Genomic DNA, 115,343 nt, shown 5'->3' with positions numbered 1-115,343 from the left:
CCGGCCGCGATATTTGAAGGGTATTACAGCTGGGGTGAGTATTTCATAAATTTCATTCCGGTATGGCTTGGCAATTTCGTCGGAGGCGCGCTGTTTGTGGGAGCTGCCTACGGGACCGTATATTTGAAGAAGAATGATAAGGTTGAGGTCATTCCACGCGGCGAACAAGAAGCTGCGCTGCCTTCCGCTCCGGCTACCGGCACTGCTCAACAGGTTCATTCTGCGTAGAATGTTTCTTAATACCGTAAGTCTGGCAATCGTCAGGCAGTGGAAAATAGCTGCGATCGACCGCTCCCTAAGGGATAGGGTCGGATGATCGCAGCTTTTTTGTCGTTGTTGGCGGAGCGGACTCTTTGCATAAGTCGCAAAAGGAACAAGCCCGCTATTTTTTTAAATGGTAAGGCACAGTCGTAATAATCACATCTTTCCGATACAGCAAATGTGCACGGATGAGCAAGCTGGATTGATTGTGCAGGAAGTTATGCCAGCCCTTATTGGGGATGAACTGCGGGATGACCATGGTAACCTGGTAGTCGGATTCGCTTGCCTTTCGCTGTACGGTATCGATAATGCCATACAAAACAAATTCGCCATGCCGGTCTCGGGGGAGGAGACATGGGCATGGCGAATTTTTGGGAGTGGTCCATGATTTGGCAAGGAAGAGAAAGGGTCTGGGTTCCTCTTCGTTGCTCTTGATAGGAATATACCCGGAAGGAAGTAGAGTGAATCACCGATGCAGAAAAAAATGTAAGACTTTACTGGAACCCTGATTTTCTTTTAAGATAAAGGGATATGATTCAGCGTGTACAAGGGGGAATAGACGAAATGACTCAAGCGATGATTCATCAGGAAAACGGCGTGTTTCCGGCGGTCTGTCCGTTGGATTGTCCCGATACTTGCGGCCTGCTGCTGCATAAAGAGAACGGAAAAATCGTGAAGGTTACCGGTAATCCGGATCATCCGATTACGCAGGGAGCCATCTGCAATAAAGTCCGTAATATGACACATCGAGTGTATCATCCGGAGCGCGTGCTATATCCGCTGCGGAGGGTAGGGCCCAAAGGTCAGGGCGCTTTCGAGCGAATCAGCTGGGATGAAGCGGTTCAGGAGATTGCCGAACGCTACGAGAAGCTGATCGAGGAGCATGGCTCTGAGAGCATTCTGCCTTACAGCTTCTACGGCAACATGGGGATATTAAGTGTAGACGGCATGGATCGGAGGTTCTTCAACAGGCTGGGCGCCAGCCGGCTGAAGCAGTCGATCTGTAATTCGGCAGGCAATGAGGGCTGGAAATCCGTTATGGGGTTTAATGGAGGCACCGTCCCGGAGGATACCGTTCATGCCGATGTCATCATCGTCTGGGGCGGCAACATCGTCAGCACCAATATGCATCAGGTGGTGTTGGCAGAGAAAGCGCGCAAGGCCGGTGCCAAGGTCGTTGTCATCGACGTGCATAAGAACCAGACGGGGCAATGGGCCGATTGGTTCATTCCGCTGTTTCCGGGCACGGATGCGGCACTGGCCGTCGGCCTCATGCACATCTTGTTCCGTGACGGCATGGTGAACGAGGAATTCCTGCGGCAGTATACGATCGGTCATGAAGCCTTGCGTGAGCATGTGAAAGACTATACACCGGAGCATGTATCCTCCATTACCGGAATTCCAGTTGAGGATATCGAGAAGCTGGCCGAGCTGTACGGCCGGGCAGATACTTCTTACATTCATATCGGTAACGGTCTTCAGCATCATGACAATGGGGGCTTGACGGTGCGCAGCATTGCGGCGCTTCCGGCCTTAACCGGACAATGGCTGAAGCGGGGCGGAGGGGCCGCCAAGTCGAACGGCGGTTACAACAGCATGGACAGCGATGCGCTCGAACGTCCCGATCTCCGTCCGAATCCGGATGCGCGGACGATTAACATGAACCGGATCGGCGAGGCGCTTGCCATGACCGAACAGCCGATTAAGTCGGTCTTTGTCTATTGCAGCAATCCGCTGGTTGTCGCTCCCGACTCCGAGCGGGTAAGGGAAGGGTTTGCACGGGAGGATCTGTTTACGGTTGTGCATGACCTGTTTATGACGGATACGGCCAAGTATGCAGATATCGTGCTCCCGGCAACCTCCTCGTTCGAGAATACCGACCTGTTCGCTTCCTACTGGCATCAGTACATCCAGCTGCAGGAGCCGGTCATCCCGGCGCTTGGGGAGAGCAAGAGCAATGTAGAGCTGTTCTCCATGCTGGGGCGGGCTATGGGGTTCACTGACCCGGCCTTCCATGAGACGGAAGAGGAGATGATGGCAAGAGCGCTCGACTTCCCGGGTAATCCTTATCTGAACGGCGTCACGCTGGACAAGCTAAAGGAACACCGCTATGTGAAGCTTGATATGACGCCGCTTGAAACATATCTGGATCGTTTGCCGACGCCTTCGGGCCGGATCGAGCTTTACTCCGCACAGTTGGAGGAAGCAGGTCTTCCGCCTCTTCCGACCTACGTGCCGCTCAAGGAAGGTTATGACGGCGTAAGGCGCGGCCGCGGGCACAAATACCCGCTCATGTTCATTTCGCCGCCGAACCACAACTTCCTGAATTCGACCTTTGCGAATGTGGAGAAGCATCAGAAGCTGGAGAAGGAGCCTGCCCTGCAGATCCATCCGGAGGATGCAGAGGAACGCGGTCTAGAGGACGGAGACATGGTTACGGTATACAACGACCGCGGAACCTATGAAGTTCGGGCCAAGGTAACGGATAAAATGCTGCCGGGCACCGTTGTCAGCCAAGGCCTGTGGTGGGAAGGCGGGGGCCGTAAGCAGCGCGCCAATGCCCTTACACCCGACAGGCTGTCGGATATGGGTGAAGGGGCTACCTTCTTCTCAACGGTGGTCGAGGTCAGGACTAAAATAACCGGTGCATAAAGATGAATACATTGACTGTCTTGTTGGTCTATATGACCTCAAGGCAGTCTTTTTTTGGGATAAGAAAGTATAAACATCCGAGGCTTAGCATCCCCTTATCTCGCAAGAGAAACTTCCGTTAAATGCGTCTGTCTACTGAGTAAGTACGTCGATAGACGTTTTTTTGTTGGCTGGAAAGGGTGAAACATTCCGGTAGAAGTATAAAAAATCGGGGTTTTATTATATAGATTCAAAATATTTCCATAGGTAGAATGATACTAAGTCAATTGCAAGCGGTTTCGAAAATGGTAAACATTCAGAGACCCGGCGTGCTTTTACATCATTTCGTAACGGGAGGATAAATATGCCGCAAGCTACTGCAGAACAGCAACCATCACCCATTGCCCGGCAGCCAAAAGTCCATAGTAAAAGTTTTCTTAGGCGATTCATGAAGCAATGGGATGTTCAGCTTATGGTGATACCCGGCGTCATTCTAGTTTTCATTTTTGCCTATCTGCCTATGTACGGCGTAATAACCGGATTTATGGATTATAACCTGTTCACCGGCTCAAGAATTTGGGATAACCCGTGGGTTGGTTTTAAACATTTTGAAGCTTTTTTTGCCGCCCCCGAGTTTGAAAGAATTTTGCGCAACACGATTGTGATCAGTCTATTGAAATTCTTTATCGGATTTCCAGCACCGATCGTACTGGCACTTTTATTGAATGAAGTTCGCCATATGTTATTCAAAAGAGTCATCCAGACGATTACATACCTGCCCCATTTCCTATCATGGGTTATTGTGGCAGGATTCACCACCGCCTTGCTATCAACGGAGAACGGAAGCATCAACATTCTGCTGGAGAGCATAGGGGCCATTGATGAACCGATCAATTTCCTTTCGTTAAAGGAGTATTTTTGGTCGATCCTGATTTCGGCCAACGTATGGAAGGAGATCGGATTTAACTCGATTGTATTCCTGGCTGCGATTGCGAGTATTGATCCTGCTCTCTATGAGGCTGCCGACATCGACGGTGCAAGCAAGTCCAAGCAAATCTACCTGATTACGCTTCCTTCGATTATGCCGGTCATCATTATCTTTATGATTCTTGCGATCGGCAACTTGCTCAATGCAGGCTTTGAGGACATCCTGCTCCTGGCATCCAATCCGGTGCTGCGGCCGGTATCCGATGTTATTGATACGTATGTCTATCGAGTAGGCCTAGGGTCACACCGTTATTCTTATGCGGTTGCTATCGGGTTGTTCAAGGCGATTATCAGTGTTGGACTGCTTACGATCGCGAACTATCTGGCTCGAAGATCTGGTAATAGCTTATGGTAACAATCAGCAGCCCTCAGGAGGTACGGCATGTTAAAAAGAATTAGCTTTGGTGATAAGGTCATGCTTATCGTGATTTACGTGTTCCTCAGTTTATTAGCCTTCTCGGCACTCTATCCTTTCTGGAATGCGGTGGCTGTTTCCTTCAACGTAGGTGTCGATACCGCAAAGGGCGGAGTCACCTTCTGGCCAAGAGAATTCACAACCGAAAATTATAAAATCATACTCCAGGACGACCGACTGCTTAACGGGTTCTTCATATCCATAAGCCGTACCGTAATCGGCACCGCAACCTCCATATTCATGACAGCGCTTCTCGCATTCGGGATGACCCGAACTTATCTGATCGGACGAAAATATTACACATTGTTCTTTATATTCACCCTCTACTTTGGTGGAGGGTTGATTCCAACGTATCTCCTTATCCGTTCACTCGGTCTGATGGACAGCTTTCTGGTATTTATTATTCCATCCTTAATCAGTGTGTGGAACATGATTATTTTTCGGACCTTCTTTCGAGGTCTTCCCGTAGGGCTGGAAGAGTCAGCCCATATTGACGGCTGCAGCAATTGGGGCACATTCTTTCGGATTATTCTCCCATTGTCCGGACCGGTTATCGCTACGCTGGCTCTGTTGACTGCCGTTGGACACTGGAACGACTGGTTCCTGCCGAGTATCTACATCACCAGTGATCATTTGCTCCCCATTCAGACGATTCTGCGGCAGACCTTGAATGCCAATATTGTATCGGGTTCAAGCTCCGTGCTCGATAGCGCTTCGGTTGCCCTACTGGATCAAGCAAGGCAAATCACTTCAAAATCGCTCACAATGGCGATGATGATCGTGGTGACCTTACCGATCATTCTTGTCTATCCTTTTGTGCAAAAGTATTTTGTCAAAGGCGTACTGGTAGGCTCGCTGAAGGAGTAGTTGACGAACGGTTTAAGGCGAACAGCTTTGAACATATATATTTTTGTTAATGAGAGGGGTTAAGTGAATGAGAAAGACGAAAAAGCCGTTGCTCGTATTGGTCTCGTTGCTATTGATAATGGTTACGGCTCTAGCGGGATGCGGAAAATCGGCAGCTCCAGCTCCAGCACCACCGGCAGCAAACAATGATGGCGAGAAGAAAACCGATCCGCCAGCAGAGGGGAATCGTGACGGCAAATGGGTCCTTGGTGAGAAGCCGCTGGAGTTTTCAGCATATTCTCACTATGAGAACTCGGACTTCCCTAAATGGGAAAGCACGCCTGTCGGTAAATATTTAAGTGAAGAAAAACAAGTGAAAATCAACATGATTGCGGCTGCTGGAGCACATACGCAAAAGCTGAGTGCGATGATGGCTTCAGACGACCTGCCGGATATGATCTGGACAGACAAGAACCATCCAGACTTGGAGAGACTCCGCAAAGAAGGAAAACTGGTAGCCTATGATGATTATTTGGATAAGTATCCCAACCTGAAGACATGGATGGGCGATCTGAACATGTTACGTTCAGATGATGGCAAACTGTATATGTTCCCTAACTGGTATTCATCCAATCCTTACGGTAACGCCGGTTACGTAGTTAACAAGAAAATCTATAAAGAGCTGGGCGAGCCTCCGCTCGAAACAACGGACGATCTATATGATTATCTGGTGAAAGTTAAAGATAAGTACGGCAGCAGCATCATTCCGTTCGAGCCGCACCGTGCACAGGAAAGACAGGGACTTGGCGTGTTATACACGGCCTTCGGAGAGGGAGCAAGTTACACGAATCTGAATGCTAGCTTGCTTGCGGTTCCAAAAGACGGAAAACTGACGTCAGTACTTACAGATCCGGTATTCCGAGAGGCTCAGAAATATATTGCTAAACTGTACAGAGAGAAGCTCATCTCTCAAGATGCCTTTAACCAAACGGAAGATCAGATTTTGGAGAAAGTCATGACAGGCAGAGTGGCAGTATTTGCAGGAGCAAGTCCCACAACGATGGCAGGCGAAGCGCACCCTGAATTGATCAAACAAGATCCGGATGGCGGGTATTTCATGATTTGGCCTATTCATAAGCCGGGTCTGGATAAGAATAAAATTTATCCAGGCACCTACACAAGCTTTGGATGGAATGCTGCCTATATTACAACGGCTGCTGAGGACCCTGAAGCGATATTCGCATTCCTCGACTGGTACACAGGTCCGGAAGGGATGAACGTCCAATTCTTCGGTCCGGAAGGAAAGAACTGGGACGGATTCGATGAAGATGGTAAGCCGAATTTCACCGAGAATTATGATCCGGCAGAAGTAGCAGAAATTCAATCTAAGAATGAGCCTGTTATGTTCGTAGGTAATACGAGTTATATTGACCCTGCCAAATATAAATACATGGAGAATCTCCCCTTCGAAGAGCAGGGCTGGAGAACACGTTACCAACAAACGATTACTTGGCCAACTCAATTGAACGTTACAGAATTTGTTAACCTCAATCCGGCTCCAGATTCGGATGAAGGCATTATCAAAGCATCTGTCGATGAACTTTTCCTCGAAATCTATGCTAAGTCCGTCATGGCGAAGAACGACGAAGAGGTTGATAAAATTCTCGATCAAGGAAACAAGGATTTGATGGATTTGGGCTATGGTCAGCTTCTGGAATGGCGGACGATCAAATGGCAGGAGAATTTAGCTAAATTGAACGGAAAATAATAACACAGTAATGTCAGGGGGGACTTCCCAAAGAATCCATAAGGTTCTTTGGGATATCTCTGTTTTGCGAACATAATTGTCTGGAGGGGGTTCTATGTACAAGGTGCTGCTTGTGGATGATGAAGAACTAGATCTCGAAGGCATGAGAAGATTCATTCCTTGGTCCGATCTGCATATGGAGTTAGTGGGGAGTGTCAATAATGCATTGTCGGCATGTGAAATTATCAAGAGCGAAGATGTTGATATTTTAGTCAGTGACGTCAATATGCCTTATATGTCTGGACTCGAGCTGGCACGGATTGCGCTTGAACATAAACCTAACATGCGAATCATATTCGTCAGCGGATATCAGGAATTCAGCTATGTACAGCAAGCACTCTTATTGAAGGCTTACAGTTATGTTCTCAAGCCGATGAACGATAGGGAGCTTGTTGCTTCCTTAATCAAGGTAAAGCGGGATCTAGATGAAGAAAACAAGCAGCGCGAGGTGGAGATGGCTTATCAGGAGATGATCCCCATTGTCAAAAGCGATTTTCTTATACGTCTGCTTGAGCGGGAAGAATCAGAAGAATTACTGACAAAGATGAGTATCTCTTATGAATTCGACCAGTTGAAATGGCCGGTTCGCGTCGCAGTCATGGAGCTCGATAATGTTTCATGGCGTCAGGCGGGGAGCCTTTCCTCACAGAGGGAATTGGCGAGAATATTCCTGCAACGTATTCAAGAGGCGATTACGGATAGTGGGAGCGGCATGCTTCCTTACTGTAAGCTGTCTTCGCAACGAGTAGCGATACTGCTGGAGGACAGTAACGCTACTCCAACGATAAGCACACTGATGGATAGCGTTCAGCAGCATTTGATGACATCCATGACAACGGGCATTGGTGAACCCGTACGCACATTGGATCAACTTCACCTGTCGTATAGGCAGGCTGTTGAAGCGGTGGAAGGCAAGATGTTTCTGGGCAAGGGAAGTATTATCAAGTACGAAGACGTCAGTGCCGAGCCGGGAATGCTGGATGCAAGGATGCTTGATGAACGCATGAACGTCCTCTTAAAGGCAATGGAGGAATACGAGCTGGTTCAAATCTGTGATGAACTGGAAAAATTATTCGGCTCTATAAGGAGTCTGCGCTCCCGTTTTACCGTGCATAATATGTCGAATTATATTATATGGAAACTCGAACAATATTTAAGCAGTCGCAATGAAGACTTGTTTGACCTGTTAGGCATGGATATTCATCATCTGGATATCTTGATGCAGTTCGAAACCGTCAGCGATATTCGTTCATGGTTCATCCAGCGTATATTCGAAATTTCCGAAAGATTATATGAGAAATCCAATTCCAAGGATAGTAAATTCATCCGCAGTGTCATCCAAACGATGAAAGAACGAATGAGTGAGAATATAACGATAAAGGATATTGCCCAGCATTTTTCTTTTTCGCCGAGTCATATCGGATTTTTGATTAAAGAGCGGTCAGGAAATACGTTTAATGAACTGCTTGTACAACTGCGCATGGAAAAAGCGTGTGAATTGCTAAAACAGCCTGGCCTTAAAGTTTATGAAGTCGCCGATCAGGTAGGATACCGCTATCTTCCTTATTTCAGCCGGCAGTTCAAAGAAAAATTCGCCATGACACCCATGGAATATCGAAAGAGAGAATTGGGATGAACAATCACTGGATTTCATCATCCGGAACAGACGGCAAGAAGCTGGGGTATATACCCGTTGGTTATAAGCTCATGCTGACTTTTACGGTCTTTACTTTGCTATTGGTTTCTGTAAACTTTTATATTTCGCATTCGATGTATGATGAGACTATGCGCGAACAGACCCGCGTCAACATCCAGGGGACGCTTCAGCAGATTCGGGATAACGTTGCCTATAAGGTGGATGATATCGTCCAGACATCGGCGACATTGTATGATGATCCTGCATTCATTCAGAGCATCCGCCGGGATTTATCGGGTGCTGAGAATCATGTCCGTATGAACAATGTGATTCTCCCAAAGCTAGAGAGCGCTGCAAAGGCGGTTGGCCTTAATTTAAGGCTATCCGTCTATTTTCATAATCAAACGGTGTACGAGAAGTATAAAAATTGGAATCACGAAATCAACCAAGATTTCAACGAACAAACCTATGATATTTACCATATGACCCGGGTTTCCAATGAGTTTTGGTATTTCACACTGCCGGGAGAGAAATACAATGCAACCATGATCTGGAGGCAGGTGGAAGAGGATGAGCGGGATGGACGGATTTCGATGATTCGACGAATGGTGGATATGAACAATCCGCTGCAAATTAAAGAAGTGGGAATCATGCGGTTCAGTGTGCGATTGTCGCAGCTGTTCGATAGTGTAGATTACGCGAAACTTGGGGACGGAAGTATGTTATCGGTACTGGATCCCTTTGGGAATGTGGTGTTTACCTCTGGCCCATCTGTTGAAGATAATAACGACACCCTCGTCAAAGTAAATGAACCTACGGGGTTAACAGCACACGATCAGAAGCATTATTTGATCATCGAAGAAGATTTGCCACAGAAGAACTGGAAGATCGTTGCGCAAGTTCCGCTTAATATTATTGAACAGGAAGCGAAGAGAGTACGAACCGTTTTGATAGTCATTTGTATCATCTGCGTAGTGTTATTTACATATACGGGGTATGTTATTTCCCGATCTTTCTCTAAACGAATCCTGAAGATTGTAGGGGTACTCAATGCATTTCGGGAAGGGGATCTGCATAAACGGATCGCTTATCGGGGCAAGGGGGAGTTCCCTCAAATTGCGAATGCCTTGAATGCGATGGGCGAGGATATCGAAGCGTTAATAAAAAAAGTGTATTTAAGCCAGCTACAAAAGAAGGAAGCAGAGCTTGAAATGCTGCAAACGCAGATTAATCCTCATTTCTTATACAATACGCTATCCTCCATTAATCAGCTTGCGAAATTCGGGGAGACGGAGAAACTTCAGGATATGGTGGTGCAGCTGGCACAATTTTATCGGCTTACCTTAAATTCAGGCAGAATATTGATACCCATCGCTTTAGAGATTGAGCAGGCCAATGCGTATCTGGATATTCAAAAAGTAAAATATGGTCAGCGCATGGAAGTCACTTTTGATATCGACACGAATATATGGCCTTACGAGACTATAAAACTGATTTTACAGCCCTTCATTGAAAATGTGCTGAAGCATGCTTGGAGTGGAGATCGTATTCATATTCGGGTTTCAGTCCAAAAGGAAGGCGATGATATCCTGTACAGAATCATAGATGATGGCCTGGGTATGAAGCAGGAACGAATCCAAGAGATATTGGATCCCCAGGATCATAGTCACACGGGCTGCGGGATTCGAAACATTGACCAGCGGGTGAAGCTGCATTATGGGAGCGAATACGGCGTGTCCATCTTCAGCAAAGTCGGAATCGGGACTTCGGTTCAAATTCGCATACCTGCAAGATCCAGAAATTCAAACCCCGATAAGAAGGCGGCGGGGTAGGCGGGGAGCTCTGAACCAAGGGATTCTTCAACAATGAGGATCCGCTGTTTAGCGTCCTGTTCGCTGTTATGGTAAAGCGTCAATGAATGTGCTTGCTAAAAATGGATCTCTCAAGCGATACTAGGATTTGGGCGATAAGAAGTGACAAGCAATGTTCATTCTTACAGGATTATAGGGACAGCAAAAAGATGGCGTTCGCCTCTTTTTTGAAGAATAATTAGAAAAAGCCCGCATGGGCTTTTTTTTAACATATTAGAATTTATAAAGTTTTTTGGGGTCCCCGCAAAGTATTTGGAATAAGCATCGGAGCATAGGCTCCACTTTGTGGGGCTATTTTAGGTTATATGCGTAAATATACTGCTGCGAGGCTGCTGGGAGATAATAAACATGAAATGGTTGGAGCAGTACCCTAAGGAAGTAAAAGGTTTTCTTGTTGCAAGTCTCGTTGCCTCTGCAGGCGGGTCCTTGATGTGGCCGCTGACAACGATGTATGTATTCGATGAACTGGGACGAAGCATGAAGGATGCGGGTTTTGTCATACTGATTCAATCCATGGGGGGAATTGCCGGTCAACTCCTTGGCGGTGCGCTGTACCACCGGGTTGGGGTGAAAAAGCTCATTGTGGGCTCGCTGCTGCTGAATGCCCTCGGACTGTTCACCCTTCCGTTCATTAATGGACTATGGGGCTTGTTCATCGCGATGATGGGTTTCATCGGATTCTGTAACGCGATATCGATGCCAGCCATACAGGCATTTATCGGCTTCCGGTTTGCCGATCGGCGGGGCGAATTGTTTAATGTCATCTATGTTGCGAATAATATCGGCGTAGCCTTAGGAACGGCCATGAGCGGTTTCCTGGCGGAGATATCGTATCATTTAAGCTTTGTCTTAAACGGCGTCACGTCCTTCGGATTTGCGATTTTCTTCCTGTCCTATCTGACGAAGCTGGGCGGAACAGGCGTATCGCAAGGGTCCCATCATCCCCAGCCCAAGAGTCCGCTGCCGGCGGGCCCCGGCGCTTGGGCATTGCTCGGGAACACCCGAATCTATCTCTTTATGGGATTGGGTTCTCTGTTTCTGTGGTTCGGTAATTCCATCTGGAATACAGGGGTGTCTCCGTTCATCATCTCGGAGGGGATGTCCAAGACGGCCTACGGTTATTTATGGACGCTGAACGGGATCCTCATTTTTGCCGCGCAGCCGCTCACGAATGCCATCAAGCGTTGGGCGGCCCGTACGGAGAGCAGTCAGATGACGGCAAGCGCTTTGTTCTATCTGGCAGCTTATGTCGTCATTGTGACAGTGCACAGTTATCCGGGCATGATCCTGGCGATGGTGCTGGCCACATTGGGGGAAATGCTGATTTCACCTGCGATCCCGGCTTTTATCTCGGAGCGTGCAGGACAAGCGGCTCCGTTCTATATCGGCGTGACAGGCGGCATGGGTGCCGCAGGCCGGGTGATTGGGCCTTATGCGATGGGAACGATGTATGACGGCGGCGGGTTGACGCCTGTGGCATGGTTGGCTGTAGGTGTTGCCGTGTTGTCATTCCTGTCATTTGCCGTGCATGCCCGGATTAGTAAGGACATCCCGCTGCATCACGACGCTCATGACAAGAATGCAGGTCACCTTAATGCATAGCCCAAGTTTTAATAGTTGATATAATTTCAGGATAGAGATTAAGCAGCAGGCCTTCTTTGGGGTGTGCTGCTTTTTTTGTCTACGGTTTAAGGCTTACACCACTTGTCAAAGAAACGCCTTACAAAAAAAATAAAAAGGATATTGAAATCGCTCTCAGGGGGAGCTATAATGAACTTGTCGAAACGTTTCAAAAAGAATGCGTTTTTTAAAGTAATTAAGCAAGGAAAATTTTTATTATGAACACGAAACAGCTTGTTTATCCCTAGGATAACCATGAAAAGGTGCTTTATAGGGGGAATGAAGAGACAGTAGGATTATAGAAGCAACCTTTATCCGGCGTCTTTATTTTTTTGAATAAAATCGAAACGTTTCGAAGTAAGTGCTTTCAATTAGGTTTTGCATTACGTTTCGCATGGTGGTAAACATTAAAAACGGGGTGAATGTAGAATGAGAAAAAAATCAATATTGTGGACGTTGGCAGCATTGCTGGTGTTCTCCGTCGTATTAGCCGGATGCTCGGGCGGGTCTGAGAAAGCAGATGGAGGTAGCGAAGGCGGTGGAGGCAAGAAGGAACTGAAAGTTTGGCTGATGGGTGACACATCTGACGAAACCTTGATTAAGCAATATGAAGAGAAGAATCCAGGCGTTAAGGTAAGCGTTCAATTAATTCCTTGGGGCAGTGCCCATGACAAGCTGCTTACAGCGGTTGCATCCAAAAGCGGCCCGGACGTCGTGCAGATGGGAACAACCTGGATTCCGGAATTTGCTCAGGCTGGAGCTTTGCTCGATCTGACGCCGTATCTTGAGCAGTATCCAAATTTGAAGCAAGAAAATTATTTTGACGGCGCTGTACAAACCATGAGTTATGATGACAAAGTTGTCAGCATCCCATGGTATGTGGAAACGCGCGTGCTGTTCTACCGTACGGACATTTTGGCTGAAGTAGGCTATCCGGAAGGTCCTAAGACTTGGGATGAAATGAAGGATGCCGGTAAGAAACTGGCAGCTAGAGGAGACGGCAATTACGCAATCACCATTGATGCTAAAGATATGAACTATCTGTCCATGTTTGCTTGGCAGAATGGAAGCGCTATGATCGACGAAAACAGGAAGCCTCATTTTAACGAGCCGGAATTCATGGGAGCCATGGAATACCTGAAGAGCTTCTATGATACGGGTATGACGCCGCTTGCCAGTGATTTGGATCTGTTTGCCGCATTTAAAGACGGACAATTCCCGATGTTTATCAGCGGTCCTTGGATGATTCAGGGCGTTAAAGACAAAGCGCCTGAGATTGAAGGCAAATGGGCTACGACGACACTTCCAGCTAAAGAAAACAATGCATCGTTCCTCGGCGGAGCTAACATGTCGGTATTCAACACAACCGAAAATGCAGATGAAGCCGTTAAATTCATATCCTTCATGAGTGAACAAGAATCGCAGCTGACCAACTATGATGTGGCTAAAAACCTGCCTGCTGTTAAGAGTGCATGGGAAGATCAACGCTTTGAAGATCCGATTTTTGCTACCTTCGGAAAACAGCTCGAAAGCGCTAAGCCTGTTCCGTTCATTAAGGAGTGGGATGCTATCTCCCAAGAAGCCATTGCCGCATTTGAGAAAATTACGCTTGGCGGTGCTGACATCAAAGCAGAAATGGATCTTTTGAATCAGAAAGCTACTGAAATTCTAAACAAAAAATAAGAGTGCGTCTTAACGCAGCCCGGCTTGTTTCTTCGAAGGATGAAACAAGCCTGACTGCTTCCAAAGAGCGTTATTCTTTTATTGAGAAACCCACACTTGCAGGAGGTGAATGGCATTGCAGAACTTTATCAAGCGCTTTAACCAATATAAGTATCCTTATATGTTTATTGCGCCCGCACTGGTGCTGCTTCTGACGTTCTCAATCATTCCGATCATCATTGCGCTTGTCATCAGCTTCACGGATATTGACCTCGCTGGTCTCGCTAATTATTCAAACATTGAAGGCGTTGGCTTCGATAATTTTATGAATGTATTTAAAGATCCGGTTTTTCTGAAATCGATGTTTAACACCATGTTCTATGTTATTATCGGTGTTCCGTTTGTCGTTATGCTTGCCATGGGTGCTGCATTGCTGCTTAACTATGGCACGGGATGGTTGTTTAAGACATTCCGCGTTGTTTATTATATGCCTTCCATTACGAATATTGTGGCGGTCGCGGTTGTTTGGGGATACCTGTATAACAGCCATTACGGCCTCTTTAACCATATGTTATCCTGGTTTGGTATTCCGGCACAGCAATGGCTGAATGATCCTACACTTGCCAAGTTATCTCTTATTCTTCTGGCTGTATGGAAATCGATTGGCCTCAATATGATCATTTTTCTGGCTGCGCTGCAGGGCATTCCACGTTCCTATTATGAAGCGGCGGAGATCGATGGTGCGAGCAAATGGAAGAAACTGTTGTACATCACGGTCCCGCTCCTTAGCTTTGCTACCTTCTTTGTCACGATAACGACGCTGATCGGCTGGATTCAATTCTTCGAGGAGCCTCTGGTTATGACCAAGGGCGGACCGCTGAACTCCACGATGTCGATGGCCCTCTTTATTTATAACAATGGCTTCCAGCTTAGCAATTTTGGTTATGCGGCTGCAGGATCGTTTGTGCTCTTCATCATCATTATCGCTGTAACGGTCGTACAATTCGCAGTCAAGAGAAAAGATGTCGAATATTAAGTTTCAGGTTCAACCGATGTTTTCGTATCGTAACTGAAGGAGGCTCAGGGTATGGCAGCTAAAAGAATTGAGAAAACAGTCATGACGGTGCTGCTCATTGCAGGAGGATTGCTGATGATGATTCCGTTTATCTGGATGATCACGTCCTCATTCAAGCCGGAAAATGAATTTACGGCAGTTCCGCCGACGCTATTGCCGAAAGAATTTACAATTGAAAATTATGTGGATTTATTTACGAAGCTGGACTTTATCGTATACCTGAAAAATACGCTTATCATTGTGTTCTGGTCTTTTGTCGGTCTGTTCCTCAATGCGCTTGCAGGATATGCATTCGCTAAATACGAGTTCCCCGGCAACAAGAAGCTGTTTTATCTCGTGCTGGCAACGATGATGATTCCGGGACAGGTTACCATGATTCCGGTCTACCTGCTGATTAATGCCATGGGATTGACTAACACGATGGCGGGTATTGTGCTGCCTGGCCTGGTCGGAGCATTCGGTATTTTCCTCTTCCGTCAGTTCATGTCCACGATCCCTACGGATCTGATTGAAGCATCCAGGCTGGATGGAGCGGGAGAGCTGCGGATTTTCTTCCAGTTGATCGTTCCGATCACGAAGCCGGTATTTGCGGTACAGGGGATTTTGGCCTTCATCGGCGCTTGGAACAGTTTCCTGTGGCCTCTCATCATGGCAAATGACCAAAAGCTTTATACGCTTTCGGTGGGTCTGCAGCTTCTGAAAGGACAGCACGGATCTGATTTCGGCCTCCAGATGGCAGGCGCTGCATTTATGGTGGTTCCGATTATCATCGTATTTTCTTTCTTCCAAAAACATATTATTGAAGGATATACGATCTCTGGCATGAAATAAAATAGATAGAGTTTTTTAAGTAGTAGAAGGGGCGTAAGGAAATGGCAACGATTAAGGATGTGGCAAAGCTCGCTGGAGTCGCCTTGTCAACGGCTTCATACGCGTTAAGCGGCGACAGCAGAGTGAGTTCCAAGACAAGATCAAAGGTGCTCGAGGCAGCAAGGCAGTTGAATTATCGGAAGAATGGATTTGCCATGGATTTGAAGCGGAGCCGCACCAAGACAATCGCTCTTATTCTGACGGATCTATCCGGGCCTTATTATTCCGAGCTGATTCGAAGCGTACAGGAAGTCGCTTTAACCAACGGATATGATCTGATCGCATGCAGTTCGATGGGTGGCAGAGATTCAACGGCGGTTAAATTTTTGAGAGAGAAAAGGGCGGACGGTGCCATCATACTTGCACCTAATATCCGGGATGAAGTTCTGATCGAGACCTCGGGTCCCCAATTTCCGATTGTCGTGATGGATCGTCCATTGTGCAGCGAATACCTGGTCAATGTGCTGGTCGATGGGGAACAAGGAGGATACACGGCTACCCGGTATCTGCTTGAGAACGGTCATCGGCATGTGGCATACATCAGCGGTTCTTCAGATTCGTACGATAATCATTTGCGTTATCAGGGGTATTTACGGGCACTTGCCGAGGCAGGGCTGGAGGAACAGTCGAAATGGCGTCTCAGCGGCAACTTCGTGCGCGAGGGCGGTTACAATGCGACCAAGATGATGATTATGCAGGGGTCGCTCCCGTCGGCGGTGTTCTACGGCAACGACGAGATGGCCATCGGAGGATTGAAGGCTTTTGAGGAGAGCGGCATATCGGTGCCGGATGATGTATCCGTCATCGGATATGACGATATTCAATTAGCCGAATACGTGAATCCGCCGCTTACCACGATCAAGCAGCCCAAGAGCGAGGCGGGATCGCTTGCAGCCCATTTGCTGTTTCAGATATTGGCCGGTGAATCCGTAAAGCAATCTTATATGCTGACGACCGAAATGATGGAGCGGGCATCTGCAGGGAAGAGCAAAGTAGAGAATTAATGGACCGGATTGGAGATGAGGAACTTGGCATGGATCACGTGTGATTTTTATTCCGAAATACTGAAGCTGTCTACCGGCATAGAGGTTTTTCTGCCGCAAGCCGCTTTGATGCCGTACGGTTCTTCTTCGAAACTGCCGGTGCTTTATTTGCTTCACGGACGAGGAGCGGATCAGACCGAATGGATGCGCAGGTCGTCCATCGAACGATATGCCGAGAATAAAGGCATCGCGCTCGTGATGCCGGGAGTCGGACGAAGCTATTATATGGACATGGCAAACGGCTTGCCTTACTTTACTTTCCTGAGCGAGGAGCTTCCACAGCTCGTTCAGTCGTTCTTTCCGGTGTCCGGGCGGAGGGAAGATACCTTTGTCGCCGGAATTTCCATGGGCGGGTATGGGGCATTCAAGCTGGCGCTTCGTTATCCGGAGCGTTACGCGGCAGGCGCAAGCCTGTCGGGTGGGCTGAATCTCGCCAGCCGCGCTGCAGGACCGGGCTTCCAGGAGGCAGAAGTTCGTACCCTGTTTGGAAGCGTTGATCGATTGCGAGGAAGCCGGGACGATTTGCTGTTCTTAGCCTCGGAATTCGCGGCATACAGTGGCGACAAACCGATGCTGTATCAGTGCTGTGGGACAGAGGATTTTTTGTATAACGATAATCAGACCTTTAGACACTATGCGGACAGCCTGGGGCTTCATATCACCTATGAGGAAGAACCCGGTGGTCATGAATGGGGATATTGGGATCGCAAAATTCAGCGGGTGCTGGATTGGCTGCCCCTGCCCTGAATTTTTTGTCCGCATGTATTGAAACGTTTCGATTTTATATGCGGATTAGCGCTGATTTTTTCGATTTTCAGATTGTTAATTTGTAAGTAGAAAGCTTATGAAATATATGGTTACAGGAAATTATTGATTGTTTTCGAGAGAATCATAACGTTTCGAATTAGTGAAAAAGAGAACGGTAATGACAAAGGAGGATGGGAAATGGCAGATCAACAACTACTTTCTCTGGTCGAGCAGATGACGCTGGAGGAGAAAATTGCGCAGCTTATACAACTGGCCGTCCCTTTTTTCGAAGGCACCCAAGAATCGGGGCAGATTACAGGACCGATGGAGTCGCTTGGCATCACCGATGACATCGTAAGTAATGCCGGCTCCGTGCTGGGTTTGGCAGGTGCGGAGGAAGTGATAGCCGTCCAGGAAGCCCATTTGCGCAAGAATCGATTGAAGATTCCGCTGCTGATGATGGCTGATATCGTTCACGGCTTTAAAACAATCTTTCCGGTGCCGCTCGCCATGGGGAGCTCTTGGGACCCCAGCCTAGCGGAGCGGAGTGCGGAAATCGCTGCGCGCGAAGCCGCGGTATCCGGCCTGCATGTGACATTTGCGCCGATGGTGGACCTGGTGCGCGATCCCCGCTGGGGGCGCGTGATGGAATCGACAGGCGAGGATCCTTACTTAAACAGTGAATTTGCCAGAGCCTTTGTCAGAGGTTTCCAAGGGGAGGACCTGAGCGGCGATCTCAACCGGCTGGCTGCTTGCGTGAAGCACTTTGCCGCATATGGAGCAGGCGAAGGCGGCCGCGATTACAACACGGTGGACATGTCCGAGCGTCAGCTGCGGGAGTATTACTTGCCGGCGTACAAGGCTGCGCTGGACGAAGGTGTCGAGATGGTCATGACCGCCTTTAATACGGTGGATGGCATACCGGCTACGGGCAATAAACGGCTGATGCGTGATTTGCTGCGCCGCGAATGGGGCTTTGACGGCGTGCTGATCTCCGACTGGGGAGCGGTCAAAGAGCTGATTCCACACGGGGTAGCGGAGGATGAGGCAGAGGCAGCGTTAAGAGCCATTGAAGCGGGCGTGGACATCGAGATGATGACTTCCAGCTATGTTCATCATTTACCTGAAATGGTACGTGAAGGCCGGGTGGACGAGAGCCTGATCGATGAAGCGGTGCTGCGGATCCTGTCTTTGAAAAAGCGGCTTGGACTGTTCGAGCGCCCTGTGCGGGGAGCCGATCCGCAGGCGGAACGGGAGATTGTGTTCTGCGAGGAACATCGTCAGGCGGCCCGGGAGGCTGCGGCGAAGTCCTGCGTGCTCCTGAAGAACGACTCCCTGCTGCCGCTGCGCGGCGGGCAGCGCGTTGCCTTGATCGGCCCGTTCGCTGCCAGCGGCGATATTCTTGGCCCCTGGTCCTGGACAGGCTCCAAAGAAGACGCGGTAACGCTGGAGCAGGGACTGCGCTCCAAGGTGGCTTCCGGTGCCCTCACGGTAGCTGAGGGTTGTAACGTGAACGCCATGACCGGGCAGCAGTTGGAAGAGGCGATGAAGGCAGCAAAGGAAGCCGACGTGATTGTGCTTGCGCTGGGCGAGGATTCCGAGATGAGCGGCGAAGCGGGCAGCCGTGGGTTTATAACGCTGCCACAACCGCAGCTCGAGCTGATTCAGCATTTGAAAACGCTGGAGAAGCCGATGGTTGCCGTATTGTTCAACGGTCGTCCGCTGGATCTGCATGGGGTGCTGGACGAAGCGGAGGCTGTGCTGGAAGCCTGGTTCCCGGGAAGTGAAGGCGGGGCGGCTGTAGCTGCACTGCTGACGGGCGAAGCGAATCCTTCCGGCCGGCTCAGCATGTCGTTCCCTTATTCCGTGGGACAGGTGCCGGTATACTACAACCATTTTAACACCGGCCGTCCGAAGGATGCGCCCGATGCGCAGGTACGCTATGTATCGCAATATTTGGACATTCCGAATGAGCCGCTGTTTCCGTTTGGATTCGGCCTCAGTTATACGGAGTTTGTATACGGAAAGATGACGCTGTCGGCGGATGAAATGTTCCCGGACCAGCCGCTTGAAATTACGGTTTCGGTGACGAATGCCGGCGATATCGCCGGTGAAGAAGTGATTCAGCTGTACGTCCGCGACCGATCCGGAGAGGTCGTTAGGCCTGTCAGTGAGCTGAAGGCTTTCCGCAAGGTGCTGCTGCAGCCGGGCGAACGACAGGAAATCACGTTTACGCTGACCGAAGAACAGCTGCGCTATCACCACTCGGATCTGTCTTTCACCAGCGATGCGGGCGAGTTCGACATTATGGTTGGAAAGAATAGCCGGGATACGGAGACAAGACGTTTTCGGCTTCGGAAATAACTCGACTAACATCATTTATGCAGAATAGGAAGTGAAACTTGTGACAGCCAATCATGTAATGAACGATGCGAAGATTGTACTCCAGGCGGGAGATTTGACGTTTTCCTTTTTGCCTAGCGGTGATCTTTATCAAGCCACTTACGGCACGACGATGATCAATCAGCTGCTCTCCAATTCGATTGACGGCTCCCTTAACAATTTGTTTCTGAGAATCCATACTGAGAGCGGCATTCAGGCCGTTCCTATGCTCGGAGTACACTCCAACAGCGTGGTCACTCACGCGGATAACCGGATGATGTGGGAAGGCAGCGTCAAGGGAGTAGGTTATAAGGTTTTGTTTACCCCAACGGATACCGGCGCGTGGTTCTGGGACGTCGAGCTCCGGGGGGAAGGAATTCAAGCCGACGTCGTGTATGGACAGGATATCGGCATCGCCCAACCTGGTGCCGTTCGTAACAATGAGGCCTATTTGTCCCAGTACATTGACCATGCTGTGTTCCGGCAGGAAGATCTGGGGTATGTCGTGTGCTCACGTCAAAATCAGCCGCAGGGAGGCAAATTCCCGTATCTTCAACAGGGGGCGATGACTTCTGCAGTCGGGTATGCAACGGATGGCTTTCAGTTCTTCGGCCTTTCCTATAAAGAAACGAATCAGGCGGTGGCTTTATCCAAGGAGAGTCTGCCGAATGAGGTGTATCAATATGAGTTTGCCTATACGGCTCTGCAGTCCCCTCGCGTTGCGCTGAATGGCACGGCTCGGTTCGTATTTTACGGCATGTTTAAAGAGGATCATCCGGAAGCAGTTACGTCGCTTGAATTCCAGGATGAGCTTCAGGCTGCGTGGCAACAGTTTGCAGCGAGCCGGTTGACGGAGACGGGCCAACAGCTGCCTCGGTCGGAGCGATCCAAGCGCTTCGGGGAACCTCTTCGCACATTGCCGCTGACGGCAGACGAATTGAACGCTTTGTATCCTGTACGCCGCCAAGAAGAGCGTGACGGGGAGGAGCTGCTCTCGTTCTTCACGGATACCTATGAGCATATCGTTTTGAAGGAGAAGGAGCTTCGCGTGGAGCGTCCGCACGGGCATATCTTGATGAGCGGCAACAATGTGAAGCTGGGCAGCCCTGTCATTACGACAACCTCCTACATGTATGGCGTGTTTAATTCCCAGCTGGTGACGGGGAACACGAATTTTAACAAAATGATGAGTCATGCTCGTAATGCACTAAACGTGCCTAAGACATCCGGACAGCGGATATATGTCGAGATGGACGGGGAATATCGCCTCTTGACGATGCCGTCCGTGTTCGAGATCGGCTTTAACTATGTACGGTGGTACTATAAGACCGAAAGCGACATGCTGATCATTACGAACTTCACGTCTGCCGCGGCACCGGAGGTTACGCTCCAAGTCCGTTCCGAGAGCGGAAGAGCGTACCGTTATTTGGTCACCATGCAGGTCACGATGGATGTGAACGAATATGAAGTCCCGTATCATAGGGTTCAGGAAGACGGCATCATTACGTTCCGTGCCGATTCGGCTTCGCTCAGCGCTTCCGTGTATAAGGATTTGCATTATCGCCTTGGGGTGACGGGAGCCGATGTGCAGGTGACGGACGAAACTTGTCTGGCAAGCAACATCGCGCCTGACAGTGCCTCCTTGACAGTACTTGAGCTTGGTGAGAGTGTGGAATGGACCATGACGGTACAAGGCAGCCTTGATGCAGCGAACGCTCCGCTTGCGGCGCGGGTAGCCGATGAAGAGATTGCAAGCTACCGCTCGTTCTACGCGTCTGTCATGAACGGGTTCCATCTGAGCCTGAAGAATGGACAGGAAGGCGGCTTGTTCAAGGTGAATGCGCTGGCCTGGTGGTATACGCATAATATGCTCGTTCACTATTCGGTACCGCACGGCCTGGAACAATATGGCGGCGCAGCGTGGGGAACACGCGATGTATGCCAAGGTCCTGTTGAATATTTCATGGCTACGCATAAATACGAGCAGGTACGCGATATCCTGCTTGAAGTGTACTCCCACCAGTATGAGGATGACGGAAATTGGCCGCAGTGGTTCATGTTTGATAAGTACGCCCATATCCAGCAGGAAGAGAGCCACGGCGACATTATCGTATGGCCGCTTAAGGTGCTGGGCGATTATTTGGCGGTCACTAACGATTACAGCATACTGGAGTCTGCCGTTCCATACACGAGAAAGCACAGCTTCGATTTCACGGAGCAGACGTACACCGTGCTTGAGCATGTGAAGAAGCAAATGGCCTATATTCAAAATCACTTCCTTCATGATACCTATCTGTCTTCTTATGGAGACGGGGATTGGGATGATACGCTTCAGCCGGCTAACGCGCAGCTGAAGCAGTTCATGGTCAGCAGCTGGACGGTGGCTTTGACCTATCAGACCTTGAAACAGTTCTCCCAGGTCATGGAGCCTGTGGACCAAGCGATGTCCGATGCCATGGGGGATCTCGCGGAAGGAATTCAGCGGGATTTCAATACGTATATTTTGAATTCTGAAGTTATTCCCGGCTTTGTCTATATGGAGAGCAAAGAGCAGAGCAAATTCCTGCTGCATCCGTCCGATCAGGAAACGGGAATCCAGTACCGGCTGCTTCCGATGACGCGCAGCATGATCAGCGAGCTGTTGACGCCGGAGCAGGCAGCAAGCCATTATGAGATTATCCGTGAGCAGCTGTTCTGTCCGGACGGCGTTAGATTGATGAACCGTCCAGCCGTATATGCCGGCGGTGTCAGCACGCACTTTAAGCGGGCGGAGCAGGCGGCGAATTTTGGCCGGGAGGTTGGCCTTCAATATGTGCATGCGCACATCCGTTATGTAGAGGCGATGGCCAAGCTCGGCAAGAGCAGCGAGGTGTGGAGCGGGCTTGAGCGCATCAATCCGATCGGCATTGCCGAAGTTGTGCCGAATGCGGAGCTGCGTCAGAGCAACGCGTATTTCAGCAGCTCGGACGGAAAGTTCAACACGCGCTATGAAGCGCAGGAATCGTTTGATGCGCTGCGCAGCGGAAGCGTACCTGTCAAAGGCGGATGGCGGATTTATTCCAGTGGTCCGGGGATCTACATGAATCAATTGATATCTAATGCGCTTGGCATTCGCGAAGCGGGAGGAGACCTGGTGATTGATCCGGTCCTGCCGAAGACGCTGGATGGCCTGGAGTTCCAATTTAACTACGCGGGGATGGCGGTAACGTTCATTTATCACGTGGATCGTTCCGAGGGGACCCGCATTACGATTAACGGGCAGGATGTAGCAGCAGATGCGATCCGGAACCGATATCGCACAGGCGGCGTTCGTATTGCAGGTGCGGATTTCAAACGATTGGCCGGAGAGGGTGGCACCGATTGCGTCGTGGATATTTACGCCTCTATTCATGAACAATAATTCTTGACCCCGTGAAACTCGTCTGCAAGAAGCAAACCGGTCTGATATAATAGAGGGAATGGTTATCAAAGCGAGGGATGGCGATGAAGACCGGTCAAGAGACATTGACCATCCGGTTCTCCGAGATGAAGGATGCTGCTGCACTCATGGAACTCGACGAACTGGTATGGGATCGCAATACGGCCCCTGCCCCATTGGAGTGGAACTCAAGAGATCATTATCTTCTGCATTGTCCGCCAGGCACACAGCTCGTGGCCTTGCATGAGGGGGAACTGTGCGGTTACATCGGATTCCGGTCGCCCACAAGCCTTCACAGTAATCGTCATGTGCTGGAGCTGAACATCGCGGTTCACCCTGCCTATCAACGGCAGGGCATCGGGCAGCGGCTGATCGATGCCGTGAAGGATATGGCGCGTGCGGAGGGCATTTCGAAGCTGAGGCTGCGGGTGCTGTCCAGCAATCCTGGCGCATTCGCTTTTTACAGGAACTGCGGGTTTCAGGAAGAGGGCAGGCTGATTCAGGAGTTTTATGTGGATGGACGTTACGTCGATGATATCTTAATGTGCTGCTTCTTATCATGATGGATCACATCATGATATCCCTCTAGGCCGTTTACCGAGCGGCAGAGAGATGAAGGTCATAGGGTTGAACAGTCCGGCAGCTTGCCGGGCTGTTTCATATGTCAAGGCCAACCAGGGTTTTCTGGTTGGCCTTATGTTATTTGGCCCGCCACTTAAAACGGCTTCTGGACAAGGGCATACGCTATTGCATATAGTAGATGAAAAGAAAAGAAGGCGGAGGTTATTTTCCATGACTATGGGCATTGTATCGCTGAATGTGGGAAAGCCTGTAACGGTTGATTACCAGGGAAAGGACCTGTCCACGGGAATCTATAAGCAGCCTGTGGAGGGTCCCTTGTTCCTAAGTTCATTGAATTTCGAGGGGGATGGTCAGGCCGATCTCGTCAATCACGGCGGCGTGGATAAGGCGGTGTGCGCGTACCCCTTCGAGCATTATCCTTATTGGGAACACTCCTTGGGCAAACAGATGGCGTATGCTGCCTTTGGCGAAAACCTGACGCTGCGGGGGATGCTGGAGGATCGGGTCTGCATCGGGGATGTATACCGGATAGGCGACGCGGTGGTACAGGTCAGCCAGCCCCGATATCCCTGCTTTAAGCTGTCGCAAAAGCATGGCGTGAAAGATATGCCGGCAAGAGTATTGAATACGGGCTACAGCGGGTTTTACTTTCGAGTCCTGGAGGAAGGGGATGTCCGTGCCGATTCCGCGGTCACTCAGCTTGAGTCCCATGCTTCCGGCATAACGGTGCAGGACGTGCTTCGCATAATGAAGGATGGACGGAAGGATGAACGCGGATTGTCCCGCATGCTGGAGATCGATGTGCTGTCAGCCAGCCTGAAGTCGCAGTTCGGCAAGTGGCTGGAGACCCTGCGGGAGAATCAGGAGTGAGACGATGGTTCTTGCCAGGCTTCTAAGCCAAGGTCAGCCTATATTCTAGAACACATACAGACAACAAAACCGGCTTGCGTCCTTATCGTAGGATTCAAGCCGGTTTTGTTCCGGATATAGAGGTTACCTCATCCGCTTCCATTCGCTCTGAATCATGCCGTAGACCGCGTGGTTAACATAGCCTTGGGGCAGCTTCTCGGCTTCCCTTATGACTCCCTCCAGCACAAACCCCAGCCGTTCCGGAATGGCCCGGCTGCGATGGTTAGCCGTTGCACAGCGGATCTCCACCCGATTCAGGCCCATGCGCATCAGCGCGTGATCCGTGAACGCGCGGCATGCGCTTGTCATCAGGCCTTGCCCCGTGAAATGCTGATCCAGCCAGTATCCGATACTGACCGAGCGGTTGTTCCAATCGATCTCATGAAACGAGATGGTGCCTGCCAGCTCCTCGCGGACCCAGATGCCGGCCGAGAAGCCGCCGTTCTCGGCCGCTTGCTTCATGGCGCCTTTGATATAATTGACGGTATCGTTGACCTCGGTGACGGCATCCACCCACGGAAGCCACTTGCGCAGGCGGTCCCGGGAACGATCGGTAATCTCGAACATCGCCCGTGCATGCTCTATGGCAAGCGGGCGCAATTCAACATGGTCGTCTAATGTGTATCCAAACATAAGGTATCTCCTTTGTTCTCTCGTGAAGTGTATGTAACTTTAACGAGTCCGCTTCACTTTTTGTTCCAATGCGTAAATATCCTCTTCAAGGGAAATCATACGCTGACTAACAACCGTTCTGCAGTCGCTGAGCGCTTGATTGTATAGATGAGGCCCTAAGGTCTCCGTGAAAAAATCAAGAACACCCTCTGCGGCTAGATGGCCGAGGGTTTCGCCGCGCTCGGTCTCAAAGTATTCCTGAACCAGTCCAATCAGCTGTTCGCGTTGTTCTTTAGGGAATTTGGTAGGTTTCATAAGATGATTGCAGGCCTCCTTCATAGCTGTTTTTCTCTCCATGCTACCCTATTGACCAGCCCCCGTCAAAACGATTTTCGCCGGCATTTTCGGTTGTGGGAGAATCTTCTGTGTGCGGGTTAAGATGCTGGGAGCAGACTGCTTGCCGAATCCTCATCGCAAGCTGGCGACTTGCGGCACGGAGGTGCCGAATTCCTTGAACAATCGCGGCATTACAGGTATATTTAAGGGAAACACGTTTATACAGGAGATAGACAGAAATTACAGGACGAAAGGTTGATCAACGTGGAGAACCATCGGGGAACCCCCTCCAATTTCATAAAAAATGTTATTACCGAAGACCTGAAGTCCGGTAAAGTCAAGGAAATCGTTACCCGCTTTCCGCCGGAGCCGAACGGCTACTTGCATATTGGACATGCCAAGGCCATATGGATCAATTTCACACTGGCCGATGAATTCGGCGGACGGACGCACTTGCGGTTCGATGATACGAACCCGGTGAAGGAAGACATTGAGTATGTTAACTCCATTAAGGAGGACGTGAAGTGGCTCGGATTCGATTGGGAAGAGCTGCGGTACGCGTCCGATTATTTTGAAGAGATGTACAATCGTGCCGTGTTGCTGATTAAGAAAGGGAAAGCTTATGTGGATGACCAATCCGCCGACCAAATCCGCGAAACGCGCGGAACCCTGACCGAGCCAGGGCATAATAGTCCATACCGGGATCGCAGCGTGGAAGAGAATCTGGATCTGTTCGAGCGGATGCGCAAAGGGGAATTCGCCAACGGAGAACGCGTGCTGCGCGCCAAGATCGACATGGCTTCGCCGAATATTAATCTGCGGGATCCGGTCATCTACCGGATCTCTCACGCGCATCATCATAATACAGGCGACAAGTGGTGCATTTATCCGATGTACGCTTTTGCCCATCCGCTGGAGGATGCCATTGAAGGGGTTACGCATTCCCTGTGCTCCCTGGAGTTTGAGGATCAACGACCGTTCTATGATTGGGTTGTGGCCGAATGCGAGATGGACAGCACGCCGCATCAGTACGAATTCGGACGTCTGAACGTGGCGCAGACGGTTACGAGCAAGCGTAAACTGAAGCAGCTCGTCGACGAGAATGTGGTGGACGGCTGGGATGATCCGCGCATGCCGACGATCTCCGGACTTCGCCGCTTGGGGTATACGCCTGAAGCCATTCGCAACTTCGTGTTTGAGACGGGAATTTCGAAGGCGTACGGAACGGTGGACCGTCAAGTGATGGAACACTTTATCCGTGAGGACCTGAAGCTGAAGGCGCCGCGTACGATGGCTGTGCTGGACCCGCTGAAGGTGGTCATTACGAATTACCCTGAAGGTCAGATCGAATGGCTGGACGCCGAGAACAACACGGAGAATCCGGAGATGGGGATTCGCCAGATTCCGTTCTCGCGCGAGATTTATATTGAGCAGGAAGATTTCATGGAAGATCCTCCGAACAAATATTTCCGCTTGTTCCCCGGCAACGAGGTCCGTTTGAAGCATGCGTACTTCATCAAGTGTAATGACGTCATTAAAGACGAGAACGGCAAGGTCGTCGAGATCCACTGCACGTATGATCCGGAGACGAAGAGCGGCAGCGGCTTTACCGGACGCAAGGTGAAGGGAACGATTCACTGGGTGGAAGCCACGCAGGCCGTACCTGCTGAATTCCGCCTGTTCGAACCGCTGTTCAAGGACGAAGAGGAAGAAGCCGAATTGGTGCAGGAGGTTGCAGGCGAGGCGGAAGAAGCAACTGCCGAGAAGTCCTTCCTGGACGACATCAACCCGAACTCGCTGCAAATCGTGCAGGGATTCGTGGAACCGAATATGAAGGATGCTGCGCCGCAGGACAAGTTCCAGTTCTTCCGCCATGGATATTTCAACGTCGACTCGAAGTATTCGCAGCCAGGACGTCCGGTATTTAACCGCGTGGTCTCCCTGAAGAGCTCGTTCCAGCTTCCGAAGAACTAAATCAAGATAATGGTATAGGCGCGTTTAAGAAGTCTCCTGTGCTCTATAACGTAAACAAGACTCGAAGATTCCGTTACAGGATTCATTCGAGTCTTGTTATATTTACGATAATACCATCTTAGTGAACGGCTTGGTACAGGACCACGGTCTAACTCGCAGCGTATTCCTCCATCTCGTCGCTATCGAGATCGTCCGGATGCAGTGGCTGATACCCGTGCTTGCGAAGGTTGTACCACATCCAGCCAAAACCGATGGCACCCACAATGGCAAGCATCGTGCCGGTGAAGTACATGATCTGCGCCCCGAAGTTCTGGAACATCCAGCCGCCGGCAAGACCGCCGATGACGCCGGATATGCCGCTCCAGCTTAAGGTATAGATCGCTTGTCCGGAAGCGCGATACGGCGTTGGTACAAACAGCATCGTCAGCTGCACGCCGACATAGAAATAGCCGCCGAAGGTTACGCAGTGCAGGAGCTGGATGAAGGCCACCTCCAGCGCGCTGTTGGCTTCCGCCATCAGCAGCCAGCGGAGGGCGAAGAGCAGGCTGACAATCGTTAGGCAGCCGACCAAGACATTGATTTTTCGTTTCAGGAAGCGGTCAAACAGAATGAAGATCACCACTTCGAATATCGACGAGAAGAAGATCGCAAGGCCTACCATCTGCTTGGTACCACCAAGCTCCAGGATGTACAGGGACATAAAAGTGTTATTAGCTGTGTTCGGGATGGATACCATAATGCCTAACAGGATAAAACAGACAAAATAGGAGTTCAGAAACAGTCTACCGAGTCCTCTAAGGCTGACCGATGCCGATGCTGTCGTCTTCTGGATAGAGGGCAGCGTAAACATGAACACGGCCGCCACCAGCAGCATAATCGAGAACACGATGGCGATGCGCCCTGACCCGAGCCGATCGATGACAGGCCCTGCAGCGATGGCCGTCAGCGCCCATCCGAGCGAGCCCCATAGCCGGAAGGAGCCGAACTTTTGCTGCGTCCCCTCAATATAGGTTAGAATCAGCGAATTTGTCTGCGAGAACATCGGAGTCTGGAAGAAATAAAAGAAAATCATTGTCATGTATATCATTGCATAGGTATTCGCTTGAAATACAAGCTGAACCAGCAGCAGCGTACCGGTCATCATGATCAGCAGTATCCGCTTGATGTTTGCCGCCCGATCACCCCAGAACCCCCAGAACGGATTGGCGAAGATGGACACAAATGGCGCGATCGCCATCAGGCTGCCGATTTCAATTTTGCTCATGCCGATGTCTTGCAAATATAACTGGAAGAAACCGGTGAAGATGACCATGGTTCCGTAAATGAAGAAGTTGAACAGCTTGAGCGATATCAGCGAAGGTTGGGCGTTGTCCATATTCCGCAAGTAGGTCATTCCTTTCAAACCGAATACAATCCACAATCGCGGCATCGAAAAAATAGCCGCTTTCCCTTTCAATGTATCACGCATTGAAAAGGGATACAAACCAACTTTTAAATGATTTTCCATTATTCTGGTTATTAACCTATAAACTGAATCAAGTTTTTTTACAACGTGTAAGAAAGGCTGGTAGAATATATGAGCGGTCAACCCATAGATGTCGGCTTTTCGCCGGATCAGGTGACGGGTATCGTACTTGCAGGCGGGGCCTCCCGGAGAATGGGAAGAAACAAGGCGCTTCTGCCCATGCAGGGAATGAGTTTGATCGAGCGAACGGTCCAGGCGCTTGACGGGGTTAGCGGCCGCGTCATCCTATCCACCAATACCCCGAGTCTTATCAATTTCTCGGATTGGAATGCATTCCCGACCGTTATGTCGGGCAAGGCCCGATGGCGGGTCTTCATGCAGCGCTCAAGTCATCCCAAAGCACATGGAATATGGTCGCTGCGTGCGACATGCCCCATATCCATGAGCGTTTCCTTCGGGGATTGCTGTATCTGGCGAATCAGCAGCTCACCGCCGATGCTGTAATTCCTGTTGTAGAAGGCAGGGTGCATCCGCTGCTTGCGGCATATCGCAAAGAAATCGTAGAAGGCCTTGAACGCAGGCTGAACAAGGGACAACTTCGCATGGTGGAGTGGGTGCAGGAGCTGAATGCCGTCTTCGTGCACGAGGAGCAATTAGAGGCAATTACGGGTCTTGATCCGCGCAAAATTTTATTTAATATGAACACGCCTGGGGAATACGAGGCAGCAGGCGGCCTGATGAATGCGGACTTGCCTGAGGATAGATAGTAGATTTCTATAGCTGAATAAAGGTGTGCAAAAGCACGACGAAACGGTATTCATCATAAAAAAAACCCCGCCAGCTAAATGCTTGGCGGGGATTTTAATATCAACCATATGACTGCCTTCGGCTATTATACGCACAGCCGACGGTTTATCCGCCGATCTGTGACATACGCCGGACGGTTGGGGTATGGCTTTGCATTTTTTTCTCGAGCGCGAGCGCCATTTCATGATTCAACGGTTTGGAACCCAGCGCTTTGCGGAACAGGTTTGCCACCGCGGAAGGATCATCGACGACGCGGCGCACGTTAAATTCGTCGGACCAGTACAGGCAAGCCTTGATGTGGCCGTCAGCCGTCAGTCTGAGGCGGTTGCAGGAATCGCAGAAATGATCGCTGACCGGATGGATCAGACCGAAGGTTCCTGTAGCTCCAACCACCTTCATATTTCGTGAAGGTCCGTTGCCGGATGGCCCCTGCTCTTCCTGAATGGTCCAACCCGCCTCCTGGCACACTTCGGATACCCGGCTGAGCGGCAGATACGAATCTCGCCAGGCATCGGACGCTTGCCCGATCGGCATGTATTCAATAAAGCGGACATGTAGGGGACGATCGAGCGTCAGCGCGATAAAGTCGCGAATTTCGTCTTCGTTGAAGCCCTTCATTAACACCATGTTTAGTTTGATGGGATCCAGGCCGGCTTCATATGCGGCTTCAATGCCTTCCAGCACTTTACGCACTTGACCGCCGCGCGTAATGCGCGCGTAGCGATCCTCATGAAGCGAATCCAGACTGATGTTGATTCGGGTAAGTCCGGCTTCCTTAAGCAGGTGAGCTTTGGAGGGGAGCATGATCCCGTTGGTAGTCAGGGATATATCTTGAATTCCTTCAATGGAAGCAATCATATGGACCAAGGATTCCAGATCCTTGCGTACCAGCGGCTCGCCGCCGGTAAGGCGTACTTTGGAGACACCCATTGGGGCAAGGACGCGCATGATCGCTGCGATCTCTTCATAACTCATAATCTGATCGGGAGGTTGGAATTCCATCCCTTCTTCCGGCATACAATAGACACAACGAAGATTGCATCGATCTGTCACCGAGATACGAATATAATCATGGACCCGACCGAAAGAATCTTTAAGCGGTTCGATCATGGAAATCCCCCTTTATAGCATGCATGGTCACATTGTAGCCATTCCCCGAACGGGAGTCAATGCATTGTAAGGGTCATGTCAGCCGGACAAGCTGCGTGGATAAGTTCAAGGATTTGTGAGAAGTATCACAGAAAACGCTTTCGGGATCCAGTATATTGAAGCTGTGGACAAAAGCTTTCTCCCCTTGAAAGCGAGTAGTGACATTCTAGATTTCCGAAAGTTTCCTGATTTTTCCGAAATTTTCGGAAATCATTTCAAACTGCTTTCATTAGACGTTCATCTAAGATATACTGTCAAGGATATCACATCCAACAAGAAAGGTTACCAATAGGAGGTTCGATATGGCGATATCACCTGTTCAAACTTTGGAGGTGCCTGACGTCTGTCACAGATGGCTTGAAAACCGGGGTACGGTCTACGAGCTGCTCATCGATTTTTTGGGCAATTGGCCCAGCTTGTCTATGATTGCGGAATGGAGCCGCGGAAGCGGAATAAGCAAGGCTGCGGAGTGTTCGAAGGCCGGTACGGACCTGATGACCTATTTATGTGGACGCTCACCTGAGGAATTGGTTCGGATTTGCGAATACGAAGGGGCGGAATACCGCCGATTGCTTCAGCAGTCCAAACAGCGTCAAGCGGCAAAGTCTCATTACACGAAGGATGGATGCGCTCAGGATTTAGCCGATTGTTATGCATCCGTCGGTGTTGCCTTTAATAAACTGCACGGGGAAGCGGACGATCATATAGCCATTGAACTGGAATTTATGACACTGCTTCATGACCGTATGCTGAACAATACGTATTGTGAACATAGCATGCTGCAATTGATGGAGGTTCAAGAGAAGTTTCTGGAGGAGCATCTGTTGTCATGGGTGCCATCCCTCTGCAAGGATCTAAAAGGCTCCACGGAAAGCCCGCTTTATCAGTCGGTATTCAGTCTGCTCGAGGAGTTCCTCGCACAGGATCTGAACATGCTGAAGACGTGGAAGCATTCCAGGGAAGCTGTGCTGGTACATTAGCGAGCCAGGACCATATCATAGTCATCAAAAAAAGCCCCAGCCTCCTAATGTAGGAAGCCGGGGCTTTGATGTTCTAATTAATCTTCGATTCTTTTTTTGCTGAACTTCATCAGGAACTCGTACACGATAGGTACCACCACGAGTGTGAGCAGCGTCGAGCTGATCAGACCGCCGATAACCGTGATGCCAAGTCCTTTCGAAATGATGCCTGCGCTGTTCTCCCAACCGAATACGAGTGGCAGGAGAGCGCCGATCGTTGCGAGTGCCGTCATAAGAATTGGACGAAGACGGGTAGCGCCGGCTTCAAGCAGGGCTTCGCGGGTGCTCATGCCTTCGCGTTCCATATGGATCACGCGGTCGATCAATACAATCGCATTGGTCACGACGATACCGATCAGCATGAGTACGCCCATGAGTGCAGACACGTTCAGTGTCTCGCCTGTAACAAGCAAACCGATAATGGCTCCGATGACAATGAACGGCAGCGAGAACAGGATGGCGAACGGTGCGAGACCGCCACCGAATGTAACCACAAGCACAAAGTATACAATCGCAATGGCTGCCAGCATGGCGAGTCCAAGCTGTCCGAAGGTTTCGTTGATTTGCTCGGTAACGCCTCCGAACTGGACGGATACGCCGTCTGGAAGCTCAAGCTTGTTCACTTCAGTCTCCAGGTTAGTGGAGGCCGACCCAACATCGCTGGACAGGATATCGGCTGTGACGGTCACAACCATTTTCCCGTCGATGCGCATAATAGAGTCAGGAGTCGTTCCTTTTTCCACCTTGGCCACGTCCTTGATCGGCACTTCGATACCGAGTGGAGAGGTGACGGTTTCGTTCTCGATTTCTTTGATGCTCTTATAGGTCTTGCTGTCCGTTTCAATGTAAACATTGTAAGTCTTGTCCTCAATTTTGACTTCGGTCAAGACCGGACGTTCCCGTACGGGAGACAGCTTCATTGCCAATTGTCCTGCGGTCAGGCCAAGGGAGCTCAGCTTCTCTTGGTCAGCAACCAGCGTATACTGCTCGAACGCTTCGGACAAGCTGGTTTCTGCATTCTCGAAAGTGGCTGTATCCTTGTTGGCAAGCTCTGCAATTTGATCAGCTACCGGCTTGATCTGCTCCAGAGAATCGCCAAAGACGTTAACCGTTAACTGGCCGCCGCCAAAGCCGCCGGCTGCCATGTCCATATTGGACCAAGTACCGTCCGGTACTTCCTTGGCAAGATCCTCGACAAGGGCTTTTTTAACATCTTCGAAGTTTTTCGTGTCCGGGTCATACATAATATAGAACAATCCGGAATTCGCTGATCCCATACCAAGCGGATTGCTTCCGCCGATGGAGTACTGCATCGTTTCGACTCCAGGTTGATCCAGAATCAATTTCTCCGCTTTTAATGCGCGTTCCTCCACATCCTCCAGCATGACGCCGGGCTCAGGAGAATAAGTCACCATGGCATATTTGTCTTCCTGTTCCGGAATGAAGCTAACGCCAAGGTACTTCGTCAGGAACAAGCTTCCTGCCAACAACGCGATGGCTGCCAGGAATGTAATGGCTTTGTGATTCAGCGTCCATTTCAGAATGGAACGATACCCGCGGGCCATTGCGCCCGGTTTCTCCGCATGATCATGTTTGTTCTTCAAGCCTTTGCGGAACAGGCTGTGCGCCATAGCGGGCACGAGCGTGATCGCTACGACCAGGGAAGCGAGCAGTGCGAAGACCATCGTCAATGCAAATGGCATGAACAGCTCTCCGACCATACCGCTGACCAGGGTAAGCGGCAGGAATACCGCGATGGTTACGATAGTGGAGGACATGATCGGTACAAACATTTCGCGTGTAGCGGCGCTGATGAGCTCACGGCCCGTTAATTTCTCGGTCGAGAGGGACATGCGCCGGTAGATATTCTCGATAACGACGATCGAGTCATCGACAACCCGGCCGATGGCAACGGTCATGGCACCGAGTGACATCATATTCAGGGTGATATCCATTTGTCTCAGACAGAGCACAGCAATCAGCAAGGACAATGGGATCGAAATAATCGATATAATTGTCGAACGGATGTTGCGCAGGAAGACCATTATGATCAGAACGGCGAACAATGCGCCGAATAATGCCTTGGAGAGCATCGTATGAACAGAGTCTTCAATCGGCTTGCCTTGGTCCAGCATGATCGTCAGATCCATGCCAGGATAGAGGCCTCTCAATTCCTCTGCCTTGTCTTTCACCTGATTGACAACGTCCACCGTATTGGCGTCGTTGGCTTTCACGATTTGGATACCGATCGATTCCTTCCCGTTGGTGCGGGAGATGGATTCCGAGGTTCCAATAACTTCAATTTTGGCAATCTCGCTGAGTTTTACGGTTGGAATGCCGGTTGGAACGGCAGGAGCACCGCTTGTTCCGCCTGCAGCTGCACCGGATCCAGGAGCGCCTTGTTGGCCTGCCCCAGCTGCGTCACCGGAAGGCTGCTGCGATGGTTGTTGACCTGCCCCGGCATTCGGAGCGCCGGCTCCGGCAGCTGCACCGCCGCCGCCCGGAACAACCGGAATAGCGATATTTTTCAGATCGTCAATGCCGATAATGCCGCCATCAATAGCCACGGCCTTCTGGGATTTGTCCATTTCGAACATGCCGAGCGGAACGTACAGCGCGGAACCCTGCACGATACCTTTAACGGTATCCTCCGTCAAGCCAAGCTCGTTCAGTTTGTCCTGATTAAACTTAAGCTGTACCTCGTTCACGAATTGTCCGGCTACCTGGATGGAAGCAACGCCGTCCAAATCCTCCAGCTCCGGAACGATGTCATTCTCTGTGATGCGTGTCAATTCATCCAATGCCATGTTGTCTTTGTTCGCAATACTTAGGGAGACAACCGGCATGGAGCTCATGCTGAATTTGGATATGGTAGGTTTCTGAGCGTCGTCGGGCAGCTTTACCTCGTTAATGGCTTCACGAACAGCAGCCGTAGCGTTGTCCAGATCACTACCATAATCAAACTCAACCATGACATTGGCTGCATTCTCCATGGAAGTGGAGGTTACGGTCTTGACGCCGTCGATATTGCGAAGTCTCGTCTCGAGCGGTTTGGTAACATCCTCCACAACCCCTTCAGGAGCGGCGCCCGGATAGATCGCGGTGACACTTAAGAACGGGACGTTAATATCCGGAATGGTTTCTTGTTTCATCGTCAGTCCGCTGTATAACCCACCGAAGCTGACGATGATGGTCAGCAGCCAGATCGCAAACTTGTTGCGCAGCGAGAAATTGATAATTCCTTTCATTAGGCGATTCTCTCTCCTCTCCAAAACTCTATGTCTCTAACTAAAACTAACTTTCCTGCATAATTCCACCTGGTGTAAGATAGCTTTCCAGCACAGTAATGATGTTGCCCTTGAGCTCCTTATACAATGCTTCAAGGTCCTCGATCCCTTCCAAGTTAGCAAGCATTCCTTTCAGAACGGCTCGGCTGGGCTGGATGGCAAGCAGTTCCTTCTCCATAATATGGAGCGACTCCATTGCATCTTCCCGGACATCCGTCTCTACCTGAATCTTCTTTAGTTCATTCTTCATCGCCTTAATGACGATGAGCGGGTGACGAGTTGTGCGAATGTCGGTTTGGCATAATTGGCCCAATTGCCCCACCGCCTCCATTGGGATCAGGGGCTCGGGCCGTCTGCGCAGAATACTGTCCACAATATCATCGAGCAGCTGAATCTGGTGATCAGCGGTGATTCCCACATTCAAATGGAACCCGGGCATGAACAGGAAGTGGATATACGAACCCAGCATACTGCCCATAAACATGCCGATTTCCAATGTGTATGGCTCTACTTCGGGTCCATAAATGGATTTCAGCTTATTGTTAAACCACTGCAATGCAGCCAGCATTTCCTGTCGCATGTTTTCCTTGTCAAAAGGCGGTTTCCCCGGCATCTGATCATGGAACTGCTTCAGAAGAAATTCCCGGATCTCCAGAAAATGGATCAAAAGCACTTCCGTCTGCTTGCGCAGCTGCTCCTTGGGTCCGAGAAGCGGATCGTGGTCGACCCGGAGAATCTCATCCTTAATCCGGCTTGCGATATGCTCGTAAATGCTCTTTTCCAGTTCCTCTTTGGACTTGAAATGAAGATAGAGGCTGCCTTTCGACATCCCGCATACTTCGGCGATTTCCTGCATGGAGGTATCCGAAGAGCCCTTCGCGGAAAACAGCTGCATCGCAGTGATGAGAATTTGCTGTCGTTTTTCTGCCGTTTTATCAGCCAATCAATAGCTCACCTCACTTGAGAACTTTGCGGTTCTTGGATTGACCATAAGGTCAAGAGTTATTATATATGAAAAAGAACGACCGTTTCAACTTTACTACGGTCGTCCTTTACGTTAGGTTCTGAAAACTTATGAAATTTTACAAAAGTAATTAACTGATCAATTTCAGACCGACAGCCGAGCACAGGATCATGGCGATAAAGAGCACGCGCCGCCATTCCTTCGGTTCACCGAACAGGAGCATCCCTGTGATGGCGCCGCCCACCGTCCCGATTCCCGTCCAGATGGCATAAGCGGTACCCATAGGCAGTACGGTCATGGCGTAGGAGAGGAGGGAGAAGCTGGCGGCAAAAGATAAGGCCAAAATCAGTACATATTGCCATCCCTTGCGCTCCGACACGCCTTTGATGCCGATGACGCCGCCGATTTCGAACAATCCTGCAAACACAAGTGCAATCCAAGCCATTACTTGCTCACCTCCGGTTCCGCATGATCAGCCGTAACCAGCTTAAGGCCAATGACGCCTGCCAGCAGCACACAGATCAGAAGCACCTTGACCAGTTTAAACGGTTCACCGAAGAACAGCATCTCCGACGCGACCGTTCCGGCTGTACCGATTCCCGTGAATACGGCATACACCGTTCCGACCGGCAGCCGTTTGGCTGCCTCGATAATAAGATAGAAGCTGACTGCAATGGCGGCTATGGTTCCAATCCATTCCCAGATGTTGGAGGAATGCTTCAAACCCATCACCCATATGATTTCAACCAATCCACCAAGCAGCACAAAAATCCAGTTGCGATTCATTATGATGGTTCACTCCTTTTATGAAAACAACAGTAACCCCTCACGGTTACCGATTCCTGTTCCTATTCTCCTTAAGTCTCTTTATTATGCGTAAATTAGGAGACATTAACTCTTGTGGTTATATCGTTGCTTTGTTACCCCTAACCAATACACTGGCCAAGCAGCTGCAAGACGTCTCATGGCCCGTTCTTCCCCGCCGTACACGGTTTCCAGATGGATTCCATCCACCAAGGTCATAAAGGCAATCGCCGCATTGCGCGGATGACGGATGATACGTCCATGCTCCGGACAGCCCGCGGCAAGCAGCCTCGACAAGTTCTGCTCCTGTTGATCCAGCAGCGGATACACCATCGCCATCACTTCGTCATACAGCGTACTTGGCGGAAAGAAGGCCATTCGCATGAAGAACCGCACTTCATCATCCAGACGATAGGCTTGGAGACGGCTTTCAAGAAATCCGTGCAGCTGCTGCTCCAGCGGCCAATCGGCATGGTTTAGAAAATAGGCCACCATCGACTCCTCTTGACGCTGGAATACGTCCTGAAGCACCTGCAGAAACAAATCGTTCTTACTCGAAAAATGGGCGTAAATCGACGGTTTTTTGATCCCGCAGTCGTCTGCAATATGTTTTAGCGATGCCCCTTCGTAACCGTTTTTGGCAAAGTGGGCAAGGGCGGATTGCTTAATATCGGCGGCACTCATAACACTCCTCCTAACTAACGGTCGTTAGTTATATTTTTAACAAATGGCGTTACCATTGTCAATATTTTATTTTGGGGCGTCGGTCCCTTGTCAGCTCGCGGAGAACAGTCTTTAGTTCCTGGGGGAGATCATGTAGAATATGGTGTGACCAGCATCGTACATACATAGAGACATTAACGATGAAGAACAAGGGGTATACGATATGAGAAAGGGAATACAGGCTGTATTGATTACCGCGCTTTTGTTCGCGTTTTATTATTTTGGCCTGGATTATTTCGGGAAGACGACCGGGACCATTATCGGGATATTCTCCACGCTAACCGTAGTATCCATCGGTTTCATGATTTTTATGGAGAACCGTCATCCCACCAGCACGATGGCCTGGATTCTGCTCTTGGCGTTAGTCCCTATCGTGGGGCTTGTGTTTTATTTTTTGTTTGGACAGAACTATTTCAAGCGAAGGAAATACGACAAAAAGGCACGTAAGGACGTTCTGGTATACACCAGCGAAGTGCTCCGCAAGAACACCCCGGACATTTCCTGCTTTAAGCCCGAAGTGCAGCAGCTCCTTCAGCTGTCTACCCGCCTGGCACGCACGCCGATTTCCTTCTCGAGCGATACCAAGGTGCTGACCGACGGGGAGGAGACATTTGCAGCCTTGATAACGGAGCTGGAGCAAGCGGCGCATCACATTCATATGGAATATTACATTTACCGTCCGGATGCGATCGGAACGCAGATCCAGGAAATATTAATTCGGAAGGCGAGAGAGGGGGTTGCCGTTCGGTTTATGGTGGACGCCGTTGGCAGCTTGCAGCTGCCGCCTTCCTTTTTGCAGGAGATGAGGGATGCGGGTGTACAGGTCGCCGTATTCGGCAGTCCAAAGACGATTTTCTTCACGAGCCGTGTAAATTACCGCAATCATCGCAAAATCGTTGTGATTGACGGGAGTGTCGGATTCGTTGGGGGATTGAATGTAGGGGATGAGTATTTAAGCCGCAGCAAGGCATTCGGTTTCTGGCGTGATACCCATATGCTTGTTCGCGGAGAGGCCGTCAGAACGCTCCAGGTTGTCTTTCTGCAGGATTGGCAGTACATGACGGGAGAGCAGCCGAGTGAGCCGATCTATTATTCACCGGATTTACTGGAGAGTCGTGCCGGTGCCGTTCAGATTATCGCAAGCGGACCGGACAATGAGCGAAGAGCCCTGAAGAACATTTTCTTCTCCATGATTGTGTCGGCTCGCAAGTCGGTATGGCTGGCTACGCCGTATTTTATACCGGATGAAGACATATTCACCGCGCTCAGGGTTGCTGCCCTGTCCGGTCTTGATGTACGGATTCTGTTTCCTTCGAAGCCGGACAAATGGCTGCCCTTTCTGGCTTCCCATTCCTATTTTCCGGATCTGCTGGACGCCGGGGTAAGGGTATATGAATATGAAAAAGGGTTCATGCACTCGAAGCTGCTGATCGTTGACGGCGAGGTTGCAACCATTGGCACGGCTAACATGGACATGCGGAGCTTCCACCTTAATTTTGAGGTTAACGCTTTACTCGTTCATACGGAAAGTGTTGGCAGGCTGGTATCCGATTTCGAGCAGGATCTGGAATCCGCCCTCCTGTACGATCGCAACCATACCCGTAAAAAGAGAATCATGACCCGGCTGCTGGAGTCGGCCGCCCGACTGATGTCACCTCTGCTGTAGGCCAAGCGGAGGTTGGCCATTCAGGCCTAGACCGCCTTCATACGAGTACATACATACTATTGAAGGAACTGTTAAAAGGTTGTGAAGCCCAGCCATTTTTGCAGTTTAAACAGGATGTTCTTCATCCATGTCGTTTCTCCTTGGTAAGCCTCGGCTTCGAGGCTAAAGGCTGCGCCTTCGTTGAACCATATTCGATGAAAGTAACGGTCCAGATCCCGGGTAAGCGGATGATCTTTAGGCGCGGCTATCCACAAGTTGTTTTCCAGGTTGAGATCGGCCAGATTCCGCTGGGTAAAATTGGTCGACCCGCCGGTAATGACGGATTTTCCCGTCGGTTTGGCAATGTACATGAGCTTGGTATGATACTGCTCCGTACCGGTGTTGTACCAGCGGATGGAGATGTTCCCTTTGGATTTCTTGATGAGCTCGGCCGCAGCCGGACGGTTGGGGATGCCGATCTTATCCCGGCCGAAGGCGTTCTGGTTCGGATCCAGGATGAGGCGTATATCAACACCGCGGTCCGAAGCTTTTAGAAGCTGGTCCATGACTTTGCTGTCAGCCAGATAGAACATCCCCATCCAGAGCGTATCCCCGGGCTGTGATTGCTCGATGGCCTCCAGAACATATTTATAAATTTTCCCTTCCGTCAAATAACGAACATCGACATCGTTAGCTTGACCTGAAGGCTGCAGAGGTGGCTTTGAGCACGGCTCATACTCCGGCAGTTTGATCGGGCTTGTAAGGTTAACGGCGGCTTGCTCGGCTGCAAGCATATCCCCGATGATGTCCCCGCTCGTTTCGAAGGCGATGTTCGAGTGGAACGCGCTGGCGTCATGGATGTTGGCAGATGTGACCAGCGCGGTGTTCTCGCTGATGACGACTTTACGGTGATTGGCCTTCACGTTCAGCAGCTTCAGATAGGAGCGCACCGTAATATCGGGTGCTTCGTTGGCCATCAGATTGGGGAGTGTCCCCGTGCCCGACTGGCCAAACCATTGGAAGAATGTGCGCCATACGGCAGAATAGGCGGGCGTGGAGTCTCGCAGCCGGTCGACATCGGTCATGATTACATGAATGCCGGCAGCCTCCATCGCCTCGAATTCCGGCAGCGAATAGGAGCCATACCCGGTATTCACTTCATCGGAAATAAAGAAGATATCCATATCGGGATATTTCTTCTTATGGGCAACAAGGCGATGGGCAAGTTCTTTGCTAACTTTGGGGTAATCCTGATCTTTATGAGCGTAGCCGTTGAACAGAAACATATCGATAACCAGGAATTTTCGGGATTCGTCGATAATTTGACCGATGCGCGGTCCGATTTCGCGATCATGTACCGGTTGACCATCCGGTCCGGGGTAGGTCAGGTCGGTCCACATTTTAACGTCGCTCTGGTACAGCGGGCTTTCATAGGAGATCCCTTTCGGTAGTGGCTTATGAGTCTGATAGATCATCACGCCGATGAGCCATAGAATAAGAAGGACAAGGCAGATGAAAATCGTTGTTCGCGTTCGGGAGCTTTTGGTATTCGGTTTCCCTGACGCGAGCAGCGTGCCTGGATCGGTTGTAGGTAGATTTTCTGAATTGCGGTTATGAATGAAATGGCGAAAACCCAAGATAGCCCATCCTCCTAGCGCTGTTGTATACCGTTAATTAACATGAAAGTCCCGTTCTGACGCACTCTTCGTTTCTGCAATTCAGCAAGTGTGAGATATGGAGACGGAGTTGATCCTAGGAAGCCGGGGTAGAATGATATTCGGGTTTGTTTTTTCAAAACATGCGGTAGAATGGGTCAAGACCGAGTCGTTTATATTTTTGCTAATGGATGATGTGCATATCATGCAGGCGGGATAACCTGATGCCAATGATATGCTTATATATGGCTTATCTAAAGGATAAGCGAAGTGGATAAGGAGGCACGGGATGAATTCAGAACATAAAGAGACCGCGGGTCAACCAGCTGAAACCATTTCAGGCAGAGGTTTGGAAAGACCCGAGGGCAGGCTGGTGCCGGAAGTGCCTACGGGCGAACGAAAAATAGAGCATGTACGCTTATGCCTGAATGAAGAAGTTGGCTCCGTAGGGGTAACCACCGGTTTTGAACGTTACCGTTTCCGTCACTCCGCACTGCCGGAAATCGACTTTGAAGATATTAAGCTGGACACTGCATTTCTTGGTTTTTCCGTACGAACCCCATTTCTGATCAGCTCCATGACTGGGGGAAGCAAGGCCACGGGAGAGATCAATAGACGTCTGGCTGAAGCCGCGCAGCGGCGCGGCTGGGCACTTGGGGTAGGCTCCGTGCGGGCAGCGGTGGAGAAGGAGGAGCTTGCTCCCACTTTCCGTGTCAGGGAGAGTGCGCCAAGCGTGCCGGTTATCGCCAACCTTGGAGCGGTGCAGCTGAACTATGGCTTTGGCCTTGACGATTGTCAGCGGGCGGTGGATATCGCGGGGGCGGACATGCTGGTTCTTCATTTAAACGGACTTCAAGAGGTGTTTCAGCCGGAAGGAAATACACGGTTTGGCCGTTTGCTTAAGCGAATTGAGGATCTGTGCCGTACGCTTTCGGTACCGGTCGGCATTAAAGAAGTCGGATGGGGCATCGATGGTGAAACGGCGCGGAATCTGCTGAATATCGGGGCGGCCTTCATCGACGTGGCTGGTGCGGGCGGTACCTCATGGAGCCAGGTTGAAAAATTCCGCAGCCCGGATCCGGTTCGCCGCGCTGCGGCTGAAGCTTTCGCCGGGTGGGGCAATCCTACCGCGGAATGCATCGTGGAGGTGCGTGAAGCTGCGCCAACCTGTGCGCTTATCGGCAGCGGCGGGCTGCAAAGCGGCGTTGATGCCGCTAAAGCGCTCTCGCTTGGCGCCGATCTGGCAGGCTTCGGGCGTGGACTCCTGGGATCGGCCGTCGAATCGGTGGAAGCGCTGGATCAGCGGCTTGCCCAGGTGGAGTTGGAGCTGCGGACGGCGATGTTCGGAATCGGCGCGGGGAATATCGATGCGCTGAAGTCAACCCAACGGCTGATTCGCGTTTGAATGGCCGGGGTGATTGGCGGGATCTACTTTAAAGCGATGGCAGTATATTCGTGTTGAAGTCTATCGGGTATCTGCTATAATTAATAAGATTGTTTAGCTTACGATTAGTAGCTTCGGCGGTAAGAACCGAAGTTGTGTAATACTTACAAATATAGAAGTAAACCTGATAAGGAGTTGTCACATAAATGGCTTTAAAAGCAGGAATCGTCGGTTTGCCAAACGTCGGCAAATCAACATTGTTTAATGCGATCACGCAAGCGGGCGCCGAATCGGCCAACTATCCGTTCTGTACGATTGATCCAAACGTCGGTGTTGTGGAAGTGCCGGATGAGCGCCTCGACAAGCTGACCGAGCTGGTTCAACCGAACAAAACGGTACCAACCGCTTTTGAATTCGTGGACATCGCGGGCTTGGTCCGCGGGGCGAGCAAAGGGGAAGGTCTTGGGAACAAGTTTCTTGCCCATATTCGTGAAGTGGATGCCATCGTTCATGTTGTTCGCTGCTTTGAAGACGAGAACATTACCCACGTTGACGGTAAAGTGAACCCGGTCAGCGATATCCAGACGATTAATTTGGAGCTGATCCTTGCGGATCTCGACAGCGTGGAGAAGCGGATTGACCGCGCGAAGAAGAACATGAAGGGCGGCAACAAGCAGTATGCTCAGGAAGTAGAGCTGCTGGAGCGCCTGAAGGAAGCTCTTTATAACGATCAACCGGCACGCAGCGTGGAGCTGAGCGATGATGAGAAGCTGATTGTTCGCGATTTGCACTTGCTGACATTGAAGCCGGTGCTATACGCGGCTAACCTGAGCGAAGACGGCGTTGCGGAAGCCGACAGCAACCCTTATGTACAGCAGGTTCGTGATTTCGCGGCTGCGGAGAACGCGATCGTGGTTCCGATCAGCGCGAAGGTTGAAGCCGAAATTGCCGAGCTTGAAGGCGAGGACAAAGCGATGTTCCTTGAGGAGCTGGGTCTGGAAGAATCCGGTTTGAACCGTCTCATCAAGGCTGCTTACAGTCTGCTGGGATTGTACACTTACTTTACGGCAGGCGTGCAGGAAGTGCGTGCCTGGACGATCCGTAAAGGAACGAAAGCTCCGCAAGCGGCAGGCGTGATTCATACCGACTTCGAACGCGGCTTCATTCGTGCAGAGGTTGTAGCTTACGATGACCTCGTTGCAGCCGGATCGATGAACGGCGCGAAGGAACGCGGACAGCTTCGCCTGGAAGGCAAAGAGTACGTTGTGAATGACGGCGATGTGATGCACTTCCGTTTCAATGTGTAGGAATTGAAGTATTCAAAGGCCATGGCTCCATGTCACTTTGTGCATGGGACCGTGGTTTTTTTGAAGGGGAGAACCTTTCCGTGCGGTCAACTGCCTGCTAGTCAAATGCGTCGTTTCATGGTAAAATAAAAAGTCGTTTACACTTCATTGTGATGCGAAATGGAGTGCAAAAAGGCATATCTTCAGGAATATATCTTAGAGAGGTGAATTCCTTTGTTGGACCGATTACAATCCCTTGCGGACCGTTACGAGAAGTTAAGTGAGCTGTTGTGCGATCCCGATGTCGCTAATGACTCCAAGAAGCTCAGGGATTATTCCAAAGAACAATCCGATTTACAGCCTGCTTATGAGGCTTATGTTGAATATAAAAATGTAATTGAAGAGCTCGAAGCTGCCAAAACCATGCAGGGCGAAAAGTTGGATGACGAAATGCGCGAAATGGTGAAAATGGAGATCGAGGAGCTTACCCAGCGCGAGCAAGAGCTGGCGGAGAAGATTCGGATCTTGCTGCTGCCGAAGGACCCGAACGATGACAAGAACGTGATCATCGAGATTCGCGGCGCTGCCGGCGGCGACGAGGCGGCGCTGTTTGCTTCCGACCTGTACCGGATGTATACCCGTTATGCGGATACTCAAGGCTGGAAGGTTGAACTGATGGACGTCAACACGAACGATCTGGGCGGCTTCAAGGAAGTGATCTTCATGATCAATGGCCGCGGCGCATACAGCAAAATGAAATTCGAGAGCGGCGCGCACCGTGTTCAGCGTATTCCGGCAACGGAATCCGGCGGGCGTATCCATACCTCCACCTCCACCGTGGCGGTTATGCCGGAGGCGGAAGAAGTGGACATCGAAATCCATGACAAGGACATCCGCGTAGATACCTTCTGCTCCAGTGGTGCAGGCGGTCAGTCCGTTAACACCACCAAGTCGGCGGTACGCGTAACGCACATCCCGACGGGGATCGTGGCTACGTGCCAAGACGGCAAATCGCAAAACTCCAATAAGGAGAAGGCGCTGCAGGTGCTTCGGGCCCGTATCTTTGATATGATGCGCCAAGAGGAAGAAGCGAAGTATGCCGGTGAGCGGAAGAGCAAAGTAGGTACAGGTGACCGCAGTGAGCGTATCCGTACGTACAACTTCCCGCAAAGCCGTGTAACCGATCATCGGATCGGACTTACCGTTCACAAGCTGGATCAAGTGATGAACGGGGAGATTGAAGAGATCGTTTCGGCGCTGACCCTTGCGGAGCAGGCTGAAGCGATGGAAAAAGGAGTATAACGCTTTGAAGCGGACGAGATTTGAATTGACGCCGCAGCGCAGCATAAGAGAAGCCTTTGTGGAGGCTTCTTCTTTTTTAGACGCCATGCGGGTAATGGAGCCGCAGCGGAATGCGCAGCTGCTGCTGGAGCATGTGCTGGAATTGTCGGGAACCTCATATTATATGGCGCTCGCGGAGCCGTTTCCGGCGGATCGCCGCCACGCCTTGGAGGACGTCATTAATCGCAAGGCGCAGGGCGTCCCTGCGCAGTATATTATCGGCGAGCAGGAGTTCTACGGCCGGCCGTTTGAAGTTACGCCGGCGGTTCTCATTCCGCGTCCGGAAACGGAACTGCTCGTGGAAGCGGTGCTGAAGTATGGACGGGAGCTCACTCCGCGGTCAAAAAGGTTAAAGGCCATAGACATCGGTACCGGCAGCGGGGCCATTGCCATTACGTTGGCATTACAGGAGGCGGCGTGGGATTTGCTGGCGAGTGATATTTCGCCTGATGCGCTAGAGGTTGCTGCGCGTAATGCGAAGCATCTGAATGCCGATGTCGAGTTCCGGCAGGGGAACCTGCTGGAGCCGTTCGCCGGCATGGCGCCGGACATCCTCGTCTCCAACCCGCCTTACATTCCGGCGGAGGATATTGAGGGGCTTCAGCCCGAAGTCCGCGACTATGAGCCGCGAACGGCACTGGATGGCGGGCCGGACGGTTTGAATCCGTACCGGATCATGATGGAGCAGCTGCCCTTGCTGTCAGCGCCGCCGCGGCTGATTGCCTTTGAGCTGGGCATGGGCCAAGCCGGGGATGTGGCAGAGCTTTTACGGAGTGCAGGGCACTGGAAGGAAATCGTCACGGTGCCGGATTTGGCGGGCATTGACAGGCATGTCTTGGGAATATCCCGTTAATTGTGTTCTGGATGAATATCTTTTAAAATAGATGATGGGCTGAGCCGATTAAATGGGGTGTTGTCGTTCAGATCGTTACATGGCCTCAATCGGCAAATCAGTGTTTACAGCTCCGGGCACAGGGGGACCAAAGCATGCTTCAGAAATTCAAGAAGATTGATTTTGTTATCGTTTTTGTACTGTTGATGCTAATGGTTGTCAGTATTACATCGATATATAGTGCCACGCTCGACACAACCGGATTCGAAAAACACCATATCAAGATGGCGATATTTTATATCCTCGGATTCGCAGCCTTTTTCGGGCTCAGCTTGATTGATTATCGTTTATGGAATAAATACGCACTGCACATATACATCGGAGGGTTATTAACCCTTTTGCTGCCTTCCTTCATCGGCCAGACCAAAAATAATGCCACGGGCTGGATTAATCTCGGTATCGTTGATTTTCAACCTGCGGAGTTGTTTAAGCTGGTGCTGATCATATTTATCACCTATCTTCTTATCCGTAAGAACAAAGCGAAGTTGTCTTTTTGGCGGGACATCGTACCGATTGGGCTTTTGACGTTTATTCCGTTTGCCGTTGTCATGGTGCAGAATGACTTGGGTAATGGACTAAGTTATATTGTCATCTTGCTTGGGCTGTTATGGATCGGTAATGTGAAGTTCTCGCACGCTCTTATCGGACTGCTGCTTGTAGCAGGGATTGCATTTGGTGGAGCCCAGGCCTACATCCACTATCATGATGAAATTAAAGAATCGAAAATCATGGAGAGCCGCGGTCATTGGATGGAACGGATCGATCCATGGCTGGTACCCGAAAAAGCTACCGCAAAGGCGAGTTATCATACGAACAACGCCAAGCTGGCCATTGCTTCCGGCGGTATGAGCGGGGAAGGGTACTTGCAGGGGAGCTCCGTACAATCCTCACGTGTGCCTTATACGTATTCGGATTCGATTTTTGTGCAAATTGCAGAGGAATATGGCTTCATCGGTTCTTCCGTTTTGTTGTTGTTATATTTCATACTCATTCACAGGATGATTTTGATATCATTGGAAAGTCGGGACAGAGCAGGCCCGTTTTTAATCATCGGTATCGTTGCCATGCTGCTGTATCAAATCTTTGAGAATATCGGCATGTTTATTGGATTAATGCCTTTGACCGGGATTACGCTGCCCTTCATCAGTTATGGCGGAACCTCGCTCATCATTAACATGGCGTGTCTCGGGGTCGTCATGAGTGTGAAGCTGCATGGGCAGGAAGTGGAGGAGGATATGCCCAATCCTCAAACGTACCGTTCCGCTCCGCCCAAACAGGCTTGATTCGATTTATTGGAATGTAGAATCAGAGAGATGCTATTGAAAGCAGCATCTCTTTTGTATTTTTTGTTGGTAACTACAGGCAGGGCCCGTGAATTGTATTAGAGGAGGAAATCTTTTAGAATAATTCATTAGGGGCAGCAGGCATACTCCTTGAAACGCGCTCCATTGCAGGCTGCCTTTAGGCTTTTTTAACGGATATCATCTATAGCAATGATAAGCAGCGTCAAACTTTCTTTTCGAATAATCGTTATATGCCTGTATAGGCAAACCGGGGGCGATCAGCTCCGGGCACAGGGGGACCATAAAGCATGCTTCAAAAATTTAAGAAGATGGATTACGTTATTGTTTTCGTACTGGTTTTGATGATGGGTATCAGCATTACGTCGATATACAGCACAACCGTTGACACCAAATTTGAGGGCTCTCATCTCCGCATGGTTGCCTTTTACATTGTCGGCTTTATTGCTTTTTTTGGCATAAGCCTGCTGGATTACCGGTTGTTGATTAAATATGCTAAATATATTTACCTGGGCGGATTGGCCGTGTTGGTCCTCGTTATGTTTATCGGTAAGGATATTAACGGCGCCCAAGGCTGGATTTACATTGGCAGTTTAAGTATACAGCCTGCTGAATTGTTCAAGCTGATCCTGATTATTTTCCTTTCTTTTGTATTGGTGCGCAAAAACAAACCGCTGCTGTCCTTCTGGAAGGACGTTGTTCCGATCGGACTCTTGGCATTCGTGCCTTTTGTGCTCGTCATGGCCCAGAATGATTTGGGTAACGCGCTCAGTTATGTCGTTATTTTGCTGGGGCTGCTCTGGATCGGAAACGTCAAGTTCTCCCATGCGCTCATTGGGCTTGCGCTTGTGGCAGGCGTGGCCTTCGGCGGCGCTCAGGCCTATATTCATTATCATGATGAACTGCTGGAATCGAAAATACTGAAGCCGCACTGGGTGGAACGGATTGATCCGTGGCTGTATCCGGAGAAGGCGACCGCCAAGGCCAGCTATCATACAACGAATGCGAAGCTTGCCATCGCTTCGGGCGGCATGAGCGGCGAGGGTTACATGCAAGGCTCGTCGATCCAGTCGGGCAGGGTGCCTTATGCGTACTCTGATTCCATATTTGTGCAGATTGCCGAGGAATTCGGGTTTATCGGATCTTCTATTCTGCTTCTGTTATATTTCATCTTGATCCATCGGCTGATCCTGATCTCCCTGGAATCCCGGGAGCGTGCGGGGCCGTTTCTCATTATAGGGATCGTGGCCATGTTCCTATATCAGATCTTCGAGAACATCGGCATGTTTATCGGTTTAATGCCGCTGACAGGGATTACGCTGCCCTTTATCAGTTACGGGGGAACTTCCCTTGTGATCAGCATGGCCAGTCTGGGAGTAGCCATGAGCGTCAAGCTGCATGGCCAGGAAGTGGAGGAAGATATGCCGGATCCGCATGCCTATCGTCCGGCGGCTTCTAAGCAGGCGTAAACTTTTCTTTGCGGGAAGCTCAATAATCACGGAGACGAACTGAATAACCGATCTTAACGAAGATGCGATTCCGACTGGGGATCGCATCTTTTTTTGGTTCATGCTGCACCAATCTATGATTTATTATCGAAATTGCTAGATTCAACGTTTATATCTTTTGCCTGCGGACATACTGATAGCATCATAGAGTTTCGTTCATAGAGAGGCGGTTGTCCGAGATGAAAAATGTTAGTGAAACCCTCCGTATTATCGTGAAGAAAATGGTTGTGCTCTTATCCTGTATGTTTATGGTCATCATGGCTTGGGAAGGACAGCAGATTGATGCTTCCGTTGTTGGCGGTCCGATCCCTCAGGAATCGATACGACTTCGCATACTGGCGAATTCCGATAGCCCGTCCGATCAGCTGGTCAAAAGAGAGATTCGTGATTCGGTCGTTGAGCAAATGCAGCTCTGGGTCCTGCAGCTGGAGAACCCGCAAAGCCTGGAAGACGCCAAAGAATTAACCCGGCAGCATCTTCCGGAAATCCGCCAATTGGTGAGTGAAGAGTTGAAGAAAAGAGGGATTACGTACAGTTACACCGTAGAGCTTGGTGTTGTGCCGTTCCCGACGAAGTTATACGGGGGCACGGTTTATCCGGCCGGCGATTACGATGCGCTGCGGATTACGTTAGGCGAAGGTCAAGGGCAGAACTGGTGGTGCGTCTTGTTCCCGCCCCTTTGTTTCATCGATGGTGGCAGCGGGGATGCGGCGGCGCAGCCTGTTGACGCAGGTATCCAAACGGTTTCAGCAGAGGCCGGCGAGGCTTCCCAAGAGGAAGTTCCGAAGAATGCAGGCGACAGTGAACCGGAGGTCCGCTTCTTCTTGTGGGATATGTTCCTTGGCATTTGGAACTGGGTGGTAAGCTTGTTCTAGGATTATAAGCGAGTCGATTTTCAATCCTGATCGGGTATGATAAACTTTGAAGTAGAAGAGTGCTTTCTCTTTGGCGCGACTGGTTTGAATGGGAACCGGCACGGGACTGAAGAACGAAAAGCGCTTTTTATTTTGGGGCATAGGCAACACTCGCGTTGGAGTTTATATATATCATATACAGAAAGTTTGGGATAGGAATGGAACAGAACGGGAATGGCATGGAACCTAGCCAGCAGCGGGATAACGGCTTCCGCCAGGCTGCTGCAAATTCAACCCAGGTGTGGCATGTATCGAACTCGCTGTCCAGGGAGAGCTTGAGTTTGGAGAAGGAGGCGAAGCTGGCGCTGCAGGAAGCGGGGCAGGTGCTCGAGCGGGGCGGAACGGTGGCCTTTCCGACGGAAACGGTCTACGGGCTTGGCGCAGACGCCGGTAATACGGAAGCGGTCGAGAGTGTGTTTGCCGCGAAGGGCCGGCCGTCGGACAATCCATTGATCGTGCATATTTCGGAGCTTACTCAGCTTGACGGTTTGGTCCGTTATGTGAATGAGACGGAAAGGGCCTTGATGGCAAGGTTCTGGCCTGGGCCGCTATCGCTGGTGCTGCCCGTTAAACCGGGTGCCGTATCCCCTCGTGTGACGGCGGGGCTCGATACCGTTGCCGTGCGGATGCCGGATCACAACGTGGCGCTGGCCTTGATCAGCGCGGCCGGGCGTCCGCTGGCTGCGCCGAGCGCGAACCGTTCCGGTCGGCCAAGCCCGACGCTGGCCAGCCATGTCCTGGAGGATTTGGCCGGGGCGATCGACGGCGTCCTCGACGGCGGCCCTGCCGGGGTGGGCGTCGAGTCGACGGTGGTGCAAGTCGGCGAAGACGGCGCCGTCACGGTGCTCCGCCCGGGCGGCGTCACGGCCGAGCAGCTTGCCGCCGTTGCGGCAAGCGTGCGCATGGACCCGGCGCTGCATCGCGCCGCCGGGGAGGCGGAGAGCCCGGCGCCGCGCTCGCCGGGCATGAAGTACACGCACTACGCACCGAAGGGTGCGATGTGCGTGGTGCAGGGCCCGCGTGCCGACGCCGTTTCGGCACGCATCGCGGCCGAGCTTGAGGCGGCTGCCCGGCGCGGGGAGGTGACCGGCGTGCTGTCGTTCGACGAGCACATCGGTCACTACCGCGCGGACGTTGCCGTCTCGCTCGGCAGCCTGGCCGCGCCGGAGGAAGCGGCCCGCCGGCTGTACGCCGGCCTGCGCCGGTTCGATGACGAAGGCGCAACCTTCATCCTGGCCGAAGCGTGCCCGGAGCAGGGCCTCGGAGCAGCCGTCATGAACCGGCTGCTGAAGGCCGCGGGACACCACATCATCGACGTGAATTAAAGCAGCCGCATGAACGCTGTTGGCATCATTTACCCCTTGTCCGCATATGGTGTACAAGACCATGGGACTTGGGGGAATGGGCATGCTGGAGGAGTCTGTCCAATCGGGACAGCTTGCGGCGATTCTGCTGATGGCGGTTGCACTCGGGCTAGACGCATTTTCGCTTGGAATCGGAGTTGGAATGAGAGGCGGTATGCGCTTAGGCCATATGCTGGGCATCAGCTTCATGATCGCGTTGTTTCACATGTTGATGCCGCTGCTGGGCTTATTTGCCGGCCGCTACGTTGGCATGTTACTGGGCCACGTCACAGGGCTTGCTGCCGGCGGGCTGCTGCTTTTATTGGGCGGGCATATGATGTATAACGCCCTGCGGGGCGGAGAAGGGCAGCGAATACATCCTACCGCATTTTTAGGCATGCTGCTGTTTTCGCTTAGCGTCAGCATCGACTCCTTCTCGGTAGGCGTTTCGCTCGGAATGTTTGTGGATGATGTGCTGTTAATCGTAATTTCCTTCGGGGTCGTGGGCGGTTTGCTGTCCATTCTCGGTTTGCTGCTTGGCCGTCAGGTAAGCAATAAGCTGGGGGAGTACGGTGAAATGCTGGGCGGACTGATTTTGGTTATCTTTGGCACCATGTTTATTTTTTGACGCAATATTTGTTACAATAGCCCCAAAGAACCTACGAACGGGAGGAACGGACCGTGAAAAATATACTGTTTGTCTGCACGGGAAATACCTGCCGCAGTCCAATGGCGGAAGGCATGCTGAGAAAGCTTGCCAAACAACGGGGCATTCCGCTGGAAACGAAGTCCGCCGGCGTCTCGGCCGTGGACGGAATGCCGGTGTCCCATCATGCGGAATCCATCCTGCGAGACCAGGATATCCAGGAACGCTTGGTGTCCAAGCCGTTGACCGCGAACCTGGTGGAATGGGCGGATCTGATTCTGACGCTGACCCAGTCGCATAAGCAGTATGCTATAAGGCAGTTCCCGCACGCCGCAGACAAGATGCACACGCTGAAAGAGTTTGTTGAGGATGACCGCCGGGTGCTGGACGATCTGCGGGAGCAGGATAGTCTGTATGCAGCGCTTGAGCTGGCCAGATCTCTGGGCCACGATGTCAGCGACCGTGACCGGGAGCGTCTGATCGAGCTGCGTCAGCGCATCCCGAGCTTCGATATCTCCGATCCTTTCGGAGGCTCGCGGGAGGAATATGAAGCCACGGCCGCAGAGATACGGACGGCGTTGTTCCGTCTTTTGGACAAGCTGGAAGCGGATCGGCATAACTAAGTCTAGCTTTTAGAGATATAAAGCCTGCCATTGGGCTAAAAAGCCACTTGCCTTTCGCATGGTATTGCTTTAAGATGAAGGTGAAAAACAAATGATCCGGTGTAACTGGCGACGAAGTGGATGAAACCACGATGGAGCATCGGAATATACGGCCGGTCGCCTGGGCAAAGAGCATTTGGAGCACAATACGTGCGCCGACTGCTCTTTTTTCGTCTTTTGCGCCCGATTTGGGTTATAATGAAACAAGCTAAAACGCAAAAGCGAACATACGAGGGGGTTTTTCATAGATGAAAATTGCATTGGGTACGGATCATGCCGGCATTCGTCTGAAAGAGGAAATCGTGGGAGTCATTCGGGGTCTTGGACACGAGGTAGAGGATCTGGGCTGCGGCTGTTCCGACTCCGTGGATTATCCCGATTATGCCCTTCCGGTGTGCGAGAAGGTCGTCTCGGGTGAAGCGGACCGCGGCATTCTGATCTGCGGTACGGGGATCGGCATGAGCATTGCGGCCAACAAGGTGCCGGGCATTCGCTGCGCGCTGACACATGATGTGTTCTCAGCTAAAGCGACGCGCGAGCATAACGACAGCAACGTGATTGCGCTGGGTGAGCGTGTCGTCGGTCCCGGACTTGCTGCCGAAATCGTCAGCGCATGGCTGACGACGGATTTCAGTCATGGCGAGCGCCATGTCGGCCGCGTGAACAAGATCAAGGCCATCGAGGAGCGTTACCTGAAGAATGAATCGCGATAAGTGAACGCGTAATGCAGCTGCGGCTATCGTGATATGGGATTGAAGCATCTTCTGTGAAAAAATCATCGGGAGGACTGTGACATGACGGATATCTCCAAGGTTTCCTTGAACGAACAGACAGCGCGTATTGTCCGCGAACTGGCCGAAGCGGCCGATTTAGGCCCGGGTAAAGTGCTGGTCATCGGAGCCAGCACCAGTGAAGTGGTTGGACGCCGAATCGGTACGGGCGGCGCTCTTGAAACGGCGCAGCAGCTTCTCCAGGGCATTGCCGCGGTTCAAGCGGAATTCGGTTTCGCGGTGGCCTATCAATGCTGTGAGCATCTGAACCGTGCGCTTGTCATGGAACGCGAGCTGCTCGAGCGGCTGGGCTTGACGGAAGTGGCGGCAGTTCCCATTCCGGGTGCGGGCGGGTCGATGGCTTCTGCAGTTTACCGCAGCATGAAGGAGCCCTGCCTTGCGGAATCGATTGAAGCCCATGCGGGTGTCGATATCGGCGAGACGCTGATCGGCATGCATTTGCGGAGAGTGGCGGTTCCATTCCGGCCGACCGAGCGTTATATCGGGGAGGCGCGCGTAACTGCGGCTTATACCCGCCCCAAGCTGATCGGCGGAGAACGTGCGGTGTACCGACTCGAGCAGAGGGATGATTCCACGCTGTGCGATTGATTCGAATGAGAACTCGCTTTTTCAATGATGACAACTTGTAGTTTTAAGTTTGCAAGAAAAAATAACGATGGATTATGGGAGGATATGAACATGATGGAACATTTGCGGAAGAGTGACCCGGCTGTATTGGAAGCGATGGATTTGGAGCTGAAGCGTCAACGCAGCAACATTGAGCTGATTGCTTCTGAGAATATTGTCAGCGAAGCGGTTATGGAAGCAATGGGGACGGTGCTGACGAATAAATATGCGGAAGGCTACCCTGGCAAACGCTATTACGGTGGCTGTGAGCGTGTGGATATCGTGGAAGATATCGCCCGTGACCGCGCCAAAGAATTGTTCGGAGCCGAGCATGCCAACGTTCAGCCGCACTCCGGTGCCCAAGCGAACATGGCGGTATATTTGGCGGCCTTGAAGCCTGGAGATACCGTGCTCGGCATGAACCTGGCCCATGGCGGCCATTTGACTCACGGAAGCCCGGTTAACGCTTCCGGCCTTCTGTACAATTTCGTTGCCTACGGCGTGCAAGAAGACACGTTCCTTATCGATTACGACGAAGTCCGCAAAGCGGCATTCAAGCATCGCCCTCGTCTGATCGTGGCGGGTGCAAGTGCCTATCCTCGCATTATTGATTTTGAAAAGCTGGCTGCCATCGCCAATGACGTAGGCGCGTTGTTCATGGTCGATATGGCTCATATTGCAGGACTCGTTGCGGCAGGTCTTCATCCGAATCCGGTTCCGCATGCCCATTTTGTAACGACCACGACGCATAAGACGCTTCGCGGACCTCGCGGCGGTATGATTCTGTGCAAAAAGGCTTGGGCGCAAGCGATCGATAAAGCGGTATTCCCCGGCTCCCAAGGCGGCCCGCTCATGCATGTGATTGCTTCCAAAGCCGTTGCGCTTGGCGAAGCCTTGGATCCGTCTTTCAAGACGTATGCAGAGAATGTCGTGAAGAACGCGAAAGTGCTGGCCGATACCCTGATCGAGGAAGGCCTGAACATCGTTTCCGGCGGAACCGATAACCACCTGATGCTAGTGGATACTCGTAATCTGGACATCACCGGCAAAGACGCGGAGAAGGTTTTGGACTCGATCGGGATTACCGTGAACAAGAATGCCATCCCGTTTGATCCGACCAGCCCGTTCGTAACGAGCGGTATCCGTATTGGTACCCCTGCGGTTACTTCCCGCGGTATGGATGAGCAAGCGATGGTGAACATCGCGAAAATTATCGCCATGACATTGAAGCAGCCGAAAGACGAGGCAACGCTCGAAAAAGCAGGCCGTTTGGTGGCTGAGCTTACCGATCAATATCCTCTCTATGCTGAAATGAAATATTAATCACAGTTTCCTTCGCGTAAGAAGCCTATGATATAAGGACCCCGCCTGATGCAGGTGGGGTCCTTTTAGGAGCTATGAACATTCTGGCCAGATTGCTATGCTCTCATTTTCCCAGTCAGGTCCTTTCGCGGTTAGCATCAATATAGGCGAGAATGGAAAACCTAGGTTCAGGGCAGAAGAAGATCCGATTCCGTTATAAGGTCAAAAACTCATGGAATAAAACATGACTCGTGCAGGTGTCAATTGACTAGAGGGAATGATATAATAGACAGGATTTATGGAGCTCACAAATATTTACGCCCATATTGAAATAACATTTGTACTCAAACCGGAGGGACCAGACATGGGAAAATTGGTGATTTGTGATCACCCGTTGATTCAACACAAACTTACATTTATCCGCGATATGCGGACTAACACAAAAGACTTTCGCGAATTGGTAGACGAAGTCGCGACTTTGATGGCTTATGAAATTACGCGGGAGGTTCCTCTTGAATCGATATCCGTTCAGACGCCGGTAGCCGAAACCCAAGGGAAAGTCATTTCCGGCCGCATGCTCGGCTTGGTTCCGATCCTGCGCGCCGGTCTGGGCATGCTGGACGGCGTTGTGAAGCTGCTCCCAGCGGCAAAGGTAGGGCATGTCGGATTGTTCCGTGACCCCGAAACGCTTCAGCCTGTTGAATATTATACGAAGCTTCCAACCGATGTGACGGAACGGGAATTGATCGTCATTGATCCGATGCTCGCGACGGGCGGATCCGCTATCGCTGCGATCGACGTGCTGAAGAAACGCGGCTGTACCCAGATCAAGATGATGAACCTCGTGGCTGCACCGGAAGGTGTGAAGGCTGTCCATGATGCCCATCCGGACGTGGACATTTATGTTGCTGCTCTCGATGAGGGTCTTAACGACCATGGTTACATCGTACCGGGCCTTGGTGATGCAGGGGATCGGCTGTACGGCACGAAATAAGAGCCAAGCCAGTCACTCGTACGTCTTGAATATTTGAAAACAAGCAAAGAGGGGTATTTTCAAACATGTCAAAAGTGAAAGTGATGACGATATTTGGGGTCCGCCCCGAAGCCATCAAGATGGCGCCGCTAATTCTAGAGCTTCAACGTCACCCTGAGCATATCGAATCGGTCGTTTGTGTTACTGCGCAGCATCGGCAAATGCTGGATCAGGTGCTGGATGTGTTCAAGATTGTTCCGGATTATGATTTGGATGTCATGAAGGACCGTCAGACGCTCAACGAGATCACCGTGCGCGTCCTGGAGGGTCTTGAGCCTGTTCTGCGTGAAGCCAAGCCCGATATTGTATTGGTGCACGGCGATACGCTGACAACGTTCCTGGCCAGCTATGCAGCCTTTCTGCAGCAGATTCAAGTCGGCCATGTGGAAGCGGGTCTGCGCACATGGAACAAGCTGAATCCTTATCCGGAAGAGATGAACCGTCAGCTGACCGGCGTGCTTGCTGATCTTCACTTTGCGCCGACGGACTGGTCCGCCGAGAATCTCCGCAAGGAGAACAAGCCGGATTCCCGCATTTATGTAACGGGTAACACGGCTACGGATGTATTCCAGTACACGGTGCGCGAAGGTTATACCCATCCGGTTCTGGACTGGGCGAAGGGCAAACGCTTGATCCTGATGACGGCACACCGCCGCGAATCCCAAGGGGAGCCGCATCGTCAAATATTTGAAGCGGTAAAGCGCATTGCCGATGAATTTGAGGATATTGCCATCGTATATCCTGTACATCCAAGCCCAGCTGTTAAAGAGCCGGCTCATCGCATTCTGGGAGATCACCCGCGCATCAAGCTAATTGATCCGCTGGATGTCGTGGATATGAACAATATTTACACCCATACGCATTTCATCATTACGGATTCCGGCGGCATGCAGGAGGAAGCTCCGTCATTCGGCGTGCCGACGCTGGTGCTTCGGGATACGACCGAACGTCCGGAGGGCATTGAGGCCGGTACCCTGGAGCTGGTAGGCACCCAGGAGGAAAATGTGTATGAACGCATTAAGGTTCTTCTGACCGATCAGGAGCTCTACGAAAAGATGAGCAAGGCTGCTAATCCGTATGGCGATGGACAAGCTTCACAGCGTATTGTCAATGCGATTTTGCACCATTTTGGCATCCGAAAAGAGCGTCCAGAAGAATTTCACAGAATGTTCACAAAGGTATAGTTTACCGTATTCTGATGGGCAAGGGGACAGCATACAGTTGAACTGTACGGTTACCGCGGCGTTTTGCGCAATTTAGACTGCTCAAAACGCCGATTTTACACGGTAAATCCATCAAATCGATTCATTGACAAACTCTTGTTATATTCAGTAAAATGAGTTGGGATTAGAGGTTCATATGAAAAATCCGAAAAGTCAAGATAACCCTTGGTTGATAGCGCTATACATTAGCGGGGCGGGCGGTTTGCTTGCCGCTTACATTCTCATCGGTTTTTTTACCGGGCGATGGCTCATGAATCATTTGGACGGGCCCAGAGTGTGGCTTGCCATTGGTACGCTTTCGGGGCTCTTTGTAGGGATTTTGAATATCGCTCTTCTCATTAAAAAGTTTTTGGGGGCGCAGGCGTGAATGATTTGACTTCCATTGTGAACGCTGTATTTAGAGTATCCTTACTCTTATTGTCTGCCTTGTTTCTCGGATGGGCTCTCTATCCGGAATTTCGCCCGGTTTTTATGGGGCTGATCATGGGCACGGCGGCGGGATTGTTTAATGTTCGCTTCCTCTCCATGAAAGTGCAGAAGCTGGCGCAATTGGCTGTCGATCCAGAACCGAAAAAGTACAATTTTGGCTTCATTACGAGATTGTGCATCGGGCTTCTGATTGTGATCTTCGCCGTAAAACTCGAACAGGTATCCCTCGGCGGTGCAATTGCCGGTCTGTTCATACCCCAATTGTTGACCATTCCTGTCAGCATTGTGTTCAGTTTGAGAAACAATCATTGATCAGCGCTAACTTGGAAAGGGGTGAAAACAATTTTATGCATGATTCACCGATTATCAAACTTGGCGGATTGAATATTGACCTTTCGGCGGTATTAATGCTTCTCGTCACCTGCGTGGTGGTGTTCGTATTATGTCGACTGGCGGTACGTAATCTATCTGTCGAAAACCCTTCCAAACTGCAAAACTTCATGGAATGGGTAGTGGAATTTGTGCAAGGCGTCGTAGCTAGTGCGATGGATCTGAAGAAAGGGAAAGCTTACATATCATTGGGGCTTACTCTGATCCTGTTCATCTTTGTAGCGAACTTGCTGGGCCTGCCGTTCTCAATTATCACCGACTTGCCGGAGAACTTCGAAGTCTTTGGTCAGCCAATTCTGGCTACGCTCGGACTTGAACATGGCCACTACGCCCACGTATTGTGGTGGAAGTCGCCAACAGCGGACATTTCCGTTACGGCCGGTCTTGCGATCGTTGTGTTCGTGCTCATGAACTACCTGGGCTTGAAGCTGAATCGCAAGCATTACCTGAAGCATTACATCGAACCGTTCCCGATCTTCTTGCCACTCAATATCATTGAGAACCTGGCAAAACCTATCGCTCTGGCAATCCGGCTTTATGCCAACATTTTTGCCGGTGAGGTACTGATCACGGTGATTCTGAAAACCGGCTTCTGGGGCATTCCGTTCATGGCCGCATGGCAAGGTTTCAGTATTTTCATTGGTGCATTGCAGGCGTTTATCTTTACGATTTTGACAATGGTATACATCTCGCAAACTACGATTCACGAAGAGCATTGATCAACTCGGACGAATCCGCCGTAACAGCGGTGTTTTTCGAAAGAGATATTTTCTATAGTTTCACCAAATTTCAATTTTGAAACAATTTTAAGGAGGATATTTAACAATGGAATTTTTGGCAGCAGCTATTGCAGTAGGTCTGGGCGCCCTTGGCGCAGGTTTGGGTAACGGTATGATCGTAAGCAGAACAGTTGAGTCTATCGCTCGTCAACCGGAAGCACGTGGTCAATTGCAAACAACGATGTTTATCGGTGTTGGTATCGTAGAGGTTATTCCTTTGGCGGCTACTGTAATCGCGTTCTTGATCATGTTCTCTTAATAACAATACAACGGTTTGGCGGGGAGGGCCGATGCCATCCGCGCCTTCGTTTTGTTAGGCACCGCACTTCGTGTTGATGGAAAGGAGTGACCTCAATGACAATTCTATGGGAAAATATGGTAATCACTATTCTTGCGTTTCTTATTCTTTACTTTTTGCTTCAGAAGTTTGCTTTCAGCAAATTGTTCGGCATCATGGAGCAGCGTCGTGAGCTGGTAATGAGCCAGATGAACGAAGCGGCACAGACCCGTCAGCAGGCAACTGCTTATGTAGAAGAACAGAAGAAGGCACTGGAGCAAGCGCGTCAAGATGCTCACGAAATCATCGAGCGTTCCAGACAAACTAGCAACAAACAAGCAGAGCAAATTATGGAACAGGCTAAGGAAGAGGCGGTTCGCCTGAAATCCGAGGCGGTTCGTGATATCGAGAATGAGAAGAAGAAAGCTGTCGAAGAGCTTCGCAATGAAATCGGCAGTGTTTCCGTGAAGATCGCTACCAAGCTGATTGAACGGGAAGTAAAGAATGATAAAGCTCAAGAAGAACTGGTGGATCAATACCTTAAAGAGGTAGGAGGCAGACCATGAGCCAAAATACAGTAGCAGCCAAGCGGTATGCGCGGGCGCTGTTCGAAGTGGCGGCTCAGCAGCAGAAGGGTCTGGAAGTGGAAGAGGAATTGCGCGCTGTTGTGCATGCCATTGAAGGCGATGCCGACATTCAGAAATTCATCTCCACGCCGAATATTCCCCAGTCCGTGAAGATGAACGTAATCAGCCAGGCGTTGGCAGGGAAGGTATCGCAGCCTGTATTGAACACGATCGAATTGCTTCTCGACAGAGGGCGTACAGAAATGTTCGCTGAACTGCTGAACAGTTATGTGAAGATACAAGGTGCGAGCTTAGGATTGGCGGACGCCACTGTGTACTCCACCTACCCGCTTAGCGATCAGGAAAAAGAACAGGTAGCTTCGGAATTCGGACAGTTAGCACATCAGAATATCCGGGTGACCAATGTTGTGGACGAGAGTTTGCTCGGCGGCCTGAAAGTTGTCATTGGCGACAAGCTTTATGACGGAAGCCTTGCCGGGAAGCTGGAACGTCTTGAAAAGTCTTTTAATAGACGAGCATAGTAGATAGGGGTGAAAACGTTGAGTATCAGACCTGAAGAAATCAGTACTTTAATCAAAAGTCAAATTGAAGAATATAAATCCGATATCACTGTCTCTGAAGTAGGTACGGTAATTCAAGTAAGTGACGGTATTGCTCGCGTGTACGGCCTGGAGAACGCGATGTCCGGGGAACTTTTGGAGTTCCAGAACGGCGTGTTCGGTCTGGCGCTGAACCTTGAAGAGAGCAATGTCGGTGTCGTTATCCTGGGACCTTACTCTGAAATCAAGGAAGGCGATCAGGTTAAGCGCACAGGACGTATTATGGAGGTTCCTGTAGGTGAAGCTCTGCTAGGACGCGTTGTCAATCCGCTGGGTCAACCGCTTGACGGCAAAGGCCCGATCGAAGCGGCTGCCTACCGTCCAGTTGAGAGCAGCGCACCAGGCGTTATCGACCGTAAATCCGTACATGAGCCTATGCAGACAGGTATTAAAGCGATCGACGCGATGGTACCTATCGGCCGCGGACAGCGCGAGCTGATCATCGGTGACCGCCAAACGGGTAAAACCACCGTTGCGATCGATACGATCCTGAACCAAAAAGGTAGCGGCGTTAAATGTATCTATGTAGCCATTGGGCAAAAACAATCCACTGTAGCACAGGTTGTTGAAACGCTTCGCCGTCATGGCGCACTGGAGTACACGATTGTTGTTACGGCTTCGGCTTCTGAGCCGGCTCCACTGCAGTACATCGCTCCATACGCAGGCTGCGCAATGGGTGAGTACTTCATGTACAAGGGCGAGCATGCACTTATCATCTATGATGACTTGTCGAAACAAGCAGCAGCATACCGTGAGTTGTCCTTGCTCCTCCGTCGTCCTCCGGGTCGGGAAGCTTATCCGGGTGACGTTTTCTACCTGCACTCCCGTTTGCTGGAACGTGCAGCGAAGCTCAACGATGAGCTTGGTGGTGGTTCATTAACCGCGCTGCCATTTATTGAAACACAGGCTTCTGACGTATCTGCATACATTCCAACCAACGTAATTTCGATTACGGATGGACAGATCTTCCTGGAGTCTGAGTTGTTCTACTCCGGTCAGCGTCCAGCGATTAACGTCGGTATTTCGGTATCCCGTGTCGGTGGTTCCGCGCAGATCAAAGCGATGAAAAAGGTTGCAGGCGGCATGAAGCTGGATCTTGCGCAATATCGTGAGCTCCAGGCGTTCTCCCAGTTCGGATCCGATCTGGATAAATCAACCTTGGCTCGTTTGAACCGTGGTGCAAGATTGATGGAAATCCTGAAACAGGGTGTAAACCAGCCGTTGTCCGTTGAACAACAGGTGGTTAGCTTGTACGCAGCCGTTAAAGGATATATCGATGATATCGAGGTTACTGATGTTCGTCGTTTCGAGAGCGAATTCCTTGCGTTTATTGGAAGCAATAAACCGGAAATTCTTCAATCCATTACGGATACGAAGGATCTGACGTCCGATAACGAAAACGCATTGAAAGCGGCAATCGATCAATTTAAGAAGGGCTTTGCCGCTTCGGTTTAAGCTCCTCAGGTAAGTAATAGGAGGGGAGCCGGGGTAAGCCCGGCATCCTCTTTCATCATATGGAATGTAGCTTTGGCTGTGACCAAAGTGATTTTTTACAAAAGGTACGGCTTTGGTCCTAGCCAAAGCTTAGTCTACGCGTACGAAGTTAGCTTTGGCTTCGCCAAAGCTAAGCTGTTGCTTACGAAGTTAGCTTTGGCTTCGCCAAAGCTAGGTGTTTGCTTACGAAGTTAGCTTTGGCTTCGCCAAAGCTTTAAGGTGGTGAAAACATGGCAAGAGGATTACGTGATATTAAGCGGCAGATCAAGAGTGTTCAGAACACAAGGCAGATCACCAAGGCGATGGAAATGGTTGCTGCCGCCAAGCTGAGAAGAGCTCAGGAGAAGGCAACCTCCGCACTTCCATACTCCGAGAAGCTGAAAGAAGTGGTTGGTAGCATTGCTGCTGGAACCAAGGGAATCAGCCATCCGATGCTGGAAAAACGTGAAGTGAAAAAAACCGGTTATCTGGTGATCACTTCCGACCGCGGTCTTGCTGGTGCATCAAACTCCAACATTTTGCGAAAAGTATCGAACTTCATCGCAGAACGCCATCAGTCCAAGGATGAGTATTGCCTGTTTGTAATCGGACGTAAAGGACGGGATTACTTCCGCCGTCGTGAACTTCCGGTTGTTGAGGAACTCACCGATTTATCCGATAGTCCGACCTATGCAGACATTAAGACCATCGCTAACGCGGCGGTTCATCAATACGAGCTGGGTCAGATTGATGAGTTATACGTGTGTTACAACCAATTCGTGAATGCTTTGACTCAGCTCCAGGAGATCTCCAAGCTTCTGCCCATGGAGAACATCGGCAGCGCCGAGAACCTGACGGGTTATGAGTATGAACCGTCCCCTGAAGGCGTGCTTGAGGTACTGCTTCCGAAATATGCGGAAACATTGATTTTCAGTGCGATGCTGAATGCGAAGGCAAGTGAGCTGGGTGCGAAGATGACTGCTATGGGAGCTGCAACGAAGAATGCAAGCAAGATGATCAACGAGTTGAACCTTACTTACAACCGTGCTCGTCAGGCTGCCATTACGCAGGAAATTTCCGAGATTGTGGGCGGAGCAAACGCTCAGCAATAATGCACGGTCCGAATTCTTAACTTAGTATTTAACGGATATGCGGCCATGTCATGAATAAGCCGCTTTTACGATCATCGTTCACCGCTAGAGGTGAGCGGGTAGGAGGGAAAACGAATCAATGAAAAAAGGACGCGTTGTCAGCATTACAGGTGCTGTAGTTGACATTGAATTTGAGCGCGGTCATCTTCCCGAGATTTTTAATGCTGTCAAGATTGAAGCTACGCTGGAAGGCGGCCGCTCGATTGATTTGACTTTGGAAGTATCCAATCATTTGGGTGATAATCTGGTTCGTTGTATCGCGATGTCATCCACGGATGGTCTCGTTCGCGGTATCGAAGCCGTGGATTTGGGCAGACCGATTACGGTCCCTGTAGGTTCCGCTACACTTGGCCGTGTATTTAACGTATTGGGTGAGCCGATCGATAATGCAGGTGCCGTAGTATCCGAAATTAATAACCCGATCCACCGTGAAGCTCCTGCTTATGATGAGCTTTCTACGCAAGCAGAAATGCTTGAAACGGGTATTAAAGTCATCGACTTGCTTGCTCCATACCAAAAAGGCGGTAAGATCGGTCTCTTTGGTGGTGCCGGCGTAGGTAAAACCGTTGCGATCCAGGAATTGATCAACAACATCGCCCAAGAACACGGCGGTATTTCCGTATTTGCCGGCGTAGGTGAGCGTACTCGTGAAGGTAATGACCTTTACCACGAGATGAGTGATTCCGGTGTTATCAACAAAACCGCGATGGTATTCGGTCAAATGAACGAGCCTCCGGGTGCCCGTCTTCGCGTAGCATTGACTGGTTTGACGATGGCGGAATATTTCCGTGATCAAGAAGGTAAAGACGTACTTCTCTTTATCGATAACATCTTCCGCTTTACTCAAGCGGGTTCCGAAGTATCCGCCCTTCTGGGTCGTATGCCTTCCGCGGTAGGTTACCAGCCAACGCTGGCATCCGAAATGGGACGCTTGCAGGAGCGGATTACCTCTACCAAAAAAGGTTCCGTTACATCCATCCAGGCTATCTATGTACCGGCGGATGACTATACGGATCCGGCTCCGGCTACAACGTTTGCTCACTTGGACGCAACGACAAACCTGGAGCGTAAAATTTCCGAGATGGGTATCTATCCTGCGGTAGATCCGCTTGCATCCAGTTCCCGTATCTTGGCTCCGGAAATCGTGGGCGAAGAGCACTATAATGTTGCTCAAGGCGTTAAGAAAATTTTGGCTCGCTATAACGAGCTTCAAGATATCATCGCGATTCTCGGTATGGATGAGCTGAGCGAGGAAGATAAAGCGATTGTTGGACGTGCTCGTCGTGTTCAACGTTTCCTTTCCCAAGCTTTCCACGTTGCCGAGCAGTTTAACGGCATCCCGGGTAAATATGTACCGGTTAAAGAAACTGTACGCAGCTTTAAAGAGATCTTGGAAGGCAAGCATGACCACCTTCCGGAAGCGGCTTTCCTGTTCGTAGGTACGATTGAAGAGGCAGTTGAAAAAGCAAAAACATTGTAAGCTGACGCTCCGTGATCGGCAGACCGGAACAGTGCTTCTAGTGAGACTGTGAGGTCTGCTGCGCGAGTTTTCTGCGGAAAACGGTGAGGAGGGATGGAAGTGAGCACCATTTTGTTGGAAATCGTAACGCCGGACCGCCTGGTCTACTCTGAGCAGGTGAACAGTGTTACGGTGCGTGGGGTCGAGGGAGAGCTGGGTATTTTGCCAGGTCATATTTCCTTCGTTACGCCGCTTCAGATAGCGCCAGTTTATGTGAAGATTGGCAACCAGAGAACCCCGTTTGCGGTACAAGGCGGTTTTGTCGAAGTCCGTAAAGATAAGATTGTCATCCTGGCGGAAAGCGCAGAGAAAGCGGAAGAAATCGATTTGGAGCGTGCGGAAGCCGCGAAGGAAAGAGCTGAGACCCGCCTGAATGCGAAGGGAAGACAAGATGAAGTCGACCATCGTCGCGCCGAAATGGCTCTGCAAAGAGCGATGAACCGGATTAAAGTGACGCGGAACTAATAAGGTGAACGAAGACAGCTTGCTGTAATGATACAGCCAAGCTGTCTTTTTTTGTGCTCTATTCTAGGAGTTGAAAACCCATATTTGTTATGAAAGTGCTCGATTTAAGGTGTATTACCCGGCATTAAAAGGAGAAGGAGGGGATCTTATATGTCTATCTCACATCCTAAATCACATATAGGGTGGATATTCTATTGGGACAATGGGGCTGATGATATACAACTTTGATTGGTGGCATTACTGGGTCCACAGGCATCGATTACTCATAGAAAGGACCAGAGGCATAGATTTATTTGATGCATAAATATTCATCTTTCGTGCCCCTATTCAGCTATACCTGGTCTGTGAACCTTATTATTTTCAAAGACTGGGCATTTTTTTGTTATATCATCGGTATAAATAGAAGTTCGAGATATAAAACTATACTATGATTCTGGCTACTGGATGTATTTTTCAAGTGTAATAAATGGAAATTTAGACTTCATCTAATAGCGCATACATGATCGTTTTGGGAAGTTGTCGATAAACTTTATTATTTCCGAGGAAATGTCGTATAGAAAGTGCTGGATTCTTAGCCTCCAGCCAAGTATTATAGAAGAGTCGGTCCTGAAAGGGCAGGATAATTTATGAAGGAGGAGGGAGTATGAACCAGGATTTATCTAATTCAATCAGTGCTGTAGGTGTTAACGGGTTGTTGTCTATTGTCATTTCGCTGATCTGTATCGCACTGGCTTGGTGGGCATTACAACAACTGAAGCTGGATTTGATTGTCCGTCATCCAAAAGGGCCGCAGGGAAAGCTGCTGCATTTGCTGCTGGCGGTGGTGCTTGGACGATTCGTGGCTGAATTCCTAATTGACTATATTACATGGAGTCAAATGATCCGATATATGTTTTAACGCAGAGAATGAGCGTCATACATAACACGAGGTGCTGCAGCTAGTAATCAAACATTTGTTGCATGATGGTTATGTGTTTGGCGATATTTTACTCGTCTGTTTTAATTGCGGCATGAATGGTTATATCTCTGTTAGGTTGCTTGGAGAGAAGATGTCGAATAAACGCATTTTATTATGTTAACACTTAAAATAAGAAATTGATCGGGCGGACGGTATGACTTCCGGACTATAATGTTCACCCGGTAATTGTTATGCATTGACAAGTGCTGGTCGGTCATGGTACCTTTCGTAGGTCCATACTGCGGATAACAGATGCTTCATAAGGTGGCATCATGGATTTCTGAAACCTGATGTGGACACCGAATCAGATGTCATAAATAGTTCGAAAATCGCTTGTTTAGCGGAAATCTCTAATGTTAAGATGAAAGTTAGGGAATTAGCAACAACTAATCACTAACACACGCAATCAGGAAAATTATGGACGCGGAGGGAAACCATGATGAGCAAATTTATCGTCCGCGGTGGCAAAAGACTGACCGGAAGCGTCAAAGTCAGCGGAGCAAAAAATTCAGTTCTTCCGATCATCGCTGCCTCTCTACTAGGGGAAGTTGGGGAAAGTGTTATTATTGACGCGCCTCCTCTTGACGATGTAATTACAATCAGTAAAGTATTGGAGTCGCTTGGTGCGGGCATTACATATCAGGATGAAGTGATACGTGTGAATGCAGAGCACATAACGACATGTGAAGCGCCTTATGAATGGGTGCGGAAGATGCGGGCGTCTTTTCTGGTCATGGGGCCTTTATTGGCACGTTGTGGACGAACCCGGATTTCGCTTCCCGGGGATGTGCTATCGGCACAAGACCCATTGACCAACACCTAAAGGGATTTGAAGCTCTCGGGGCAGAGATCAGCCTCGGACAAGGATATATTGAAGCTAAAAGCAATGGCAGATTGCGTGGGGCGAAGGTCTATTTGGACGTTGCCAGCGTAGGTGCTACTGAAAATATTATGATGGCTGCTACATTGGCTGAAGGAATCACGGTAATCGAAAATGCGGCGAAAGAGCCGGAAATTGTCGATTTAGCGAATTACCTGAATGCGATGGGTGCCAAAGTTCGCGGTGCGGGCACGGGTGTGATTCGGATCGAGGGCGTTGAGCAGATGCATGGCGTCAAGCATAACGTGATTCCTGACCGGATTGAAGCAGGCACCTTCATGGCTGCAGCTGCGATCACGGGCGGGGATGTATATGTGGAAGGAGCCATTGCGGACCACCTTGGACCGGTTATTTCCAAGATGGAAGAGATGGGGATTACCATTGAACCGGACGAAAATGGGATTCGTGTTATCGCTGACAAACCATTAAAGTCGGTTGATGTGAAAACCTTGCCTTATCCTGGCTTCCCAACGGATATGCAGTCCCAGATGATGGCGCTTTTGCTGGTTTCCGAGGGTACAAGTGTTGTTACGGAAACGGTATTTGAGAACCGCTTTATGCATGTGGATGAATTCCAGCTGATGAATGCGGAGATCAAGGTTGAGGGACGTTCTGCGATCGTTACGGGCGGAGCTAAGCTTAAAGGAGCCAAAGTAACCGCAACGGATCTGCGTGCAGGGGCTGCCTTGATATTAGCCGGGCTCGTCTCGGAAGGGACTACCGAAGTTGGCGGCGTACAGCATATTGATCGCGGTTATGTTCATTTAGCGGAAAAGCTGTCTGGACTTGGCGCGGATATCTGGCGTATTTCAACGGAGGACCAGAGCTCGGAGAAGGTTTCGAAAAAAGTGGCAGGCGAAACAGAAGACGCAAAAGTTTTCAAAGTTCAACCTACCTGGGTGTAAACAACAGGATGGATCTGGCGACTCAGGATAGACCACAATAGAGTATAGGAGAAGGAGCTTTGCCGATAAGGGCGAAGCTCCTTCTTTTTGTAATGCATCACCATAGGCTATCATTCATTCTCTTATGTTGAGTTTCCGGTTGACTGGGAGACTCTTTGCCAGCTTGCTTGCAGTCAGTGACTGGGTTCTTCATCCATGTGACTTTGTCCTTTCTCTTAGAATAGTTCTATCAAATGCGCGTGTCTCATAAGTATAAGTAGAGCGTGCAGGAACATGTACAAGAGTATATACCAGGGGAAAAGGCACAGGAGGGAAGTGCAATGAAAGATTCAAAGGTTCGGGTGAATGTGAATTCTGCAGGAAAAAAAAGAGCGATTGATTCAAGAGACGATTTGAAGGAAGGGAATTCTCAATCATACCGGGTACCATCCGAGGGATCGGCTGCTCCCGTATTGAAGTGGGACTTTCCAGGAGAACTTGAGAAGAAAGCCGGATCGACTGAAGCACATAGCCATGATTCTAATCCGGATAAAAAGGATATACAGGAAGGGCCGCGCGGGCACCGCGGCCCGGGGAGAGCGCCGGACGCCTTCGGCCAGTCCGGCCACAGCACGCGGGCGGCACATACGCCGCCGCCCGGAAGCCCCGCTGGCGCGCCTGCGCACGGCGCCGCGCCAGCCCCCGGCGGGCCAGCGGCGATGCCGCAGGGCCCGCATTCCGCGGCCGAGCCGCAGCGCTTGGCGCCAGCGGCAGCGGGCCGCGTGCCGCGCGGCGGCCGCACGTTCCGTGTGCGGCCTGCGCGCTGGGGGCGCCGCGGCTTTGCCTCGCGGCGCCCGGCCGCCGGAAGGCGGCGGGTGCGGGTGCACCCTGCCGTCTGGGCGGTGGCGGTGCTGCTGGCCTTGGCGCTGGCGCTGCCTCTGCTGGTGGTTGCCCCCGGCAACAACGCACCAGAGCCGCTTCCGCCGGGGCCTGCCCCGCTGCCTTCCGCCGAGCCGCAGGCGGCGGAAGAGCCCACGGTATCCGTCTACGTAACCAAGACGGATACCGTGGAGGAACTGCCGCTGGAACAATATCTCGTCGGCGTTCTGGCCGCCGAGATGCCGGCCGAGTTCCAGCTGGAGGCACTCAAGGCCCAGGCCATCGCGGCGCGGACTTATATCGTGCAGCGGCTGGCCTCCGGCGACCGCAGCGGCGTGCCGGACGGCAAGGCCGTGGTGACCGATACGGTCAGCCACCAGGCTTACATCGCCCAAGACGAACTGACGAAGGAATGGCAGCGGCTCGGGAAGGAAGCCGAGCTGGCGAAGCTCCAGCGAGCGGTAAAGGAAACGGCAGGAGTGGTGATGACGTATGAGGGTCAGCCGATTACCGCTTCTTTTTTCTCCACCAGTAACGGTTATACCGAAAATTCAGAGGATTATTGGAAGAACGAGATTCCCTACCTGCGCAGTGTGGAGAGTCCATGGGATAAACAGATTTCACCGAAGTACAAGACAACGATCACGATGCCCCGCTCGGAATTCATAGGAAAGCTTGGTCTGGCGGATGGAGCCGTACCGGTATCGGCAGGCGGGGATGGGGGAGCTTCTTTTTTGAAAGTACTCTCGTATACGCAAGGTCATCGAATTGAGAGCGTACGGGTCGGCGGCAAGAAGTTCACCGGTCGCGAGGTGAGAGAGAAGCTGGGGCTTCGTTCGAGCCAATTCACCCTTCATATGAAAGACGGCGAGATTGAGATAACGACCTACGGCAACGGTCACGGCGTGGGCATGAGCCAATACGGGGCCGAGGGCATGGCCCGAGAAGGATATGAAGCGAAAGAGATTCTGGCGCACTACTATACGAATATTTCTTTTGACAAAACTTCAAATCTTCTCTCTTTAAGTGGAAATTCAAAAGGTCGGATTTTCAGCACCGAGAAGGGTGAATGAAGCTAGGGCCTGAGGAGCGGAGCGTACGTTTTGGGTACGTGAGCACTGGAAGGCCCGGCTGAATTCAAGATTCGATGCCGAACTACTTCTTGATTCACTTCGTGATCAAAAGACGACTTTTTGAACAACCTCTCAAAAAAATAATAGTTAGATAACGTATAAAAGAGTTGCCCCCGGTAACAATGGTTACTGAGGTGATTGCAAATGAATGAACAGAACAAAAATAGTAAACCCCACGAAGAAACTCCTAAAACTGTGCAAGGAGATTCGGCGGTACCGTCATCTTCGTGGAAGAAAGCATTATCCAAACGGTGGGTGTTCCCGGCAGCATACTTAGCAGCAGCGGCAATTATACTAACCCTCGTGTGGGTCTACCAGGACGCCAGCCAAAAGACGCTGAACCCACAAGAGGAAGCAACAACCGTATCGGATTCAGTTCAAGGCTCGGAGAAGCCTGCTGCAACCGAAGGCAATGACGGAGAAGCTGTAGAAGTGACGGCCAACGCGCAATCGATGATCTGGCCTGTAGCCGACGACGTGGCGGTAAGTATCGTCAAGCCTTACTTTGACGAGACGAACCCGGATTCGCATCAAGAGGCGATGGTGCAGTATAATGACACCTTTACGCCGAATATGGGAATCGACTTGGCTGCTGCGGATGACACGATGTTTGAAGTTCGTGCCGCACTGACAGGTAAAGTGACCCGGGTCGAGAATCATCCGGTTAACGGCAACGTTGTGGAAATTACGTCCGGTGACACGAAAACCGTGTACCAAAGCTTGAACGAAGTGAAAGTGAAGGAAGGCGCTGAAGTGAAGCAGGGCGATTCCATCGCGACTGCCGGGCGCAGTGAGCTTGAGAAGGATCTCGGCAACCATGTGCACTTCGAAGTGTACGAGGGCGGGAAACTGGTCAACCCTGTGAGCGTGCTTCCGCAAAAATAATTTCATTTCTTTGTAGCCATGCGCCCACCGCGCACTTGAAGAGGGCAGGATCTTGTGATCCTGTCTTTTTTTTGTTGCGGTTTTGGACGGCAAGTCCAACCCTTGCCGGGCCTTGTTTTTTGGACATTTTAGACTTGTCCGTCACGGGCATGTCCAGAAAATAAATGGGTCCAAGTAAGCTTGTCACCCCTTGAAACCGAGAATATCCCGTCATGCCCCTCATATAATGTACCAAACTATCCACACAGTAGGGAGGCGGGAGCGTGCACGATTACATCAAAGAGCGGACCATTAAGATCGGACGCTGTATCGTGGAAACGAGGCATACGGTTCGAACTATAGCCAAAGAATTTGGCGTGTCGAAGAGCACGGTGCATAAGGACTTAACCGAACGTCTGCCGGAGATCAACCCGGACCTGGCGGATCAGGTGAAGCACATTCTCGAATACCACAAATCCATCCGCCATCTGAGAGGCGGAGAAGCTACCAAGATCAAGTACAAAAAAACCGGCAGCAACCGCGAACCGGTGGCCACGGCGAAATCCTGATTTTTAGGGCTTAGGTCACTAGATTGACGTTGAATCCCTCCCCTAAAGTATGATATGTTAAAAGCTGGTATAGGATCGAAATATGGGACCTGTTTTGCCGAAGATCATCATCGATTGCTAGATTATGTCGAAGGATGGTTCGGTACAGCGAACAGACTCTTTTACCATAAAATAACACTTTGGGGGCTTTTCATGATGTTGAGCAAGGATATTGGAATCGATCTCGGAACGGCGAACGTGCTCATTCACGTAAAGGGGAAGGGGGTAGTGTTAGACGAACCTTCCGTTGTCACTATTGAGACCGACACCAAACGAGTCCTTGCCGTCGGTGAGGAAGCACGGCGCATGGTCGGGCGCACTCCCGGCAACATTACGGCGATCCGCCCGCTGAGGGACGGGGTCATCGCCGACTTCGAAATTACGGAAGCGATGCTGAAGTACTTTATTGATCGCGTGGGCGCGCGCAGTTGGCACAGCCGGCCCCGAATCCTCATCTGTGCACCGACCAACATTACTTCGGTAGAGCAGAAGGCGATCCGGGAAGCGGCTGAGCGCAGCGGCGCAAGGGATGTGTTCCTTGAAGAAGAACCGAAGGCAGCGGCAATTGGCGCAGGGATGGATATTTTCCAGCCGAGCGGTAACATGGTTGTGGACATCGGGGGCGGCACCACAGATGTGGCCGTCCTGTCCATGGGCGATGTGGTCACCGCTTCTTCGATTAAAATGGCGGGGGACAAGTTCGACGAGGCGATCACGAAGTATGTGAAGCATAAATATAAATTGCTGATCGGGGAACGGACGGCAGAAGATTTGAAGGTAGCGATCGGAACGGTTCGTCCAGGCGGTAGACAAGCTGAGATGGATATTCGCGGACGCGATATGGTATCGGGACTGCCGTTTACCGTAACGGTGTCTTCGGCAGAGGTGCAGGAAGCTCTGTGGGATCCGGTGTCATCGATCGTACTCGCAGCCAAATCCGTTTTGGAGCGGACCCCGCCGGAGCTGTCAGCGGACATTATCGATCGCGGCGTCATATTGACCGGCGGTGGCGCATTGCTTCATGGTTTGGACGAGCTGTTAACGGACGAGCTGCGGGTGCCGGTGCTTGTTGCGGAGGATCCGATGCATTGTGTGGTTAAGGGAACGGGAATTATGCTGGATAATTTGGACAAGGTCGTAAAGAAAAAGTTCTAACCTTCCGATATAGATAATAGAAACGTGATATTGGATTATCAATCTGTATCCATACGATGCAGCTACATAGGTCTGCAATTTATACAATGGTCATGCTGAACAGCAGCGATTGGAGATACAATCGGTCAGCGCAGCGGCCATTCACGCATCTATTTTGGAAGGGAAGTGCCTTCATTGTTAAGAGGTCTATATACAGCCGCTTCGGGGATGATGACTCAGGAGCAGCGACATAATACGGTGACGCAGAACATCGCTAACGTCAACACGACAGGCTACAAGGCAACCAACAGCGTACAGCGTTCGTTCCCTGAAGTTCTTGTCTCCATGATCGGCGGCAATGATTCGACGAATGCGGGGCGGAAGCTGGGTAAGTTCAACACGGGTGTTTACGCTGAGGAGAGCATATCGCTTTATACGGAAGGCGCGCTCCGTGAAACGGGCAAGTCAACAGACTTTGCGTTGGTATCCTCATTTACAGTACAGAATCCGGCAACGGGCCAACCTTATCCATTTGATGCTTCCGGCAGATACGTGGATGAGAACGGCGAGGTGATCTACCGGCCGGAAGGATTTTTTACGGTTCAGAATGAGAATGGGGATACCCGTTATACCCGTAACGGCAGCTTCCGGGTTAGCCCGAATGGCAGCCTCTTGAGCGAGAGCGGCTATCAGGTACTGGATAACAATAACAGACCGATTGTATTGACAGGCTCGGCGAGTAACTTTACAGTGAATGAGCAAGGAGAAATCATGGACGCAGAAGGCAATGGGACAGGCATCATTCTCGGAGTCAGCATCGTGAGCGAGCCTCATGGACTGATTCGTGAAGGTCATGGCGTGTTCCGTATGGCCGATCCGGACGGGGAAGTGCGTTTTATGGCACCCGGTGATAACGGAGTCATCCGCCAGGGATTCATCGAGGGGTCCAACGTGGATCCGACGCAATCGATGGTTGAATTGACAGCTGCGCTGCGCGCGTATGAAACAAACCAAAAAATCGTTCAGTATTACGACAGAACGCTGGAGAAGGCGGTCAATGAGATCGGCCGAGTCTAAGCTGTGTTTGTAAGTAGGCAGGCAGCACAACTGCTGTATGAAAATGTGAGCCCACGGGAGGTAAGTGATGAACAACTCGATGATTAGCGCCATGGTGTCGATGAATGCCCTCCAACAGCGATTGGATGTCATTGCGGACAATATAGCAAACGTCAATACGGCTGGTTATAAGAAAAAGGAGGGATCCTTTGAAGATGTGCTGACGCAGGTTCAGCGGCATCACAAGGATTTCGACCGGACGGGCCGCGCGACACCGCTTGGCTATACACTCGGGTATGGCATGAGACTATCTTCCGTCGTGCAGAACATGGAGCAGGGGGCCATGAAGGAAACCGGTAATCCGCTCGATCTGATGATTGATGGACAAGCCATGTTTGCCGTTCAGGGAGATGGCGCGATTGGATATACCCGCGAAGGCGGATTTCATGTATCTCCGGATGCCCGGAACCCAAACAACCTGCTGCTGGTCAATTCACAAGGCTATCCTGTACTTGACGTGAACAATAATCCAATCTCGCTTCCGGCCAAGGGGAAAGTTGCCATTAACCAGAAAGGGCAGATTATCGTGGAGACCCCAACGGGTCGAACGGCTCCTTATGCAACCTTGAAGCTGGTTGAGCTTGAGCGTCCGGAGGGCTTGGTCGCTGTTGGCGATAACCTGTTCGTCGTAGGAAGCGGATTGACGGAAGGCGATGTGTTCGATTTAACACCGTCGGCTCCGGGCGAGCCTCCGAAATCGAAGGTGCTTTCCGGATTTATTGAACAATCGAATGTCAATTTGACCGATGAAATGACTAAAATGATGGAAGTTCAGCGGGCCTACCAGCTGACGGCACGTGCGCTTAGTTCAAGCGATACCATGATGAACCTTGCCAACACAATGCGAGGGTAGGTGGGCATCATGAGTGAATCAAACGCCAAAAAACGATCCAAGACATCCGGATGGAAAATCGCTGTCCGTATCATGATTCCTGTATTGCTCGTATTGGCATTATTCGGAGGCATGGTCTTCGGATATGTTGTTCTCGGCGATCAGGAGCTCGGTGAAGTGTTTGAATGGGGCACATGGAAGCATGTTTTTGATTTAATTTTTGCACCGTGACGAGAGGTCAAGGTGAACACAATGTCTTGAGATAAGATGCCAAACTCCCTTTAAGGGAGTTTTCTTTTTTTGGGGTTAAACGGTATAATGGGATGGGACTTGCGTATTAACTTTGTCATTTCATGACAATGGACGGATGTATATAAAATAACCCCACAAAGTGGAGCCTATGCTGCGATGCTTATTCCAAATACTTTGCGGGGACCCCAAAAAACTTGTAAAAGGGCCCTCTCCTCGTACACAAGTGTCCGATGGGAGAAAGCCCCTTATCTAAAACCTTCACTTCTGCAGCGGTGAAGGATATCCATCATTTTTTCCGCAGATCCTTCTTTTTATGCACATGATCTGAAATTCGTTAAGAAAACCTCAAGAGAAAGCATGATACAGCCGTAATAATACCTCCCGCAGCTTGAGAAAGCGGCACAGCGGCAGCAAATGGAACGAACAACCCTTTTCAAACGCTATGCTTGGCGGGTACGTACATAAGGAGGATTTTAATACTATGTTGAACATCAAACAGATTCAAGAAATTATTCCCCATCGCCCCCCGTTTTTGCTGGTCGATAAAATTGTGGAGATTGAGGACGGCAAACGAGCGGTCGGCATCAAGAACGTGACGATCAATGAGCCTTTTTTTGTCGGCCATTTCCCTGAATATGCTGTTATGCCGGGAGTCCTTATTGTGGAAGCTTTGGCGCAGGTCGGTGCTGTCGCGATTCTTAATGTAGAGAGCAACCGGGGAAAGCTGGGCTTTTTGGCGGGCATTGACGGTTTCCGTTTCCGCGGGCAAGTGGTACCGGGTGATACGCTGCGGCTGGAAGTCGAGATCATTCGTTTGAAGGGCATGATCGGTAAAGGGAAAGCAACCGCTACAGTGGATGGACGTGTAGTTGCCGAGGGAGAGATAATGTTTGCTCTTGCGGATAAGGAGTAATTATCAGACTATTCTTGTTTGGATGAGGAAGGGAGACTTTTTTTCATGTCAGAGATGAGTCAGAGAACAATCGATACGGTACAACGTTGGTTGAATGATCCTTATGTAGATGAGGAGACGAAACAGGAACTGCGTTCACTCGAGCACGACACCAAAGAGCTGGAGGAACGGTTTTATCGTGATCTGGAATTTGGCACGGGCGGTCTGCGCGGTGTTATCGGTGCAGGCAGCAACCGGATTAATAAATATACGGTAGGCCGCGCAACGCAAGGCTTTGCACAGTATATATTGGAGGCTCACGGCACCGCGGAGGGCAAGCCTTCTGTTGTCATTGCCCATGACTCCCGGCATTTCTCGCCGGAATTTGCGTTAGAGGCTGCTTTGGTTTTGGCCGGAAACGGGATTGTAGCGAAGCTGTATCCATCCTTGCGATCAACGCCGCAATTGTCATTCAGCGTGCGTCACTTGGGTGCTACCGGAGGGATTGTCATCACGGCAAGCCATAATCCGCCGGAATACAACGGTTATAAGGTGTACAACCGTGAAGGCGGCCAGCTGGTACCGGACGAAGCAGAGAACGTGATTGCCCGGATACAGGAGGTGGATTCCTTCTCTGCGGTTAAGAGGCTGTCTCAAGCGGATGCAGAGGCTCAAGGCCTGCTGGTTTGGCTGGGCGAAGCGGAGGACCAGGCTTTTGCGGATACGGTGGCGAGTGTCAGCGTGAACCGGGATCTTATCAAATCCAAGCTGGGCGAAGATATCCATATCGTATTCACGCCGTTACATGGAACAGGGCAAGCACCCGTAGAGCGCGTGCTTAAGAGCATTGGCTTTAAGCATATTCATGTTGTTCCGGAGCAAGCCGAGCCGGATGCTAACTTCTCCACCGTCAAATCCCCGAATCCGGAGGAGCGGGAAGCTTTTACCCTCGCGATGAAGCTGGGCGAGAAAGTGGGAGCTGACATTTTGATCGGGACGGATCCCGATGCGGATCGTATGGGGGCTGTCGTGAAGAATAGCCAGGGCGAATACGTCGTGCTGACAGGCAATCAATCCGGCGCGATTATGATCCACTATTTGCTGGGGCAATTGAAGGAAGCGGGTAAGCTGCCTGATCATGGTGCGGTTATCAAGACGATCGTAACGAGTGAGATGGGGGCGGCGATTGCCGAGTATTATGGTGCCACCGTCTTTAATACATTGACAGGCTTCAAATACATTGGTGAGAAAATGACCCAGTTCGAGGAGTCCGGCAGCCATACGTATCTGTTTGGTTATGAGGAGAGTTACGGCTATTTGGCTGGCAATTATGCCCGCGACAAGGATGCCGTATTGGCCTCGATGCTCATATGCGAAGCAGCCGCTTATTATAAAGGACAAGGCAAGACACTGTACGATGTCCTGCAGGAGCTGTATGAGCAGTTCGGTTATTTCCTCGAGACACTGGAATCCCGGACGCTCAAGGGTAAGGATGGCGTCGCCCAGATTCAAGCGAAGATGTCCGATTGGCGCGATAATCCGCCAGGGGAAGTCGGAGGCGTGCCGGTTAAGCAGGTGCTTGATTATGCCGAAGGCCTGGACGGGTTGCCGAAGGAAAATGTGTTAAAGTATCTGCTTGATGACGGATCTTGGTTCTGCCTGAGACCTTCCGGTACCGAACCGAAGATCAAAGTGTATTTTGCCGTGCGCGGCGAATCCCTCGCCGATGCGAATCGCAAAATTCTATCGCTCTCGGCTCCAGTCATGGCCCGGGTAGACGCTTAAACATAAATACATTGAATGAGAGAAGAGAACGAAGGGAATTTACGATGGTTGCTGCAAGGCCCCTAAGAGCTGTTGCCCTCCATCGTAAATTTCCATAGGTTCAATGAGGAGGTACTTTCGTGGTTCAGAATTGGAAACGCTGGAACACAGCAGCCCGCAAGTGGCTGTGGATTCTGGTTGTTCTTGGCGTTGCAGCGGCCCTGCCGGTAGGTTATGACCGACTGCAAACAGAATCAACATCAAAGAATGTAGAGCTGGTGTTTGATTATCGGGATTTGTTGGATGTCGCGGCGTATCAATCCAAGCCGCAGGATTTTGTATCTGAGCAGCTGGATCGCCTGAAAGAAGCCGGCGTAATCAGTATGGCGCTTTATGAAAGCACGCTGGACGAGCTGGTGAAATCGCGGCGAATATCGGTATATGACGGGCAGCAGGTCGCTGATCTGACAGGTACGACGATCTCCCCGAACGAGAATTTTACGTATGTTTCATTCCTGAACGAGGAAAGCGCGACTTTAATTAAACCCATTATCGAAGAAACCTACACGAGATTGGGTATTCCGGTAAGATCCTGGCAGTTCGATCGTGGAGTGGATGGGTTGGTGCTGGAAACTCCGCGTTCCAACGCGGTGATTAAGCCGCTGTCTCCAGACCCTATTACCATAAGCATGCTGCGAGAGAAGGGCTTTAATATTGTACCGCGTCTGTCGGACAGTCTTCCGTATGACCAGGCCTATATGGAGAAGCTGATGGCGTACTTCGCGGACAACGGCGTAAAACGAATTTTGTTTGAAGGTGATTCCGCAAGAGGCTTCAATGATGATGCAGACATGAAAAGCTTGGATTCCTTTGGCGAGCTTTTGAACCAACATGGCATCGGCCTCGTGGCGATTGAGAATATCAAGCGTCCTCAAAAAGGATTTACGAAACTTGCTTATTTAACAGATTACAACGTAACCCGTATTTATTCCTTAAGCGAGCGGGATGCTAATCTGGAGCCTGAGGTTATTGGAGACCGTTTTGCTCTGGCTTCCAAAGATCGTAACATTCGAATGTTCTATTTAAACGCGGAGCCGAGCCGAGATATGACCAAGGCATCCGTTACTCACCCGCTGGATAATTTGATTGACAGTTTGACAGGTACAGGTCAGGCCATTAAGCAGATCGAGGACAATGGCTTCACCATGGGTCCTGCAGAGCCGTTTAAGGTGACCGACTCTTCCTTGCAGCGTTACTTCAAGCTTGGGGCTGTCGTCGGAGCCATAGCTCTGATTTCGCTCATGATTTCCTATTACATTCCGTTCCTTACGATTGCCGCTTTCCTGATCGGGCTTTTGGGCAGTGCCGGATTGTATTTTCTGAAGCCGACCTTGCTTGAACAGGCCTTGGCTTTATTTGCGGCGATCAGTGCTCCAACGGTTGCCGTCATTCTGGCGATTCGCAAAGTCAATGAAACGCAGCAGAGCATACCGGACATGAGTTCTGGCAGAAGAGTCACCCATTCGATCGTACTATTGATAAAGACCACGATCTTGTCGCTTGCAGCCGTACCGATCGTTGTTGCGTTATTGAATAATGTGACCTATATGCTCGTTCTGGATCAGTTCCGCGGCGTGAGCTTGCTGGCTGCAGCGCCGATAGGACTCATTGCAATCTACGTGGTTCTGTACCGAGGGGGATCTACTTATAGCTCTATTCTGAAACTGCTTAAAGCACCGATCTCGCTGACATGGGTTATCGCAGCCGGTATTGTGGCTATTGTCGGTTGGTACTATCTCACTCGTACAGGTAATGCAGGCTCTGTGTCGTCGATCGAAATGGCATTCCGTACATTCCTGGAAAATACGTTTGGCGTACGTCCGCGTAATAAGGAGTTCTTGCTTGCCCATCCAATGATGGTACTCGGCGTGTTCCTGTCATTTAAATACCGTCATGCCGTTTATCTGCTCATTATCGGTGTAATGGGGCAGCTGTCGATGGTCGGAACATTCACGCATATTCACACGCCACTCTATATTTCGGCCATTCGCGTTGTACTGGGTCTTGGACTCGGCTTGATTATCGGATTGATCGCGATATTGGTATGGCAAGTGGCAGAAAGGATCTGGAAACGATGGTCTCCACTTCTAAGACAATAGTCATTTCCGGATACTACGGATTTAGCAATAGCGGTGACGAAGCGGTCCTGAAATCCATCCTGACCGCCCTGGAACAGGAAGGAAAGGCTGCGGGAGTTGATATCAACCCCGTGGTACTTTCCATTGACCCGGATTGGACTTCGGCTGCCTATGGGGTAAAGTCCATACACCGGATGAAGCTGGGAGAAGTTCGACAGGCAATCAAGGACAGCGACGGTTTGATCAGCGGTGGAGGAAGCTTGCTGCAGGACGCTACCAGCCCAAAGACGATCCCGTATTATCTGGGCGTCCTCAAGATCGCGCAGTGGCTTGGTAAACCGACGTTTATTTATGCGCAGGGCGTAGGTCCGGTTAACCGTAAGCTGTTTTATCCGATGATTCGCTCGATCTTCCGAAAATGCACCTACATCTCGGTGCGTGACATTCAGTCAGGTGAACTGCTTCAGTCGATGGGAATATCAGGGGAAGCCATTCACGTCGTACCCGATCCGGTGATGGGCTTGCCGCTGCCAGAGGGGGAGGATGTTCAGCTTGATTTCAACCCGGGATCGGGGTTAGAAGAGAACGATGCCGCATCAGTTTCTTCTATAGAAGAACATTGTGAATCATTCGAAGAACCTTTAGTGCAGTCCTCATTATCCAATCGCGAAACGGAAGGGGAAGGATCTCTGCCGGTTATCGGTATTTCGGTTCGATATTGGCATCCGGAACGCAAAGAGCTGAAGGCTGTTGCGGAAGGTTTAAAGGCATTAGCCGCACATCGTCCGGTACATCTTCGCTTTCTCCCTTTTCATCAGCCGGATGATCTTGAGGCTTCGCAGTTTATTGCTAGCGGCATTGGCGATATTTCCAAGAATGGTTCGATTATCAGTTTCTATCGTGATGAGAAGCAGCCGCAGGACATGCTGCGAGAGGTTAGTCGTTGTGATATGATACTGGGCATGCGTCTGCATAGCCTGATCTATGCAGCGAATCAGCGTGTGCCGTTGCTCGGAATTTCCTATGATCCGAAAATCAATCACTTTTTGAAGCGGCTGGGCAGCAAACCTGCAGGAAGCAGTGAATCACTTGACGCAGATGCGTTAAAGGATCAGATGCTGAAGCTGTTAGACGATGCAGCGGCATGGAAGGCGGAGCACGGCGAGCAGATATCCGTATTGAAACAAGAGGCTGCGCTGCCTGCACGCCACATTGCCCAATATTTACGCCATAGAGGATGATAAACATGAAACAGACCTATCCATTTCCTACCGTATCGGTGTTCGAGATTCCTTTTTCCAAGCTTAGTATGAAAGATACGGTGAAATTCCTGACCGAGGCTGTTCAGTCAAGGCAGCCCCACCATGTCATAACGGCGAATCCGATCATGGTGATGACGGCCGTCAACCAACCGGAATATAAACAGATGATGCAAAGTGCCGAAATCATCGTTCCGGATGGGACGGGGATCGTCTGGGCCGCCAGTGTGGGCGGCGAACCGCTGGAGGGGCGCGTCACCGGCTTTGAGCTGTTACATGAATTGTTGAAGGTAGGGGAAACCTATAGATGGAAGTTCTTTCTGCTGGGAACTACTGCCGAAGTGATTCAGGAAGCTGCCGAAAGGTTACAAATGCAATATCCGGCTGCGATTATATGCGGCTACCGGGACGGTTTTTTTGGACCTGATGAAGATGCTGCCGTCATTGAGCAGATTCGGGCAGCTTCACCGGATATTTTGTTTGTCGCCCGTGGTGCGGACAATCAAGAGCCTTGGATTGCGCAGCATAAACAAGCGCTTCAAGTTCCGGTTGTTATGGGAGTCGGGGGATCTTTCGATATTATCTCCGGCAAACTGAAGCGGGCGCCGAAAGTATTCCAAAAGCTTCGTCTCGAATGGTTTTACCGCCTTCTGAAGGAGCCCACCCGTTACAAAAGAATGCTTGCGCTGCCGAAATTCGTAGTGAAAGTGCTGCGCGAGAAAGAAAACGTAACGAAATCGAGCTAAACGGCTCATTTCTGTGGGGGAAATCCGGGATTTCACCGGAAATTGGTATTGGTTTTTGGACCCGAAGGGAGTATAATTCAACCGGTAGACTTTTATTGGGGGTCGAATGATTACATGTTAATGATATACATCATCGGGTTTATCGTATCGCTGACGCTCGCCCTGCTCTTAACGCCGCTTGTGAAGAAGTTTGCGGTTAAGATTGGTGCCGTTGACGTTCCTAATGCCCGCAAGGTTCATACCCGGATCATGCCCCGACTCGGGGGACTCGGCATTTATCTGGCTTTTATACTTGGACTGATTGCAGTTCTTCCTTTTCTTCCGGATAGCCTGTCGCCTCGCGATGCCAACTTTATGAAGGCATTTCTGATCGGCGGTTCCATGATCGTATTGATCGGAGCCTTGGATGATCGATTTGAACTTTCGGCCAAAGTGAAGTTTCTGGCTCAAATTGCAGCTGCTTGCGTAGTTGTATTCGGATTTAATATTACCGTGGACTTTGTAAATATACCGTTCCAGGATCGGTACTCCATGCTGGAGAGCTGGGTATCGATTCCACTGACAATCTTCTGGATTGTCGGCGTAACCAACGCGATTAATCTCATTGACGGACTGGATGGACTTGCAGCCGGTGTTTCCGGCATTGCGATCGGCACGATTCTGGTCATGGCCGTCTTGATGGGCAACACCACCGTTGCCTTGCTATGCCTGCTGCTGCTCGGCAGCATTATCGGGTTCCTGTTCTTCAACTTCCATCCGGCCAAGATTTTCATGGGGGATACGGGCTCGTTATTCCTTGGATTTTGTTTGGCCATGCTGTCCTTGCTTGGATTTAAACAGATTGCGATTGTATCCTTCATTACGCCGCTGATTATTATCGGTGTTCCGTTGTCTGATACGTTTTTCGCTATCATCCGTCGTAAAATCCAGAAGAAACCGATCTTCGCTCCGGACAAGGGACATCTGCATCATTGTCTGCGCGAGCTTGGATTCAGTCACCGTCAGACGGTGTTGATTATTTACGTGATTGCCGCCTTTTTCGGCGTACTGGCAGTCATTCAATCTTCGGCTGCCATGTATGAAGCCAACTGGGTCACCTTCGTCGTGATCTGCGTCATGATGTGTTTCATGCAGATCGGTGCGGAAATTATCGGACTGGTCGGCAAGACCAAACGGCCGATTCTGGGTCTGATCAATCGGATGCGAATGAAGGCAAATCCCGAAAGCCGCACGAAGTAGAACTTATTCTTTTTCATGATGTGTCCGGATCGGACATGCCAGCCTCACCCAAAAAGGGTGAGGCTTTTTTGTGGTTTTTGCTAAATAATAGGACACTCGCTTCCGATATATGAACTATGCGCTAGAATCAATCTGTCAGTGAAAGCGAGGGGACCCAGTGAACGATGTAACACCCAAAACGGACGCCAACGTCCGAATGATCAAGGAGGCACAACCGTTGAAGAAAAATTTCCGTACAATAGCAAGCCTGTTATTGGCCATTGCTATGTTCTTTTCCCTAATTCCGGCATTACCGGCTTCTGCTGCAAATGGAGCCTTGTATTTTCACTTTTCCAATCTAAGTACGGATCCGAATTCTCCAACGCCGGAGAACCGGAGCTCGATTACGGTTTCGGGTACCTATAACGGCATTAATCCGAATACCATCTCATATGAGATTAAACGCTTCGATGACACAACCACGGGCGGAACAGGTGTCAAGCCGATTCTGGACGAAGCAGCGAATACGTTCCAATTCCTGAATGTCCAATTGAATCAGGGCGTGAACAAAATCATCGTGTCGGGTATGAGCACGCAAGGTCAGCAGATGAGTGCCACAGCTTATGTCAAGTTCTCCGATGTACCGGCTGTTTATGAAGTAGCACTCAGTGATGGACGTGTGCTGGAAGAGAATGCTTCCAAGCCGGTTGTCGTTACCACGCAGACGGTTAGTATCTCGGTAAAAGCAACCAATGGCTCCAAAGGCGTGACGGTTAACGGCATGGCCATGTATCCGGGCGGCGGCGATACGTTTTACTCCGCAGGGATCCAATTGCAGAAGGGTGTCAACGATCTGGTGATCGTCGTGAACTCGGAATCGAAAACCCAGACCATCAATAGACAGGTTGTCTATCATCCGACAGGCTCCTTGACGGTCAATCAACTGCAGATCGGTAACACCAAGATCGATGGGCAGACCGTTGTAACCGGTAATGTGAACGGCGTCATCTCCGGTTATGTTATCATGGATGCTCCTCCGGCTGGTACGCCAGCGGTGCCGCCAACTCTTGAAGTATCTGTGTTTCCGACAGGATCCACGGTGCCAATCATGAGCTCGCAGGCAACCGTAGGAGCAGCAAGCATCCTGGGTAACAGCTTGATGTATCCTTTTACAACCACTGGCTCGGTCAGCATTACACAAAGCGGGGAGTATTTTGTTTACACTAAGGACACTACCACTGGTTTCGATGTGAAAAATCCTTTTACTTATCGCGATGTCAATGCACCTACAATCAAGCAGGTGTATCAACTATACGGTGTAACAGAGAGCGGGGGAACGGTATCGGCTACCTCCCAGTCCATTTTTCCAAGCGGTAACGATACGGTCCTGAACGAATTGCCGATCTACTTAATGGTGGAACAAGTGAACGCAGGTGATGTTGAGATTGAATCGAGCAAGGGCGGCGGCACGATTGCCCAGAAACTTACCTATAATGGTAACACGGTTTTCAAAATCACGAATTTGCCTTCAGGACAACAAAATCTGATCATCAAGGTCAGCAATGCATCGGGCGTCTCCGATACGAAGGTGATCCCGGTAACGTTCCTGTCCTCCACTTATATTGATATTTATCATTTGTATAACAATCAGGTGTTTAAGAATAGTACAGATTTCAACCAAGTGACGGGTCGGATTGTGAACTACACGGGAACATCCGGACTTACGATTTCCTTGAATGGTAATACTCGTGATTTGTCCGTTAACGGCAATGGCGAGTTCAGCTTTACTGATGCTGCATTTCTGCAGCTGATTCCAGGTCCGAATACGTTGGTGGTCGCTGACAAGAGCGGGAAAATCTCGACGAAGCTGACTCTGCTTTATTTTAGCGATACGCGTTCGGTTATCAAAAACATGATTCCATTCCCGGTTGGTTCCGCAACAGAATCCGATCCGGATGGATTGTTCAGAGAAACGGCCGAGAACGCATATAACACATATGAAAAGGCTCTGGGTCTTCGCTTTGAGGTGGAATACACGGATGAAATTACGGTGAACCTTAGTCATCCTACGCCATCCATCTTTGCAGTCTTTACAAAAGACAACACAGCAACCTGGACGCTCTCTGGCGGTGCACTGAAGACGCAATTGGATGCCATTAATCAAGCGGATCACAGCCTGTACTATTCCATTGTCAATGGAGCCAACTCCAGCTCGGCCCGCGTTGTATTTAAAGAACTCGCGCTTCCAGAGGTAGGATTGCAGGCAATCAGCATCGGTTCTCGTTATCAGTCGGTTACGACTACAGATACCATTGAAATTACGCGTGAGCGTGCGCCTTATGAAGTTCTTTCTCCTAGACTTCCTAACGAAGGTGTTTTGAAACAGAACTTTGTAGAGGTAAGCATCAAGGCTGAAGGCGCGGACTCCATTCTGATTGGCAAAACGCCAATGGTGAAATCCGAGATCAGCGACATATTCCGTCTTGAAGTCAAGAACCTGAAAAATGGCAAAAACACCATCAAGTTTACGATCGAACAAGGCACCAAAAAGACAAGCGGGCAATTCGTTGTAACGTACACGGATGATGCAACCGAAGGCTCTCAGTTTAAAACGAATATTTCGAAGTCAGGTAAGGTTAAAGTATTTAAGGGTGATTTGTCCCTGTCCTTGCCGAAAGGCACGGTGCTTCAACAGGCTAAATCAAGTCCGAATGCAGAAGTGCCTACGATCAATCTGCTTGGTGAGCATGACATCCTGTTTGGTATTGCCAACCAGATCGATGGGCGGACCGTTAAGGCTTACAATCGAATTGGTGAAATCGAGAACGGTGTGGAAATGGATGGACGTTTGTCCCTCATTCCAGGGGATAACAACAATGCGTTCCGTTTCACTCCGGCAGCCCATTACGGCTACTCATCGCCTCTTTACTGGCTGGATGCGGGTTCGCTTAATGCATACAGCAGCAACATTGAGGACTTTAACGTAAAGGCAGCAGCTCATCCTTACGCAAAAGGAAACGAATTTCATCAACGCTTGATTCCGCAGAACTGGATGGAATTGTCTCAAAAAGGTACGATAACCTTGAAATATGATTCCGCACTGGTGAACTCAGCTTCCAGCAACCTGGGTATTTGGTGGTATAACCCTTCCCAAGGAACTTGGATCAACATCGGCGGGAAAGTAGACGCCAAGAAGAAAACTGTTACGGCACCATTTAAGGGATTTGGGTATTACGCAGTTAAATCCTTGCGTTATAGCTACTCCGATGCGATTTCGCATAAGACAGCCCGTAACGATATTGAATTGATGCTGGCAAGAGGATACATGAAGGCATCCAAGACGGATGCATTCGGCGTGTATGATCCAATGACTCGCGGTGAATTAGCTACTATTATAGTGAAGCTGCTCGATATTCCGTTGGATTATGATACCGATAAGAACAAGCTGACGTTTGATGACATCTATCAAGAAAGTGTAGTCAACAGCATGCAGTGGGATTATCGTTACATTGAGACAGCGGCTAGAAAAGGGATCATTCGCGGCATTGCGCCACGAAGCTTTGCTCCTAATATGGAACTGACTCGTGAAGAAGCGGCAAACATGATTGCACGTGCGCTCAATCTGAAGATGGGTGAAATTGAAAAAGATAAAGCAGCACTTCAGAAGCAGTTCGAAGATGTCGGCAAAATCAAATCGAATTATTCTTACCCAGCCATTCTTGCTGTAAGTAAGGCCGGTATCATCACTGGTGTTGCGAATAGCTTGAAAGAAGGCGAGAAGAAACCAACGTATAACTTCAATCCGGATGCCGTGCTGAATCGTGCAGATACGGCGACGATCGTGAAACGCATGATGGGCAAACTCAAAATGCTGTAGGCCATATAAATAAGAAGAAACTGTAGGGAAAAAGGAACGAGAGCAGATGCCCAATTTCTATTGGCAGTGCTCTCGTTTTTTCATGCGCGGTTTTTAATGGATAAGGTTATTTATGGCATAATTAGCAAGATCTTATGGGTGTTATCAGAGGCCAGGAAACCGTTTACCAATATCTATTGTTTTGTAATTTCATGTAGAATACGCTACAATAGCGGAAGCACATACTATTTTTAGAGGGTGAAGATGAATTTATGAAGCCGATATTATCAAAAGCGCAGCTCGACTACATGAAGGCGAAGACCAAGTTCGAGGAAAAGGCCAAAGTGATGGAGAAGAAGATTGAGCTGGCTCGTGCCGCTCATGATGAGATAACTCAGGAAGTCATGGAGGGACTCGTTGTTGAGACAGGCTTTCATGATTCATTTAACGAAATGACAGCGGCAGAGAATGCGTTGATCCAGTGGTCTCATACAACAATAAAACATGACAAAACATATCGTACGAATAAAGCGGAAATTGATCTGATGTACGAAACGCTGCATAGCAATCCGGAGATGCGTGCACGCATTATCCAGCTTGCTATGAAGATTCGCTAGGATTCTACAAAGGGCGCCCATAGGGCGTCTTTTTTTGTTGTCGCAATATGTAATGAACCCAATGTTATGCGAATCTAAAATGATTTCAAAAATATTTTTAAAAAAACTTTGCAACTACCGCAACTTTTTGAGAAATCAAACGTTTATAATGTAGAACCCAATGAGGAACCCAAGATTATCCGATGCAAGAAGATTGTCTATTAATTAGAAAAATGTTCTTTACGGAGTATGGGACTCGTTGTATAATACCTAGGTAGGATTAGGAATCTATTCTAGTTTGTAGTGTTCTCTCGTTAACAAGATTCTGTGATATCGTCACAGACATCATTTATGATTTATGCTCAACTCGGGAAAGGAGGTGCAGGACAATGAGTGATAAGAGCTACCAAATTAAAGAAAACAATCAAGTGATGATTCAAGGAGGAGAAAAAAAGGTTATGAAGAAAATTTTATCCGTAGCACTGTCTACAGCAATGGCATTCTCCATGTTTGCTTCTGTTGCATTCGGTGACGATGCGCTTAACACACAACAGAAATTTGATGTACTGAAAGAAAAAGGTATCTTCACTGGCTATCCAGATGGAACTGCTGGTCTTGACAAAGAAATGACTCGCGCTGAGTTCGCGAAAGTTTTGGTAGGCATCATGGGTCTTGAGCCAATCCAAGGCAAAGCGTCTTTCAAAGACAAAAACTACAAAGCTGACAAATGGCCAGCTCCTTATGTAGAAGCAGTATACGCTGCAGGCATCATGGAAGGTAAAAACACAACGAAAATGATCTTCGACTTCAACGGTAAAATCACCGTTCAAGAAATGGCGAAAGTTCTCGTTGTTGCTCAAAAACTTGATATCCCAACAGAAACAAACAACAACGCTTCTGACTGGGCTAAAGGTTATGTGCAAGCGGCAATCAACGCTGGTTTGGTAGATGCTAAAGCTAACCCTAAAGCTAACGCTTCCCGTTCCCAATTGGTTGAAGTTGCTTACACAATCTACTTGTCGCAACAAAAACCAAAAGTGGTTTCTTATGATGTAACTGAGAGCGGTAAAGTTGTAACTTTCAAACTTGCTAACAACGAGAGCGTGAAAGTTGAACTGGAAACTCCTCTGAAAGCTAACACTGCAACTGAAGTGAAATTTACACATAACAACTACGAGTACACTGAAAGTGTAACTTGGGTAGTAACATCTGCAACTAAAGTTGAATCCGCAACTTCCACGAACTTGAAAGAAGTTGACGTTGTATTCGACGGTAAAGTTGACAAAGCGTCTGCTACTGACAAAAACAACTATGTCATCGATTCCAACTCTAAAGGAATCAAATCCATAACTGTATTGGAAGATGGCAAAACTGCACGCATCCTGTTGAACGAATCCAGCAAATTCGTACAAGGAACAACATACAAGATTGTTGTGAAGAATGTTAAAGGCGATCAAGGTGCTACAATCCCACAAGGTGAAGTATCATTCGCATCGTCCGACAACACGCTGCCAACAGTAACTGAAGTGAAGGCTCTCGGAACTAAAGTGATCAAGGTAACTTTCTCCGAGCCAGTTATCGCTCCATCCAGCAGCAACTTCCAACTGGATGACAAAACATTTAGCGGCACTGTAACACAAGGCCCTAACCAAAGAGAAGTTATCCTGAGAGACTACACAGGTGGAATCTCTGTTGGCGCTCATAAGCTGACAACTTCCCTCGTTGAAGACTATGCAGGATTGAAATCTTTGGCTGACACCAAAGAATTCACAGTTGCAGTTGATACTGAAGGTCCGAAGGTTACTGAAATTTCCGCTACTCTGGAAAAAGTAACAGTAACATTCGATGAAGAAATCGATCCGGCTTCTGTAACAGAAGATAGTTTCTACTGGAAGTCTGGCGACAGCAAGAAAAAAGGTAAAGCAACTCAAATCGCTGCAAACGTGTATGAAGTTGACTTTACTGCAAATCGTCTGCCAGGATATGAAACTAACCTGTTCGTAGAGGTTAAAGACTACTCTGGTAACGCGAACCCTGTGAAGGAACATAAAGTTACAGCAAGTATTGATCTGGTACAACCACGTGTAATTGAAACTACATTTGGCGTTGACAGAAAAGATACACTGACTGTTCGTTTCGACAAAGCAGTAGATGCTGCTGACAAAAAATACTTCACTGTTAAAAAAGGTAGCGACGTTATTCCTGTGAACACTGTAGTGGCTGCTGATGCATCGAACAAAATCTTCTACGTTAGCTTCTTCAGCACTCTTGAAGGCACTTATGATCTGAAGATTAAAGATGTAAAAGATAGAACTGCACTGCAAAACACTATGGTTGAATACAATGGTACATTCGTAGCTGCTGATAATGCTAATTTGACTAAATTCTCTAACTATGACTGGAATGACGCAACCCGTAAGCTTGCTTTGCACTTTGGCAAAGAAATGGACATTAATTCTATCCAGACCAAAGCTAACTACTACATCGAGTTCCAAAAGAACGGTGGCGATGTGCAACAGATCGCTCTGCCAACCGAAGTTGTACCTTCTGCAGTAAATGATGGTAAATCGGTTGTTCTTCAGTTCCCAGAGTTCATTAACGGAACTAGAGTGACATTTGGTGAGAATGGTACTGTTAAAAAAGTATTGGCATCTGGTCTTAAATCCAAAACTGGTCAAAACGTAGCTTGGATTAACGAACCATTGCTTCAAGCTAAAAACCAATTGACTTGGACTGCAGCAAAACAAAAGGATGCTAAGACTTTCGAACTTGAATTCACTAATGTAATTGCTCATGCTTCAGTTAGTGACTTCACTGTCGATGGTTCCTATCCATCGGAAGTAAAAGTAGATGGAAACAAAGTAACACTGAAAACAAGCAGCGAGTATACTGGAGCAACAATCACCTTGTTTGCTAACAACTCCATCCAAACTTATTCTAACAACAAGCTTAACTTGTCTGGCAACGCTGTAATGACAGTTCAAAATGTTGTTGCTCCTAAAGTGAGCAAAGTTTCGAATAGAGTGGGTAACTCGTTTACAGTTACATTTACAACATATGTTGACTCTGTAACTCCTTCCGTTGCAGATTTGAAAAATGACTTCATTCTTAGAGATCTTTCAAAGGATAACAATCCAATCATTCCTGTAACTAGCTATACAACTAGTTATGCTAATGATACTGCGGGCAGCGTGGTAATCACACTTACTGATGCTAAACTGATTCAAGATAATCCTCCGATTTCTGTAAAAGTTCGCAAGGATGCTCAGTACATTGTAGCTCAAGGTTCAACTACTAAAGCACTTGAATCGGATGAGTTTACAGTAAATGCACCTACTGCACCAGCTGTTGATCCAGTAAACGTTACATCAACAACTTACGAGACAGCGACTTCTACTCTGACTGTTAATGTAAATAAGACTCTAAAAAGCATCGTTGACGGTAAAGTTGCGATTGGCACTAATAAAGGAACAGCTTCCTATGATGCCGAATTAGCTGCTGACGGAAATTCTTTCAAAGTAGTAGTCGGTAAAGAAGATACTATTAATGGTGGACTTCTGAATGCTAGTGTTGTTCTGGAAAACGGAACAACAGTTGTTTTAAAAGGTACTATTAAGTACTAAAATCGACTAGCTAAAATAAAGCTTAGCATCTAAGCTTTGACACACCGGGGACAATATGTTCTCCGGTGTGTTTTTTTAATTCTCCAAAGAAAACAATCCTTAACATTCCCAAGCAGGGTTGTTCAGTTCGAGTGTTTTCTTTATAGTTAAATATTATAGGTAACTTTAGGAGGAACAGATTACATGAATTCTTATTTGAAGGTTGGCTTGGCGGCGCTGACGATTGGCGCTGGTATATGGATTGGTGCAACCTACAGCAACACCGCAACCGGTGCCGGCACCACCCCAGGCACCACCGACGACCCGGTTGTCACTAAAAGCTATGTTGACCAACAAATTCAGCAAGCGCTGAATGGTGGTGGAGGAGCTACAAACCCAACGAATCCTGCAAAACCAACGGAGCCATCCCAAGGTGTTGATGAAGTTAAGAATGTTGCGCTGAAACCAGGTAAGATTCTAATTGCCGACGCAGGAACGGAGTTCATCGTGCGTTCAGGTAATGCTGTGATCTACACAGAAGTCTCTAGCGGCGTTGCAGACCTTACCGATGGTAAAGACCTGTTAAACGGTGAAACAGCGCCCAAGAACCATTTGCTTTCCTTCCCGCGTGAAGGTCGGGGTATTCAGGTGAAAGAAGGACAGACAAGCAATTTGATTGTCATGGTGCGCGGCGGCTACACCATTAAGTAATGATCGGCAACTAAGGTGCGTTAGACATCTGCTGATATCTCTTCATCCTCGAGTGGTGGCGAGGACTTTTGTCCGGCTTATTCCTCTTATAATTATTGCCAGTTGTGACAACGTTTTATACGTGTGAGTGCCTTGAAATCGACAAATAATACTTCTGTAAAAACCAATACAGGAGGTGTATTTTCATGGCACGCAGCAGTCGTAACCGTCAAGTGGTACCTGAGAGTCGTGAAATGCTGAAGCAAATGAAATACGAAATTGCAGCAGAGTTTGGATTACCCGTGGGATATGGTAGCGGTTCCAATGGAGCCGATACGGAATTTGGTTCCGAGTTAGGAACCATCGGAGGTGGATCTGCCAGCCGTCGTCCTGGATGGGGACATCTAACATCCCGTGAGAACGGATCCGTTGGTGGAGAGATCACTAAACGTTTGGTTCGAAACGCTGAACAAAGTCTCTTCGATAGGCTGTAGTCGTTTTTCAGTTACGAGTGGAACTTATTCTTGATTAAAATGATTGAAAAACCCAAGAAAATCCTTGAAAAACAGCTTACTTACTGGATTGACACCTGGTAACAAATAAGTTAATATGCATGTTGAGGATTGTACATTTCAAACCTTTTCCTGTCGGAAAAGGTTCATTTTTTGTGTAGGACCTCTTGATATATCACATACTATTCATATGGGAGGTTGATCTCATGTCTTTAACAGGGCGACGTTTATTTACATCTGAGTCCGTAACTGAAGGACATCCGGATAAAATCTGTGACCAGATTTCTGATGCGGTACTCGATGCTTTTTTGGCTAACGATCCGAACGCACGCGTAGCTTGTGAAGTTTCCGTTGCGACTGGTCTTGTTTTGGTCATTGGTGAAATTAGCACTAAATCTGAATACGTGGATATTCCATCCATCGTACGCAATACCGTGAAGGAAATCGGGTATACCCGTGCAAAATACGGTTTTGATTCCAATACATGTGCGGTGTTGACATCGCTGAATGAGCAATCTGCCGATATTGCACAAGGGGTAAACGCTGCACTGGAGAATCGTGATCCTTCCCAAGTGGACAAGGAAACTGAGAACATCGGTGCTGGCGACCAAGGTCTGATGTTTGGTTTTGCAACGAACGAGACCCCAGAACTGATGCCTCTTCCGATTGCATTGTCTCACCGTATCGCTCGTCGTTTGTCCGAGGTTCGTAAAAACGGTACGCTGGAATACCTGCGTCCGGACGGTAAAACCCAGGTAACGGTTGAGTATGACGGCAATACGCCAGTTCGCGTGGATACGATCGTAGTATCGACTCAACATGCCGAAGAAGCAACGCTGGAGCAAATCCAGAAGGATATTAAAGAACAAGTTATTCTTCCTGTCGTACCGGCTGAATTGCTGGATGCAGAAACTAAATATTTCATTAACCCAACCGGCCGTTTCGTAATCGGTGGACCACAAGGGGACGCTGGTCTGACAGGCCGCAAAATCATCGTGGACACCTATGGCGGCTACGCTCGTCATGGCGGCGGTGCATTTTCCGGTAAGGATCCTACAAAGGTTGACCGTTCCGCTGCTTACGCGGCTCGCTACGTGGCTAAAAACCTGGTTGCTGCAGGACTTGCGGACAAGTGCGAAATTCAATTGGCTTACGCTATTGGTGTCGCTAACCCAGTGTCGATTAGTGTAGATACTTACGGAACAGGTAAAGTGAGCGAAGAGAAGCTGGTTGAGCTTGTGCGTAACAACTTCGACCTGCGTCCGGCTGGAATCATTCGCATGCTGGATCTTCGTCGTCCGATCTACAAACAAACCGCTGCTTACGGACATTTTGGACGTACGGATCTCGATCTTCCTTGGGAGCGCGTGGACAAAGCGGAAGCGTTGAAAGAACAAGCTGGCGTAAACTAAGGTAATTTTAAGATATGTAACAGATATAAAATTTAGGCATGTGCTGATTTAATTTTTCTTCTGAAAAAAATCGGTGCATGTCTTTTTTGCTTCTTTTTCTAATTATGAGTAGAGATTCAACGCAGCTGAAACAAAGAATATGACAAAAATGAAATAATTATAAAAGCTGATGACCTATCGTGGTTATCAGCATTTTCATTAAATAAATGGAAAAACAGGAATATAATTTATGACAAACTAGTTACTTTTACATAATAATATAATAACACAGGATTGATTTACATGGACTCCTAAAAAATTCCGGTACAAATCTAGCAAGACTTGGTGTACGATACGCGAAAGTGTTTTTTTTATAACAAATTCGTAACTTTTCCGCAAAAATGAAGTCTATTAATTAGAGACTTTATATGTTCGGCATCCGTGTTGAACGAGAGATGGGAGAGTTACGATTACATGGTTAGTCAGGGGAAAACACTGAAGTCTACAACATCTGGTGTAGGCAAGAAATGGTTGATTATTACATTGGCAGGGGCCATCTGGGTGGGTCCTGTGTTGGGCAGCGGAATACCAGTGATAGGGAATCTATCAACATCCTCGGTAGCTTATGCGGCATCAACATCGGCTAAGCAGCTTGGTGAGGAAATCATTACTTCCGGTGCGGTTTTAATGAAATATCAGTATATCAACAGTACTGGCGCAAAATCGCTGGCTAATGTCATTCGGGTGGACTTGAACAACAAGTACGTGAAACTGGATGTCATGACAGGCCAAGGGAATCAATTTACAACGAGACAAAGCACGGGCGGAATGGCTAAGGAGAACGGAGCGGTTGCTGCTATTAACGGTGACTTTTTTAATACCGGCAGCGAAGGGGCTCCGATGGGTGCTCAAGTATCAAACGGTCAGTTGATGTCAACCCCGTCGGAACTGAAAGGCATGTATGCTTTTGGAGTAACGAACGATGGAACGCCAATTCTGGATGAGTTTGCATTCTCGGGGAGTATTACAGCTGAGAATGGCGCCTCATTCCCACTCGCGGGCATGAACAAAACATCTTATGCTCCTGAGGGGACCGGATCAACGTATAGCCATGCGAATTCAGCTTATATCTACACCAGCGCATGGAAGGCTATTGAGCGTCCTAAGAACAGCTCGACAACCCCAACGGAGGTTATGGTAACGGATGGGGTCATAACCGATATTTCAGTAATGGCAGGATTGCAAACAGCGATACCGGAGGGAAGCTACATTTTGCGAACCCATGGGGCTGCGGCAGAATTCGTGAAACAAAATCTGGCAGTTGGACAGAGGCTGGAAGCCGATTATGCTTTGGTGTCCAAAAAATCAGGCAAAGAACTGGACCCAACTACACTCCAAATGATGATTGGCGGCCATACGATTCTGGTGGATAACGGCAAGGCCACTTCATTCTCGCGAAACGTGAATTCGATTGGAGGAAGCAGGGCACGAACAGCCGTAGGTTACTCCAAAGACGGTCGTTACGCTTACCTGATTGCCACAGAGAGCAACGATAACAGCAAAGGCATGACGCTGCAGCAGCTTCAGGATTTCATGACGAAGGTTGGAGTATGGAAGGGAATGAACCTGGACGGTGGAGGATCGACAACGATGGTAAACCGTCCACTTGCCGAGATGAACACGCAGCTGACCTTCAATACGGAATACGGCACCACGCAGCGCAGCATTGTTAACGCACTCGGCGTGTTCTCAACGGCACCTCAGGGCAGCTTGAAGGGCTTAAAAGTAAGCGGAAGCAACACGCTCCTGATCGGCCAGATCGGCACGTATGAACTGAAGGGCTATGATACTTACTATAATCCAATTGAGGCAGGTTCGATTAAACCGACTTGGAAGTCCAGCAACGGCAATTTAGCGGTCAACGGACAAAGCGTTAAAGCGACAAAGCCGGGTACCTCAACACTGACGGCAGTAAGCGGCAGCACGAAAGCTACGATGCAAGTCAAGGTGCTGGGCGCGGATGATCTTGTTGCATTGACTACCGGCGTATCAAGCGCACCGCTGCAGGCTGGAACGAGCGTTTCCGTGCCGGTGACGGCCGTAACAGGCAATGGACAAAGCTTGGAAGTTCCAAGCAGTGCGCTGAAATGGGAGTTTATCGGATTTAAAGGCAGCGTAAAAGACGGCCGCCTGACCGTATCCTCCGTGAACAGCAATACGAAAGTCGGTTATGCCATCGCACGCTATGACGGCTTTAGCACGGTCGTTATTTTATCGGCAGCGGGCGAGAGCACATGGGAGAACTTCGAGAATGTGAATTACCCGGTGAAGTTCACGACCAATGTACTGGCAGTTACCGGGGCTGCAGCGATCAAAAATGGCAGCGGAGCAAAAGCATCATCTAAAGTCTTGAACTTGACCTATGATATGACAGGCGGATTAGGGCAAAAAATGTACGCTTACGCCGAGTTGAATGGCGCAACTGGCAAAGTGATCCCTGCACAGGCAACGGCCATGACCATCGATGTGGAGGGAGATAACAGCCTGAACTGGCTGCGTGCCGAGCTCAAGGACAATAATGGGAAAACCGTGTACGTCGACTTGGCAAAAGCAATTGATTGGAGCGGCTGGAAAACACTGAGCATCGATCTCAGCGGACATAACGTTGCATTCCCGGCACAGATGAAGCGGTTGTATGTGGTGAACGTGGAAGAAGGCCAGGATGAGCGCGCATTGACAGGAGCTGTATCTTTTGACGATATCCGCTTTACGATGCCGTCCCTATCCGGGAATGAAGGTCTTCCAACAGGCAAAGCGGTCATGACCATTGGGCAAAAATCGCTTATGCTGAATGGTTCGAAAGTGGCAATTGATTCGGCACCAATCTTGAAGAATGGAACGACTTACGTTCCGATTAAGCATGTGCTCGACGCGTTTGGCGGGCAAGCAACCTGGAACCAATCCGCTCAGCGTGTGGGTGTCCTGAGGGGCGGCATGCTCATGGAACTGACGGTCGGTAAGAAGGAATTCATTCTAAATGGTAAGCGCAGTTCGGCGGCTGTAGCACCAATGGTTCAAGGTGGTAGGACTTTGGTCCCTCTTCGTCTCGTTTCCGAGCAATTAGGCCTTAAAGTAAAATGGGACAAGAACACGAAGACCGTTACGATCGAATCGTGATATGGTATGATATGTATATGAAACGTTAGAAATGGAGTAGAGTGCGTGGATTATCAAGCCGATGCCATCGACCGTGTCATAAAAAATGCCATCAAAGTGATGGAGGACAGCAAATACCAAATGTTCGAAATATTGGAGGCGTCGCGGCAGGAGCTCGCGTCTCTCAATCATGAACTGCAGCGGACATTAAAAGAAACGACGGAAACCTTAGAGAAGGTAGATCAGCTGGAGCTGAACTACCGCCGTTCCCGGATCCGGCTGACCGAGGTCAGCCGGGATTTTGTCCGGTACAAGGAAGAGGACATCAAGCAGGCGTATGAGAAAGCGACGCAGCTTCAGCTTGACCTCATGATCTACCGGGAGAAGGAAATGTATCTGAAGGCAAGACGAGATGAGCTGCAGAAGCGGGTTCGTAATGTCGAGAGCTCCGTGGAGCGTGCAGAATCGATCGGATCTCAGATGGGCGTGGTATTGGAATACTTGTCCGGGGAGCTGGGGCAGGTATCCCGAATCATCGAATCTGCGAAAAACAGACAGGTCATTGGTCTCAAAATTATTTTGGCGCAGGAAGAGGAACGGAAACGCATCTCCAGAGAGATTCATGATGGACCTGCACAATTGCTGGCGAATCTGGTTCTTAGGACGGAAATTGTAGAAAGAATGCTCGCAAAGCAGGAATTTAAGATGGTGCAGGACGAAATAGTAGATTTGAAGGGCCAGGTTCGATCGAGCTTGGAGGAAATGCGAAAAGTCATTTTTAATCTGCGTCCAATGGCACTCGATGATCTAGGATTAATCCCCACACTGCGTAAATACGTGCATGATTATGAAGAGAAATCGAAAATCCGCACGATCTTCGAGACACGGGGAAAAGAGCATCGTCTCTCTTCTGCGATGGAGGCTGCCATCTACCGGTTGGTGCAGGAAGCACTTTCGAATGCTGCAAAACATGCTTACCCGACTTATGTGCTTGTTGAAATCACGTACCAGGCGCAATTGGTCAAAATCGTTGTACAGGACAATGGCCTGGGATTCAATGTCGATTTGCTGGAGCAGAAAAGCAAGGACCACTTTGGGTTAATTGGCATGCGGGAGAGGGTTGAGCTGCTCGAAGGGAGAATGGAGATCGATTCAGCTGAGAATCAAGGAACCAAGATCGTGATTCATATCCCGACGAACGTAGAAAAGAGAAAGGAGTAATCGGATGGAACATTTGGAAAAAGAGAACACGATTATAAAAGTATTATTAGCGGATGACCACCAGCTATTTAGGGAGGGTCTGAAGCGTATACTGAATATGGAGGACGACATTGACGTAATCGGAGAATGCGGCGATGGAATTCAAGTACTTGAGTTCTGTAATGAAGTGAAGCCGGATATCGTGCTGATGGATATCAACATGCCTACCGAAAATGGCGTTCAAGCAACTGAGAAACTACGTGAAATGTTTCCTGAGATCAAAGTTATCATTCTGTCGATTCATGACGACGAGAGTTATGTGTTTGAAACGCTCCGTAAGGGAGCAAACGGTTACCTCCTGAAGGATATGGAAGCCGAGTCACTGATTAATGCGATTCGTTCGGTACATGAGGGATATGCATTTATCCATCCGAAAGTTACGGGCAAGCTTATTCAACAGCTCCGCCGGATGACTTATGTAAACGAAGCAGGCGCTATGGCTGAGAGCGGTTCGCGTGAAGCTGGAGTCAAGTTCGTGGCAGGCGAGAATAACCCATTGACAAGGCGCGAAGCGGAAGTGCTTAGACTAATGGCTGAAGGCAAGAGCAACAAGATGATAGGGGAGTACCTGTTCATTAGTGAGAAAACTGTAAAAAACCACGTCAGCAGCATTTTGCAGAAGATGGAAGTGGACGACCGTACGCAAGCGGTTATCAACTCGATCAAATATGGCTGGGTGACGTTGTAATCGCCGATCCGAATGCACGGACGCGTCTTACATAGGGAGGGAACTGCCAAGGGCGGTTCCTTTTTGTTATGATATGGAGTTTATAAGTTTCCGCTGAAGCTGAACAAACCTTGATAAAGATAAGAAAGTACTTATTCAGCGAGGTCAGCTTTCCGTGAAGGTCATTACATAGTTATTCATCCTAAGATATCAGAAAGTGTAAATTTCGATGAATGGTCTTTTTGATATCGCAATTAGACATACTTCAAAAGGCAATCTGTCTTCTGTGAAGGTACGCCTCGATAGTTGTTCTCTTATGGTGTTGAGCCGTTCCCATCAAGTTCCGTGTGGGCCCTGGTTTCTTAACTGTCACCGTCCCCTCCTGATCAGCATATATTGTTGATAAGAGAAGGAGGTGAGTCTCATGGTTGCCCAATTGCTGTGGATACTCGCGGTGTACGGGATTGCTGTTGCTCTGATTCATATTATGCATGCCCGTCAACTCAGAAGAGCCGGTGAAGGCACGGGGCGGTGCAGGCATTATGTGCTGATCACGTCCAACCATGAGCGGCAGGTGGAATGGTATTTGAGAGCCCTTTCATGGTATGCCCTGCTGAGCGGGACGCGCGTGCGTGTCACCGTCCTTGATGATCAGTCGTACGATGATACACTGAAGATTGTCCAGAGATTGACTCATTTGTCCGGAATTGAGCTGGTATATGGGACTTGGAGGTCCGATGATTCGGCATCACGGGAAGTGGATGCCGATCCGAATGAAGAAGAAGTGATACGGATCGATCTAAGAATCCCGATGGAGGCTGTTCGAATTCCATATGTACAGGGATAAACATCTGCAAGTTGTTTTGGTTACCAGGTTCGTATTCATATTGTTAAAGGCGTGAAGCACACTCCTAGCGTAAGCGAGGGGTGTGTTTTTTGTTTTTCTGGGGAGAGGAGCGGCTTTCCCACATCCAAGCGTGTTTGTTCTTATTTTGTCTATGGCTGAACCTTACTGAACCTCCTACACTCAACTCCGATCTTGGTTCCATGTGATTGACTGTCCCTCGTAGCGCTACGTGTACCCGACTAGGAGAATTGGGAATAAGGCAGCTAAAAGAAGGAGGTGACAGATTTCAACATAGGGCATCGTGAGAAGGATCTGCTTCATAATGTAATTTATATGTCTCGATATTGGAGTTGATTTCATGCGGATTGCCGTATATGCCATTCGAACATTAGAGAAATGGAAGTGTTGTCTCTCGCTGGATATGCGGGTGGATCTTCAATGGTGGTATGGAATGAAAAGATCGACGGATGAGAAAGCCAGCCCACGCTCATTAGTACTGTTATCAATACAAATTCCACTAGGATGGGCCGTTTATATTCAAGAGAGATTTCGATCCAACCATGACATGGATCAGTGGGGGAAATCGGATTGGCAAAAGTATTTGTACCAGAGCTTAAGTTCGTTTTTACTCCAAGAGCCTGAAGGAAGCAGATCGCAATGGAGTGTTTTGTTGACGGAGATTCAGCTGTTGGACGGATCGTATATAAATTCCTTTATCGAAAAGAGGAACGTGGTAGAGGATTGGGCTTTGTTGATGCAGCAGGCAGAGCTGCTGATTCAGTGCATGGCAGGACGAGCCTTGCTTGCCGGCGAGGTCGAGGCTTTGTTGGTGGAGGTCGCCGGGGATACCGGCGACTGGCGCACTGCCGCCCAGCTTGGCGTCCTGCTGGGTCGCCTGCGATTGGAAGCGGGGCTGGCACAGCCCGCCCCGCAGGGTGCGCCCGGCTGGCTGCGCCGCCGGGCCATGGCCCCCGCTGCCGACGATGCGGCAGCGAGGCCCGAAGCCGCACGGCATGCGCCGCGTGCGGCTCGGCGGCTTGCGCCTATTGCGAGGCCTGCCTCGCGATGGGGCGCAGCCGCGCCTGTGCCCTGCTGCTGCATGGCGCAGCAGGATCGGCCGTGCGGGGCACGGCCGGGGGTTCCCCCACCGCGGCCTTGGGCCGGTGGGGGCTTAGCGCAGCGCAGAGCGCCGCCGCTGGCGCTGCGCTGCGGTTTTTGGCGGAGCCGCCCGCAGGGGGCTCCGCGGGGTCTGCCCGGTTTCTCATCTGGGCGGTGACCGGTGCCGGAAAGACCGAGATGATCTTTCCGCTGCTGCAGTCGATTCTGGATGCGGGTGGGCGCGTGCTGCTTGCCGCGCCAAGACGGGACGTGGTGCTGGAGTTGGCGCCACGTTTATCCAAGGCTTTTCCCGCGAAGACGGTGGTCACGTTATATGGTGGGAGTCCGGACCGTTGGAAGCGGGGGAGCATCACGCTGGCAACAACGCATCAGCTGCTGCGTTTCAGGGGAGCTTTTGACCTGGTGGTGATCGACGAGATTGATGCCTTCCCGTATCATAATGATCCAATGCTGGATTACGCTGCCAAAGGCGCTTGCAAAATAGGAGGGAAGTATATCTACCTATCAGCAACTCCGCCAACGCCATTACAGCGTGAGGCGGCTGCAGGCAGATTGCCACACGCGAAAGTTCCCGCACGCTTCCATGGTCATCCGTTACCCGTTCCTCAGAAGCTGAAAATGTTTGCGGTGAACCGTTGTCTACAAGAAAAAAAGCTTCCCCCACTCCTGATTCGCAGTCTGAGCGCATCTCTTTCCCGTGGTGCTCAAGTGTTCCTGTTCGTTTCCCGGATCAAGCATATTGCTCCAATTCTGGAGCTGCTTTGCAAGACGATCGCCAACATGCCGATTGAAGGGACTTCATCCATTGATTCGGAACGGGCAAGCAAAGTGATGGCCTTTCGTAACAGGGAGATTCGCTTGCTCGTGACAACGACCATACTCGAGCGCGGGGTAACGGTTCCGAAGAGTGACGTGTTCATTTTGGATGCGGACAGTGAGCTTTTTGACGAAGCTGCATTGATTCAAATGGCTGGCCGCGCGGGCCGATCCAAGGATGATCCGGCAGGACGGGTGGTTTTTGCTGCGCCCCAATGGACTCGGAGCCAAAGCTCGGCAGTCCGGCAAATCAAAGCGATGAACAGAATTGCCCGTAAGGGAGGGTATTTACGGTCTGTTCAGGAACTGGTGAATGACTAGGGGATTGAGCGGACATGAGTTTGTAGCGCATGAATATTGAATCTCGGGAGTCCTTTAAGTTTCCAACTCTATAGTGAAAAAAATCTACTGAGCTGATATCGGCGGTCCCGGAATAGTGATGACAATATATTCGCGTTGTTGTTTTGTAGTCTTTTTACCCGTTGAGTGATGTCTATCATTCTTTATTCTAGCTCTCTTAGAAAGGAAGGAGCATAATTGATTTCAAACGTCTTTAGCCATCTAATCGGGCATATGCATCGTTTGCTCAAACCGATTGACGAAACCTGTCTCGCTTGTGGAAAAACAGGTTCCTTCACTCGGGAACTTCCGGGCATATGCCGTGCCTGTTATCGGAAAATCCCCTGGATTATGAAACCTAAATGTTGGCGTTGCGGGAGAGGAATCGGCTGTCCCGACTGTACTCGTTTAGGAATGAACGATCGAAGCTTTGTTTTGAACCGAAGTGCGGTAACCTACGATACGCAGATGAGAGAGTGGTTGGCGCAGTACAAATATAGGGGGAATGAACGTTATGCTCCTCTTTTGACAGAGATGATGCAACGGGCATACGCAATGCTCCATCGGGAAGCAAACATCCATTTGGGAAATAAGGGATTACGGGATTCTAGGAACATACCATGGAGTGTACATGCCGTCACTTCGGTTCCGGTCAGTGGGGAAAGGCTTCAGGAGAGGGGCTTCAATCAAGCGGAGGTACTCGCACAGGGGCTTGCGCTTAGAATTAAGGTGCCTTATGTACGGATGTTGGAACGTAGACGTCACACGGACAAACAGAGCTTCAAAAACCGGATGGATCGGTTGAAGGATATGGAGGGTGTTTTCGGTGCACTGCAGGATGGACCCGATATGCTTTTGTCCATAAGAAATCAGGCCGCAGAGCATACTCGTTCTGAAGTGGGAGCATCTCTGTTCAAAGGACCATTTCGTATTCTTTTGATTGATGATATCTATACAACGGGAAGTACGATTAATGCTTGTGCGCAGGTTTTGCGGAGATGCGAATCCCTTATGGAAATGCCCGTCGAGATCTATAGTTTAACCTGGGCTCGTTCGTAAATGATTAAAATAGGAAAAATGTGTGGATTCTGTTACCGAATGATAGACGTATGGCCTAAGATAATGTAATCTAGGGGTATCAAAGGTTCTATGTGGCATGGAGGTTGTTGAGCATGAATCTGGGGAATTGCCCTCGGTGCGGCAAGTTATATACGGTGAATATTCGGGAATTGTGTCCTGAATGCATGAAAGTGATTGAGAAGGAATACGAGAAATGCGCAACCTTCCTGCGTGAGCAAAAAGGCGCAACCATCCATGAGGTATCTGAGGCTACGGAAGTATCCGTGCGGCAGATTACGAAGTTTATCAAGGAAGGCCGGATCTCGATTGCGAACGCGCCGAACCTGGCGTATCCTTGCGAAGTATGCGGAACGTTGATTCGCGAGAGCAATATGTGCGAGTCCTGCCGGACGCGATTAACGAGGGAGCTAAGACAGGCGGCTGCTGGCGACCAGGAAAATCAGCCTGGGTCCCGCAAAGACAGAGAGACTTACAGTGCAGTCGATAAACTGCGCAAATACTAACTTTTGAACTATTAACAATGTTTCATATCCGGCCGATAAACTTAGTAAAGCTTATCGGTCTTTTATTTTAAGTGAGGTGAATAGGGCGTGAAGATTAACGAATCGGGACGTGTGAACGGCATCAATTCGTATCAACGGAATATTGAATCTCGGGAGATGCAGCATATCGATAAGAATAAACGCCGCAAGGATGAAGTATCAATCTCCCCGGAGGCGATGGAACTGAGTGCACAGAGTAAAGTACAGGATCCGGAACGCGCGGAGAAAATTCAGCGTTTGAAGGAAGCTGTAACCAACGGCACATATGAAGTGCCAGTTGATCGTTTGGCAGACAAATTGCTCCCGTATTTTCAATCCTACAATAAATCAGGTGAGTCCAAGTGAGTGCTAGGTCCATAATCGATTATATGAAGCGTCAGGATGAGCTGCATCAGCAGCTCATAGAGGCAGGGAAAGATAAAAGGCAAGCCATTCTGGATAATGATGTGGAACGTCTTACAGCGGTCATGACCAAGGAGAACCGCCTGCTGAAGCAGGTGGCGGAAACGGAAGCGCTGCGTCAAGGTGCCGCAGATGATTTTTTGCGTGAGAAGGGCATCCGCTCCCAGCTTCAGCTGACGGTTACTGAGATGACTCGTCTTGTATTTAACCCGGAGGAAAAAACTGAGCTGCAAGATGTGCAGCAGCAATTAATGGACAGGCTCATGGAACTCAAAGAGCTGAATGAGATTAACCGAGAGCTCATTGAGCAATCCCTAGCGTTCATTGATTACAGTTTGAATTTGTTAGTTAGTCGTCCGGAGGATGATTTGCTCTATCAGCATCCGAAGCATCAGAATCCTGCCGGCAAGGGCCGAAGCATGTTTGATACCAGGGCATAAGCAGAAAGGAAAATGTAGATGAGATCCACATTTCATTTGCTCGAAATCGGAAAGAGGGGCTTGATTGCCCAGCAAGCTGCAATTAACACAGCTGGTCATAACGTTACGAACGCCAATACGCCAGGTTACTCTCGTCAGACTACCCGCCTGGTTGCATCGAATCCGATTGCATTTCCAGGAATGCAGCGATCCCAAGCCGCTGGTCAACTTGGAATGGGCGTAGAAGCGGAGAGCATTCAGCGGGTACGTGACTTTCTATTGGATATCGAATACCGAAATCAGAACACGAATTTGTCGACATGGAGCGTTCAGCAAGAGACGCTTTCGAATATTGAGGGGATTTTTAACGAGCCTTCGGACAGCAGCTTGAGTGCAAGCATTGCTGAGTTCTGGACGGCATGGCAGACGCTCAGTAAGAATCCAAGCGACACCGACTTATCCGCCCGTATGGCGGTCCAGCAGAAAGCGATCGCATTGACGGAGACGTTTAACCATATTTACTCCCAATTGGATACCCTCAGTAATAACTTGACTTCCCGCATCGACACCAAGGTAGCGGAAGCTAACAACTATATTGAGCAAGTGGCGGAATTGACGCAGAGTATTAAGCGGATCGAGGGTCTTGGCGATAACGCAAACGATCTGCGGGATAAGCGGGATTTGCTCGTTGATCAGTTATCATTACTCGGGAATGTGAATGTAACGGAGACAGGTGACGTTTATCAAGTGACGTTTGGCAACCAGGTCGTGGTTGACGATATGACGTCCACACCGATTACGAACGCGATTGCCGGGACATTGACCGGCGGGGAGATCGCTGGTTATGTGACCTCCCGTGATGTGCATGTTCAAGGATATATCACCCAGCTGAACATTATGGCCAACACACTGGCTACAGGCAAAGTAGAAGTGACCCTGCCGGCTGGAACGATTCTTCCGCCAGGCGTGAACATTCCGAATGCTGTTATGGATGCAAATAATCCTCGCAAGCTTGCTCAGGATGCGAAGCATACGGTTGATGGCCTCAACGGATTACATAAGTTGGGTTATACCCTTAATGAGCCGGCCACAACCGGTGGCGACTTCTTTGTATCTGCTAACGGCGGGCCAATTACCGCTGGAAATATGAGATTAAGCCAGACGATCCAAGCTGATCTGAAGAACATTGGCGCTTCCCTGCGGACCGAAATGAAGACGGATCCGAATGGTACGACCTCCGAGGTCGTTTTGAAAGGTAATGGTGGCATGGCGCTTCTGATTGCGCAATTGTCAGAACGTACGTTTAATTTTAATCCGAATAACAACAATGGTTCAGTAACGGACATCACGAATTTTGAAGGGTATCTGCAGTCAGTTATCTCCAAATTGGGTACGGACAGCAGCAATGCCAATAAGATGGTGGAGAACGGCACGTTGTTGGTGGAGCATGCAGATACACTCCGTCTATCGATTAGCAGTGTATCCCTTGATGAAGAGATGTCGGATCTGATCCGCTTCCAGCATGCTTACAGCGCCTCATCACGTGTTGTCACTACGATTGACGAAATGTTGGATAAATTAATCAACGGCACCGGCGTCGTCGGCAGATAGGAGGAATAAATCATGCGCATAACCCAATCCATGATGACTAGCTCCATGATGAGCGGCTTACAAGGCAACTATCGCAGACTGGATAAATATCAGGAGCAAATGATGACCCAGCGCCGGATTAATCGTCCTTCCGACGATCCGGTGGGTGTAGCCAGTGCTCTCCAATACCGTGGTCAAATCACTGCTACAACGCAGTTTGAGCAAAATGCGGATGATGCGGATGCGTGGCTAAAGTATGGGGATACGGTCATGACCGAAGTTACACAGATTATCCAAAAGCTTTCGGAGCTGGCGGTGCAGGGCGGAACGGATACGGTACCAAAGGATGCTAGGGAAAATATTGCCGCTGAGGTGGATCAGTTATTCCAGCAGTTGGTTTCTCTCGGCAATTCGCAATTCAAAGGGAAGTATATTTTTAATGGTGAGAGAACCGATGAAAAGCCATTCCCTGAGGATCCAACCCAAACCTCATATGCTTTGGATGATGGCGAAGTAAGGTATCAAGTAGGTGCTGGAATCACAGTGTCTGTGAACACTTTAGGAGAGCAAGTGTTTGGAGCATATGGAGACACTTCGGGCATATTTGCTGTGGTAGATAATCTTAAGAAGGCACTGCTTGCTGATGATACAGCAGGTATTCAAAGTGCCATACCTTCACTGCAGAAGAATCTCGAGACGACAATTACTGCCCAAGCGGAGATGGGCGGTAAACAAAACCGTCTGGAGTTTACGCTTAGCAGGCTTGGAGATCTTAATTTAAACTACATGGATTTACAATCAAAAGTGGAAGACGCAGATATCTCAAAAGTTATTATAGATCTCAAGACTTCCGAGAGTGTTTATCAGGCTTCTTTAGATACTATGGCTAGAATTATTCGTCCGAGTCTGTTGGATTTCCTAAGATAAAGGAGGGTATGCAGCATGAATATCCCCCGAATACAAATTCAGCAAGGATATTCACAGATTGGCCTTCAATCAACGAAGGGCCAACAGAGTATAGAGCAGCCTAGATCATCCATAAATATGACCCAGAAGAATGCCATACTAGAGGTGGAGCAAGCTAAGGGAACATTGGAGATTGATTCACGCAAGGCGTGGTCGGCTCTAGGGAAGGCTCGCTTTGAAGAAGCTACCGATAGAATAGCACAATCTTCATTACAGATTTCAATGCAAAATATTGCGGATATAGCCCGGAATGGTGATCAAATGATGGCAACTCATGAAGGTGGCAATGTATTTGCAGAAATTGCGAGGAATAACGTGTTCAAGGAACGTCCAAGGGTCGAGCTAACCGGTGATCCTGGATATGATAATGTAGACATTACTTATATTCCTGGTCAGGTGAAAACTAACTATATTCCAGGTGGAGTTAGCTTTAATCCCGAGATCCATAAACCAGTAGTTGATTATTATCCCGGCAAGGTTAACCCATATTTAATCAATCAAAATTTTATATTTATGTCGGCAACAGGTAAACAGCTTGATGCAGTTGTCTAGTTGTAGATATACAATAGCTATAATGAAACTTGTTTCATTATAGCTATTGTTTTTAACGAAGGAGGAGTAACCTATGATTGTAAATACAAAAAGATTCGGCAAAATAGAGATAGATAGCAACCAAATGATCGTATTTGAGAGTCCGATATTGGGTTTCGGAGATTTTCAGAAATATATTTTGCTTCAATCAGAGGAGAAGGCGAGTCCCTTTGAGTTCTTGCAGTCTGCGGAAAATGAAGATCTGAGTTTTATTGTTACTGACCCCTTTGTTTTTTTTCCTCAATATGAATTTCATTTGGAACCGCATTGGCTTGAGGCATTAGCCATTACTAATGAATCTGATATATCGATCATGGTTATCGTTACGGTCCGGTCTGCAGATGACATATCCTGCAATTTAAAGGCGCCTGTTGTCATCAATAAGTCCAACAATAGCGCTGCACAGATTGTCTTAGATCATGGGGGGTATACGACACAGCAGCCTTTGTTAAGAGAGAAGAAGGGGGCTGAAATTAATGCTGATTCTGTCAAGAAATAAGGGACAGAAAATTATGATTAATGATAACATTGTTCTTTCTGTTATTGAGGTAAATGGTGATCAGGTCAGAATTGGTATTGAAGCTCCTGGGAATGTAACTATATATCGTGAAGAAATTTATGAAGCTATCAAGCAGCAGAATCAAAATGCAGTTGAATTCAATGATGATATACAAAATATATTGCAGGGTGTCATTCCAAAAGAGAAGAAATAAATTTTTATTTAGAAATTGATATTCTGCTATAAACAATAGAGTGAAGTTTCCGATAAATATAATATGGGTCGAAAGGCATGGCAGTAACGGCCGAACGCCATGTCCCGATCACAATAGGGTGAAGCAAGGATGCTAATCACCAACACATTCCAAGGAGGAATTTTATCATGCGTATTAACCACAATATCAGTTCTTACAACACACAGCGTCAATTGTCTTTCAACAACACTCAACAAGGTAAATCCCTTGAAAAGCTGTCTTCCGGCTACCGCATCAACCGTGCAGCTGACGATGCTGCTGGTCTTGCAATCTCCGAGAAAATGCGTAACCAAATCCGTGGTTTGGAGCAAGCTTCGAAGAATGCTTTGGACGGTATCTCCCTGATCCAAACGGCTGAGGGTGCACTGAACGAAACTCATTCCATGCTGCAGCGTATGGGTGAACTGTTTACACAAGCAGCTAACGAAGTGTTGACTACAACGGATACAGCTAAAATTAAAGCTGAAGTTGATCAATTAAGTGCTCAGATTGATGCAATTGCTAACCAGACGCAATTTAACACTAAAAAGCTTCTTGATGGTTCTACAGCAACGGTTAAATTCCAAGTTGGTGCTAATAAAGGCGAAACCATTGACCTTACTTTGCAAAACATGAAGGCTGCTACACTCTTGGTTGACGGAGCATCCTTGAAAGATATCACAGTTGATGGTCAAACTCATGCGAATGCTTCAGACAACTTGAAAGCTGTTCAGGATGCTATCAATACAGTATCTGGCGCTCGCTCCGATCTTGGTGCTGTTCAAAATCGTCTTGAGCACACAATAAATAACTTGGGAACCACTTCAGAAAACCTTCAAGCTGCTGAGTCCCGTATTCGTGACGTAGATATGGCTAAGGAAATGAGTGAGTTTACTAAAAACAACATTCTCCAACAAGCAGCTACTGCGATGTTGGCACAGGCAAATCAACAACCACAGGGCGTATTGCAATTACTGCGTTAATTTTGGACATAGGCCGGCCGGGGAACCGGCCGGCCTTTTTTTATAACATTTCTTTTAGTGCTAGGAGGTAAATAAGTGAGGGTTGATCAAAGCACTTCGCCTACGAATCTTATATCAGGGCTGAAAGAAAATCTCTCCTCCAATACGTCTTTTAGAAAAGAGACAGAAACTAACAAAAATAAAGGTGACCATACCGTAAATGAATTGACTGATAAGATAAATAAGAAACTTGTCGAGTCTGGTACCCATATTCAAGTGAAGTTACATGAGAAAACAAAGACTATCATGGTACTTGTTGTAGCTGATGAGACAGAAGAAGTGATAAGGGAAATACCAAAAGAGAAGATGCTTGATATCATGTATAACATGTGCGTACAAGTAGGAGTGTTTTTGGATGAGAAAATGTAGGGAGGGGTAGTGAAATGGCTGGAATTAACGGGCCTATTAGGTTGACAGGATTCAGCGGTGCCTTAGATACGGATAGTTTAATTAAAGATTTAATGAGAGCTGAGCGTTTGCCATTAGATAATATTTTAAAGCAGAAACAATTTACAGTGTGGCAACGTGAAGATTATCGATCAATGAACACTGCATTACTTAATCTTAGGAAAGCAGTTAGCGATTTAAGGCTGGAATCAAACTTTGAGAGTGTCAAAGCATCATCTTCTAATACCAATATCTTGGAGGTAATATCAGGAGGTTCTAACCCTAGTTTTAGTCAAGTTTCAGTCAAAAACTTGGCTACATCTGCGTCTATTGTTGGAAGAGGAGTCACTGGATCACCTACAGAACCAGTAAATGCAGATGGTTCTGTCACTATAACAGGTGCTTCTGGTTCAACAAATATTAAGATTACTCCTGGTGTCTCTACAATGGAATCGATAGTAAAGGATATTAATAATTCTTCAAAACTCACAGGAGTTAAAGCGAGTCTAGACCAAACTACTGGTGTGTTGTATCTAAGCTCAACTACTTCAGGTGGTTCCTCTAAGATTAATATTACTTCGACAGGAACTACTAATGCTTTAGCTGATGTTTTTAATTTAGACCCTGCCAAGTTGTCCGTTACAGGGGAAGATGCTGAATTTACTGTAAATGGAAGTGAAATAATTAAATCCAGCTCAAATAATATAACTATTAATGGTGTTCAGGTTAATCTTCGAGGGACAGGTGATGTAACTATAAACGCTGTCGCCGATCGAAGTGCAGTTACAGATAAAGTCAAGAATTTTGTTGAGAAGTATAACGAAATTGTTGATTTATTCTCTAGTGCATCTAGTACCAAAAAAAACCGGTCATATCAACCACTCACTACAGAAGAGAAAAGCAGCATGACTGATAAAGAGATTGAGTTGTGGGAAAAAAAGCTAGAGAAGGAACATTATACAGAGATAGTTTGCTCACAGACACCCTCTCGTCTCTAAGATCAGCCTTGAATTTACCTTTAGCTACATCAGACCCCAATCAGTTGAAACTTCTTTCTCAAATCGGTATCACTGTTAAGTCAGATTATCGAGAGAATGGGAAGTTGGAACTTGATGAAAACAAGTTATCTGATGCACTAAATAACCGATTTGACGAAGTAGTACAGTTATTTACGACACCTTCTGATACAGGTACTGACACGCCGGAAAATGCGAATAAGAGGAGACAAGAACTCGGGTTTGCTGAACGAGTATATGAAGCAGTAAACACTCAACTTGCAAAATTCACAAAGAAAATTGGTTCGGGTTCCGTTGAAGCACTAGATGACAGTGTTCTAGGCAAGCAATTGAAGGAGTTGGGAACTAGAGAATCAGAATGGCAGAGGAAACTAGAAGACATTGAAACAAGATATTACAAGAAATTCACAGCCATGGAGAAGGCTCTACAGAAGCTGAACAGTCAAGGATCATGGTTGGCTTCCCAATTGGGTTGATAATATCCCGAATTTTTTAAGTTCACTAATAGAATGACTTATGGAGAGATTAACATGCAAAATGCTCAACACCTTCAATATCTAAAAGTTCAAGTGGAGACAGCAAGCCCGGGAGAATTGACTTTACTTCTGTATCAGGAAATAGTGAAGTCATTACTAAAAGCAAGACAGTTATACTCCCAAGGCGAATACCAATTGATGAATGAGGTCTTATATAAAGTCAGAGATATTTTTAATGAACTGATCATTACACTGGATTTACAATATGATATTTCTCAAAATCTCAAGCAGTTGTATTTATTCTATAACAATCAGATTGCTCAATTCATCATTAATAAAGATGTTAGTCAACTTGATGGAACTTTGGACTTTGCTAAAGGGTTATTGGAAACCTGGAAAGAAGCCTTGATGCTTCTTAAATCAGATAGAGGTAGCAATAATGTTTGATATTCCGGGAACTTCACCAACTATAAGCCGTCTTTTAGTGATGTATAAAGAAATATTGAATGAGCGCACTTTTGAAAGTTATGAGGCTAGAGCTGAAGATATTGATCAACTATATGACCACTTAAAACTGGGTATAGCAGAAGAAGAAAAATGGAAGTTACATGAGTTAACACTGTTGCATGAACAAATCATAAGTATGATTCTATTAGAGAAATCGAACTTAGGGGAACAATTTCTTAATTTTAATAAAAAAAAGCATGTTTCGAATCAATACGGAAAAGTATCTAGCTATGATGGTGTAGATGCTTTTTTCTTGGATTACAAAAAGTAATTAGGAGGTTAAGTTAATGCATAAGGCTATATTAAAAGTATTAATTTCTATATTAGCCTGTTTTATCATTATAAGTCAGCTTCCCCTTCAACCCAATGCTGCAGCAGCTAATACTGAAGCTGTAAGCGTAGAAAAAAGGGTGTCACCATCCGAGATCTTAATTGGTGAAGAAGCAGATGTTGAATTGAATGTATCAGGATCTGGAGATGTGAATTTCGTAAAGCCTAATGATATTATCTTAATTATTGATAGATCGGGAAGTATGCTACCGAGTAACAACAATGGTGAGGATAAGATGGCTAACGCTAAAGCTGCCGCTAAAGGCTTTATTGATCTAGTGGATTTCACCAAGCATCGTGTTGGTGTTGTTGATTTCTCGAGTAATGTGAAATACAAAGAACTTTCAAATAATCCAGACGAGTTGAAAAACTATATAAATGGTATTCAGGCCAGTGGGGGAACAAATACTCAAAGCGCAATTGAAAAGTCTCGTGAGCTATTGAGGAATCATAGAAGTGAAGCTCAGCCTGTTATATTATTGCTTACGGATGGCGAAGCTACTGAACCCGCTCCAGTAGAAAATGCACGTCTTAAAGCACTGGAACAAGCCAATTCCGCTAAAGGTGAATCAGTAGTTTTTTATACAATTGCTCTTTTAAAAGCTAATGAAAATCCCGCGACTAGCGCTCCAAACCAGTTAATGAAGGAAATGGCTACGACTGCTCATCACCATCATTTTGTCTTAGGGTCTGTGGGATTGGCTGAAATCTATCAAGCTATAGTTGATGAAATTGGCGTGGCTAGTGCTTATGATGTTATTATCACTGACACTGTGAGCCCAGAATTTGAGATAGTACCAAATTCTTATCAGGACAATATTCCACAGCCAACAGTAATTGGGAATAAACTTGAATGGAAGTTTAATGAGCTTAAGGAAGAGAAATTATCTTTACACTATAAAATTCGCCATAAATCAGGAGCAGCAACCGGCTCGATATCTGTTGGTGCAGAAGAAATTAACGTTACTTATAAAGATTATACAGGAGCACCACATCATTTTAATGTGAGCCACCCTGTGATAAAAGTGTCGTATCCTGCTCCTATAATCAGCTCAATCGTAGAGGATAATGGATTAATTAATGGGGGAGAAACAGTAGCTATAAATGGAGAAAACTTCCTTGATAATCCTAAGGTCACTTTCGGAACGAAAGATGCTACTTCGGTTCAGTTTATAGATTCAACCCAAATTATTATTACAACACCACCAGGGGTGCAAGGTATAACTGATGTAAAAGTTACAAATAAAGATGGACAGTTTGCAACTACTACATATAGATACTTTGCTATTCCTGAAATTACTGACCTTAATCCTAAAATAGGCCCTATCGGTGGTGGCAATGAAATAAAAATATCAGGTAAATATTTCATGCAAGGTGCGAAGGTCAAGCTTGGAGAAAACGAAGCAGTTGTAAAAAGTACCACCTCTACGCTTATTTCAATTATCGCACCTAGTTCATCAGAGCCTGGAAAAGTTGATGTCCAAGTAGTTAATCCTGATGGAACTGAGACAGTGATGCCAAATGCTTATGAATATTTGGAAGGTCCAGTCATTCATGATATAACCCCTTCATCTGGATTAATTACTGGTGGCGACAGTGTTTTGATAACAGGTGATCATTTTAGAGATGGTGCAGTAGTTAAATTCAATTCATATACATTACAAGCTGAATATGTCTCCTCAACGGAGTTGAAAGTTTCAACACCAGTTTGGAGTAGAGCGGAGGCAGTCAATGTTGTTGTTATGAATCCTGATGGACAAATTGCAACATTAGAAAAAGGATTTAACTATGAATATCCGGCACCAATAATTGAGAAGATCAGTCCAAATGAAGGATTGGTAACTGGCGGAGATCTTATTGTAATAGAAGGCCAGAATTTTCTGCCCGAGTCAAAGGTACTGTTTAAGGATAAAGAAATTTCGCCAAGCTACCTAGATAAAAATCATTTGAGGGTTAGATCACCACAATGGACGACTGAAGAAACTGTTGATATAACTGTTAAAAATCCTGATGGTAAGTTGTCAAAGTTGGAGCAGGCCTATACTTATAAGCTACCACCAGTATTCGAAGTGAGTTCTATATCGCCAACGAGCGGTCCGCTTGAAGGTGGAAATATGATTTATATAAACGGTAAAGAATTTAGTAATACTTTATCAGTATACATTGATAATACCAAAATTATCCATTCATTTATATCGAATGAACAGCTTTCTATTAGGGCTCCTAAGGCATTAGAAGCTGGTAAAGTAGATTTAAAAATCGTTGATAATTACCAACGAGAAGTCATATTAAGTGATGCTTATGAATATCTCGCTCCACCGCCACTACCAGAACCTAAAATTCTAAAAATAACACCAAATGAAATGGTGAGAACGAGTGACGAGTTTATATTTATCGAAGGTGAAAACTTCCAGAATGGTGCAAGTGTATGGCTGAATGATTTCAAACTTTCGTCTGTATCTTTTCTCAGTCCTCAGCAGCTTCGCTTTAGAGCACCAACATGGAGCCAAGAGGAGACTGTTGATGTTAAAGTAATGAATCCCGATGGCCAGAGTCATGTATTAAATCAATCCCTTCACTTTACAAACCCAGCTCCAGATCCAGCCCCTGCAATTTTGTCGTTGTCTCCTGACTCTGGTGAGATGACAGGTGGGTACTTTGTCTTCATTAATGGTAATCATTTTAAACAAGGGGCAAAGGTGTATTTTGGTGGTACTGAGGTAACAGTTTCATTTCTAAGCAATAGTCAATTAAGGGTGAGGGCTCCTTTATGGACGGCACCAGAAGCGGTTGTTCTTAAAGTCATTAATCCAGATGGATTGGAGGGTGAGTCTACGTTTACTTTTACTCCTCCAGCACTTGGGCCAGCACCTCAAATCACAGAGCTTAGTCCAAATAAGGCCGTTCTTACTGGAGGAGAATTTGTTTATATAAATGGTGAGAATTTCAATGCTCAATCAGTCGTCAAATTTGGTAATCAGACCATCTCGGCATCGTTCTTATCTGATAAACAACTTCGCGTTCGTGTACCATCATGGCCAAAAGCAGAAACCATTGAAGTATCAGTGACAAATCCGGATGGGCAGCTTACTACAAGTAGCTTGGAATTTATTCTTCCTCCTCCGCCAGTAATCACGAAATTAACACCGAATCATATGGTGTTGGACTCAGCAGAATTAGTTTTACTTGATGGTAATAATTTGCAATACGGTGTAAAAGCATTTATTGCAGATAAAGAAGTTACAGTAAGTTATTTAAGTGATAAGCAGATACGTTTTAGAGTGCCGATTTGGTCTAACCCTGAAACTGTATCGGTTAGATTGGTTAATCCTGATGGCCAATCTATAACTCTTGCTGAAGGAATAACATTTGAACCCAAACCAATGAAGCCAGCGCCTATAGTGACTTCTATCACTCCAAATACTGGATTAAAAGACAGTAATATGTTTGTGTATGTTAACGGAGATAACTTTGTTGAAGGTGCTAAAGTGTCAGTGGACAATTCAACTCCAGTACTGACTTCTTTTTTAAGTAGTAAGCAATTAAGGTTTAGATTACCTATTAGTTCCAAGACAGGCCCGGTAGATGTTAAAGTCATTAATCCTGATGGTCAATTTATAATAATAACACAAGGGTTTACGTATCAATAAGGCTCCCAAACAGGTGTCTAAGCCATTTAGGCACCTGTTTTTATTATTTATCCATAGGAGATTCACTTAATGAAGCAGCCAATATCCGCTTGTATTATGACAAAAAATGAAGAAAACGTTATT

The 115,343-nt window shown here is 48.9% G+C and carries 97 protein-coding genes, 4 pseudogenes and 1 riboswitch (2 of these 102 only partly in view); of the genes and pseudogenes, 90 read left to right on the top strand and 11 right to left on the bottom strand.

Annotated elements, in window-relative coordinates; genetic code table 11:
* On the top strand, window positions 1–228 hold the final stretch of the coding sequence (locus BJP58_RS17775) for a formate/nitrite transporter family protein (protein WP_194539972.1). 633 nt of this gene lie to the left of the window's left edge; 228 of the gene's 861 nt are visible here — the last part of the coding sequence; the start codon falls outside the window, past its left edge; it ends in the stop codon at window positions 226–228.
* A 154-nt stretch (window positions 229–382) separates the two neighbouring features.
* On the opposite strand, the pseudogene BJP58_RS17770 reads toward BJP58_RS17775, so the two are convergent.
* Window positions 383–568, bottom strand: a pseudogene (locus BJP58_RS17770) (amino acid permease); the annotation flags it as partial.
* A 257-nt stretch (window positions 569–825) separates the two neighbouring features.
* On the opposite strand from BJP58_RS17770, the gene BJP58_RS17765 reads away from it, so the two are divergent.
* The 16 genes from BJP58_RS17765 (at window position 826) to BJP58_RS17690 (ending at window position 24,723) form a co-directional block, all read left to right on the top strand.
* Window positions 826–2,913, top strand: a complete 2,088-nt coding sequence (locus BJP58_RS17765; RefSeq protein ID WP_233354682.1) for a molybdopterin-containing oxidoreductase family protein — start codon at window positions 826–828, stop codon at window positions 2,911–2,913.
* Between the two features lie 343 nt (window positions 2,914–3,256).
* Complete coding sequence (locus tag BJP58_RS17760; RefSeq protein WP_194539971.1) at window positions 3,257–4,234, top strand: ABC transporter permease; 978 nt, start codon at window positions 3,257–3,259, stop codon at window positions 4,232–4,234.
* 27 nt (window positions 4,235–4,261) lie between these two features.
* Window positions 4,262–5,161 carry a carbohydrate ABC transporter permease gene (locus tag BJP58_RS17755; RefSeq protein ID WP_194539970.1) on the top strand — a complete coding sequence of 300 codons (900 nt, stop codon included), beginning with the start codon at window positions 4,262–4,264 and terminating at the stop codon, window positions 5,159–5,161.
* Between the two features lie 67 nt (window positions 5,162–5,228).
* The gene (locus tag BJP58_RS17750; RefSeq protein WP_194539969.1) at window positions 5,229–6,908 is read left to right on the top strand and encodes an extracellular solute-binding protein; all 1,680 of its coding nucleotides are present in this window, start codon (window positions 5,229–5,231) and stop codon (window positions 6,906–6,908) included.
* Window positions 6,909–7,002: 94 nt separating this feature from the next.
* Window positions 7,003–8,583 (top strand): response regulator, encoded by a 1,581-nt coding sequence (locus tag BJP58_RS17745; protein ID WP_194539968.1) that lies wholly within the window; start codon window positions 7,003–7,005, stop codon window positions 8,581–8,583.
* Entirely contained in the window at window positions 8,580–10,415 is a 1,836-nt protein-coding gene (locus tag BJP58_RS17740) for a cache domain-containing sensor histidine kinase (RefSeq protein WP_194539967.1), read from the top strand. Before BJP58_RS17745 ends, BJP58_RS17740 begins: the two co-directional genes overlap by 4 nt.
* A 387-nt stretch (window positions 10,416–10,802) precedes the next feature.
* Window positions 10,803–12,056 (top strand): MFS transporter, encoded by a 1,254-nt coding sequence (locus BJP58_RS17735; protein ID WP_194539966.1) that lies wholly within the window; start codon window positions 10,803–10,805, stop codon window positions 12,054–12,056.
* A gap of 447 nt (window positions 12,057–12,503) precedes the next feature.
* A complete protein-coding gene (locus BJP58_RS17730) occupies window positions 12,504–13,757 on the top strand; it encodes a sugar ABC transporter substrate-binding protein (protein WP_194539965.1) in 1,254 nt (417 codons plus the stop codon).
* A gap of 127 nt (window positions 13,758–13,884) precedes the next feature.
* Entirely contained in the window at window positions 13,885–14,772 is an 888-nt protein-coding gene (locus tag BJP58_RS17725) for a carbohydrate ABC transporter permease (protein WP_442953969.1), read from the top strand.
* Between the two features lie 51 nt (window positions 14,773–14,823).
* A complete protein-coding gene (locus BJP58_RS17720; RefSeq protein ID WP_100540992.1) occupies window positions 14,824–15,642 on the top strand; it encodes a carbohydrate ABC transporter permease in 819 nt (272 codons plus the stop codon).
* A gap of 41 nt (window positions 15,643–15,683) precedes the next feature.
* Window positions 15,684–16,685, top strand: coding sequence for a LacI family DNA-binding transcriptional regulator (locus BJP58_RS17715; RefSeq protein ID WP_194539963.1), 1,002 nt, complete (start codon window positions 15,684–15,686; stop codon window positions 16,683–16,685).
* A 24-nt stretch (window positions 16,686–16,709) separates the two neighbouring features.
* A complete protein-coding gene (locus BJP58_RS17710; RefSeq protein ID WP_194539962.1) occupies window positions 16,710–17,471 on the top strand; it encodes an alpha/beta hydrolase in 762 nt (253 codons plus the stop codon).
* A 198-nt stretch (window positions 17,472–17,669) separates the two neighbouring features.
* Window positions 17,670–19,835, top strand: coding sequence for a beta-glucosidase BglX (bglX, locus tag BJP58_RS17705; protein ID WP_194539961.1), 2,166 nt, complete (start codon window positions 17,670–17,672; stop codon window positions 19,833–19,835).
* Window positions 19,836–19,875: 40 nt separating this feature from the next.
* Window positions 19,876–23,253, top strand: coding sequence for a GH36-type glycosyl hydrolase domain-containing protein (locus BJP58_RS17700; protein WP_442953911.1), 3,378 nt, complete (start codon window positions 19,876–19,878; stop codon window positions 23,251–23,253).
* A gap of 83 nt (window positions 23,254–23,336) precedes the next feature.
* On the top strand, window positions 23,337–23,834 hold the full coding sequence (locus BJP58_RS17695) for a GNAT family N-acetyltransferase (RefSeq protein ID WP_194539960.1): 498 nt from the start codon (window positions 23,337–23,339) through the stop codon (window positions 23,832–23,834).
* 229 nt (window positions 23,835–24,063) lie between these two features.
* Window positions 24,064–24,723 carry an MOSC domain-containing protein gene (locus tag BJP58_RS17690; protein ID WP_194539959.1) on the top strand — a complete coding sequence of 220 codons (660 nt, stop codon included), beginning with the start codon at window positions 24,064–24,066 and terminating at the stop codon, window positions 24,721–24,723.
* Window positions 24,724–24,846: 123 nt separating this feature from the next.
* Here the strand turns inward: BJP58_RS17690 and BJP58_RS17685 are convergent, their stop codons facing one another.
* On the bottom strand, window positions 24,847–25,395 hold the full coding sequence (locus BJP58_RS17685) for a GNAT family N-acetyltransferase (protein ID WP_113059576.1): 549 nt from the start codon (window positions 25,393–25,395) through the stop codon (window positions 24,847–24,849).
* A gap of 39 nt (window positions 25,396–25,434) precedes the next feature.
* On the bottom strand, window positions 25,435–25,689 hold the full coding sequence (locus BJP58_RS17680) for a DUF2164 domain-containing protein (RefSeq protein WP_071218900.1): 255 nt from the start codon (window positions 25,687–25,689) through the stop codon (window positions 25,435–25,437).
* A 112-nt stretch (window positions 25,690–25,801) separates the two neighbouring features.
* Between BJP58_RS17680 and BJP58_RS17675 the strand changes: the two genes are divergently transcribed.
* The gene (locus BJP58_RS17675; protein WP_194539958.1) at window positions 25,802–25,969 is read left to right on the top strand and encodes a hypothetical protein; all 168 of its coding nucleotides are present in this window, start codon (window positions 25,802–25,804) and stop codon (window positions 25,967–25,969) included.
* Window positions 25,966–27,684 (top strand): glutamine--tRNA ligase/YqeY domain fusion protein, encoded by a 1,719-nt coding sequence (locus tag BJP58_RS17670; RefSeq protein WP_194539957.1) that lies wholly within the window; start codon window positions 25,966–25,968, stop codon window positions 27,682–27,684. Before BJP58_RS17675 ends, BJP58_RS17670 begins: the two co-directional genes overlap by 4 nt.
* Before the next feature lie 148 nt (window positions 27,685–27,832).
* Here the strand turns inward: BJP58_RS17670 and BJP58_RS17665 are convergent, their stop codons facing one another.
* A complete protein-coding gene (locus tag BJP58_RS17665) occupies window positions 27,833–29,113 on the bottom strand; it encodes an MFS transporter (protein ID WP_442953910.1) in 1,281 nt (426 codons plus the stop codon).
* Between the two features lie 147 nt (window positions 29,114–29,260).
* Between BJP58_RS17665 and mobA the strand changes: the two are divergent.
* Window positions 29,261–29,916: pseudogene (gene mobA / locus BJP58_RS17660) on the top strand (molybdenum cofactor guanylyltransferase).
* Window positions 29,917–30,061: 145 nt separating this feature from the next.
* Here mobA and moaA read toward each other — a convergent pair.
* Complete coding sequence (gene moaA / locus BJP58_RS17655; protein WP_194539956.1) at window positions 30,062–31,066, bottom strand: GTP 3',8-cyclase MoaA; 1,005 nt, start codon at window positions 31,064–31,066, stop codon at window positions 30,062–30,064.
* A 341-nt stretch (window positions 31,067–31,407) separates the two neighbouring features.
* On the opposite strand from moaA, the gene BJP58_RS17650 reads away from it, so the two are divergent.
* A complete protein-coding gene (locus BJP58_RS17650) occupies window positions 31,408–32,085 on the top strand; it encodes a TorD/DmsD family molecular chaperone (RefSeq protein WP_194539955.1) in 678 nt (225 codons plus the stop codon).
* Between the two features lie 77 nt (window positions 32,086–32,162).
* Here the strand turns inward: BJP58_RS17650 and BJP58_RS17645 are convergent, their stop codons facing one another.
* The 5 genes from BJP58_RS17645 to BJP58_RS17625 form a co-directional block, all read right to left on the bottom strand.
* Window positions 32,163–35,372 carry an efflux RND transporter permease subunit gene (locus tag BJP58_RS17645; RefSeq protein WP_194539954.1) on the bottom strand — a complete coding sequence of 1,070 codons (3,210 nt, stop codon included), beginning with the start codon at window positions 35,370–35,372 and terminating at the stop codon, window positions 32,163–32,165.
* A 46-nt stretch (window positions 35,373–35,418) separates the two neighbouring features.
* Window positions 35,419–36,354, bottom strand: a complete 936-nt coding sequence (locus tag BJP58_RS17640; RefSeq protein WP_194539953.1) for a TetR/AcrR family transcriptional regulator — start codon at window positions 36,352–36,354, stop codon at window positions 35,419–35,421.
* 151 nt (window positions 36,355–36,505) lie between these two features.
* Complete coding sequence (locus BJP58_RS17635) at window positions 36,506–36,820, bottom strand: DMT family transporter (RefSeq protein ID WP_194539952.1); 315 nt, start codon at window positions 36,818–36,820, stop codon at window positions 36,506–36,508.
* A complete protein-coding gene (locus BJP58_RS17630) occupies window positions 36,820–37,161 on the bottom strand; it encodes a DMT family transporter (protein WP_194539951.1) in 342 nt (113 codons plus the stop codon). Before BJP58_RS17630 ends, BJP58_RS17635 begins: the two co-directional genes overlap by 1 nt.
* A 105-nt stretch (window positions 37,162–37,266) precedes the next feature.
* Window positions 37,267–37,863: a TetR/AcrR family transcriptional regulator gene (locus BJP58_RS17625; protein ID WP_194539950.1), complete on the bottom strand. Its 597-nt coding sequence runs from the start codon at window positions 37,861–37,863 to the stop codon at window positions 37,267–37,269.
* A gap of 202 nt (window positions 37,864–38,065) precedes the next feature.
* Here BJP58_RS17625 and cls point away from each other — a divergent pair, with 202 nt between their 5' ends.
* Window positions 38,066–39,568 (top strand): cardiolipin synthase, encoded by a 1,503-nt coding sequence (cls, locus tag BJP58_RS17620; protein WP_194539949.1) that lies wholly within the window; start codon window positions 38,066–38,068, stop codon window positions 39,566–39,568.
* Between the two features lie 71 nt (window positions 39,569–39,639).
* Here the strand turns inward: cls and BJP58_RS17615 are convergent, their stop codons facing one another.
* Window positions 39,640–41,184: a phospholipase D family protein gene (locus BJP58_RS17615; RefSeq protein WP_194539948.1), complete on the bottom strand. Its 1,545-nt coding sequence runs from the start codon at window positions 41,182–41,184 to the stop codon at window positions 39,640–39,642.
* Window positions 41,185–41,491: 307 nt separating this feature from the next.
* On the opposite strand from BJP58_RS17615, the gene fni reads away from it, so the two are divergent.
* The 68 genes and pseudogenes from fni to BJP58_RS17280 form a co-directional block, all read left to right on the top strand.
* Complete coding sequence (gene fni, locus BJP58_RS17610) at window positions 41,492–42,607, top strand: type 2 isopentenyl-diphosphate Delta-isomerase (protein WP_194539947.1); 1,116 nt, start codon at window positions 41,492–41,494, stop codon at window positions 42,605–42,607.
* A gap of 185 nt (window positions 42,608–42,792) precedes the next feature.
* A complete protein-coding gene (ychF, locus tag BJP58_RS17605; RefSeq protein ID WP_015737759.1) occupies window positions 42,793–43,893 on the top strand; it encodes a redox-regulated ATPase YchF in 1,101 nt (366 codons plus the stop codon).
* 213 nt (window positions 43,894–44,106) lie between these two features.
* Window positions 44,107–45,174 (top strand): peptide chain release factor 1, encoded by a 1,068-nt coding sequence (gene prfA / locus BJP58_RS17600; RefSeq protein WP_071218854.1) that lies wholly within the window; start codon window positions 44,107–44,109, stop codon window positions 45,172–45,174.
* 4 nt (window positions 45,175–45,178) lie between these two features.
* Entirely contained in the window at window positions 45,179–46,066 is an 888-nt protein-coding gene (gene prmC, locus BJP58_RS17595) for a peptide chain release factor N(5)-glutamine methyltransferase (RefSeq protein WP_194539946.1), read from the top strand.
* Between the two features lie 134 nt (window positions 46,067–46,200).
* Window positions 46,201–47,388: an FtsW/RodA/SpoVE family cell cycle protein gene (locus BJP58_RS17590; protein WP_194539945.1), complete on the top strand. Its 1,188-nt coding sequence runs from the start codon at window positions 46,201–46,203 to the stop codon at window positions 47,386–47,388.
* 308 nt (window positions 47,389–47,696) lie between these two features.
* A complete protein-coding gene (locus tag BJP58_RS17585) occupies window positions 47,697–48,875 on the top strand; it encodes an FtsW/RodA/SpoVE family cell cycle protein (RefSeq protein WP_194539944.1) in 1,179 nt (392 codons plus the stop codon).
* A gap of 218 nt (window positions 48,876–49,093) precedes the next feature.
* On the top strand, window positions 49,094–49,789 hold the full coding sequence (gene spoIIR / locus BJP58_RS17580; RefSeq protein WP_194539943.1) for a stage II sporulation protein R: 696 nt from the start codon (window positions 49,094–49,096) through the stop codon (window positions 49,787–49,789).
* 218 nt (window positions 49,790–50,007) lie between these two features.
* Complete coding sequence (locus BJP58_RS17575; RefSeq protein ID WP_233354680.1) at window positions 50,008–51,153, top strand: L-threonylcarbamoyladenylate synthase; 1,146 nt, start codon at window positions 50,008–50,010, stop codon at window positions 51,151–51,153.
* An 82-nt stretch (window positions 51,154–51,235) separates the two neighbouring features.
* Window positions 51,236–51,799 (top strand): manganese efflux pump MntP, encoded by a 564-nt coding sequence (locus tag BJP58_RS17570; RefSeq protein WP_194544970.1) that lies wholly within the window; start codon window positions 51,236–51,238, stop codon window positions 51,797–51,799.
* A gap of 53 nt (window positions 51,800–51,852) precedes the next feature.
* Window positions 51,853–52,440 carry a low molecular weight protein arginine phosphatase gene (locus tag BJP58_RS17565; protein WP_071218861.1) on the top strand — a complete coding sequence of 196 codons (588 nt, stop codon included), beginning with the start codon at window positions 51,853–51,855 and terminating at the stop codon, window positions 52,438–52,440.
* Window positions 52,441–52,531: 91 nt separating this feature from the next.
* A riboswitch (ZMP/ZTP riboswitch) is annotated at window positions 52,532–52,613 on the top strand.
* Window positions 52,614–52,727: 114 nt separating this feature from the next.
* On the top strand, window positions 52,728–53,192 hold the full coding sequence (rpiB, locus tag BJP58_RS17560) for a ribose 5-phosphate isomerase B (RefSeq protein WP_194539941.1): 465 nt from the start codon (window positions 52,728–52,730) through the stop codon (window positions 53,190–53,192).
* Window positions 53,193–53,273: 81 nt separating this feature from the next.
* A complete protein-coding gene (locus tag BJP58_RS17555) occupies window positions 53,274–53,858 on the top strand; it encodes a TIGR01440 family protein (protein WP_194539940.1) in 585 nt (194 codons plus the stop codon).
* A 90-nt stretch (window positions 53,859–53,948) separates the two neighbouring features.
* Window positions 53,949–55,199, top strand: coding sequence for a serine hydroxymethyltransferase (gene glyA / locus BJP58_RS17550; protein ID WP_269468903.1), 1,251 nt, complete (start codon window positions 53,949–53,951; stop codon window positions 55,197–55,199).
* A 343-nt stretch (window positions 55,200–55,542) separates the two neighbouring features.
* Window positions 55,543–56,172 carry a uracil phosphoribosyltransferase gene (upp, locus tag BJP58_RS17545; protein WP_006213103.1) on the top strand — a complete coding sequence of 210 codons (630 nt, stop codon included), beginning with the start codon at window positions 55,543–55,545 and terminating at the stop codon, window positions 56,170–56,172.
* 65 nt (window positions 56,173–56,237) lie between these two features.
* Window positions 56,238–57,395 carry a non-hydrolyzing UDP-N-acetylglucosamine 2-epimerase gene (wecB, locus tag BJP58_RS17540; RefSeq protein WP_113059552.1) on the top strand — a complete coding sequence of 386 codons (1,158 nt, stop codon included), beginning with the start codon at window positions 56,238–56,240 and terminating at the stop codon, window positions 57,393–57,395.
* Window positions 57,396–57,570: 175 nt separating this feature from the next.
* Window positions 57,571–57,801 carry an AtpZ/AtpI family protein gene (locus tag BJP58_RS17535; protein WP_076323976.1) on the top strand — a complete coding sequence of 77 codons (231 nt, stop codon included), beginning with the start codon at window positions 57,571–57,573 and terminating at the stop codon, window positions 57,799–57,801.
* Window positions 57,798–58,175, top strand: a complete 378-nt coding sequence (locus tag BJP58_RS17530) for an ATP synthase subunit I (protein ID WP_113059551.1) — start codon at window positions 57,798–57,800, stop codon at window positions 58,173–58,175. The genes BJP58_RS17535 and BJP58_RS17530 overlap by 4 nt, the downstream gene beginning before the upstream one ends.
* A gap of 35 nt (window positions 58,176–58,210) precedes the next feature.
* Window positions 58,211–58,972, top strand: a complete 762-nt coding sequence (gene atpB, locus BJP58_RS17525; RefSeq protein WP_113059550.1) for a F0F1 ATP synthase subunit A — start codon at window positions 58,211–58,213, stop codon at window positions 58,970–58,972.
* Between the two features lie 106 nt (window positions 58,973–59,078).
* Complete coding sequence (gene atpE, locus BJP58_RS17520) at window positions 59,079–59,291, top strand: F0F1 ATP synthase subunit C (protein ID WP_007128780.1); 213 nt, start codon at window positions 59,079–59,081, stop codon at window positions 59,289–59,291.
* A gap of 95 nt (window positions 59,292–59,386) precedes the next feature.
* Window positions 59,387–59,875, top strand: a complete 489-nt coding sequence (gene atpF, locus BJP58_RS17515) for a F0F1 ATP synthase subunit B (protein ID WP_100540959.1) — start codon at window positions 59,387–59,389, stop codon at window positions 59,873–59,875.
* Entirely contained in the window at window positions 59,872–60,417 is a 546-nt protein-coding gene (locus BJP58_RS17510; protein ID WP_071218870.1) for a F0F1 ATP synthase subunit delta, read from the top strand. Before atpF ends, BJP58_RS17510 begins: the two co-directional genes overlap by 4 nt.
* 18 nt (window positions 60,418–60,435) lie before the next feature.
* Entirely contained in the window at window positions 60,436–61,950 is a 1,515-nt protein-coding gene (atpA, locus tag BJP58_RS17505) for a F0F1 ATP synthase subunit alpha (protein ID WP_194539939.1), read from the top strand.
* Between the two features lie 269 nt (window positions 61,951–62,219).
* On the top strand, window positions 62,220–63,080 hold the full coding sequence (gene atpG, locus BJP58_RS17500) for an ATP synthase F1 subunit gamma (RefSeq protein ID WP_194539938.1): 861 nt from the start codon (window positions 62,220–62,222) through the stop codon (window positions 63,078–63,080).
* A 118-nt stretch (window positions 63,081–63,198) separates the two neighbouring features.
* Window positions 63,199–64,599 (top strand): F0F1 ATP synthase subunit beta, encoded by a 1,401-nt coding sequence (atpD, locus tag BJP58_RS17495; protein ID WP_194539937.1) that lies wholly within the window; start codon window positions 63,199–63,201, stop codon window positions 64,597–64,599.
* Between the two features lie 99 nt (window positions 64,600–64,698).
* Window positions 64,699–65,103 (top strand): F0F1 ATP synthase subunit epsilon, encoded by a 405-nt coding sequence (locus BJP58_RS17490; protein ID WP_100540954.1) that lies wholly within the window; start codon window positions 64,699–64,701, stop codon window positions 65,101–65,103.
* 643 nt (window positions 65,104–65,746) lie between these two features.
* On the top strand, window positions 65,747–66,001 hold the full coding sequence (locus BJP58_RS17485) for a DUF1146 family protein (protein ID WP_194539936.1): 255 nt from the start codon (window positions 65,747–65,749) through the stop codon (window positions 65,999–66,001).
* A 499-nt stretch (window positions 66,002–66,500) separates the two neighbouring features.
* Window positions 66,501–67,846, top strand: a pseudogene (murA, locus tag BJP58_RS17480) (UDP-N-acetylglucosamine 1-carboxyvinyltransferase).
* Between the two features lie 320 nt (window positions 67,847–68,166).
* On the top strand, window positions 68,167–69,777 hold the full coding sequence (gene spoIID, locus BJP58_RS33675; RefSeq protein ID WP_233354679.1) for a stage II sporulation protein D: 1,611 nt from the start codon (window positions 68,167–68,169) through the stop codon (window positions 69,775–69,777).
* A 204-nt stretch (window positions 69,778–69,981) separates the two neighbouring features.
* Window positions 69,982–70,722, top strand: coding sequence for a M23 family metallopeptidase (locus BJP58_RS17470; protein ID WP_113061586.1), 741 nt, complete (start codon window positions 69,982–69,984; stop codon window positions 70,720–70,722).
* 263 nt (window positions 70,723–70,985) lie between these two features.
* The gene (gene spoIIID / locus BJP58_RS17465; protein WP_009594246.1) at window positions 70,986–71,270 is read left to right on the top strand and encodes a sporulation transcriptional regulator SpoIIID; all 285 of its coding nucleotides are present in this window, start codon (window positions 70,986–70,988) and stop codon (window positions 71,268–71,270) included.
* 195 nt (window positions 71,271–71,465) lie between these two features.
* Complete coding sequence (locus BJP58_RS17460) at window positions 71,466–72,464, top strand: rod shape-determining protein (RefSeq protein WP_063479709.1); 999 nt, start codon at window positions 71,466–71,468, stop codon at window positions 72,462–72,464.
* A 174-nt stretch (window positions 72,465–72,638) separates the two neighbouring features.
* Window positions 72,639–73,520, top strand: a complete 882-nt coding sequence (locus BJP58_RS17455; RefSeq protein WP_194539935.1) for a flagellar hook-basal body protein — start codon at window positions 72,639–72,641, stop codon at window positions 73,518–73,520.
* Between the two features lie 67 nt (window positions 73,521–73,587).
* The gene (locus BJP58_RS17450; RefSeq protein ID WP_194539934.1) at window positions 73,588–74,412 is read left to right on the top strand and encodes a flagellar hook-basal body protein; all 825 of its coding nucleotides are present in this window, start codon (window positions 73,588–73,590) and stop codon (window positions 74,410–74,412) included.
* A 9-nt stretch (window positions 74,413–74,421) separates the two neighbouring features.
* Window positions 74,422–74,622: a DNA-directed RNA polymerase subunit beta gene (locus tag BJP58_RS17445; protein ID WP_119846156.1), complete on the top strand. Its 201-nt coding sequence runs from the start codon at window positions 74,422–74,424 to the stop codon at window positions 74,620–74,622.
* A 502-nt stretch (window positions 74,623–75,124) separates the two neighbouring features.
* Complete coding sequence (gene fabZ / locus BJP58_RS17440; protein ID WP_007133270.1) at window positions 75,125–75,556, top strand: 3-hydroxyacyl-ACP dehydratase FabZ; 432 nt, start codon at window positions 75,125–75,127, stop codon at window positions 75,554–75,556.
* A 45-nt stretch (window positions 75,557–75,601) separates the two neighbouring features.
* Window positions 75,602–77,320: a phospho-sugar mutase gene (locus BJP58_RS17435; protein ID WP_194539933.1), complete on the top strand. Its 1,719-nt coding sequence runs from the start codon at window positions 75,602–75,604 to the stop codon at window positions 77,318–77,320.
* Window positions 77,321–77,439: 119 nt separating this feature from the next.
* Window positions 77,440–79,458, top strand: coding sequence for a DUF5693 family protein (locus tag BJP58_RS17430; RefSeq protein ID WP_194539932.1), 2,019 nt, complete (start codon window positions 77,440–77,442; stop codon window positions 79,456–79,458).
* A complete protein-coding gene (csaB, locus tag BJP58_RS17425; RefSeq protein WP_194544967.1) occupies window positions 79,434–80,678 on the top strand; it encodes a polysaccharide pyruvyl transferase CsaB in 1,245 nt (414 codons plus the stop codon). The genes BJP58_RS17430 and csaB overlap by 25 nt, the downstream gene beginning before the upstream one ends.
* A 5-nt stretch (window positions 80,679–80,683) precedes the next feature.
* Window positions 80,684–81,442: a WecB/TagA/CpsF family glycosyltransferase gene (locus BJP58_RS17420; protein WP_071219818.1), complete on the top strand. Its 759-nt coding sequence runs from the start codon at window positions 80,684–80,686 to the stop codon at window positions 81,440–81,442.
* Window positions 81,443–81,556: 114 nt separating this feature from the next.
* Window positions 81,557–82,681, top strand: a complete 1,125-nt coding sequence (locus BJP58_RS17415) for a glycosyltransferase family 4 protein (RefSeq protein WP_071219817.1) — start codon at window positions 81,557–81,559, stop codon at window positions 82,679–82,681.
* Between the two features lie 217 nt (window positions 82,682–82,898).
* Window positions 82,899–86,537 carry an S-layer homology domain-containing protein gene (locus BJP58_RS17410; protein WP_194539931.1) on the top strand — a complete coding sequence of 1,213 codons (3,639 nt, stop codon included), beginning with the start codon at window positions 82,899–82,901 and terminating at the stop codon, window positions 86,535–86,537.
* Window positions 86,538–86,788: 251 nt separating this feature from the next.
* A complete protein-coding gene (locus tag BJP58_RS17405; protein WP_071219815.1) occupies window positions 86,789–87,133 on the top strand; it encodes a hypothetical protein in 345 nt (114 codons plus the stop codon).
* Between the two features lie 368 nt (window positions 87,134–87,501).
* Window positions 87,502–90,735 carry an S-layer homology domain-containing protein gene (locus BJP58_RS17400; protein ID WP_194539930.1) on the top strand — a complete coding sequence of 1,078 codons (3,234 nt, stop codon included), beginning with the start codon at window positions 87,502–87,504 and terminating at the stop codon, window positions 90,733–90,735.
* A 183-nt stretch (window positions 90,736–90,918) separates the two neighbouring features.
* Window positions 90,919–91,425 carry a hypothetical protein gene (locus BJP58_RS17395; RefSeq protein ID WP_194539929.1) on the top strand — a complete coding sequence of 169 codons (507 nt, stop codon included), beginning with the start codon at window positions 90,919–90,921 and terminating at the stop codon, window positions 91,423–91,425.
* A gap of 185 nt (window positions 91,426–91,610) precedes the next feature.
* Complete coding sequence (locus BJP58_RS17390) at window positions 91,611–91,898, top strand: alpha/beta-type small acid-soluble spore protein (RefSeq protein ID WP_194539928.1); 288 nt, start codon at window positions 91,611–91,613, stop codon at window positions 91,896–91,898.
* A gap of 224 nt (window positions 91,899–92,122) precedes the next feature.
* A complete protein-coding gene (gene metK, locus BJP58_RS17385; protein WP_194539927.1) occupies window positions 92,123–93,328 on the top strand; it encodes a methionine adenosyltransferase in 1,206 nt (401 codons plus the stop codon).
* A 453-nt stretch (window positions 93,329–93,781) separates the two neighbouring features.
* Window positions 93,782–96,484, top strand: coding sequence for a stalk domain-containing protein (locus BJP58_RS17380; protein ID WP_194544966.1), 2,703 nt, complete (start codon window positions 93,782–93,784; stop codon window positions 96,482–96,484).
* Between the two features lie 45 nt (window positions 96,485–96,529).
* Entirely contained in the window at window positions 96,530–97,684 is a 1,155-nt protein-coding gene (locus BJP58_RS17375) for a sensor histidine kinase (RefSeq protein WP_113061599.1), read from the top strand.
* 4 nt (window positions 97,685–97,688) lie between these two features.
* Window positions 97,689–98,411: a response regulator gene (locus tag BJP58_RS17370; RefSeq protein WP_071219809.1), complete on the top strand. Its 723-nt coding sequence runs from the start codon at window positions 97,689–97,691 to the stop codon at window positions 98,409–98,411.
* Between the two features lie 403 nt (window positions 98,412–98,814).
* Window positions 98,815–99,237, top strand: a complete 423-nt coding sequence (locus BJP58_RS17365) for a hypothetical protein (RefSeq protein WP_194539926.1) — start codon at window positions 98,815–98,817, stop codon at window positions 99,235–99,237.
* A 358-nt stretch (window positions 99,238–99,595) separates the two neighbouring features.
* Window positions 99,596–101,493, top strand: a pseudogene (locus BJP58_RS34270) (helicase-related protein).
* Window positions 101,494–101,925: 432 nt separating this feature from the next.
* The gene (locus tag BJP58_RS17355; protein WP_233354678.1) at window positions 101,926–102,570 is read left to right on the top strand and encodes a ComF family protein; all 645 of its coding nucleotides are present in this window, start codon (window positions 101,926–101,928) and stop codon (window positions 102,568–102,570) included.
* Window positions 102,571–102,683: 113 nt separating this feature from the next.
* Window positions 102,684–103,094, top strand: a complete 411-nt coding sequence (locus BJP58_RS17350; protein WP_194539924.1) for a TIGR03826 family flagellar region protein — start codon at window positions 102,684–102,686, stop codon at window positions 103,092–103,094.
* An 87-nt stretch (window positions 103,095–103,181) separates the two neighbouring features.
* Entirely contained in the window at window positions 103,182–103,478 is a 297-nt protein-coding gene (flgM, locus tag BJP58_RS17345; RefSeq protein WP_194539923.1) for a flagellar biosynthesis anti-sigma factor FlgM, read from the top strand.
* Window positions 103,475–103,975: a flagellar protein FlgN gene (locus tag BJP58_RS17340; RefSeq protein WP_194539922.1), complete on the top strand. Its 501-nt coding sequence runs from the start codon at window positions 103,475–103,477 to the stop codon at window positions 103,973–103,975. The genes flgM and BJP58_RS17340 overlap by 4 nt, the downstream gene beginning before the upstream one ends.
* Before the next feature lie 18 nt (window positions 103,976–103,993).
* Window positions 103,994–105,565 carry a flagellar hook-associated protein FlgK gene (gene flgK, locus BJP58_RS17335; RefSeq protein WP_194539921.1) on the top strand — a complete coding sequence of 524 codons (1,572 nt, stop codon included), beginning with the start codon at window positions 103,994–103,996 and terminating at the stop codon, window positions 105,563–105,565.
* 12 nt (window positions 105,566–105,577) lie between these two features.
* Window positions 105,578–106,471: a flagellar hook-associated protein FlgL gene (gene flgL, locus BJP58_RS17330; protein WP_194539920.1), complete on the top strand. Its 894-nt coding sequence runs from the start codon at window positions 105,578–105,580 to the stop codon at window positions 106,469–106,471.
* A 15-nt stretch (window positions 106,472–106,486) separates the two neighbouring features.
* Window positions 106,487–107,062 (top strand): DUF6470 family protein, encoded by a 576-nt coding sequence (locus BJP58_RS17325; protein WP_194539919.1) that lies wholly within the window; start codon window positions 106,487–106,489, stop codon window positions 107,060–107,062.
* A gap of 73 nt (window positions 107,063–107,135) precedes the next feature.
* A complete protein-coding gene (gene fliW / locus BJP58_RS17320) occupies window positions 107,136–107,600 on the top strand; it encodes a flagellar assembly protein FliW (RefSeq protein WP_194539918.1) in 465 nt (154 codons plus the stop codon).
* Entirely contained in the window at window positions 107,578–107,814 is a 237-nt protein-coding gene (gene csrA, locus BJP58_RS17315; protein WP_194539917.1) for a carbon storage regulator CsrA, read from the top strand. The genes fliW and csrA overlap by 23 nt, the downstream gene beginning before the upstream one ends.
* 167 nt (window positions 107,815–107,981) lie before the next feature.
* Window positions 107,982–108,815, top strand: a complete 834-nt coding sequence (locus BJP58_RS17310; RefSeq protein WP_194539916.1) for a flagellin N-terminal helical domain-containing protein — start codon at window positions 107,982–107,984, stop codon at window positions 108,813–108,815.
* 75 nt (window positions 108,816–108,890) lie between these two features.
* The gene (locus BJP58_RS17305) at window positions 108,891–109,223 is read left to right on the top strand and encodes a flagellar protein FlaG (protein ID WP_194539915.1); all 333 of its coding nucleotides are present in this window, start codon (window positions 108,891–108,893) and stop codon (window positions 109,221–109,223) included.
* 14 nt (window positions 109,224–109,237) lie between these two features.
* On the top strand, window positions 109,238–110,239 hold the full coding sequence (gene fliD / locus BJP58_RS33935) for a flagellar filament capping protein FliD (protein ID WP_267907794.1): 1,002 nt from the start codon (window positions 109,238–109,240) through the stop codon (window positions 110,237–110,239).
* A complete protein-coding gene (gene fliD, locus BJP58_RS33930) occupies window positions 110,170–110,733 on the top strand; it encodes a flagellar filament capping protein FliD (protein ID WP_267907791.1) in 564 nt (187 codons plus the stop codon). Before fliD (BJP58_RS33935) ends, fliD (BJP58_RS33930) begins: the two co-directional genes overlap by 70 nt.
* A 54-nt stretch (window positions 110,734–110,787) precedes the next feature.
* Window positions 110,788–111,180, top strand: coding sequence for a flagellar export chaperone FliS (gene fliS / locus BJP58_RS17295; protein ID WP_194539914.1), 393 nt, complete (start codon window positions 110,788–110,790; stop codon window positions 111,178–111,180).
* Window positions 111,173–111,511: a hypothetical protein gene (locus tag BJP58_RS17290; protein ID WP_194539913.1), complete on the top strand. Its 339-nt coding sequence runs from the start codon at window positions 111,173–111,175 to the stop codon at window positions 111,509–111,511. Before fliS ends, BJP58_RS17290 begins: the two co-directional genes overlap by 8 nt.
* A 16-nt stretch (window positions 111,512–111,527) precedes the next feature.
* The gene (locus BJP58_RS17285) at window positions 111,528–115,220 is read left to right on the top strand and encodes an IPT/TIG domain-containing protein (protein WP_194539912.1); all 3,693 of its coding nucleotides are present in this window, start codon (window positions 111,528–111,530) and stop codon (window positions 115,218–115,220) included.
* 69 nt (window positions 115,221–115,289) lie between these two features.
* Window positions 115,290–115,343, top strand: the start of a protein-coding gene (locus tag BJP58_RS17280; RefSeq protein WP_194539911.1) for a glycosyltransferase. The gene runs 1,041 nt beyond the window's last position; 54 of the gene's 1,095 nt are visible here — the first part of the coding sequence; the start codon lies at window positions 115,290–115,292; its stop codon lies off the right edge, out of view.

It is taken from the genome of Paenibacillus sp. JZ16 (genome assembly GCF_015326965.1).
Taxonomy (GTDB): Bacteria; Bacillota; Bacilli; order Paenibacillales; family Paenibacillaceae; genus Paenibacillus_AQ.
This window is presented reverse-complemented; position numbering and strand designations above follow the sequence as displayed.

Excerpts from the sequence above, each read along its gene's own strand:
- BJP58_RS17765 (WP_233354682.1), top strand. The coding sequence starts at position 826 with ATGACTCAAGCGATGATTCATCAGGAAAACGGCGTGTTTCCGGCGGTC.
- BJP58_RS17760 (WP_194539971.1), top strand. The coding sequence starts at position 3,257 with ATGCCGCAAGCTACTGCAGAACAGCAACCATCACCCATTGCCCGGCAG.
- BJP58_RS17755 (WP_194539970.1), top strand. The coding sequence starts at position 4,262 with ATGTTAAAAAGAATTAGCTTTGGTGATAAGGTCATGCTTATCGTGATT.
- BJP58_RS17750 (WP_194539969.1), top strand. The coding sequence starts at position 5,229 with ATGAGAAAGACGAAAAAGCCGTTGCTCGTATTGGTCTCGTTGCTATTG.
- BJP58_RS17745 (WP_194539968.1), top strand. The coding sequence starts at position 7,003 with ATGTACAAGGTGCTGCTTGTGGATGATGAAGAACTAGATCTCGAAGGC.
- BJP58_RS17740 (WP_194539967.1), top strand. The coding sequence starts at position 8,580 with ATGAACAATCACTGGATTTCATCATCCGGAACAGACGGCAAGAAGCTG.
- BJP58_RS17735 (WP_194539966.1), top strand. The coding sequence starts at position 10,803 with ATGAAATGGTTGGAGCAGTACCCTAAGGAAGTAAAAGGTTTTCTTGTT.
- BJP58_RS17730 (WP_194539965.1), top strand. The coding sequence starts at position 12,504 with ATGAGAAAAAAATCAATATTGTGGACGTTGGCAGCATTGCTGGTGTTC.
- BJP58_RS17720 (WP_100540992.1), top strand. The coding sequence starts at position 14,824 with ATGGCAGCTAAAAGAATTGAGAAAACAGTCATGACGGTGCTGCTCATT.
- BJP58_RS17715 (WP_194539963.1), top strand. The coding sequence starts at position 15,684 with ATGGCAACGATTAAGGATGTGGCAAAGCTCGCTGGAGTCGCCTTGTCA.
- bglX (WP_194539961.1), top strand. The coding sequence starts at position 17,670 with ATGGCAGATCAACAACTACTTTCTCTGGTCGAGCAGATGACGCTGGAG.
- BJP58_RS17695 (WP_194539960.1), top strand. The coding sequence starts at position 23,337 with ATGAAGACCGGTCAAGAGACATTGACCATCCGGTTCTCCGAGATGAAG.
- BJP58_RS17690 (WP_194539959.1), top strand. The coding sequence starts at position 24,064 with ATGACTATGGGCATTGTATCGCTGAATGTGGGAAAGCCTGTAACGGTT.
- BJP58_RS17685 (WP_113059576.1), bottom strand. The coding sequence starts at position 25,395 with ATGTTTGGATACACATTAGACGACCATGTTGAATTGCGCCCGCTTGCC.
- BJP58_RS17680 (WP_071218900.1), bottom strand. The coding sequence starts at position 25,689 with ATGAAACCTACCAAATTCCCTAAAGAACAACGCGAACAGCTGATTGGA.
- BJP58_RS17665 (WP_442953910.1), bottom strand. The coding sequence starts at position 29,113 with ATGCCGCGATTGTGGATTGTATTCGGTTTGAAAGGAATGACCTACTTG.
- moaA (WP_194539956.1), bottom strand. The coding sequence starts at position 31,066 with ATGATCGAACCGCTTAAAGATTCTTTCGGTCGGGTCCATGATTATATT.
- BJP58_RS17650 (WP_194539955.1), top strand. The coding sequence starts at position 31,408 with ATGGCGATATCACCTGTTCAAACTTTGGAGGTGCCTGACGTCTGTCAC.
- BJP58_RS17645 (WP_194539954.1), bottom strand. The coding sequence starts at position 35,372 with ATGAAAGGAATTATCAATTTCTCGCTGCGCAACAAGTTTGCGATCTGG.
- BJP58_RS17635 (WP_194539952.1), bottom strand. The coding sequence starts at position 36,820 with ATGGCTTGGATTGCACTTGTGTTTGCAGGATTGTTCGAAATCGGCGGC.
- BJP58_RS17630 (WP_194539951.1), bottom strand. The coding sequence starts at position 37,161 with ATGAATCGCAACTGGATTTTTGTGCTGCTTGGTGGATTGGTTGAAATC.
- BJP58_RS17625 (WP_194539950.1), bottom strand. The coding sequence starts at position 37,863 with ATGAGTGCCGCCGATATTAAGCAATCCGCCCTTGCCCACTTTGCCAAA.
- cls (WP_194539949.1), top strand. The coding sequence starts at position 38,066 with ATGAGAAAGGGAATACAGGCTGTATTGATTACCGCGCTTTTGTTCGCG.
- fni (WP_194539947.1), top strand. The coding sequence starts at position 41,492 with ATGAATTCAGAACATAAAGAGACCGCGGGTCAACCAGCTGAAACCATT.
- ychF (WP_015737759.1), top strand. The coding sequence starts at position 42,793 with ATGGCTTTAAAAGCAGGAATCGTCGGTTTGCCAAACGTCGGCAAATCA.
- BJP58_RS17590 (WP_194539945.1), top strand. The coding sequence starts at position 46,201 with ATGCTTCAGAAATTCAAGAAGATTGATTTTGTTATCGTTTTTGTACTG.
- BJP58_RS17585 (WP_194539944.1), top strand. The coding sequence starts at position 47,697 with ATGCTTCAAAAATTTAAGAAGATGGATTACGTTATTGTTTTCGTACTG.
- spoIIR (WP_194539943.1), top strand. The coding sequence starts at position 49,094 with ATGAAAAATGTTAGTGAAACCCTCCGTATTATCGTGAAGAAAATGGTT.
- BJP58_RS17575 (WP_233354680.1), top strand. The coding sequence starts at position 50,008 with ATGGAACCTAGCCAGCAGCGGGATAACGGCTTCCGCCAGGCTGCTGCA.
- BJP58_RS17570 (WP_194544970.1), top strand. The coding sequence starts at position 51,236 with ATGCTGGAGGAGTCTGTCCAATCGGGACAGCTTGCGGCGATTCTGCTG.
- rpiB (WP_194539941.1), top strand. The coding sequence starts at position 52,728 with ATGAAAATTGCATTGGGTACGGATCATGCCGGCATTCGTCTGAAAGAG.
- BJP58_RS17555 (WP_194539940.1), top strand. The coding sequence starts at position 53,274 with ATGACGGATATCTCCAAGGTTTCCTTGAACGAACAGACAGCGCGTATT.
- glyA (WP_269468903.1), top strand. The coding sequence starts at position 53,949 with ATGATGGAACATTTGCGGAAGAGTGACCCGGCTGTATTGGAAGCGATG.
- upp (WP_006213103.1), top strand. The coding sequence starts at position 55,543 with ATGGGAAAATTGGTGATTTGTGATCACCCGTTGATTCAACACAAACTT.
- wecB (WP_113059552.1), top strand. The coding sequence starts at position 56,238 with ATGTCAAAAGTGAAAGTGATGACGATATTTGGGGTCCGCCCCGAAGCC.
- BJP58_RS17535 (WP_076323976.1), top strand. The coding sequence starts at position 57,571 with ATGAAAAATCCGAAAAGTCAAGATAACCCTTGGTTGATAGCGCTATAC.
- atpB (WP_113059550.1), top strand. The coding sequence starts at position 58,211 with ATGCATGATTCACCGATTATCAAACTTGGCGGATTGAATATTGACCTT.
- atpE (WP_007128780.1), top strand. The coding sequence starts at position 59,079 with ATGGAATTTTTGGCAGCAGCTATTGCAGTAGGTCTGGGCGCCCTTGGC.
- atpF (WP_100540959.1), top strand. The coding sequence starts at position 59,387 with ATGACAATTCTATGGGAAAATATGGTAATCACTATTCTTGCGTTTCTT.
- BJP58_RS17510 (WP_071218870.1), top strand. The coding sequence starts at position 59,872 with ATGAGCCAAAATACAGTAGCAGCCAAGCGGTATGCGCGGGCGCTGTTC.
- atpG (WP_194539938.1), top strand. The coding sequence starts at position 62,220 with ATGGCAAGAGGATTACGTGATATTAAGCGGCAGATCAAGAGTGTTCAG.
- atpD (WP_194539937.1), top strand. The coding sequence starts at position 63,199 with ATGAAAAAAGGACGCGTTGTCAGCATTACAGGTGCTGTAGTTGACATT.
- BJP58_RS17485 (WP_194539936.1), top strand. The coding sequence starts at position 65,747 with ATGAACCAGGATTTATCTAATTCAATCAGTGCTGTAGGTGTTAACGGG.
- spoIID (WP_233354679.1), top strand. The coding sequence starts at position 68,167 with ATGAAAGATTCAAAGGTTCGGGTGAATGTGAATTCTGCAGGAAAAAAA.
- BJP58_RS17470 (WP_113061586.1), top strand. The coding sequence starts at position 69,982 with ATGAATGAACAGAACAAAAATAGTAAACCCCACGAAGAAACTCCTAAA.
- BJP58_RS17460 (WP_063479709.1), top strand. The coding sequence starts at position 71,466 with ATGTTGAGCAAGGATATTGGAATCGATCTCGGAACGGCGAACGTGCTC.
- BJP58_RS17450 (WP_194539934.1), top strand. The coding sequence starts at position 73,588 with ATGAACAACTCGATGATTAGCGCCATGGTGTCGATGAATGCCCTCCAA.
- BJP58_RS17445 (WP_119846156.1), top strand. The coding sequence starts at position 74,422 with ATGAGTGAATCAAACGCCAAAAAACGATCCAAGACATCCGGATGGAAA.
- fabZ (WP_007133270.1), top strand. The coding sequence starts at position 75,125 with ATGTTGAACATCAAACAGATTCAAGAAATTATTCCCCATCGCCCCCCG.
- BJP58_RS17435 (WP_194539933.1), top strand. The coding sequence starts at position 75,602 with ATGTCAGAGATGAGTCAGAGAACAATCGATACGGTACAACGTTGGTTG.
- csaB (WP_194544967.1), top strand. The coding sequence starts at position 79,434 with ATGGTCTCCACTTCTAAGACAATAGTCATTTCCGGATACTACGGATTT.
- BJP58_RS17420 (WP_071219818.1), top strand. The coding sequence starts at position 80,684 with ATGAAACAGACCTATCCATTTCCTACCGTATCGGTGTTCGAGATTCCT.
- BJP58_RS17415 (WP_071219817.1), top strand. The coding sequence starts at position 81,557 with ATGTTAATGATATACATCATCGGGTTTATCGTATCGCTGACGCTCGCC.
- BJP58_RS17405 (WP_071219815.1), top strand. The coding sequence starts at position 86,789 with ATGAAGCCGATATTATCAAAAGCGCAGCTCGACTACATGAAGGCGAAG.
- BJP58_RS17400 (WP_194539930.1), top strand. The coding sequence starts at position 87,502 with ATGAGTGATAAGAGCTACCAAATTAAAGAAAACAATCAAGTGATGATT.
- BJP58_RS17395 (WP_194539929.1), top strand. The coding sequence starts at position 90,919 with ATGAATTCTTATTTGAAGGTTGGCTTGGCGGCGCTGACGATTGGCGCT.
- BJP58_RS17390 (WP_194539928.1), top strand. The coding sequence starts at position 91,611 with ATGGCACGCAGCAGTCGTAACCGTCAAGTGGTACCTGAGAGTCGTGAA.
- metK (WP_194539927.1), top strand. The coding sequence starts at position 92,123 with ATGTCTTTAACAGGGCGACGTTTATTTACATCTGAGTCCGTAACTGAA.
- BJP58_RS17380 (WP_194544966.1), top strand. The coding sequence starts at position 93,782 with ATGGTTAGTCAGGGGAAAACACTGAAGTCTACAACATCTGGTGTAGGC.
- BJP58_RS17370 (WP_071219809.1), top strand. The coding sequence starts at position 97,689 with ATGGAACATTTGGAAAAAGAGAACACGATTATAAAAGTATTATTAGCG.
- BJP58_RS17365 (WP_194539926.1), top strand. The coding sequence starts at position 98,815 with ATGGTTGCCCAATTGCTGTGGATACTCGCGGTGTACGGGATTGCTGTT.
- BJP58_RS17355 (WP_233354678.1), top strand. The coding sequence starts at position 101,926 with ATGAACGATCGAAGCTTTGTTTTGAACCGAAGTGCGGTAACCTACGAT.
- BJP58_RS17350 (WP_194539924.1), top strand. The coding sequence starts at position 102,684 with ATGAATCTGGGGAATTGCCCTCGGTGCGGCAAGTTATATACGGTGAAT.
- flgK (WP_194539921.1), top strand. The coding sequence starts at position 103,994 with ATGAGATCCACATTTCATTTGCTCGAAATCGGAAAGAGGGGCTTGATT.
- flgL (WP_194539920.1), top strand. The coding sequence starts at position 105,578 with ATGCGCATAACCCAATCCATGATGACTAGCTCCATGATGAGCGGCTTA.
- BJP58_RS17325 (WP_194539919.1), top strand. The coding sequence starts at position 106,487 with ATGAATATCCCCCGAATACAAATTCAGCAAGGATATTCACAGATTGGC.
- fliW (WP_194539918.1), top strand. The coding sequence starts at position 107,136 with ATGATTGTAAATACAAAAAGATTCGGCAAAATAGAGATAGATAGCAAC.
- csrA (WP_194539917.1), top strand. The coding sequence starts at position 107,578 with ATGCTGATTCTGTCAAGAAATAAGGGACAGAAAATTATGATTAATGAT.
- BJP58_RS17310 (WP_194539916.1), top strand. The coding sequence starts at position 107,982 with ATGCGTATTAACCACAATATCAGTTCTTACAACACACAGCGTCAATTG.
- fliD (WP_267907794.1), top strand. The coding sequence starts at position 109,238 with ATGGCTGGAATTAACGGGCCTATTAGGTTGACAGGATTCAGCGGTGCC.
- fliS (WP_194539914.1), top strand. The coding sequence starts at position 110,788 with ATGCAAAATGCTCAACACCTTCAATATCTAAAAGTTCAAGTGGAGACA.
- BJP58_RS17290 (WP_194539913.1), top strand. The coding sequence starts at position 111,173 with ATGTTTGATATTCCGGGAACTTCACCAACTATAAGCCGTCTTTTAGTG.
- BJP58_RS17285 (WP_194539912.1), top strand. The coding sequence starts at position 111,528 with ATGCATAAGGCTATATTAAAAGTATTAATTTCTATATTAGCCTGTTTT.